The 91,007-nt window shown below is 71.7% G+C and carries 88 protein-coding genes, 2 tRNA genes and 1 pseudogene; 33 read left to right on the forward strand and 58 right to left on the reverse strand.

Annotation, left to right across the window (positions count from 1 at the left end; genetic code table 11):
- Positions 1-3: 3 nt before the first annotated feature.
- The 9 genes from ABZ215_RS11445 to dacB all read right to left on the reverse strand — a co-directional run bounded on the left by ABZ215_RS11445 (position 4) and on the right by dacB (position 7,793).
- On the reverse strand, positions 4-219 hold the full coding sequence (locus tag ABZ215_RS11445) for a hypothetical protein (RefSeq protein ID WP_354949439.1): 216 nt from the start codon (positions 217-219) through the stop codon (positions 4-6).
- Positions 216-512: a hypothetical protein gene (locus ABZ215_RS11450; protein ID WP_354949440.1), complete on the reverse strand. Its 297-nt coding sequence runs from the start codon at positions 510-512 to the stop codon at positions 216-218. The genes ABZ215_RS11445 and ABZ215_RS11450 overlap by 4 nt, the downstream gene beginning before the upstream one ends.
- Complete coding sequence (locus ABZ215_RS11455; RefSeq protein ID WP_354949441.1) at positions 509-1,309, reverse strand: ESX secretion-associated protein EspG; 801 nt, start codon at positions 1,307-1,309, stop codon at positions 509-511. Before ABZ215_RS11455 ends, ABZ215_RS11450 begins: the two co-directional genes overlap by 4 nt.
- A gap of 37 nt (positions 1,310-1,346) precedes the next feature.
- A complete protein-coding gene (locus ABZ215_RS11460; protein WP_237339137.1) occupies positions 1,347-2,678 on the reverse strand; it encodes a hypothetical protein in 1,332 nt (443 codons plus the stop codon).
- Positions 2,679-2,698: 20 nt separating this feature from the next.
- A complete protein-coding gene (locus ABZ215_RS11465) occupies positions 2,699-3,067 on the reverse strand; it encodes a hypothetical protein (RefSeq protein WP_020422650.1) in 369 nt (122 codons plus the stop codon).
- A gap of 136 nt (positions 3,068-3,203) precedes the next feature.
- The gene (hpt, locus tag ABZ215_RS11470; RefSeq protein ID WP_020422651.1) at positions 3,204-3,758 is read right to left on the reverse strand and encodes a hypoxanthine phosphoribosyltransferase; all 555 of its coding nucleotides are present in this window, start codon (positions 3,756-3,758) and stop codon (positions 3,204-3,206) included.
- Positions 3,759-3,761: 3 nt separating this feature from the next.
- Positions 3,762-4,721 (reverse strand): tRNA lysidine(34) synthetase TilS, encoded by a 960-nt coding sequence (gene tilS / locus ABZ215_RS11475; RefSeq protein ID WP_354949442.1) that lies wholly within the window; start codon positions 4,719-4,721, stop codon positions 3,762-3,764.
- Complete coding sequence (locus ABZ215_RS11480) at positions 4,718-5,770, reverse strand: zinc-dependent metalloprotease (RefSeq protein ID WP_237339138.1); 1,053 nt, start codon at positions 5,768-5,770, stop codon at positions 4,718-4,720. The genes tilS and ABZ215_RS11480 overlap by 4 nt, the downstream gene beginning before the upstream one ends.
- Before the next feature lie 19 nt (positions 5,771-5,789).
- Complete coding sequence (gene dacB / locus ABZ215_RS11485) at positions 5,790-7,793, reverse strand: D-alanyl-D-alanine carboxypeptidase/D-alanyl-D-alanine-endopeptidase (protein WP_354949443.1); 2,004 nt, start codon at positions 7,791-7,793, stop codon at positions 5,790-5,792.
- Between the two features lie 164 nt (positions 7,794-7,957).
- Here dacB and ABZ215_RS11490 point away from each other — a divergent pair, with 164 nt between their 5' ends.
- The gene (locus tag ABZ215_RS11490) at positions 7,958-8,476 is read left to right on the forward strand and encodes an inorganic diphosphatase (protein ID WP_020422655.1); all 519 of its coding nucleotides are present in this window, start codon (positions 7,958-7,960) and stop codon (positions 8,474-8,476) included.
- A gap of 58 nt (positions 8,477-8,534) precedes the next feature.
- Here ABZ215_RS11490 and glyA read toward each other — a convergent pair whose 3' ends face one another.
- The 4 genes from glyA to ABZ215_RS11510 all read right to left on the reverse strand — a co-directional run bounded on the left by glyA (position 8,535) and on the right by ABZ215_RS11510 (position 11,376).
- On the reverse strand, positions 8,535-9,803 hold the full coding sequence (gene glyA, locus ABZ215_RS11495) for a serine hydroxymethyltransferase (protein WP_020422656.1): 1,269 nt from the start codon (positions 9,801-9,803) through the stop codon (positions 8,535-8,537).
- 113 nt (positions 9,804-9,916) lie between these two features.
- Positions 9,917-10,438 (reverse strand): gamma carbonic anhydrase family protein, encoded by a 522-nt coding sequence (locus tag ABZ215_RS11500; RefSeq protein ID WP_020422657.1) that lies wholly within the window; start codon positions 10,436-10,438, stop codon positions 9,917-9,919.
- Positions 10,439-10,448: 10 nt separating this feature from the next.
- A complete protein-coding gene (locus ABZ215_RS11505; RefSeq protein ID WP_020422658.1) occupies positions 10,449-11,030 on the reverse strand; it encodes a TetR family transcriptional regulator in 582 nt (193 codons plus the stop codon).
- Between the two features lie 106 nt (positions 11,031-11,136).
- A complete protein-coding gene (locus ABZ215_RS11510; RefSeq protein ID WP_354949444.1) occupies positions 11,137-11,376 on the reverse strand; it encodes a hypothetical protein in 240 nt (79 codons plus the stop codon).
- A 171-nt stretch (positions 11,377-11,547) separates the two neighbouring features.
- Between ABZ215_RS11510 and ABZ215_RS11515 the strand changes: the two genes are divergently transcribed.
- The gene (locus ABZ215_RS11515) at positions 11,548-12,237 is read left to right on the forward strand and encodes a Pr6Pr family membrane protein (protein WP_354949445.1); all 690 of its coding nucleotides are present in this window, start codon (positions 11,548-11,550) and stop codon (positions 12,235-12,237) included.
- Here the strand turns inward: ABZ215_RS11515 and ABZ215_RS11520 are convergent.
- On the reverse strand, positions 12,154-12,939 hold the full coding sequence (locus tag ABZ215_RS11520) for a class I SAM-dependent methyltransferase (protein WP_354949446.1): 786 nt from the start codon (positions 12,937-12,939) through the stop codon (positions 12,154-12,156). The genes ABZ215_RS11515 and ABZ215_RS11520 overlap by 84 nt on opposite strands.
- A gap of 68 nt (positions 12,940-13,007) precedes the next feature.
- Positions 13,008-13,081 (reverse strand) — tRNA-Thr (locus ABZ215_RS11525).
- Between the two features lie 115 nt (positions 13,082-13,196).
- On the opposite strand from ABZ215_RS11525, the gene ABZ215_RS11530 reads away from it, so the two are divergent.
- Positions 13,197-14,837 (forward strand): hypothetical protein, encoded by a 1,641-nt coding sequence (locus ABZ215_RS11530; RefSeq protein ID WP_354949447.1) that lies wholly within the window; start codon positions 13,197-13,199, stop codon positions 14,835-14,837.
- A gap of 55 nt (positions 14,838-14,892) precedes the next feature.
- Here ABZ215_RS11530 and ABZ215_RS11535 read toward each other — a convergent pair whose 3' ends face one another.
- The 5 genes from ABZ215_RS11535 to topA all read right to left on the reverse strand — a co-directional run bounded on the left by ABZ215_RS11535 (position 14,893) and on the right by topA (position 22,566).
- Entirely contained in the window at positions 14,893-16,101 is a 1,209-nt protein-coding gene (locus tag ABZ215_RS11535; RefSeq protein WP_020422663.1) for a DNA polymerase III subunit delta', read from the reverse strand.
- On the reverse strand, positions 16,098-18,176 hold the full coding sequence (locus ABZ215_RS11540) for a dTMP kinase (RefSeq protein WP_235716295.1): 2,079 nt from the start codon (positions 18,174-18,176) through the stop codon (positions 16,098-16,100). Before ABZ215_RS11540 ends, ABZ215_RS11535 begins: the two co-directional genes overlap by 4 nt.
- Positions 18,177-18,343: 167 nt before the next feature.
- A complete protein-coding gene (locus ABZ215_RS11545; RefSeq protein WP_235716294.1) occupies positions 18,344-18,844 on the reverse strand; it encodes a hypothetical protein in 501 nt (166 codons plus the stop codon).
- A gap of 110 nt (positions 18,845-18,954) precedes the next feature.
- Positions 18,955-19,749: a hypothetical protein gene (locus ABZ215_RS11550; RefSeq protein ID WP_354949448.1), complete on the reverse strand. Its 795-nt coding sequence runs from the start codon at positions 19,747-19,749 to the stop codon at positions 18,955-18,957.
- A 54-nt stretch (positions 19,750-19,803) separates the two neighbouring features.
- On the reverse strand, positions 19,804-22,566 hold the full coding sequence (gene topA, locus ABZ215_RS11555) for a type I DNA topoisomerase (protein WP_237339146.1): 2,763 nt from the start codon (positions 22,564-22,566) through the stop codon (positions 19,804-19,806).
- 231 nt (positions 22,567-22,797) lie between these two features.
- Here topA and ABZ215_RS11560 point away from each other — a divergent pair, with 231 nt between their 5' ends.
- Positions 22,798-23,643: a serine protease gene (locus tag ABZ215_RS11560; RefSeq protein WP_354949449.1), complete on the forward strand. Its 846-nt coding sequence runs from the start codon at positions 22,798-22,800 to the stop codon at positions 23,641-23,643.
- Here ABZ215_RS11560 and ABZ215_RS11565 read toward each other — a convergent pair whose 3' ends face one another.
- Positions 23,644-24,240 (reverse strand): hypothetical protein, encoded by a 597-nt coding sequence (locus ABZ215_RS11565; protein WP_027936566.1) that lies wholly within the window; start codon positions 24,238-24,240, stop codon positions 23,644-23,646.
- Positions 24,241-24,357: 117 nt separating this feature from the next.
- On the opposite strand from ABZ215_RS11565, the gene ABZ215_RS11570 reads away from it, so the two are divergent.
- Positions 24,358-25,119: a TipAS antibiotic-recognition domain-containing protein gene (locus ABZ215_RS11570; protein WP_354949450.1), complete on the forward strand. Its 762-nt coding sequence runs from the start codon at positions 24,358-24,360 to the stop codon at positions 25,117-25,119.
- Here ABZ215_RS11570 and ABZ215_RS11575 read toward each other — a convergent pair.
- Entirely contained in the window at positions 25,116-25,712 is a 597-nt protein-coding gene (locus ABZ215_RS11575) for a hypothetical protein (RefSeq protein ID WP_354949451.1), read from the reverse strand. The genes ABZ215_RS11570 and ABZ215_RS11575 overlap by 4 nt on opposite strands.
- A 133-nt stretch (positions 25,713-25,845) precedes the next feature.
- Positions 25,846-28,140 carry a sodium-translocating pyrophosphatase gene (locus tag ABZ215_RS11580; protein WP_020422672.1) on the reverse strand — a complete coding sequence of 765 codons (2,295 nt, stop codon included), beginning with the start codon at positions 28,138-28,140 and terminating at the stop codon, positions 25,846-25,848.
- Positions 28,141-28,378: 238 nt separating this feature from the next.
- On the opposite strand from ABZ215_RS11580, the gene ABZ215_RS11585 reads away from it, so the two are divergent.
- Positions 28,379-31,219, forward strand: coding sequence for a DEAD/DEAH box helicase (locus tag ABZ215_RS11585; protein ID WP_354949452.1), 2,841 nt, complete (start codon positions 28,379-28,381; stop codon positions 31,217-31,219).
- Here ABZ215_RS11585 and ABZ215_RS11590 read toward each other — a convergent pair.
- From ABZ215_RS11590 to ssd, 8 genes are all read right to left on the reverse strand, one after another.
- Complete coding sequence (locus ABZ215_RS11590) at positions 31,201-31,827, reverse strand: bifunctional DNA primase/polymerase (RefSeq protein WP_354949453.1); 627 nt, start codon at positions 31,825-31,827, stop codon at positions 31,201-31,203. The two genes, ABZ215_RS11585 and ABZ215_RS11590, sit on opposite strands and share 19 nt — an antisense overlap.
- 504 nt (positions 31,828-32,331) lie before the next feature.
- A complete protein-coding gene (locus tag ABZ215_RS11595) occupies positions 32,332-32,769 on the reverse strand; it encodes an Rv3654c family TadE-like protein (RefSeq protein WP_354949454.1) in 438 nt (145 codons plus the stop codon).
- Positions 32,756-33,127, reverse strand: coding sequence for a TadE family type IV pilus minor pilin (locus ABZ215_RS11600; protein ID WP_020422676.1), 372 nt, complete (start codon positions 33,125-33,127; stop codon positions 32,756-32,758). The genes ABZ215_RS11595 and ABZ215_RS11600 overlap by 14 nt, the downstream gene beginning before the upstream one ends.
- Positions 33,127-33,363, reverse strand: coding sequence for a DUF4244 domain-containing protein (locus tag ABZ215_RS11605; RefSeq protein WP_020422677.1), 237 nt, complete (start codon positions 33,361-33,363; stop codon positions 33,127-33,129). Before ABZ215_RS11605 ends, ABZ215_RS11600 begins: the two co-directional genes overlap by 1 nt.
- Before the next feature lie 29 nt (positions 33,364-33,392).
- Entirely contained in the window at positions 33,393-33,836 is a 444-nt protein-coding gene (locus tag ABZ215_RS11610; protein ID WP_354949455.1) for a type II secretion system F family protein, read from the reverse strand.
- A gap of 759 nt (positions 33,837-34,595) precedes the next feature.
- Positions 34,596-35,282 carry a type II secretion system F family protein gene (locus ABZ215_RS11615; RefSeq protein ID WP_354949456.1) on the reverse strand — a complete coding sequence of 229 codons (687 nt, stop codon included), beginning with the start codon at positions 35,280-35,282 and terminating at the stop codon, positions 34,596-34,598.
- A 104-nt stretch (positions 35,283-35,386) separates the two neighbouring features.
- Positions 35,387-36,550 carry a TadA family conjugal transfer-associated ATPase gene (locus ABZ215_RS11620; RefSeq protein ID WP_354949457.1) on the reverse strand — a complete coding sequence of 388 codons (1,164 nt, stop codon included), beginning with the start codon at positions 36,548-36,550 and terminating at the stop codon, positions 35,387-35,389.
- Positions 36,547-37,620, reverse strand: coding sequence for a septum site-determining protein Ssd (gene ssd / locus ABZ215_RS11625; RefSeq protein ID WP_020420348.1), 1,074 nt, complete (start codon positions 37,618-37,620; stop codon positions 36,547-36,549). Before ssd ends, ABZ215_RS11620 begins: the two co-directional genes overlap by 4 nt.
- A 445-nt stretch (positions 37,621-38,065) precedes the next feature.
- Between ssd and ABZ215_RS11630 the strand changes: the two genes are divergently transcribed.
- The 6 genes and pseudogenes from ABZ215_RS11630 (at position 38,066) to ABZ215_RS11655 (ending at position 46,106) form a co-directional block, all read left to right on the forward strand.
- Complete coding sequence (locus ABZ215_RS11630) at positions 38,066-38,908, forward strand: HAD-IB family hydrolase (RefSeq protein WP_020420347.1); 843 nt, start codon at positions 38,066-38,068, stop codon at positions 38,906-38,908.
- Between the two features lie 521 nt (positions 38,909-39,429).
- Entirely contained in the window at positions 39,430-41,193 is a 1,764-nt protein-coding gene (locus tag ABZ215_RS11635; protein ID WP_354949458.1) for a glycoside hydrolase family 3 N-terminal domain-containing protein, read from the forward strand.
- Positions 41,190-42,458, forward strand: coding sequence for a DUF1343 domain-containing protein (locus tag ABZ215_RS11640; protein WP_354949481.1), 1,269 nt, complete (start codon positions 41,190-41,192; stop codon positions 42,456-42,458). Before ABZ215_RS11635 ends, ABZ215_RS11640 begins: the two co-directional genes overlap by 4 nt.
- 82 nt (positions 42,459-42,540) lie before the next feature.
- A pseudogene (locus tag ABZ215_RS11645) lies at positions 42,541-43,749 on the forward strand (serine hydrolase domain-containing protein); the annotation flags it as partial.
- Positions 43,750-44,166: 417 nt separating this feature from the next.
- On the forward strand, positions 44,167-45,159 hold the full coding sequence (locus tag ABZ215_RS11650) for a MurR/RpiR family transcriptional regulator (protein ID WP_354949459.1): 993 nt from the start codon (positions 44,167-44,169) through the stop codon (positions 45,157-45,159).
- 23 nt (positions 45,160-45,182) lie between these two features.
- Positions 45,183-46,106 carry an N-acetylmuramic acid 6-phosphate etherase gene (locus ABZ215_RS11655; protein ID WP_020420342.1) on the forward strand — a complete coding sequence of 308 codons (924 nt, stop codon included), beginning with the start codon at positions 45,183-45,185 and terminating at the stop codon, positions 46,104-46,106.
- Between the two features lie 148 nt (positions 46,107-46,254).
- Here ABZ215_RS11655 and ABZ215_RS11660 read toward each other — a convergent pair whose 3' ends face one another.
- On the reverse strand, positions 46,255-46,980 hold the full coding sequence (locus ABZ215_RS11660) for an oxidoreductase (protein ID WP_354949460.1): 726 nt from the start codon (positions 46,978-46,980) through the stop codon (positions 46,255-46,257).
- Entirely contained in the window at positions 46,977-47,471 is a 495-nt protein-coding gene (locus ABZ215_RS11665; RefSeq protein WP_017985479.1) for a phosphoribosyltransferase, read from the reverse strand. The genes ABZ215_RS11660 and ABZ215_RS11665 overlap by 4 nt, the downstream gene beginning before the upstream one ends.
- A 112-nt stretch (positions 47,472-47,583) precedes the next feature.
- Here ABZ215_RS11665 and ABZ215_RS11670 point away from each other — a divergent pair, with 112 nt between their 5' ends.
- Complete coding sequence (locus ABZ215_RS11670; RefSeq protein WP_354949461.1) at positions 47,584-48,162, forward strand: GNAT family protein; 579 nt, start codon at positions 47,584-47,586, stop codon at positions 48,160-48,162.
- A 110-nt stretch (positions 48,163-48,272) separates the two neighbouring features.
- Positions 48,273-50,237: an acetate--CoA ligase gene (acs, locus tag ABZ215_RS11675; protein ID WP_020420339.1), complete on the forward strand. Its 1,965-nt coding sequence runs from the start codon at positions 48,273-48,275 to the stop codon at positions 50,235-50,237.
- 68 nt (positions 50,238-50,305) lie between these two features.
- Here the strand turns inward: acs and ABZ215_RS11680 are convergent, their stop codons facing one another.
- A complete protein-coding gene (locus tag ABZ215_RS11680; protein WP_235716217.1) occupies positions 50,306-51,085 on the reverse strand; it encodes a choice-of-anchor P family protein in 780 nt (259 codons plus the stop codon).
- Positions 51,086-51,180: 95 nt separating this feature from the next.
- Positions 51,181-52,011 (reverse strand): L,D-transpeptidase, encoded by an 831-nt coding sequence (locus ABZ215_RS11685; protein ID WP_020420337.1) that lies wholly within the window; start codon positions 52,009-52,011, stop codon positions 51,181-51,183.
- A gap of 444 nt (positions 52,012-52,455) precedes the next feature.
- On the opposite strand from ABZ215_RS11685, the gene ABZ215_RS11690 reads away from it, so the two are divergent.
- Together ABZ215_RS11690 and ABZ215_RS11695 are read left to right on the forward strand one after the other, a co-directional pair.
- Positions 52,456-52,890 (forward strand): DUF6319 family protein, encoded by a 435-nt coding sequence (locus ABZ215_RS11690; RefSeq protein WP_020420336.1) that lies wholly within the window; start codon positions 52,456-52,458, stop codon positions 52,888-52,890.
- Positions 52,891-53,154: 264 nt separating this feature from the next.
- Complete coding sequence (locus ABZ215_RS11695; protein WP_020420335.1) at positions 53,155-53,805, forward strand: GntR family transcriptional regulator; 651 nt, start codon at positions 53,155-53,157, stop codon at positions 53,803-53,805.
- On the opposite strand, the gene ABZ215_RS11700 is transcribed toward ABZ215_RS11695, so the two are convergent.
- Positions 53,787-55,088: an MFS transporter gene (locus ABZ215_RS11700; protein ID WP_354949462.1), complete on the reverse strand. Its 1,302-nt coding sequence runs from the start codon at positions 55,086-55,088 to the stop codon at positions 53,787-53,789. The two genes, ABZ215_RS11695 and ABZ215_RS11700, sit on opposite strands and share 19 nt — an antisense overlap.
- Positions 55,089-55,202: 114 nt before the next feature.
- On the opposite strand from ABZ215_RS11700, the gene ABZ215_RS11705 reads away from it, so the two are divergent.
- The gene (locus ABZ215_RS11705) at positions 55,203-55,874 is read left to right on the forward strand and encodes a DUF2848 domain-containing protein (RefSeq protein ID WP_020420333.1); all 672 of its coding nucleotides are present in this window, start codon (positions 55,203-55,205) and stop codon (positions 55,872-55,874) included.
- A gap of 650 nt (positions 55,875-56,524) precedes the next feature.
- Here ABZ215_RS11705 and ABZ215_RS11710 read toward each other — a convergent pair.
- Both ABZ215_RS11710 and ABZ215_RS11715 read right to left on the reverse strand, forming a co-directional pair.
- Complete coding sequence (locus tag ABZ215_RS11710) at positions 56,525-57,682, reverse strand: DUF6596 domain-containing protein (protein WP_354949463.1); 1,158 nt, start codon at positions 57,680-57,682, stop codon at positions 56,525-56,527.
- Entirely contained in the window at positions 57,679-58,086 is a 408-nt protein-coding gene (locus ABZ215_RS11715; protein WP_354949464.1) for a YciI family protein, read from the reverse strand. The genes ABZ215_RS11710 and ABZ215_RS11715 overlap by 4 nt, the downstream gene beginning before the upstream one ends.
- A gap of 119 nt (positions 58,087-58,205) precedes the next feature.
- On the opposite strand from ABZ215_RS11715, the gene ABZ215_RS11720 reads away from it, so the two are divergent.
- Both ABZ215_RS11720 and ABZ215_RS11725 read left to right on the forward strand, forming a co-directional pair.
- Complete coding sequence (locus ABZ215_RS11720) at positions 58,206-58,556, forward strand: nuclear transport factor 2 family protein (protein ID WP_354949465.1); 351 nt, start codon at positions 58,206-58,208, stop codon at positions 58,554-58,556.
- 51 nt (positions 58,557-58,607) lie between these two features.
- On the forward strand, positions 58,608-59,336 hold the full coding sequence (locus ABZ215_RS11725; RefSeq protein WP_237340175.1) for a VIT family protein: 729 nt from the start codon (positions 58,608-58,610) through the stop codon (positions 59,334-59,336).
- Here ABZ215_RS11725 and ABZ215_RS11730 read toward each other — a convergent pair.
- Positions 59,333-59,512 (reverse strand): hypothetical protein, encoded by a 180-nt coding sequence (locus ABZ215_RS11730; RefSeq protein ID WP_354949466.1) that lies wholly within the window; start codon positions 59,510-59,512, stop codon positions 59,333-59,335. The two genes, ABZ215_RS11725 and ABZ215_RS11730, sit on opposite strands and share 4 nt — an antisense overlap.
- 223 nt (positions 59,513-59,735) lie before the next feature.
- Positions 59,736-61,193 carry a peptide MFS transporter gene (locus ABZ215_RS11735; RefSeq protein WP_354949467.1) on the reverse strand — a complete coding sequence of 486 codons (1,458 nt, stop codon included), beginning with the start codon at positions 61,191-61,193 and terminating at the stop codon, positions 59,736-59,738.
- An 89-nt stretch (positions 61,194-61,282) separates the two neighbouring features.
- Here ABZ215_RS11735 and nhaA point away from each other — a divergent pair, with 89 nt between their 5' ends.
- The 3 genes from nhaA to ABZ215_RS11750 are packed head-to-tail and all read left to right on the forward strand — an operon-like array spanning position 61,283 to position 64,019.
- Positions 61,283-62,542, forward strand: coding sequence for a Na+/H+ antiporter NhaA (gene nhaA, locus ABZ215_RS11740; protein WP_193354387.1), 1,260 nt, complete (start codon positions 61,283-61,285; stop codon positions 62,540-62,542).
- Positions 62,543-62,580: 38 nt separating this feature from the next.
- Positions 62,581-63,063, forward strand: a complete 483-nt coding sequence (locus tag ABZ215_RS11745; RefSeq protein WP_020420325.1) for a phage holin family protein — start codon at positions 62,581-62,583, stop codon at positions 63,061-63,063.
- Between the two features lie 17 nt (positions 63,064-63,080).
- Complete coding sequence (locus ABZ215_RS11750) at positions 63,081-64,019, forward strand: alpha/beta hydrolase (protein WP_020420324.1); 939 nt, start codon at positions 63,081-63,083, stop codon at positions 64,017-64,019.
- A 398-nt stretch (positions 64,020-64,417) separates the two neighbouring features.
- On the opposite strand, the gene ABZ215_RS11755 is transcribed toward ABZ215_RS11750, so the two are convergent.
- The 4 genes from ABZ215_RS11755 to nth are packed head-to-tail and all read right to left on the reverse strand — an operon-like array spanning position 64,418 to position 67,574.
- A complete protein-coding gene (locus ABZ215_RS11755; RefSeq protein WP_354949468.1) occupies positions 64,418-65,614 on the reverse strand; it encodes a MarP family serine protease in 1,197 nt (398 codons plus the stop codon).
- A gap of 9 nt (positions 65,615-65,623) precedes the next feature.
- Positions 65,624-66,307 (reverse strand): CoA pyrophosphatase, encoded by a 684-nt coding sequence (locus ABZ215_RS11760; RefSeq protein WP_354949469.1) that lies wholly within the window; start codon positions 66,305-66,307, stop codon positions 65,624-65,626.
- Entirely contained in the window at positions 66,304-66,894 is a 591-nt protein-coding gene (locus tag ABZ215_RS11765; RefSeq protein ID WP_354949470.1) for a TlpA disulfide reductase family protein, read from the reverse strand. Before ABZ215_RS11765 ends, ABZ215_RS11760 begins: the two co-directional genes overlap by 4 nt.
- Positions 66,891-67,574: an endonuclease III gene (gene nth, locus ABZ215_RS11770; RefSeq protein ID WP_354949482.1), complete on the reverse strand. Its 684-nt coding sequence runs from the start codon at positions 67,572-67,574 to the stop codon at positions 66,891-66,893. Before nth ends, ABZ215_RS11765 begins: the two co-directional genes overlap by 4 nt.
- Before the next feature lie 204 nt (positions 67,575-67,778).
- Here nth and ABZ215_RS11775 point away from each other — a divergent pair, with 204 nt between their 5' ends.
- The 3 genes from ABZ215_RS11775 to ABZ215_RS11785 all read left to right on the forward strand — a co-directional run bounded on the left by ABZ215_RS11775 (position 67,779) and on the right by ABZ215_RS11785 (position 70,452).
- Positions 67,779-68,030, forward strand: coding sequence for a hypothetical protein (locus tag ABZ215_RS11775; protein ID WP_354949471.1), 252 nt, complete (start codon positions 67,779-67,781; stop codon positions 68,028-68,030).
- 200 nt (positions 68,031-68,230) lie between these two features.
- Positions 68,231-68,905, forward strand: a complete 675-nt coding sequence (locus tag ABZ215_RS11780) for a Crp/Fnr family transcriptional regulator (protein WP_017985500.1) — start codon at positions 68,231-68,233, stop codon at positions 68,903-68,905.
- Between the two features lie 329 nt (positions 68,906-69,234).
- On the forward strand, positions 69,235-70,452 hold the full coding sequence (locus ABZ215_RS11785; protein ID WP_354949472.1) for an MFS transporter: 1,218 nt from the start codon (positions 69,235-69,237) through the stop codon (positions 70,450-70,452).
- A gap of 281 nt (positions 70,453-70,733) precedes the next feature.
- On the opposite strand, the gene ABZ215_RS11790 is transcribed toward ABZ215_RS11785, so the two are convergent.
- A complete protein-coding gene (locus tag ABZ215_RS11790; protein WP_354949473.1) occupies positions 70,734-71,552 on the reverse strand; it encodes an oxidoreductase in 819 nt (272 codons plus the stop codon).
- 70 nt (positions 71,553-71,622) lie between these two features.
- Between ABZ215_RS11790 and ABZ215_RS11795 the strand changes: the two genes are divergently transcribed.
- Positions 71,623-72,528 carry a LysR family transcriptional regulator gene (locus ABZ215_RS11795; protein WP_354949474.1) on the forward strand — a complete coding sequence of 302 codons (906 nt, stop codon included), beginning with the start codon at positions 71,623-71,625 and terminating at the stop codon, positions 72,526-72,528.
- A gap of 231 nt (positions 72,529-72,759) precedes the next feature.
- On the opposite strand, the gene ABZ215_RS11800 is transcribed toward ABZ215_RS11795, so the two are convergent.
- The 6 genes from ABZ215_RS11800 to ABZ215_RS11825 all read right to left on the reverse strand — a co-directional run bounded on the left by ABZ215_RS11800 (position 72,760) and on the right by ABZ215_RS11825 (position 76,860).
- The gene (locus ABZ215_RS11800; protein WP_237340086.1) at positions 72,760-73,521 is read right to left on the reverse strand and encodes an MBL fold metallo-hydrolase; all 762 of its coding nucleotides are present in this window, start codon (positions 73,519-73,521) and stop codon (positions 72,760-72,762) included.
- Positions 73,518-74,282 (reverse strand): NUDIX hydrolase, encoded by a 765-nt coding sequence (locus ABZ215_RS11805; protein ID WP_354710103.1) that lies wholly within the window; start codon positions 74,280-74,282, stop codon positions 73,518-73,520. The genes ABZ215_RS11800 and ABZ215_RS11805 overlap by 4 nt, the downstream gene beginning before the upstream one ends.
- A gap of 54 nt (positions 74,283-74,336) precedes the next feature.
- A complete protein-coding gene (locus tag ABZ215_RS11810; RefSeq protein WP_354949475.1) occupies positions 74,337-75,503 on the reverse strand; it encodes a hypothetical protein in 1,167 nt (388 codons plus the stop codon).
- 34 nt (positions 75,504-75,537) lie between these two features.
- Complete coding sequence (locus ABZ215_RS11815) at positions 75,538-76,158, reverse strand: hypothetical protein (RefSeq protein ID WP_017985507.1); 621 nt, start codon at positions 76,156-76,158, stop codon at positions 75,538-75,540.
- Positions 76,158-76,613, reverse strand: coding sequence for a RidA family protein (locus ABZ215_RS11820; RefSeq protein WP_017985508.1), 456 nt, complete (start codon positions 76,611-76,613; stop codon positions 76,158-76,160). The genes ABZ215_RS11815 and ABZ215_RS11820 overlap by 1 nt, the downstream gene beginning before the upstream one ends.
- Before the next feature lie 85 nt (positions 76,614-76,698).
- A complete protein-coding gene (locus ABZ215_RS11825) occupies positions 76,699-76,860 on the reverse strand; it encodes a DUF4177 domain-containing protein (RefSeq protein WP_017985509.1) in 162 nt (53 codons plus the stop codon).
- A 72-nt stretch (positions 76,861-76,932) separates the two neighbouring features.
- On the opposite strand from ABZ215_RS11825, the gene ABZ215_RS11830 reads away from it, so the two are divergent.
- Both ABZ215_RS11830 and ABZ215_RS11835 read left to right on the forward strand, forming a co-directional pair.
- Entirely contained in the window at positions 76,933-77,937 is a 1,005-nt protein-coding gene (locus ABZ215_RS11830) for an ArsA-related P-loop ATPase (protein WP_017985510.1), read from the forward strand.
- Complete coding sequence (locus ABZ215_RS11835; RefSeq protein WP_354949476.1) at positions 77,937-79,052, forward strand: ArsA family ATPase; 1,116 nt, start codon at positions 77,937-77,939, stop codon at positions 79,050-79,052. The genes ABZ215_RS11830 and ABZ215_RS11835 overlap by 1 nt, the downstream gene beginning before the upstream one ends.
- On the opposite strand, the gene ABZ215_RS11840 is transcribed toward ABZ215_RS11835, so the two are convergent.
- Positions 79,049-79,336: a WhiB family transcriptional regulator gene (locus ABZ215_RS11840; protein ID WP_020420312.1), complete on the reverse strand. Its 288-nt coding sequence runs from the start codon at positions 79,334-79,336 to the stop codon at positions 79,049-79,051. The genes ABZ215_RS11835 and ABZ215_RS11840 overlap by 4 nt on opposite strands.
- Positions 79,337-79,548: 212 nt before the next feature.
- Here ABZ215_RS11840 and ABZ215_RS11845 point away from each other — a divergent pair, with 212 nt between their 5' ends.
- The 3 genes from ABZ215_RS11845 to ABZ215_RS11855 all read left to right on the forward strand — a co-directional run bounded on the left by ABZ215_RS11845 (position 79,549) and on the right by ABZ215_RS11855 (position 82,847).
- Positions 79,549-81,711 carry a transglycosylase domain-containing protein gene (locus ABZ215_RS11845; protein ID WP_020420311.1) on the forward strand — a complete coding sequence of 721 codons (2,163 nt, stop codon included), beginning with the start codon at positions 79,549-79,551 and terminating at the stop codon, positions 81,709-81,711.
- Positions 81,712-81,772: 61 nt separating this feature from the next.
- Entirely contained in the window at positions 81,773-82,744 is a 972-nt protein-coding gene (locus ABZ215_RS11850) for a metallophosphoesterase (protein WP_020420310.1), read from the forward strand.
- Positions 82,745-82,773: 29 nt separating this feature from the next.
- Positions 82,774-82,847, forward strand: a tRNA-Pro gene (locus tag ABZ215_RS11855).
- A gap of 444 nt (positions 82,848-83,291) precedes the next feature.
- Here the strand turns inward: ABZ215_RS11855 and ABZ215_RS11860 are convergent.
- A complete protein-coding gene (locus ABZ215_RS11860; RefSeq protein ID WP_354949477.1) occupies positions 83,292-84,038 on the reverse strand; it encodes a methyltransferase domain-containing protein in 747 nt (248 codons plus the stop codon).
- Positions 84,039-84,076: 38 nt separating this feature from the next.
- Here ABZ215_RS11860 and ABZ215_RS11865 point away from each other — a divergent pair, with 38 nt between their 5' ends.
- On the forward strand, positions 84,077-85,906 hold the full coding sequence (locus ABZ215_RS11865; protein WP_354949478.1) for a prolyl oligopeptidase family serine peptidase: 1,830 nt from the start codon (positions 84,077-84,079) through the stop codon (positions 85,904-85,906).
- On the opposite strand, the gene ABZ215_RS11870 is transcribed toward ABZ215_RS11865, so the two are convergent.
- The 4 genes from ABZ215_RS11870 to ABZ215_RS11885 all read right to left on the reverse strand — a co-directional run bounded on the left by ABZ215_RS11870 (position 85,903) and on the right by ABZ215_RS11885 (position 88,894).
- A complete protein-coding gene (locus ABZ215_RS11870) occupies positions 85,903-87,294 on the reverse strand; it encodes a glutamate decarboxylase (RefSeq protein ID WP_354949479.1) in 1,392 nt (463 codons plus the stop codon). The two genes, ABZ215_RS11865 and ABZ215_RS11870, sit on opposite strands and share 4 nt — an antisense overlap.
- A 64-nt stretch (positions 87,295-87,358) precedes the next feature.
- On the reverse strand, positions 87,359-87,835 hold the full coding sequence (locus ABZ215_RS11875) for a DNA starvation/stationary phase protection protein (RefSeq protein ID WP_017985518.1): 477 nt from the start codon (positions 87,833-87,835) through the stop codon (positions 87,359-87,361).
- Positions 87,836-87,866: 31 nt separating this feature from the next.
- Positions 87,867-88,286 carry an organic hydroperoxide resistance protein gene (locus tag ABZ215_RS11880; RefSeq protein ID WP_020420306.1) on the reverse strand — a complete coding sequence of 140 codons (420 nt, stop codon included), beginning with the start codon at positions 88,284-88,286 and terminating at the stop codon, positions 87,867-87,869.
- A gap of 65 nt (positions 88,287-88,351) precedes the next feature.
- Entirely contained in the window at positions 88,352-88,894 is a 543-nt protein-coding gene (locus ABZ215_RS11885) for an NADPH-dependent FMN reductase (protein ID WP_020420305.1), read from the reverse strand.
- 125 nt (positions 88,895-89,019) lie between these two features.
- Between ABZ215_RS11885 and ABZ215_RS11890 the strand changes: the two genes are divergently transcribed.
- Positions 89,020-90,066: an alpha/beta hydrolase gene (locus tag ABZ215_RS11890; RefSeq protein ID WP_354949480.1), complete on the forward strand. Its 1,047-nt coding sequence runs from the start codon at positions 89,020-89,022 to the stop codon at positions 90,064-90,066.
- 62 nt (positions 90,067-90,128) lie between these two features.
- Here ABZ215_RS11890 and ABZ215_RS11895 read toward each other — a convergent pair whose 3' ends face one another.
- Positions 90,129-90,635 carry a hypothetical protein gene (locus ABZ215_RS11895; RefSeq protein WP_027936205.1) on the reverse strand — a complete coding sequence of 169 codons (507 nt, stop codon included), beginning with the start codon at positions 90,633-90,635 and terminating at the stop codon, positions 90,129-90,131.
- Positions 90,636-91,007 lie beyond the last annotated feature (372 nt).

The raw sequence follows: 91,007 nt of genomic DNA on the forward strand, positions 1-91,007 counted from the left end.
GGTTCACCAGGCACCACCCGGCGCCAGGGTCTCGCCGGCGGCGCTGACCAGCATCTCGCCGAGCCGGCGCCGCAGGTTCGCCGCGTCAGCGGCGGCGGCGGCGACCCAGAGTCGCGACCTTGCCGCAGCCGCCAGGGCGGCGGTGGGCCGCTGCCTCAGGCGCGACGCAACCGCCAGGGCGGCGGTGCGCCGCCCACCGACCTGCACAACACCGGTCACCAGGCACCACCCGGCGCCAGGGTCTCGCCGGCGGCGCTGACCAGCATCTCGCCAAGCCGGTGCCGCAGGTTCGCCGCGTCAGCGGGGGCGGCGGCGAGCCAGAGTCGCGACCTTGCCGCAGCCGCGAGGGCGACGGTGGGCCGTTGCCTCAGGTTCGCCGCAGTCGCCAGGGCGGCGGTGGGCCGCTGCCGCAGGCGCGGCGCAACCGCGAGGGCGGCGGGCCGCTGCCTCAGGCGCGACGCAGCCGCCGGGGTGGCGGTGGGCCGCCCATCGGCCTGCACAACACCGATCACCAGGCACCACCCGGCGCCAGGGTCTCGCCGGCGGCGCTGACCAGCATCTCGCCGAGCCGGTGCCGCAGGTTCGCCGCGTCGGCGGGGGCGATGGTGATCCAGTCGCGCCCGTCGTGACCGCGGCTGGCCTGCGTGAAGTAGCGGCCGTCGTCGGTGTCGAACCAGCTCAGCACCGGCGGCCTGGTCTTCGCGCCGCTGCGGCTGCGGGCGTTGGCGCCGATCTGCCCGCCGCGCAGCCGCGGCTGGGCCTGCAGCCGGGCCAGCGCCTTGCGGTCGTCGTCCGCGCTGGTCCGCCCGCCGGCCGCGGTGCGGCGCTGCAGGAAGTCGGCCCCGGTGGCCGTCATCAGCTGCTCGAGCGGCACGGTGATCGACTTCTCGCTGCCCCGCCGGGCGGCGGGCAGCAGGGACACGATGGCGCTCGCGAGGCCGTCCGCCGGCATCGGCTGGAAGTGGAAGCCCCGCTCGTCGTGCACCGCGAGCACACCGCGCCCGGACAGCGCCGCCGCCACAGCGAGCAGCGGACGCGCGTCCGGCCCGGTGATGTGCACGCTGTCCAGGCTGGTCTCCGACCCGGCCAGCACCTCGAAGAACTCCTCGACGTGCGGCGCGGGGCGGCCCCGGCCGTCGGCCGCGCCACGCGCGGCGAGCCGGTCCAGGGTCTGCCGCCGCAGCTCGGCACGCTCGTCCATCGTCGCGCCGTGCGAGCGCACCTCCAGCGGGTACGGCAGTTCGCCTGCTCCGAAGGACTCCCACAGGAAGTCCAGTTCCAGCGGAGTGAGCAGCTCCGCTCGCGCCATCAAGTCCCTCTTTCCCGGTTCGCGCGGTTGCGCCGGATCAGCGGTCGTCCTCGTCGTTCCAGGCCCCGATGACCGGCGGCGCCGTTGCCACGTTGGCGCCGAACGCCTCGTCGGGATCGGCCTCGACGAGGAAGGAGGCACGGGTGTGCTCCTCGTCCTCCGAGCCCTGCGCGCCGGCACCCATGCCGCCGCCCATGCCGGACGCCGGCGGCGGGGTGCCTGCCCCACCGATGGTCCCACCGGTGTTCATGAGGCTCTGCTGGGCCTGCTGCTGCTGCTGCGCGGCGCCGTGGGCCTGCTGCGACTGGTCCGAGCTGGCCGCCGTCTCGTCGGCCGCCGGGCGCTCCTTGGCGCCGGACTTGCTGCCGCGGCCGAGAGCGGCCTTGCCACCCACCGCGGCGAGACCCGCCGTGCCGAGACCCGCCACCGCGCCCAGCGCCGCCGCACCGCCACCGCCGGACGACGTCGGCGCCGCGGTCACCTGACCCGCGCCGGAAGCCGCGCCTGCCGCCGGAGCGGGAGCCGCCGGGACACCGTGCGGACCGGGGGCGCCACCGGGCTGGCCACCGGCGGCGAAGCCCGCCGCGCCGCCGCCGGGGATCCCGGTGGTGACGCCGCCGACCGGGCCGAGCCCGACCGACCCGAGGCCACCGGGCACCGCGCCGGAGCCGGCCCCGACGGACTGCGCCGAGGTGCCGCCGAAGCGGCCGTCCGCGGGCAGGCCGAGCGACTCCGGGCCGAAGCTCGGGGTCGCGCTGTCCACCTCGGACATCGCCTGGGTGTAGGCGTTGAAGTACTGGACCTGCTGGGCGTGCACGGCGCGAGCCTCGTCGGCCTGCACCTTCATGTCGGCGACCATCGCAGCCGGGCCGCCGGCGAGCATCGCCGCGGTCTGCTTGGCCGGGTCGAACTCCTTCGGCGCGGGCATCTTCTTGACCTCGGCCGCCGCCGCGGCCTGCTGCGCCATCCGGTTCGACATGGTGTGCGCCGCGTCGCCGGCCTGCTTGCTGGAGTTCGCGATGCCGACCAGCGCGCCCTGCGCGGAACCGGAGCCCTGCCCGATCCACGCGTTGCCCAGTTCGGCGATCGCGTTGTACAGGTCGTCGGCCGCCTGGTGCAGGCTGTCGCCGTGGGACTGCCACTGCCGCCCGGTGGCCTCGGCCGTGGCCGGGTCGTTGTTCTGGGTGGCGCCGAGGTAGAGCTGGTTGCTCTCCTGCGAGGCCCAGTTCGGCGGGCTCGCGATGGCGCGGTCGCCGCCGTAGGTGAACCCGCCCGCACTGTTGCGCGCCTGCTGCACCAGCGCGGCGGACTCGCCGTTGTCGCCCAGCTGGACGGCCTCGCCTCTGGGCTCGTTGCTCGGAGAAGTCATCGTGATCGGTCCCCCCGCCTTCAGACCTGGCGACCGGACGCCAGCGCGTCTTCGGCGGCCTGCTCGATCTTGTCGTAGTGGCTCATCGCCGCGACGATGGCGTCCTCGGCCTGCTGGTACTGGTTGTAGAGGTTGCGCAGCGCGGTCGCGTACGACTCACCGCCCCCGTCGGCGCGCTGCACGAACTTCGCGGCGATGGCGTTGCCGACCGGGTTGTTGCCGAGCTTGGGCGGCTCAGCAAGGGCTCCGGCGTTGCGCAGCAGGTTCTCCACCTGGTCCTTGCCGAGGCGGATCTTCTTCAGAACCGCCTGCGCGGCGTCCGGGTCGACCCCCAGCTGCCCGTTCACGGCGGCGTTCCGGAACGCCGCGGCGTCCGCGTAGCTCCCCATCAGTTCTCCCTACCCCACGTCCGTACCGCATCGCGGCGCGTCACCCTCGTTCGCGTAGGTTAACGCACCGCACCGACACTTATGACGCGTTCCGGCACGTTCGGGTTCACGAATTTCCGGTGCTCACGCACCGTGTTCAGGCGCCGTACACCTTCGGATCAAGGGTGCCGATGTAGGGCAGGTCCCGGTAGCGCTCCGCGTAGTCGAGGCCGTACCCGACCACGAACTCGTTGGGGATGTCGAAGCCGACGTACCGCACCGGCACGTCCACCTTGACCGCCTCCGGCTTGCGCAGCAGCGTGACGACCTCCAGCGACGCCGGGTTGCGGCTCGCCAGGTTCTTCAGCAGCCAGGACAGGGTCAGTCCGGAGTCGACGATGTCCTCGACGATCAGCACGTGCCGCCCCGTGATGTCCCGGTCGAGGTCCTTGAGGATCCGCACCACGCCGGAGGACGACGTGGACGAACCGTACGAGGAGACGGCCATGAACTCCAGCTGCGCCGGCATCGGCAGCACGCGGGCGAAGTCGGTCATGAACATGACGGCGCCCTTGAGCACGCCCACCAGCAGCAGGTCGCCGGCAGAGGTCTCGCGCTCGTAGTCCGCGGCGATCTGCTTGGCGAGCTCGGTGATCTTGTCGTTGATCTGCTGCTCGGTGATGAGGACGGAGGCGATCTCGCCTTCGTACACGGGTCAGTCCCCTCTTGTTTCCGGTGGATTCATGGCAAGCCTGCCATGCGTCCGGGTCACCACCAAGCCGCCGGGTAGCCAAACGCCGCCCTGGCCGCGCCACCGCGCGACCAGCGCGTCGACGGACCGCAGGTGGGCGTCGGTGAGGTCGCGCGCGCCGTGCGCGGTGAGCCAGTTCCGCAGGATCCTCCTGCGGAGGGATGCGGGCAGCGGCGCGAGCTCCCCGATGTCCGGTTTCCCGTGCCGCGCCAGGAAGTCCGCTGCGAGCGCGTCGAGCGCCTCGGAATCCTCCCTGAGCTGGACGGCCGTGCGGGCGAGTGCCGCCGCGACCCCGCCGTTGAGGACGTCTTCCAGCAGCGGCAGCACTTCCGCGCGCAGGCGCACCCTGGTGTAGCGCGGATCGCTGTTGTGCGGGTCCTCCCACGGGGTCAGGCCGAGCGCGCGGCAGGCGTCCCGGGTGGTCGCGCGAGGCACGTCGAGGAGTGGCCTACCCCACGGGAGATCCACAGCACGCATGCCGGCGATCGAGCGCGGACCGGAGCCGCGGCCGAGTCCGAGCAGGACGGTCTCGGCCTGGTCGTCGCGGGTGTGGCCGAGGAGGACGATGCCGCGGTGGTGCGCGCGGAGCGCGGCATAACGGGCGTTCCGGGCGGCCGCCTCAGGGCCACCCGGGCCGGTCACCTCGACCGTCAGGACTTCGGCGGAGTCCACGCCGAGCTTGCGCGCCGTCCCGGCCGCCTCTTCGGCCACGCGCGCGGAGCCCGCCTGCAGCCCGTGGTCCACGACCAGCGCCCGCACCGGCAGCCCGAGCCGCCGCCCGGTGAACACGGCGGCCTCGGTGAGCGCCAGCGAGTCGGCCCCACCGGACAACGCCACGTCGATCGCGGGCACGCCGGGGCACTCCGCCAGCAGGTTCCGCACCGCGCGGCGCACCGCGGCGACCGCGGGGTGCGGCCCGGTCACGGGTGGACGCGCCGCACCCAAGCCTCGGGATCGGCGATCTCGGCCCGGGTCGGCAGCGTGTTGGGCGAGGTCCAGACGGCGTTGAACCCGGCCATCCCGACCCGGTCGACGACGTGCCGGGTGAAGGCCGCGCCCTGCGCGTACTGGCGGATCTTGGCGTCCACCCCGAGCAGCGCCCGCAGCAGCCGGTCCAGCAGGCCGCCGCCCTTGCGCCGCTCGGTGAACCGCGCGCGGATCGTCTCGACGCTGGGGACCACGCTCGGCCCCACCGCGTCCATCACGTAGTCCGCGTGCCCTTCCAGGAGCGTGGACAGCGCCAGCAGCCGGTCGAACACCTCGCGCTGCTCGGGCGAGCGCAACAGCTGCCCGATCGCGACCAGCCCGTCCGCCTTGGCGCGCCGGGCCTCGCGCAGCGCGTCCGGCAGTCTGCCGAGCAGGTCGGTCATCCCGTCGTCGTCGCCGGTGAGGCCGCCGACCAGGCGTTCGACCTCGTCGGCGAAGTAGTCGCGCAGCCAGCCGACGGCGGTGAACTGCAGCCGGTGCGTGCTCTCGTGCAGGCACACCCACAGCCGGAAGTCGCGGCCGGGCACCTGCAGCGCCTGCTGCGCGGTGACCACGTTCGGCGCCACCAGCAGCAGCCGCCCGCCGCCGTCCGGGCCGCCGAACGGGTCGTACTGGCCCAGCACGCGGGAGGCCAGGAAGGCCAGCACCACGCCGGTCTGCACGCCGGCGCCACCGGCCAGGACCGGCCCCAGCGGCCCCGCCGGGTTCGGCGGTAGCGCCTTCGCGGTGAGCGCGTCGAGCCCGGCGGCGGCCGAGCGCACCCAGCCGGGCCGGTCCACCACGTCACCGGGGAGCAGCGGCAGCCCGGCGCCCAGCCCGGTCAGCTCGCGGACGTGTGCCTCGGCGTCGAGCGACAGCTCCCGCAGCTCGGTCACGGCCAGGCCGGCCTCCTCGCGGGAGACCACCGGCCCGCCACGGGCGAGGAAGGCGCCCGTGGAAGCGGCCAGTGACCAGTCCACGACCGGCCGGGACGCAACCTCGCTCATCGTGTTCACCTTCCCGAAGCTATCGGCAACCACAGCCCCTCAGCGAGGCCGCGACGACGTCCAGTGCCGCCCGCGCGGGGTCCTGGTCGGCGCCGTCGGACATCAACGCGAACACCAGGACCCGGCCGTCCTCGTCCAGCACTACCCCTGCCAACGTGTGGACGCCGGACAGAGTGCCCGTCTTGGCGCGGACCCACCCCTTGCCGGACCGGGAGTTCGGGGCGTCGTAGCGGTCGGCGAGGGTGCCGCTGCCGCCGGCCACCGGCAGCCCGGCCAGCATCGGGCGCAGTTTCGCGGTGCGCGGGTCCTTGCCGTCCGGTCCCGCGGCGACGGCCAGCACCTGCGCGAGCAGCTTCGCCGGGACGCTGTTCTGCGGGGACAGCCCGCTGTTGTCGCTCAGCTTGACCTGGGAGACGTCGAACCCGTTCTGGGACAGCACGGACAGGGTCGCCTGCGCGGCGCCGGCGAACGACGCGTCGGCGCCGGTCGCGATGGCCGTCATCCGGCCGATCGCGTCCGCGAGGGTGTTGTCCGAGGCCTCCAGCGCGTGCGCGATCAGCTCGCTCAGGGGGGCGGACTTCACCTCGCCGAGCACCTTCGCGTCCTGCGGCGCCGTCGCCTGGCCGGACGCGGTGGCGCCGAGGCGCTGCGCGAACGTCTGCAACACGGTGTTCGCCGGCTGGGCGACTCGCATCGAGTGGTCGTTCGTCGGGTCGGTGAGGCCGCCGTCGAGCATCACCGGCGTCATCGCGGCGGTGTAGATCGGGGCGTCGTCGGGCGCCCAGCCCGGCGCGGTCTGCGCGCCGGACCAGATCGAGGTGTCGATCTGGACCTTCTTGATCGCGCCGCCGCTGGCCTGCTTGACCTGCGCGACGAGGTCGTCGAGGTGGGCGGCGCCGGCGTACACCGACTGCTGCCCGGCGGGCAGCGAGGACAGCGTGATGTCCCCGCCCGCGACGATCACGGCGGTGTCCGGCGACGAGCCCTGCACGACCTTGGTGCTCAGCTGCGTGCCCGGGTCCATCGCGAGCAGCGCGGCGGAGGTGGTCAGCAGCTTGGTGGTGGACGCCGGGGTGCGGAACTGGCCGGAGTTGCGGTCCCACAGCAGCTCGCCGGTCGCCGGGTCGATCACGGCGCCGGTGAGCGTGCCCAGCGCGGCGTTCGCGGCCGGGCCGGCCAGCGCCGCGGACACCCCGGACGACGTCGGTTCCGGCGCCGACGCGCTGGGTGCCTTGAGCGAGAGGGCCACCGGCACCGGCTGCGGGCTGTCGCCCTTCGGCAGGTTCGGCGCCCACGGCAGGCCGAGGCGGTTGGAGACGTACGGCGTGGCGAGCGCGGCGCCCACCGCGACGACCAGCACCAGCGCCACGATGCTGCCGATCAGCACGCCCTTGCGGCGGCGCTTCGGCTTCGCCTCGGGTTCGGCGGGCGGCTTCTCCTCGCCGGTGGTCGCCTCCGCGGGGTGGATTTCGCCGCTGGGCTCGATGCGCATCGGCTGCACCGGCGGAACGGCCGCGGGCGGCACCGGCTGCGACGGCTCGTGGTTCGGCGCGGGCTGCGGCCGCGGCTGCGACGGCTCGGCGGCGGACTGCTGCTGAGCCGACTGCTGCGGCGGCTGGGCGGACTGCGGCCGCGGCGGTGCCGATTCGGCGGACTGCTGCGGCGGCTGCTGCTGGACGGGCTGCTGTGGCCGGTGCTCCGGCTGCGCGGACTGCGGTCGCGGCTGCGCCGACTCGGCCGACTGCGGCGGCTGCGGCCGCGGGACCCGATGCGGCTCGGTCTCCTGCTCCGGCACCTGCCGCAGGTCGATGACCTGCGTGCTTTCCGCGTCCGGCTTGGCCGCCGGGATGAACTGGGTCTTCTCCGCGTCCCGCTCGGCAGGCACGAACAACGTCGGCGATTCGGGCAGGGAAACCTTGCCGGGCACCGGCAGCTGGGCCGTGGCGCCGCCGTCAGCGGAACTCTCCCCGCTGCCGGCGTCGGTGTCTTCTGACGGCCACTCGGGCTGTTCGTTGCTCGGCACGCACCCCTCCTCCAGACCGGCGACACACCGCGGGCAAACTCACTGTTGTCAAGACGACATCAGTGCGACTTCCCAACGGCGCGTGGTCCACACTAGTGAGAACAAGTTAGCGAAACCGTAAGCCGCCGGTACCGGCGGGAAAAGACGAGGTCAGCGAGGACGCCGTGGAGTTCGACGCCACGATCGAAATCCCCAAGGGGGAGCGCAACAAGTACGAGGTGGACCACAAGACCGGTCGCATCCGCCTGGACCGGACCCTGTTCACGGCCACCCAGTACCCGGCCGACTACGGCTTCATCGACGACACCCTTGGGCAGGACGGCGACCCGCTCGACGTGCTGGTGCTCGTCCAGGAGCCGACGTTCCCGGGCTGCCTGATCCGCTGCCGCGCGATCGGCATGTTCCGGATGACGGACGAGAAGGGGCCGGACGACAAGGTCCTCGCGGTGCCGTCCGACGACCCGCGGCTGGAGCACCTGCGCGACATCCACCACCTGAACGAGTTCCACAAGCTGGAGATCGAGCACTTCTTCCAGGTGTACAAGGACCTGGAGCCGGCCAAGAGCGTCGAGGGCTCGCAGTGGGTGGGCCGGTCCGAGGCGGAGGCCGAGATCAAGCGCTCCTACCAGCGTGAGATCGACCGGCTCGCGAAGGAGGCCGCCGAGGGCGGCGAGCACCACTGAGTGCGCCCAACGAGAAACGCCCCTTCCCCGCGCGGGGAAGGGGCGTTTCTCGTTTCGATCAGGCCCGGTAGCCGGGGATCGGGTAGGCGGCGAGCAGGTCGCGCACCTCGCCGGCGATCTTGTTGATCGCGTCCTCGTCGTTCGCGGCCGCCGCGGCGATCGAGCGGTCGATCCACTCGGCGATCTGCGGCTGGTGCTCCGGCGTGAGACCGCGGGTGGTGATGGCCGCGGTGCCCAGCCGGATGCCGGACGGGTCGAACGGCTTGCGCGGGTCGAACGGCACCGTGTTGTAGTTCAGCTCGATGCCGGCGCGGTCCAGCGCCTGCGCGGCCGGCTTGCCGCCGATCTGCTTGCTCGTCAGGTCGACCAGCAGCAGGTGGTTGTCGGTGCCGCCGGAGACCAGGTCGAAACCGCGCTCGATCAGGGCCTCGGCCAGCGCCTTGGCGTTCGCGACGATCGCGTGGGCGTAGTCGCGGAACTCCGGCTTGGCGGCCTCGCCCAGCGCGACGGCGATGGCGGCCGTCGTGTGGTTGTGCGGGCCGCCCTGCAGGCCGGGGAACACGGCCTTGTCGATGGCCTTCGCGTGGTCGGCGTCGGTCATGATCATCGCGCCGCGCGGGCCGCGCAGGGTCTTGTGCGTGGTGGTGGTGATCACCTGCGCGTGGCCGACCGGCGACGGGTGCGCGCCACCGGCGACCAGGCCGGCGATGTGCGCGATGTCGGCCACCAGCACGGCGCCGACCTCCTTCGCGATCTCCGCGAAGGCCGGGAAGTCGATGGTGCGCGGGATCGCGGTGCCGCCGGCGAAGATCAGCTTCGGGCGGTGCTCCAGCGCCAGCTCACGCACCTGGTCGAGGTCGACGCGGCCGGTCTCCTTGCGCACGCCGTAGCGGACCGGGTTGAACCACTTGCCGGTCGCCGAGACCGACCAGCCGTGGGTGAGGTGGCCGCCGTCGGGCAGCGCCATGCCCATCACGGTGTCGCCGGGGCTGGCGAAGGCGAGGTAGGCGGCCAGGTTCGCGGGCGAGCCCGAGTACGGCTGCACGTTCGCGTGGTCGACGCCGAACAGCGCCTTGGCGCGCTCGATCGCGATCTGCTCGACCTGGTCGATGAACTGCTGGCCCTCGTAGTACCGCTTGCCGGCGTAGCCCTCGGAGTACTTGTTGGTGAGGACGGAGCCGGTGGCCTCCAGCACCGCCTGGGAGACGTAGTTCTCGGAGGCGATGAGGCGGATCTTCTCCGCCTGGCGGCGCGCCTCGTCCTCGACGAGTCCGGCGATCTGCGGGTCGGCAGCGGTGAGCTCGGGGATGGCTGGCTGGTGCGTCATCTTCCTACTCCTGACACTGGCCACACCCAGGCGCGCGGTGCCGGCCTCGTCGGTCGCTTCCCGGTGGTGCTCCACCTCTACGGCGCCAGTCGCTGAAACGGACGCGTCCCAGCTTAGTCGACCGGTGCCACGCCTTCCGCGTGCCGCTTGGCCAGTTGCTGGTAGATGGCCGCGTTGTGGTCGACCCAGCCTCTCGCGGAGTCGGTCAGCGGCACGAACTTCTTGGCCGGGCTGCCCATCGCGATGACCTCCGGCGGCACCTGGGTGCCCGGCGTGACCGTGGAGCCGGCGGCGATCAGCGCGCGCTCGCCGATCACCGACTGGTCCAGCACGGTCGAGCCGTTGCCGATCAGGGCCTGCTCGCCGACCGTGCAGTCGTGCACGAGGCACATGTGGCCGACGGTGACGTTGCGGCCGATCTCGCACACGCCGGTGTTCACGTGGACCACCGAGTTGTCCTGGATGTTGGCGCCCTCGCGCACGATGATCTTGCCGAAGTCGGCCCGCAGCACCGCGCCGTACCAGATGGAGACGTCCTTTTCGATGACGACGTCGCCGATCAGGGTCGCGGTGGGCGCGATCCAGGCGTCCGGGTGCACGGTGGGGCTCACGCCCTCGAAGGAGAACAGAGGCATACCCCGAACCTTAGGGCAGACAGAGCGACTCGATCTCCTCACGGAGGGTGGCGAACGGGCGCCGCCGGACGCGCTGCTGCACGACCGCGCCGAGCAGGTAGGACATCAGGGCGCGGGCGCGGGCCCGCGGGTCGATGACGCCGACGTCCGCCAGCAGCTCGGTGAGCAGTTCGGTGACCGACCGGAGCATCGCCTCGATCGCCTCCGGGTGGTCGGCCCTGCTGACGGCGATCCAGTACTCGAACCACAGGAACGCGGAGTTGGGGCGCTCGGTGAAGGCGTCGAGGTAGGCCTCCAGTACCGCCCACAGCTTGTCCCTCGGGTCGTCGTGGCGGGCGGCCACCGCGCGGAGGTCGTCGAGGAACGTCGTGACGTGCGCGGCCATCGCGCGGTCGACGAGCACGTCGGTGTCGCTGAAGTAGTAGTGGATCGCGCTCTTGGTGAGCGGGCTCGCGTCGGCGATGGCGCGGGCGGTGCACCCGGCGAGCCCGTCCCTGGCCAGCACCTGCCGGGCGGCTTCGACGATCTGCTCCTGCTTGGCGAGCTGGTTCGGCGAGAGCCGCTCGCGCTGCCCCGGCGGGGTGACGGTCACTGCGGTGTCCTCCTGGAACGACGAGGACGCCCAGCCTAACCTTCGGGACCGGTGTCCTGAACGGCCCCCGGGTGCTCGTCCCGGGGGCCGTCCGGACCGGGCGTCATCAGAGGTCCAGGATGTCCAGCAGACCGCCGTCGTCGTTATCGTCGTGGTCGGCGTACGTGCCTTCCTCGGCGGCCGCGGCGGTGGCGCTGTACGACGCGCCGTCCGGGCCCGCCGTCGCCGACACCTGCTCGTAGGCGACACCCTCGTGCTCCTCGACGGTGTCCGCGGAGGCGATCCCGGCGGCCCCGAGCGTCAGCGGCAGGGCGATGGCGCCGGCGGCGACAGTGCGAGTGATCATGCGCATTCTCGATCGTCCTTTCTCTGCCGACGAGCGGCAGATGAGGCGTTTTCTCCTTGCGCGAAGCCGTTTTCGGCCTCGCCGGGTGGCTTGCCGGTGATCGGCGGGACTATTCGCGGGCGCCGGTGTGTCGAGCGTCACCCGAAGTACCGGAGCGGTTACCTTCCGAGTATGAGGATCGCTCGCGTCTGGTTCGGTGTGCACGCGCTGGTGGTGCTGATCGGCGTGGTCACGCAGCTGTTCGTCACCTCGGGAGTGTTGGGCGGCCGCTACGACTCGGCGGCCGCGCGGATGGCCAACGTGTTCGCCTACTTCACGATTCAGTCCAACCTGATCGTGGGATTCACGAGTCTGCTGCTGGCGATCCGTCCACTGCGGACGTCCACAGTGTTCCGCGCCCTGAGGCTGGACGGCGTGCTCGCGATCGCGGTCACCGGCATCGTGTTCCACCTGGCGCTGGCCGATCTTCAGGACCTCACCGGTTGGGCGTGGGTGGCCGACTTCCTGTTGCACACCGCATCCCCGCTGCTGGGCATGCTCGGGTGGCTGCTGTTCGGACCGCGCGCGGCGGTGACCCCGCGGATCATCGGCTGGTCGGTCGTCTACCCGCTCGCATGGGTGGCGTTCACGCTCGTCCGCGGCGCGGTCGACGGCTTCTACCCGTACCCGTTCGTCGACGTGACCGCCATCGGGTACGGGCGGGTGGCGGTGAACTGCCTGGTGATCGCGGTGCTGTTCCTCGCGCTCGCGTTCGGCGCGATGCTGCTCGACCGGCTGCTAGGTCGCGGCCTCGACGACCCGGACGAGCCCCGTCTCCGGCGGGACGTGCAGCACCGCCCGGCCGAATCCGGCCGTGAGTAGCGCCGCCTCCGCCTCGGCCTCGTTGGCGAAGTGCAGGTGCACCTGTCCGCGCACGAACGCCGACAGCGCCCGGACGAACGCCCGCACCGCGAAGTCCGAAGTGGCCAGGTGCAGGTCCGACAGGTACCGGCCGCGCTCGAACCGGCCCAGCGCCCTGGCGAAGCGCGCCCACATCGCCCGCACCGCAGGCTCGTCGAAGTAGTTGACCAGCCCCTCGGTGACGATCACCAGTCCGCGGGCCGGGTCAAGGCCGGCCACCAGCCGGTCCAGACCGGTCTCGTCGAGGACGTCCAGTTCGACCACGCGGTGCCCGGGCCCGGCGGGAGGCGCGCCGCGCAGGGTGCGGCGTTTGCGCGCGGCCATGTCCGGCAGGTCCGCTTCGAGGTAGGTCAGGCCCGGGTGGCGCCGGGTGAACCGCCAGCCGCGGGCGGACAGCCCGGCCGCGACCTCGACGACCTGGGTGATCCCGTCGCGCTCGACGGCGTCGGTGAGCAGCCGGTCGATCAGGCGGTGCCGGGCCAGCAGGAAGCCGTCGAGCGTCGGTCCGCCCAGCGCGCCGCTGGCTGCCATGACCGGCCGCAGCAGCCCGTGCAGGACGCGCCCCTCAGCGGTCGCGAAGGCGGGGTCGGAGAGCCCGCCGCGCACCCACACGAAGCCGGTGTAGTGGGCGGTCGGACTGATCGTCTCGGAGCGGCGGGCCATGGCCGGAGAGCCTAGGCCGGAAACGACGTCGGGGGCCCTCCGAGTGGAGAGCCCCCGACCGTTGCCGGAGCCGCCTAGGGGAATCGAACCCCTGACCTGCTCATTACGAGTGAGCCGCTCTGGCCGACTGAGCTAAGGCGGCAACACGAACTAGTGTAGCGGCCCCGTTCGCGTCACTTCAGCACCCCCCGCGTCGTTAGGCTGTGCGACGCCGGTCACTCGAAGATCGGCCCGGTCGTACTGGGAGGACCTTCCACATGCGTCGACGCATGCCTCGCGCGCTGGCGCTGCCGGTCGCCGCGGCCGTGCTCGTCCTGTCGGCCACGCCCGCCGTGGCGCAGAGCACGATCCCCACCACCCCGACCCCGCAGCCGGCCAACCCGGGGCAGCCGCCGTTCGTCGGCCAGGAGGGTCCGCAGCCGCTCGGCCACGCGGTCGCCGACGCGGCCGCCGCGCTCGGCGTGCTGCGCCTGCTGCCGAACTCGGTCCCGACCAGCACGATCCTGCCCGGCTTCGGCGAGCAGCTGCCCAAGCAGTCCGCGCTCGAAGCCGGGATGGGCCTGTCCAGCGCGCAGGCGAACTCCGAGGCGCTGCTCAGCTACGAGAAGTCGATCGCCCAGTCCTCCCCGCTCGGGCTCGCGATCGGCGGGAACGCGCCGCAGGCGCCGGGCAGCCTCGTGCAGACCGCGCTGCCGGACAACGAGAAACCGCTCACCGGCGGCCTCAACGCGCCGGAGAACCCGCTGCTCAACGTCGGCCTGCTGAACGGCAAGGTGCACGCCCGCTACAGCCCGACCCTCGGCCCCTGCGTCGGCACCATCGCCGACGCCAGCACCTCCCTGGCGAGCCTGTCGCTGCTCAACGTCATCCCGTCGCTGCCGAACCTGCCGATCGACGGCCTCGACCTGCAGAACGTGCAGCTGGCCGACGGCTTCGACCCGGCGCAGGGCCTGCAGACCCTCGGCGGCCTGCTCAGCGGCGGCGACCAGACCAAGTCCGACGGCACGAACTCCGTGCTCAGCCTGCCGAACACGCTGTCGTCGCGGTCGGTGGTGCAGCTGGTCGACATCCCCGGTTCGCCCAACAAGGCGGTGCAGTCGGTCTCCACGCTGCAGGCCGCGGACATCGAGATCCTCAAAGGCACCCCGCTCGAGCTGACGCTGAAGGTCGTCAGCCAGCCGACGCTCAAGGTCACCTCGACCGGCGACGAGAAGACCTCGAAGGTCGAGTACACCGCGCCGGTGATCACGATCGAGCGGCAGGGCAAGGTGCTCTACACGCTCGACGCGACCAACCCGACGAAGGACATCCCGATCGGGCTGCCGCTGTCCGGCCTGTCCCAGCAGTTCGGCCCGCTGGAGGACCTGCCGGTGGTCGGTGGACTGGTCGCCACCGCGCAGAAGGGCCTGCAGCAGGTCCCGGACACCGCGGGCAAGGTGCTCGACCTCGGCGTCCTGCGGCTGAGCATCGCCGAGCTGACCCAGAAGGGCCAGAACCTCACCGACCCGTTCAAGGGCTACCAGCTGGGCGCCTCCGCACGGCTGCTGGACCTGCAGATCCTGCCGACCGCCGGGCTGAAGGACCTGCTCCCGGCGGGCAGTGACTCCCTGCCGTCGTCGCTGGCGCAGCTGTCGCTGGGCGAGCAGATCGGGCGGGCGTACGCGCCCGAGGGCGGTGTGGTGTGCGGGACGACGAGCACGCCGCCGCCGCCGGGCAACGCGGCTCCCCCGGCCGCGCCGCAGAAGCTCGCCTACACGGCCGGCGCCTACTCGGCGGTGCCCATGTTCTGGACCGGCACGGCGATGCTGCTGCTCGGGGTCGTGCTCGTGGCGGCGTTCCCGGCCCGGAAGCGGCTGAAGGCGGTTCCGGTGAAGCCGTCGCCACGGCCACGGGACTGACGTTCTGAGGAAGGGGCGGTGCCGCAACCGGCGCCGCCCCTTTTTCACGCGTCCGTCAGCCGTGGCGCAGGGCCGTCAGCATCGCTTCCACCGCGATCCGCGGCTTGACGTTCCACAGGATCGCTTCGCGGCAGGCCAGCACCGCTTCCAGGCGTTTCAGCGTCGACTCCGCCGTCCACTGGCGGGCGGCCTGCTCGATGTCCTGGGCGTGGTCCGGGTGGTTGTAGCGGGCGTCGGCGCCGCTGACCGCCACCAGCACGTCCCGGTAGAAACCGGCGAGGTCGACCAGCGCGAGGTCCAGCGTGTCGCGCTGGGTGCGGGTCGCCCGGGACTTCTGGCGCTTCTCCAGCTGCTTGACCGCCGCTTCGGCCGCGCGCTTGGCCCCGGCGACGCCCTTGCCGGTCGCGTCGCCGCCCATCGCGTTGCGCAGCTCCGCCTTCTCGGCCTCGTCGCGTTCCTTGCTCTCCTCCGTCGCGTCCGCTTCGGCGGCGGCGATCAGGTCGTCGGCGCAGCGGAACACGTCACCAGGACGCGACAGGCCCAGCGGGATCCGCAGCACCGCGGCACGCCGCTTGCGGGCGTTGTCGTCCGTGGCCAGGCGCCGCGCGCGGCCGACGTGACCGCCGCACACCGACGCGGCCCACTCGGCCAGCTCCGGGTCGACGCCGTCCCGCTCGACCAGCACGCGGGCGATCGCCTCCGCAGCCGGCGTCCGCAGCGTCACCAGGCGGCACCGGGAACGGATCGTGACGGAGATGTCCTCAGGGTGGTCCGACGGCGCGCACAGCAGGAACACCGTCCGCTCCGGCGGCTCCTCGACCGCCTTGAGGAGGGCGTTCGACGCGCCTTCGGTCAACCGGTCGGCGTCCTCGATGATCACGACCTGCCACTGGCCCGTCGTCGGGCGGCGGGCGGCGGCCTGGACCAGCGCACGCATCTCCGCGACCGAGATCGACAGGCCCTCCGGGATGACCAGCCGCACGTCGGCGTGCGTGCCGTGCATCGCCGTCCGGCAGCCTGGGCACTGGCCGCACCCGGTGCCGGTGATGCACTGCAGGGCCGCGGCGAACGCGCGGGCCGCCACGGACCGGCCGGAGCCGGGCGGGCCGGTGAGCAGCCAGGCGTGCGTCATCGCGCCCGGTGGCGCGGGCTCGCCCGCGACGATCTGCGCCGCCGCGCGCGCGGCGGAGGACAACACGTCGACAGCGTGGTCCTGGCCGACCAGCTGGGCCCACACCCCGGCCGGCGCGACGACAGCGGTCACCTGGCCTCCACCTCGGCCAGCGGCACCAGTCCGAGCTTGCGCTGGGCGAGCACGGCCGTGACCGCGGTGCGCACCCGGTCGCCGACCTCGTCCGCGGGCCCGTCGGCGTCCACCACGACGTAGTGGTCCGGGTCGGCGGCGGCCATCTCGCTGAGCAGGTTCTGCACGCGCCACTGGTCCTCGACCGAGATCGGGCCGGGCGCGTTCGCGCCGGGATCGGCGTCCAGCAGCACCGTCACGTCCGGCCGGAGGCGGCCGGTGGCCCAGTCGGCCAGGCCTTCGAGTTCCTTCGCGTCCAGCCCGGCGACGGCGGACAGGTGCGCGAGCGGCGAGTCGACGAAGCGTTCCATCACCACGATCGCGCCGCCGTCCAGCGCGGGGTTGACGTTGCGCTCCACGATGTCGGCGCGCACCGCGGCGGCCGCGAGCGCCTGCGCCCGCGCCCCGGACAGCGACGCGTTGCCGATGAGCGCGGCGAGCCGCTCGTCGTCCAGCGCCGGGTCCGCGGCCAGCACCACCGGGCGCGGACTGGCCGACCGCAGCCACTCGGCGAGCTTGGACGCCTGCACGGCGGTGTCCGCGGCCGTGGTGCCCTCCAGCGCGATGAGCAGGCCGTTCACGCGGCGCGGACGGCGCCGGATCGCGTTGCGCAGGTCCGCCATGATCGGCTCGGACCGGCGCGAGTCCATCTGCCGGTAGGCGATGATGCCGACGACCGCGGCGAGCGCGCCGCCGCCGAGCATCACCGGGCGGGTGCCGTCGATGATGATCGGGTTGCCCCAGACCGTGATCGTCCGCGGCTTCGTCAGACCGATCAGCAGCGGCACCAGCGAGACCGACCCGAACACGATGATCTTCATCATCGACTGGTAGATCGCGTTGATCCGGCCACGGATCGCGTCGTCGACCTGCGAGCCGATGATCGTCACGCCGGTCAGGAACGCCGCGCCCGCGCACGCGCCGACGATCGCGACCGCGATCAGCGACACGGTCAGGTGCGGCGACAACGCCACCAGGATCAACGCCAGGCCGGCGAGCACGATCGAAATGCCGAAGAGCCGGTCGTGCGGGAGCCGCCGGGCCAGCTTCGGCGCGCCGCCCATGCCGGTCGCCAGCCCGATGAACACGGCCACGACCAGCAGGCCCCACGCGGAGTCGCCGGCCAGCAGGCTCGACGAGTACGGCTTGGCCGACCCGACCACCGCGCCGCCCGCGGCGAACGCGCCGGCCGCGCCGATGAGCAGGCCACGGACCAGCGGCGTGCTCCGCACGTACTTGCCCGCGTCCTTGACCAGGGCGCCCAGCCCGGGCTTGTCCGCCTCCGCGACCGGCTTCGCGGCCTTCTCGGCCTGCTCGTGCGAGACCTCGGCCATCCGCGGCTTGCGGACCGACAGCTCCGGGATGCGGGTCAGCACCAGGATCGCGCTGGCCAGGTACAGCAGCGCGATGAGCACGACGATGACCTTGGCGACGCCCAGCTCGCCGAAGAACCCGGAGGGCAGGCCGACCGAGGCCGCGATCCGCGTCACCACGGCGTAGAGGCCGCCTGCGGTGACCGTGGCGAGCCCGTAGGTCATCACCAGCCCGAGCTGGTTGGCCGTCTCCACCTGGTCCGGGCGCTTGAGCAGGTTCGGGACCGCCGCCTCCTTGGACGGGATCCACATCATCGCGCTCGCGCTGGCCAGGAAGTTCGCGATGTAGAGCCACCAGGACGTGCCGACGAAGGCGACCGACAGCAGGAATCCGCAGCGGAACAGGTCGGCGACGAACATGACCTTGCGCCGGTCGAAGCGGTCGGCGAGCAGGCCGCCGAGCGGGGCGAAGATCAGGCCGGGCAGCAGCGCGGAGAGCAGGACGCCGGTGAAGGCGAAGTTCTGCGCCGTGTAGTTGGTGGTCAGCTGGGTCGCGAGGCTGGTCAGGCCGAGGATGGTCAGCCAGTCCGCGACGCTGCACAGGTAGGTGACGCCCCACAGCCGCCGGAACGGCCGGATCGCGAGGACCCGCCGGGCCCGGTGGATCGTCGAGGCGTCACGCCCTGCCGGCGCCTCACTTCCTGCGCCGGGTTCCACGTGCACGACCTCGCTGATCGGACCCACCCCACTCACTCCCGTGGCGCTGGGGAACCCCTCGCGCGACAAACCGGCATCCCCCAACCGTGGGGCCAGGGTAGCTCTGTCGATCTGAGAGTGCCCGTCGTGGTGGGCGGTACGCGTCCGAAACGCGAAGATCGTCCCGTCGCGGCCTACTCGAAGATGCCGGTGAGGGTGTCGATCAGGCTGGACAGGAACTGGATCGCGAGCACGCCGAACACGACCATCAGCAGGATCGCGACGAGGAACGCCGCCGACCCGCTGGACGGCTTCGCCCTGCGGACCGAGCCGCTCTGACCCGGCCGCGGCAGGCGGAACGACGGCTTCGCCCACGAGCCGATCCGCTGGCGCCCGGTCCACGTGCGCTGACGCGGCAGGATGCCGAGCGGCGGCGCGGGCGGCACCGCGGGGGCCGGAGCCGCCGGCGGTGTGTCGTCCGCCGGCACCTCGGCCGGGGTCGCCGGCTTGTCCGACATGGCCTCGATCATCTCGCGGACCTTCTCCGGGTCCGGCTCGACCGGCTTGGCCACCTTCAACGGCTGGTAGCCCTCTTCGTCGCCGACCGACCCCGAGACGGCGTCGCCGAACGTCAGCGGCGGCAGGCCGGACTGCGTGCCGTCGCCGAAACGACCGTCGTCCTTCGCCGGACCCATGGTGACCACTCCCGTGCGATCGGAAACACCTCGTCCCAGCGTAGTGGGCTTTTCGCGACGCGCACGCGCCCATCCGGGCAACCCCGTGATCACTGTGCGCAACCGGAAGTTCAGGCACAGGTCATCGCCGCCTCGACCGCGTCGGTCATCCACTGCGCCAGCCGGTCGCGGTCGGACGGGACCAGGAACAGCTGCGTGCCCTCGCCCGGTTCGGTGACCGTCGCCAGGACGTGCCGCCCCAGGTCGTTGTCCACCACGACGTAGCCGAGCCGCGGGAACTGCGCGCAACGCCGGTCGAACGCCATCAGATCGACCACCGTCGTGCCGGTGCGCGGCCGCCGCAGGAACTCCCGCACCCGCGCCGCCTGCTCGGCGTCCCGCCCTGCCAGCTCGCCGGAAGGGCCCGCCTGCAGCATCACCGAGCCGAACCGGCCGCGGCGCTGCTCGGGCACGAACCCGACCACCCGGTCGAACAGCGTCCGCAGCTCGCGGTAACCCCAGCCGCCGACCTCCGTGCTGTCCGGCCGCCAGCTCCACAGCACCCCGGCGGCCGTGTCGGCGTAGACCCGCACGTCCAGCGGGCCGTCGAGCCCGCTGTGCACGCCGGTGAGCACCATCCGGATCGGACCGCGCAGCATCAGCGCGAACGCCCGCATCGCGTCGTCCGTCAGGTCGCCGCCCTCGACGAACGGCGAGTCCCGCAGCTGCGCCATCCAGGCGTTGTGCTCTTCGGCCTCGGCCACCAGGTCGGCCGGGTCGTCCGACCGGCTCAGCGGATACCGGATGCGCTCGACATCGTCGTCCGTCGCGTACGGCGCGTACAGGTCCCAGGTGCTCGCGCGCTCCGGCACGGCGTCCAGCACCGGCCGGCCGGCCTCGGTCAGCAGTTCGTCGATCGTCGTCACGGGGGCAGTGTGCACCCGGGGTACGACAGTTTCGGTCGAACTGCTGTTCGAGGCCTACTTCTTCGCGGCGGCCTTCTTCGCCGGGGCCTTGCGCGCCGGCGCCTTCTTCTTCGGCGCCGGGCCCTTCGCGCGCTTCTCGGCGAGCAGCTCGGACGCCCGCTCCGGGGTCAGCCCTTCGATGCTGTCGCCCTTGCGCAGGGTCGCGTTGTACTCCCCGTCGGTCACGTACGGGCCGAACCGGCCGTCCTTGACCACCATCGGCTTCTTGGACACCGGGTCCTCGCCCAGCTCCTTCAGCGGCGGCTTCGCGGCGCCCCGGCGGCCACGCTGCTTCGGCTCCGCGTAGATCTTCAGCGCCTCGTCCAGCGTGATCGAGAAGATCTGGTCCTCGCTCGACAGCGACCGCGAGTCCGTGCCCTTCTTCAGGTACGGCCCGTAGCGCCCGTTCTGCGCGGTGATCTCCTCGCCGGTCTCCGGGTCCTTGCCCACCACCCGCGGCAGCGACAGCAGCTTGAGCGCGTCCTCCAGCGTCACCGTCTCGATCGACATCGACTGGAACAGCGAACCGGTGCGCGGCTTCGGCTTCTTCGCCTTGCTGGTCTTCTTGCCGTCCGTCTCCTCGGGCTCCGGGAGCACCTCGGTGACGTACGGGCCGAACCGGCCCTCCTTGGCGACGATCCGGTGCTGGGTGACCGGGTCGACGCCGAGGTCACGGCCCTCCTGCGGGGTCGCGAACAGCTTCTCCGCGATCTCCACGGTCAGCTCGTCCGGCGGCAGGTCCTCGGGCAGGTTCGCGCGCTGCGGCTTGCCGTCCACCTCGCGCTCCAGGTACGGGCCGTAGCGGCCGACCCGCACGTGCACGGTGTGCCCGTCGTTGTCCTCGAACATCGGGATGGAGTTGATCTCGCGCGGGTCGATGTCCTCGACGCCGCCGCTGACCAGCTTCTTCAGCCCGCCGAGACGCCCGACCGAGCCGTCCACGCCCTGCTCGCCGCCGAAGTAGAACCGCGACAGCCAGCGGGTGCGCTGCTCGTTCCCGGCCGCGATGCGGTCGAGCTCGTCCTCCATCGCCGCGGTGAAGTCGTAGTCGACCAGCCGCTCGAAGTGCCGCTCCAACAGCCCGACCACGGCGAACGCGACCCACGACGGGACCAGCGCGGCGCCCTTCTTCCAGACGTACCCGCGGTCCTGGATGGTCTTGATGATCGACGCGTACGTCGACGGGCGGCCGATGCCCAGCTCCTCCAGCTTGCTGACCAGGCTGGGCTCGTTGTAGCGCGCCGGCGGCGTGGTCGCGTGCCCGTCCGGGGACAGGTCGGTCGCGGTCAGCGCCTGGTCCTTGACCAGCTGCGGCAGGCGGCTCTGCTTGTCGTCGGCCTCGGCGCCGGAGTCGGCGTCCACCGCCTCCACGTAGGCCTTGAGGAAGCCGGCGAAGGTGATCGTGCGGCCGGACGCGGCGAACACGCACTCCTCGCCCGTGCTCGCGGTGCCGGTGATGCGCACCGACATCGTGGTGCCCTTGGCGTCGGCCATCTGCGAGGCGATCGTGCGCTGCCAGATCAGCTCGTACAGCCGGAACTCGTCGGCCTGCAGCTCACCCGCGACCTGGCCGGGCGTGCGGAACACCTCGCCGGCGGGGCGGATCGCCTCGTGGGCCTCCTGCGCGTTCTTGACCTTGCGGGTGTACTGCCGCGGCGTCGGCGAGACGTGGTCCTTGCCGTACAGCTCGGTCGCCTGGCTGCGGGCCGCCGCGAGCGCCGACTCCGACAGCGTCGTGGAGTCGGTACGCATGTAGGTGATGTACCCGTTCTGGTACAGCCGCTGCGCGATCTGCATCGTGGTCTCGGCGTTGAAGCGCAGCTTCCGGCCGGCCTCCTGCTGCAGCGTGGAGGTCATGAACGGCGCGTACGGCCGCCGCGTGTACGGCTTCTCCTCGACGCTGGTGACCTTGAAGTCCCGCTGGTGCAGGCCCTGGGCCAGCGCCCGCGCCGCCGCCTCCTCGAGCACCCGGACGTCCCTGGCGTTCGCCTTGAGCTGCCCGGAGGCGTCGAAGTCCTTGCCGGTGGCCAGGCGTGCGCCGTCGACCGACACCAGGCGCGCCGGGAACTGGCGCGGGGTGGCGTCCTCGCCCGCGTCCATCGTCGCGGAGATGTCCCAGTACGACGCCGAGGTGAACTTGATGCGCTCCCGCTCGCGCTCCACGACCAGCCGCGTCGCCACCGACTGCACGCGGCCCGCCGACAGCCGCGGCATGACCTTCTTCCACAGCACCGGCGAGACCTCGTAGCCGTACAGCCGGTCCAGGATGCGGCGGGTCTCCTGCGCGTCGACGAGGTCCCCGTCCAGCTCGCGGGTGTCCTCGGCGGCCGCGCGGACGGCCTGCTCGGTGACCTCGTGGAAGACCATCCGGCGCACCGGGACCTTCGGCTTGAGGGTCTCCAGCAGGTGCCAGGCGATGGCCTCGCCCTCGCGGTCGGGGTCGGTGGCGAGGAAGAGCTCGTCGACGTCCTTCAGGAGGCTCTTCAGCTCCGTGACCTTGGACTTCTTGTCCGCGGAGACGACGTAGAGCGGCTCGAAGTCGTGGTCGACGTTCACGCCGAGCTTCGCCCACGACTCGCCCTTGTACTTGGCCGGGACGTCGTCCGCCCGCGACGGCAGGTCGCGGATGTGCCCGACCGAGGACTCCACGACGTAACCCGGGCCGAGGTAGGAGGCGATCTTGCGGGCCTTGGCGGGCGACTCGACGATCACCAACCGCCGACGACCGGCGCCGTTCGCCCCGGTGTCGTCCTTCTTCGTCTTCGTCGATCCAGCCACGCTGTCCGCTCTCCTGCTCCATCCCGCCGCTGCAGCAGCGGCGCCTGTTCAACCAGCAAGTGTGCACGTTGCCTGCCGGTGATGTCCCCCGAGGTGACGTAACACGCCGCCGCGCTTTCTGTCCGGAACGGGCCGCGGCGTGCGTCATCTTCCCCTTTCCACACCTAGCACGTGATACCGGACACACGCTTCGCGGGGCTGCTGAGTAGCCGTTCCGCTACGCTCCGCGTCATGTTCCGCCGCCTGTTCACGATCCTCGCCCTTCTGCTGGCCGGTCCCGCATTGGCCGGGGTCAGCGCCGCGTCCGCCGCACCCGCCGCCGACTACAGCGGCATTGTCAAGCTCAGCAACTGCTCCGGTTCACTCGTCCGGCTGCCCCAGTCGGACGAGTTCGACCGCGCGCTCGTCCTGACCAACGGTCACTGCCTGGAGTCGGGCATGCCGGAGGCGGGCGAGGTGCTGGTCAACCGGCCTGCCAACCGCAAGATGGTGCTGCTCGGCGCCGACGGCCGCGAGCTGGGCCAGATCCGCGCGACGAAGCTCGTCTACGCCACGATGACCGACACCGACGTCGCGCTCTACGCCCTCGACTCCTCCTACCGGGAGATCGCCCGCGACTTCGGCGGGCACCCGCTGACCGTGGCGGCCTCGCCCGCCAACGTCGGCACGCCGGTCAGCGTCGTGTCCGGCTACTTCACCCGCACCTGGAACTGCTCGATCGAGCGGGTCGTGTACTCCGTCCGCGAGGCGGGCTGGACCTGGAAGGACTCGATCCGGTACGCGCCCGGCTGCGACACCGTCCACGGCACGTCCGGCTCGCCGATCATCGACCAGGGCAGCCGGGAGGTCGTCGGCATCAACAACACCGGCAACGACAACGGCGAGGTCTGCACGTTCAACAACCCGTGCGAGGTCGACGAGAACGGCGTGGTGTTCGCGCGGAAGGGCCTGACCTACGGCCAGCAGACCTACCGGATCCCGGCCTGCTTCGCCAAGAACAACCAGCTCAGCCTGGTTCGGGACGGGTGCCTGCTGCCCAAGCCGAACGTGGCGCTGCCGGTTCCCATTCCCGCCTGATCACACCGCCTGCCGGGCCGGTGCGTGCTGCGGCCACACCGGTTCGGCGCCCGGCGGGGGCATGCCGATGAGCTCGGCCAGCGTCGCGAGACGGCGGCGGCCGGTGACGCGGACGGCAGGCCCGCCGCCCTTCGGCCCGACGAGCTGCGCGGGCACGCCGAGCTGCCGGAACGCCTCGGCGAGCGGCTCGTGCGTGCCCGGCGCGCGCTCGTCGACGGCCAGCAGGTACCCCTGGACGCCCGGACGGCCCGCCGCCAGCGCCCACAGCCGCAGCGCCGCGCCGGTCAAGCGGAACCGCCCCGGCAGCGACTTCCCCTCGTCGTCGAGCCACGCCCTGGCCAGCCCGATCAGATCGGACCGGAACGCGGTGCGGACCACCGGCCCGCCGTCCTCGGTCCGGCCCAGTTCCGCCGCCACCCCGCGCCTGGCGAACTCGGCCACCAGCACCCGAGCGCGCCACACCTCGTCCACCTCGACGGTGAGGCGGGCGGCCGTGCGCGCAAAGCCGGTGATCTGCCCCTGCCCGCACAGGACGCCGCTCAGGTCGGCGATGTCCGGGCCGCTCGCCTCCGCCGAGAAGAGCGACATCTGATCCACAGCGGACAGGGTAGAACACCCGTTCGATTTCCCGCGAGTCGTCGCGCGGAAAAAGTTCTTGAAGTTGACGCAACGTCAAGCTCTACCGTGGTTTTCACGGGCGAGGATGGAGACGAGATGGACGAACCGCTGTCGATCGTCCAGGTGTCGAAGGCCTCCGGGGTGACCTCCCGGACCCTGCGGCACTACGACGACATCGGCCTGCTGCCACCGGCCTTCGCCGACACCAGCGGGAGGCGCTACTACCAGCGGGAACAGCTCATCCGGCTGCAGCAGATCCTGCTGCTGCGGGAGCTGGGCCTCGGCCTGGACACGATCGCGGAGGTCCTCGACGGATCCGTGTCCAAGGCCGAAGCGCTGCGGCTGCACCGGAAGTGGCTGCTGGCGGAGCGCGATCGGCTGGACCGGCTCGCCGACACCGTCGCCCGGACCATCGAAGAACTGGAAGGAGGGGAACACATGTCCGCCAAGGAACTGTTCGAGGGGTTTTCGCCGCACTCGGAGAAGGCGAAGTGGCTCGCGCAGGAAGCGGTCGAACGGTGGGGTGAGAGCGCCGTGCAGTCGCACGAGCGGAGCAAGCGCTGGCCGGCCGAGAAGTGGGACGCCGTCAAGCGGCAGGGCGCCGAGGTGGCCGAGCGGCTGGCCGAGCTGGCCCGCGAGGGCGTCCCGGCCGACGACGAGCGCGCGCTCGACGCGGTCGCGGCGCACCGCGCCTGGCTGGAGAACTTCTGGACGCCGGACGCCGAGTCCTACACCGGCCTCGGCCGGCTGTACAGCGACGACGAGCGCTTCCGGGGCGTCTACGAGGCGATCCACCCGGGTCTCGCCGAGTACCTGCGCGACGCGATGGCCGCGTACGCCCGCGCCCGGATGAGCTAGCGGGGCGTGGCGGTCACCTGCACCGTGAGCTGCTGGCACACCGGGGCGTGCGCGATCGCGGTGGCCAGCTCGGGCACGGCGTCGAAGCGGTTCAGGAGGTCGAGGCGGGACACCTCGTCCAGCGGGCCGTGCGCCTGCCCGAGCGTGGCCTCGTCGATCTCGCTCGCGTCGGTGGAATCGAGCCGCTGCTGGGCGGCGGAGGCGCGGTCCCGCACGCCCTGGAAGTCGGTCACGGCCTGGGCCCGCACCTGGTCGCCGCCCGGCACTGGGGACGGCGGCAGCTTGCCGAGCCCGTCCAGCGCGCGGTCCAGTCCGCCGATCACCGACCCGAGCAGTTCGCTCGACGTGCGCACAGCGCGTTGCGGGCTGCTCGGGTCCACGCTCGGCATCGTCGCCAGCCCCTGGACCAGCGAGCCGACCGCCACGCAGTAGTCGTCGGCCCACCGGGTGGCGGCGTCCTGCAGCTGGACCTGCTCCCGGGACAGGCCGGGGCCGCCCGGCTCGACGTTTCTCGCGGGTTGCTGGCCGCATCCGGAGAGGCCCACGCAGAGCCCGGTCAGCACCACCAGGAACACCGACTTCCCGGGCCGCACCCACACACCTCCAGCTGCCGACGTGAAGCTCTTTCCCGACGGTACCGAGACGATTGCGGGTCGCAACCGCCGGGCATGGAAAGGGCCGGGTCCGTCACGCTCCGTGCGCGACGGACCCGGCCTTTTCGACTTGTCAGGCCGTCTTCGCGGGGGTGGCGTCCTCGCTCGGCGTCTCCGTCATGACGCTCGCGCGCCGCTTCGACACCACGATCGCGGCGATGATGATCGCCACCGCGACCAGCGAGATCGCGATCCGCACGCCCGCGGAGGCGTCCGGCCCGATCGAGAACTGCACCACGGCGGGCGCGATCAGCACCGAGACCAGGTTCATCACCTTGATCAGCGGGTTGATCGCCGGGCCCGCGGTGTCCTTGAACGGGTCGCCGACGGTGTCGCCGATGACCGTCGCGGCGTGCGCCTCGGAGCCCTTGCCGCCGTGGTGGCCGTCCTCGACCAGCTTCTTCGCGTTGTCCCAGGCGCCACCGGAGTTGGCCAGGAAGATCGCCATCAGCGTGCCGGTCGCGATCGCGCCCGCCAGGTACCCGGCGAGCGCACCGGTGCCGAGGCCGAAGCCGACGGCGATCGGGGCGAACACCGCGAGCAGACCCGGGGTGGCCAGCTCACGCAGCGAGTCGCGGGTGACGATGTCGACGACCTTGCCGTACTCGGGCCGCGTGGTGCCCTCCATGATCCCCGGGATGTCCCGGAACTGGCGGCGCACCTCGTACACCACCGCGCCGGCGGCACGGGACACGGCGTTGACCGCGAGACCGGAGAACAGGAAGACCACCGCGGCGCCGATGATCACGCCAACCAGCGTGTTCGGGCTGACGATCGTGTCCACGAACGACTTCACGCCCGCGGCGGACTCACCGATGTCGGCCAGCGCCTTGGAGATCGAGTCCTGGTACGAACCGAACAGCGCGGTCGCCGCCAGCACGGCGGTCGCGATCGCGATGCCCTTGGTGATCGCCTTGGTGGTGTTGCCGACCGCGTCCAGCTCGGTCAGGATCTGCGCCGCGTCCTCGTCGACCTCGCCGGACATCTCCGCGATGCCCTGCGCGTTGTCCGAGACCGGGCCGAAGGTGTCCATCGCGACGATGACGCCGACCGTGGTCAGCAGGCCGGTGCCGGCGAGCGCGACCGCGAACAGCGCGATCGTGCCGCCCAGCAGGTAGGCGCCGAACACCGCCGCGCCGATCACCAGCGCGGTGTAGACGGCCGACTCGAAACCGACCGAGATGCCGGACAGGATGACGGTCGCGGCGCCGGTCCGCGAGGTCTCCCCGACGTTCTTCACCGGGCCGTGCTCGGTGCCGGTGTAGAAGCCGGTCAGCTTCAGGATCACGCCGGCCAGCACGATGCCGATGATCACGGCGACGAACGCGATGAGCGCCGGGTTGCCCTCGATGCCCGCCTGGTCCGGGCCGAACTCGGCGAACGAGCCGGGCAGGTAGACGAACGCGGCGACCGCGCACAGCACCGCCGAGATGGCGGCCGAGATGTAGAACGAGCGGTTGATCGTGACCAGGCCGTTCTCACCGGAGCGGGCACGCGTGATGTAGACGCCGATGACCGCGGTGATGACACCGATGGCGGGCACGATCAGCGGGAACAGCAGGCCGTCCACGCCGAACGCGGTGCTGCCGAGGATCAGCGCGGCGACCAGGGTCACCGCGTAGGACTCGAAGAGGTCGGCCGCCATGCCGGCGCAGTCACCCACGTTGTCGCCGACGTTGTCGGCGATGGTGGCCGCGTTGCGCGGGTCGTCCTCCGGGATGTTCTGCTCGACCTTGCCGACCAGGTCCGCGCCCACGTCGGCCGCCTTGGTGAAGATGCCGCCGCCGACACGCATGAACATCGCGATCAGCGCGGCGCCGAAGCCGAAGCCCTCGAGCACCTTCGGCGCTTGGCCGGTGTAGACGAGCACGACGACCGCGGCGCCGAACAGGCCGAGGCCGACGGTGAACATGCCGACCGCGCCGCCGGTGCGGAACGCGGCGCGCATCGCCTTCTCCCGGCCGCCCGGCTCGCGGGAGGCGGCGGCGACCCGCAGGTTGGCCCGCGTCGCCAGCCACATGCCGGTGTAGCCGATGAGGAACGAGAACACCGCGCCGACGAGGAAGAACAGCGAGCGGCCGATGCGCTCGTTCCAGTCCTCCGCCGGGAGCGCGAGGAGCAGCAGGAACACCACGACCCCGAAGATCGAGAGGGTGTTGCGCTGCCGCTTCAAATACGCGGCCGCCCCTTCCTGCACGGCCTTGGCGATGTCCTGCATCTTCGTGGTGCCCTGGCCGGCGGCCAGCACCTCCTTGAGCAGGAACCAGCCGATGACCAGAGCGGCCAGGGCGATGACGGCGACGACGGCCGCGATGCCGTAGTCACCTCCGGAAAACTCGAGGCCCTCCGCGAGGGTCTGCCGGGACATCCGTCCTCCTGGAAACGTTCCTGTCGCCAGTGACAGCCCGCCTAGGGGAAGCCGTGCCGACGCTGGCATGGGATCTACACCACAAGTGGTGCCGGTTGCGGGGAGTGTATTGGTAATGGATCCGGCGCGGTCAGGGCGTCCCGTAACGATCACGCTCGGTGCATGTGAGCCTGCTCACGGTTCATGATCTTTTCACACGAGAACGGTTCTGTCGTACACGTGTGCGAAGCTGGAACGCGTGGATGTGGTTGCGGGAACCGAGCGCGCGCGGCGGTTGCTGCACCGGGTCACTGCCGGGATCCGGGAGAACCCGGTGACCCACGTGGCCGACCTGCCCGCCCGCGAGGCGCGGCACACCGAGTGGCCCTCGTGGGCGGACCCGCGGGTGGTGGCGGCCCTGCGCTCGGGCGGGGTGGAGCGGCCGTGGGCGCACCAGTCGGAGGCGGCGTTGCTGGCCTTCGAGGGGCGGCACGTCGTGGTGTCGACGGGCACGGCGTCCGGCAAGTCGCTGTGCTACCAGCTGCCGGTGCTGTCGGCGCTGGCCGCTGACGACAAGGCGACCGCGCTGTACCTGTCGCCGACGAAGGCGCTGGGCGCCGACCAGCTGCGGTCGGTGTCCGCTTTGGACGTTCCGGGCGTGCGGGCGGCGTCGTATGACGGTGACACCCCGATGGCGGAGCGCGACTGGGTGCGGGCGCACGCGCGGTGGGTGTTCACGAACCCGGACATGCTGCACCGCGGCATCTTGGCCGCGCACTCGCGGTGGGCGCGGTTGTTCCGCAAGCTCGCCTACGTCGTGATCGACGAGTGCCACAGCTACCGGGGCGTGTTCGGGTCGCACGTCGCGCTGCTGCTGCGGCGGCTGCAGCGGGTGGCGCGGCACTACGGGTCGTCGCCGGTGTTCATCCTCGCGTCGGCGACGACGGCGGAGCCGGGCGAGTTCGCGTGCCGTCTGGTGGGCGAGGACTGCGTGCCGGTGGTCGAGGACGCGTCGCCGCGCGGGGCGCGGACGGTGGCGTTGTGGGAGCCGCCGCTGGTGGAGGACCACCGGGGTGAGAACGGTGCGCCGGTGCGCCGGTCGGCGGGCGCGGAGGCGAGCCGGATCCTGGCGGAGCTGGTCGTGGAGGGGGCACGGACGCTGGCGTTCGTGCGGTCGCGGCGGGGCGCGGAGCTGACGGCGCTCGGCGCCCGGCGGTTGTTGTCCGAAGTGGACAGCGAGTTGCCGTCGCAGGTGGCGGCGTACCGCGCGGGGTTCCTGCCGGAGGAGCGGCGGGCGCTGGAGCGCGCCCTGCTGTCCGGCGAGCTCAAGGGCGTGGCGACGACGAACGCGCTCGAGCTGGGTGTGGACATCGCGGGGCTGGACGCGGTGGTGCTGGCGGGGTATCCGGGCACGCTGGCGTCGTTCTGGCAGCAGGCTGGCCGGGCGGGACGGTCGGGCGATGACGCGCTGGTGGTGTTCGTGGCGCGGGACGATCCGCTGGACACGTACCTGGTGCACCACCCGGCGGCAGTGCTGGAGCGGCCGGTGGAGACGGCGGTGCTGGACCCGTCGAACCCGTACGTGCTGGCACCGCAGCTGGCGTGCGCCGCGGCGGAGCTGCCGCTGACCACGGGAGAGCTGGACACGTTCGGCGGCGCGGCGGCGCGTGAGGTGCTGGACAGGCTGGTGGCGGACAGGTTGCTCAGGAGGCGCCCGAGCGGCTGGTACTGGACGTCCCGGGACCGCCCGCACTACGAGGTGGACATCCGCGGTTCGGGCGGCGAGCAGATCGCGGTGGTGGAGGCGGACACGTCGAGGCTGCTGGGAACGGTCGACCCGGGCTCGGCGTGCACAACGGTGCACCCGGGCGCGGTGTACCTGCACCAGGGTTCGTCGTACGTGGTGGACGAGCTGGACCTGGAGGCCGGGATCGCGCTGGTGCACGCGGAAGATCCGGAGTGGACGACATCGGCCCGGGAGGTCGCCGATATTACGGTGCTGAGCACCCAGGAGTGGCTCGACTACGGCGGGGTGAGCGTGTGCCTGGGCGAGGTCGCGGTGACCTCGCAGGTGGTCGGCTACCTGAGACGCCGCCCGTCCGGCGAGGTCCTGGACCAGGTGGCTCTGGACCTGCCCGCGCAGACACTCGAGACGCGAGCCGTGTGGTACACGATCAGCCCGGAACTGCTGGAGGCCCCTCGCGCCGCCGCTGGTGGCGAAAGGCGTAGCACCGCACCTCTGGAATCCGCGGATTCACTCACAGCCACCGCGCGCCTGGAATCCACCGGAACGTCCGGAGCCAGCGGACCCCAAGAGGCGAATGGCACTACCGGAGCCACCGGCCCGGGTGAAGCCGGCCAGCCTTCCCAAATCCGCGGCCCACTTGAGGCCAGCCGGCCGCCCAGAGCCGACGGCCCCCTTCGAGCTGACGAGGCGCCTGGAACCGACGCCCCGTCCGAGGCGAGCCAGCCACCCGAAGCCAGCCACCCATCTGGAGTCAGCCAGCCACCCGGCGCCAGTCAGCCACCCGGCGCCAGTCAGCCACCCGGCGCCAGTCAGCCACCCGGCGCCAGTCAGCCACCCGGCGCCAGTCAGGCGCCCGGAGCTGACGGTGCGCTTGGCACCGACCGAGCGTCTGGAAGCGGTGGCCCGCTTGGAGTCGGCGGGGCGCCGGGGGGCGCCGGTCTGGATCCGGCGCGCATCCCCGGCGCCCTGCACGCCGCCGAGCACGCGGCGATCGGCCTGCTACCGCTGTTCGCTACGTGCGACCGGTGGGACATCGGCGGCGTCTCAACCGCTTTGCACGCTGACACCGGGGAGGCGACGGTGTTCGTGCACGACGGCCATCCCGGAGGCGCGGGATTCGCCGATCGCGGTTTCGCTGCTGTTGTCCCGTGGCTGGCCGCTACGCGGGAGGCCATTCTCTCCTGCGAGTGCCCGGCGGGATGCCCGTCCTGTGTGCAGTCACCGAAGTGCGGGAACGGTAACGACCCACTGGACAAGGCGGGGGCGGTGGCCGTGCTGGAAACCGTGCTCGGGGCGGTGAGTCTTCACAGTGCCCGGCACGACCACGGGGTGGCTCAGGCTGCGGCGAACTGACCGGCGCCGACGAGTGCGGTCCGGTCGGAACCCCGCTGGTCGAGAGCGCGGGCGAGCACCGAGTGCACGGCGTCGGCGGACGGCAGCCGCCAGCTCCACACATCCGGCTTGACCCGCCAGTGCACGACGCCGTGCTGGAACGGCGTGGGCGGGAGCGGGATCCAGCTGCCCTGACCGTGCCAGCGGACCTCGCCGTCGGTGGCGAGCTCCTCCGGAATGCGGTCGGCGACCGTGGTCAGGAACAGCCAGCGGCCGTCGGGCGTCGCGACGATCGGCGCGGGGTGGCCGGTCGCGCGGAGCAGGCGGGCGGCACGCTTGCCCAATTCATCGGGGACCTCGACGGCGTCCAGCACGGTGCCGGTCGCGACGAGCAGGCTGTAGGGCTGTCCGGTCCACCAGCCGGCCACCTCGTTGGGGTGGGCGCCGAGCCGGTCGGCCCAGTCCTCGTGGACGGGCACCGGGCCGGTCCAGGAGCCCTCGGCGTCCGCCTGCGCCGGAAAGGTGCCGGGCAGCACCGGCCACCCGTGCCAGGCGAGACCGATGGCCTCCGCGCGTAGCTCGATGCGGAAGGCGCCCCGCCAGCTGTCCGACCAATCCGTGTCCAACATTTCCGTCCACAACTCCTTGCTTGTTCCACCGCTCGCGGTGGCTGTCTGATTCCCAATAAACGGCAAGTTGCAAAGTGCCGGAACCCGCCGCGCGACAACCGGCTGCTCCCGGGCGACGAGCGACGATCCCCTGCTCGGCGCGGCCGAACGCCGCTCGGCCGCTGCTCACCGACGACGAGTGGTTGACGGCGCCGGTCGTCTATCGTGATCTCCAGCACACGTTTCTCCTGCATACCAACGGTTTCCGACCTCGGGTGCCAGTCGCCGCCGCCACCGCCCGTGACCGCTCGGCGCGCGAGGGCGACCGCCCAACCTCCGCCGGCGCGCCTACCGTTCGCCGCGGAACCGACCGTTCGTCGCAGCCCCAGCACGGAGCCGCCCTCCCGGGCCGACCTCCAGCGGGCGGCCGTCCGTCGACCAGCCCGCCGGGGCGATGCGACTCAAGGGACCGGCAAGGGCCCGGCGGACGGCCGGCACCTGCCCCACCGCCAGGACCCCGCCCCCTCAGGGACCGGCACGGGCTCGACCGGCCGCCGGCCCGAGCCCGGTGTCGACGACCACCTCGACGAGCGCGTCCCACCCCTCGAAGCGGCACCTGACCACCCGGGCGCCCATCCGCTCGGCGACCCACAGTGCCTGCCCGCAGGCGACCTCGGTCCCGTCGGCGGCCCGACCAGCAGCCGCGAGAGCAGCGAGGTCGGCCGCTCCGGCAGCGCGGTGCCGCGCGATCGCTGCCGTGCCGAGCCCCCACAACAACCCCGCGAAGACCACCAGGCCGGCGATGGCGCACGCGGCCCAGACGGTCGCCGCGCCCCGGTCCCGCCCGTGCGGATCCCCGACCTGGGCCGGGCCAGCCCGGAGCCGGGTCGGCCGCTGGACAGCCACCACCCCTGGACCGAAGCTGACCGGCCCGCGCGGACGCATCAGGTCAGGGAGGGGCATCGTCGGCTCCTGGCTCGAGGACGGCGAACGCGCTCGCCGCCAGGTGGAGCCCGGGCAGGAGGCCGCCCGCCGGGGCGGCACGCACCTCGACCGTGATGCTGTTCCCCTCGGACTTCACCGCGAGCTGCGCACCCGGCGGGGCGATCTGCTCGACTGCCTGCGCGGCCAGTTGCGGTTCGCCCCGGGCGAGGAGACGTGCTGCCTCGCGGGCGGCGTCGGTGCAGCGGAGCTGACCGGCCACCGCCGTGAAGCCCGCGAGTACCAGTCCCACCACCACGGTCAGCGCACATAGTGCGATTGCCGCTTCGACCGTCACCGCGCCGCGGTCCGGAGGGCCGGCGCGGGCTCGTGTCTTCATCAGAACTGCACCGCGAGGGCCTGCTCGACCAGCCCGGTGAGGGCGCCGACGACCGAGTCTCCGGTGACGACGGTGTACAGCAGCGCCCCGAAGGCCGCGGCGGCGATCGTGCCGATCGCGTACTCGGCGGTGCTCATTCCGTCGTCGGCGGCCAGGACCGGGCGCAGCCAACGACGCCACCAGCGCGGACGGGCGGGTGCTGCGTGGCGGCCGGCGGGCTTGGTGCGGAACAACATGGGAGATCTCCTTTGTCTGTTGTGGAGGGTCAGAACACGTTGAGGCGTCCAGCGAGGCCGAGGACCACCGGCACGACCCCGAGGCACACGAAGGCCGGGAGGAAGCAGAGCCCCAGCGGTCCGGCGATCAGCACGCCCGCCCGCTGAGCCCGCGCCTCGGCGCGATCGCCGAGCGAGGCGCGGATTCCGCGGGCGAGGTCAGTGGCGGCGTCGGCGAGGGTGGTTCCGCTGCGCGCGGTCCGCTTGGCTGCGCGGGCGAACTCGGCGGTGCCGGCACAACCGAGCGCGGGCACCCACGCTTCGGTCGCATCGGCGCCGAGTTCGAGGAGACCGGCGGTGGCGCGAAGGGCGTCCGCTTCCGACCCCGCCACGCCATCGGTGACGGCGCGGAGAGCGGCGGGCACCGGTTGCCCGGCGCGCAGGCAGGCCGCGAGCAGGTCCCAGGTAGCGGCGAGGTCGAGTGGATCGCTCATGGGCCGCCGACGGCGGATGCGCGTGGGCGACCGTGGCGAGGGGAAGAGGTGTGCCAACCGCAGACCTGGGACCGGCCTGCCCGGGAAGGTCAGAAGTGCCGCGCCCAGTAACGCGACCACCACGGCGGCTGTACTCATCGCGCGGCTCCTCGGTCTGCGACGGACGCAACCAGATCTGGCAGGACCGAACCGGGTTGGATCAGCACTGGATTGAGCCGGGGCGGAATTGCTGCAATCGGGCGAGTTGAACCGAAGTGGGCAACTGACTGGGCTCGGGGTGGAAGTGTTGGCGGCAGCGAAGCGAGGGCGGGCGTGCTCATCGTGGGGCTTCTCCTTCGTGACTGCAGAGGTAGCCACTCACGGGGAGGGCGAGCAGGGGTGTTGGACGGCGGGCGCGACGAGGGGGAACTGGCGCGGCTCGGCCTGGTGTGCGCCGCGAGGCGAGGGTGGCGTGCTCATCGCGCGGCTTCTCCTTTGTGGCTGCAGAAGTGGCCGCCCGCGGGGAGGGCGAGCAGGGGTGTTGGAGTGCAGGCGCGAAGAGGGGAACTGGCTCGGCTCGGCCTGGTGTGCGCCGCGAGGCGAGGGTGGGCGTTGCTCATCGCGCGGCTTCTCCTTCGTGGCTGCAGAAGTGGCAGCCCGCGGGGAGGGCGAGCAGGGTGTCGGAGAGGTTGGAGGGGTTGGAGGGCGGGCGGCGAACTGGAGTGAGCTGGCGCGGTTGAGGTGAGGGTGTTGTCGGCAGCAATGCGGCCGTGGGCTTGCTCATCGTGGGGCTCCTCGTCTTGTGAGGTGTGCGCTCCAGGCGGCGCCGGTGGTGATCAGTGCTGTGCCGAGCAGGAGGAGGGCGTTGCCGCTCGGGGTGGCGAACAGGATGTGCGTCGGGTGGGCTCCCATGCCCTCGCCCAGCAGCAGGCCGAAGACGGGCAGGGCGGCGAGGACCATCGCGCTCGCGCGGGGGCCGGACATTGCTGCCTCCGACTGGCTGGTGAACCGCAGCTCGGCCGTGATGTCCTGGCGGACCGCGTCGAGCAGATCGGCAAGTGGGAGGCCGTGGCGTTGGCTTAGCGACCACGCCCGCACCAAGCGTCGCCGCGCTGCCGACAGTGGTTCGGCCGTGGTGACCGTCGCCAACGTTTCGGCGAGGTTCCCGCCAAGGCGGGCGGCGCCGGCCACCGCGTCGAGGATCTCGGCGACCGGGCGAGGCGCATCAGCCGCGGCGGACTCGGCGGCCAGCGCGGGCGTGGCGCCGGCCCGGAGGTCCACCACCATCGCGTGCAGCGCCTCGGCCATCGCCCGGCGCATCGCGAAACCGGACTTCGACCGGCGGCGCGCGTGCCACTGGCGCCAGCCGGCCAAGCCGAGCAATGCCCCTGCCGCCCACACCATCGGCGGCACGACGAACAGCAACGGCACCAACCCGAACGCGAACGCCTTCCGCGGCTTCGGCAATCCGCGGCGTCCCGGAGACGGCGCAAGCACTCCCAGGCGCGCCGCCGAGCCCCGCACCGGAGGCCAGCACAAGGCGGCCGCGGCCGCGCAGGCCAGCGAGTGGGTCAGCACGGCCGGCCTCCCCTGGGCAGCAACGCGGTGAACAACACCCGCCGCTTGGTCCATCCACCGTCCTGCCACACCGGAAGCACCCGGACGTCCCCGTTGTCGCTCCGGCTCAGCACGCCGACCTCCGCCAGTTCCCGCTGCCCCGACGACGACCGGCGCATGTGGAGGACGACCTGCACGGCAGCCGCGAGCTGGCTGTGCAAGGCCGAGCGGGACAGACCACCCAGCGCGGCAAGCGCTTCCAGCCGCGCAGGCACCTCCGCCGTCGAATTCGCGTGCAACGTTCCAGCGCTGCCGTCATGACCGGTGTTCAACGCATTGAGCAGCTCGCACACCTCCTGGCCACGCACCTCGCCGACCACGAGCCGGTCCGGCCGCATCCGCAGCGCTTGGCGCACCAGGTCCCGCAAGCCGACCTCGCCCGCGCCCTCGACGTTGGGCGGCCGGGCGGTCAGCCGCACGAACTGCGGATGCGCGGGCTGGAGTTCGGCGGCGTCCTCGACGCACACGATCCGCTCGGCCGGGGACACCGCACCGAGCATCGCGGCGAGCAGAGTGCTCTTGCCCGCGCCGGTGCCACCGGTGACGAGGAAGGCCAGCCGGGCGGCGACCACCGACTCGACCAGCTCCGCGCCTTCCGCCCCGAACGTGCCCAGCTCGCGCAACGCGGCGAGGTCGTGCACGGCGGGACGGAGGATCCGCAACGAGATGCAGGTGCCGTCTGCGGCGATCGGCGGCAGCACGGCGTGCAACCGGACGCGGCCGTGCGGCCCGAGCCCCGGCAGCCAGCCGTCGACGTAGGGCTGGGCGTCGTCGAGCCGCCGTCCGGCCGCCAGGGCCAACCGCTGGGCGAGACGGCGCACTCCCTCCTCGCCCGAGAAGTGGGCCTCGGCGCGGCGCAACCCGTCGGACCCGTCCACCCACACGTCGTCGGGCCCGGTGACCAGCACGTCGGTGACGCCGGGCAGGGCGAGCAACGGTTCCAGCGGACCGGCGCCCGCCAGCTCCTGCCGGATCAGCCGCAGCGCGTCGAGCGCCTCCGTGTGCCCGACCGGACGCCCGGCTTCGGCGCGGACCGCGTCCGCCACCGTCGCCGGGTCCGTCCCGGCCCCGGCGCCGGCCAGCCGGTGGCGGACCCGCTCGACCAGTTCGTTGTTCATGCCGCCAGCACCTGCTTCGACTGCGACTGCTCCAGGATGAGGCGCGCGGTCTCCATCAGCGCGCCACGCGGCCGCGGGAGGAAGTTGCCGCGCTCGATCTCCCTGTCCAGTTGGCGTTCGACGGCCATCGACGTGAGCAGTGGCAGCCCGATCGCGCCGGCCGCGACGCTCGGCTCGAGGTCGCCCGGCGCGGGCCCGCGGACGACGAGCCGGACCCGGCCTGCCGGGTCACCCAGCTGCTTGACCACCCGGCGGGCGGCCAGGCAGGCGCGCATCTCGGCCGGGATCACCACGATCACCAGGTCGGCGCGCGCGACGACGGCGAGGCCGGGCCCGTCGAGGTGGCGCGGCAGATCGCACACCACCGTGCGGCCCGCCCGGCGCCCGGCCTCGATCACCGCCGCGACGCCCTGCCCCGTCGGCCCGTCGCCGTTGCGGTGGCAGGACAGGAACGGCAACCGCAAGCCGCGGTACCGGAACTCGGGCAGCGATTCCAGCAGCGCCGGCATCGACAACCGGCCGGCGCCGGGCCGCAGCTCGGGCCAGCGGAGACCCTCCGTGTTCTCGGCTCCCAGCAACGCGTCGATCCCGCCGGACAACGAATCGCAGTCCACGAGCAGCCCGCCCGGATCGGTGCGGCACGCGACCAGCGCGGTGGCCGCCGCCAGGACGGACGCCCCGGCTCCGCCGCGGCCGCCCAGCACGCCGATGATCCGCCCGCCCGGCAATCCCGGCCCGTCGACGACGTCGGCGAGCGCCGACGCCAGCGCCGACTCGTCCTCCGGCAGCGACACGACTCCTTCGACGCCGGCGCGGAAAGCCCTCCGCCACGTACGGGAATCCGGCGCGCCCTTGGTGATCAGCAGGATGCCGGGGCGCCGCGGCAGCTCCACTTCACCGTCGACGGCCTGCTCGTCGACCAGCACCAGCGGCGCGTCCGGCCACCGCGGCCGGGCGGCGAGCAGATCGGGCGCGCGTTGCGTCTCGCAGCCCACAGCCGCGGCGACCCGCAGGATTTCGTCGAGCATGACCTCGTCGTGGGCGATGACGAGCGGACGAGCGTGTTCCATGACGGCCCCCAGTGGTGATCGGTGTTTGACCTGACTCCACCGTCGTGCTCGCGCCGTGCCGCGACAAGGAGCTCCGGCGGGACCTGTGGACAACTGGGGTCTTGTGGACAACTCGCGACCGGGGCGGGTCGGCAGAGCTGGATCGTCGGTGCGCTGTGGCAGGATCCGCGCCCGCGCGCGAAGAAAAGGGGCGACCCCCGCCAGGGGGGAGGGGCGGGGGTCGCCGAGGGTTCAGCCCCGGGGGGTTGGACTGAACCGCCGGTGGGAACACCGGATGCGGTCCACTGTAACTCCGCCGAGCGGCCCGCAACGCCGCTCGCGACACCCACAATTCGGTAACGGCACCGGCAATCGATTTCCCCCGCGGGCAACCAATTTCCGACCGGGCGACACCGTTCGTGGTCACCTCACCGCCCCGCCGACGATCTACTCCTATCCTGAAGCGGTGGCAGAACCTCCCAGCTCGCCGCCGGGCGACCGGCGCGCCGCGACCGGAACCGGCGTCGCGGCCTTCTTCGACCTGGACAAGACGATCATCGCCTCCTCCAGCGCGCTGGCGTTCAGCAAGCCGCTGCTGCGCGAGGGGCTGATCAGCAAGCGGGCGGCGCTGAAGAGCGCGTACGCGCAGTTCGTCTTCTCCCTCTCCGGCGCGGACGCCGACCGGACCGAGCGGATGCGCGCGGAGATCTCCGCGTTGTGCACGGGCTGGGACGTCGCCCAGGTTCGGGCGATCGTCAACGAGACACTGCACGACATCGTCGACCCGCTGGTGTACTCCGAGGCCGCCGAGCTGATCGCGTGGCACAAGGCGGAGGGCCACGACGTGATCGTGCTGTCGGCGGCGGGCGACGAGGTGGTGACGCCGATCGCGGCGATGCTCGGCGCGACGGGCAGCGTCGCGACGAAAATGGCCGTCGTGGACGGTCGCTATTCCGGGGAAATCGCTTTCTACTGCTACGGCGAGCAGAAAGCGGTGGCGGCGAAACAATTGGCCGCGGAGAACGGTTACGACCTGGCCGAGTGTTACGCCTATTCCGATTCCAGCACCGACGTCCCGCTGCTGGAGGCGGTCGGGAAGCCGCACGCCGTGAACCCGGACCGCCTGCTCCGCCGGACCGCGCTCGACCGCGGCTGGCCGGTGCTCGAGTTCACCAAACCGGTCTCGCTGCGGAGCCGGTTCCCGGCGCCGTCGACGGCGACGCTGGCCGTCGGACTCGGCCTCGGCGCGGTCGCCGCGGCGGGGGTGACCTGGTACGGGCTGACGCGCAAACGCCGTGGGGGAGCATAGAAGTCTAGTCGCTGACGGTGCCCGCCTCACCGGATCGAGCGTCTGTACCGGTGCACCCGTCCGACCCCTTGAAGTGACGGCGGTCACTGGGTACAAAGTGAAGTGCGGACGTTGTTCGGCCCAGGGCGAGACGAAGATGAGTCTCGTTCCTCCCCGAGAACCTCCGTGCGCGGACTCCAGGCACCCACGCGCAGCGCGCCGCGGGAGGCTTGTCGTCGAGGGACTGCGTACCGGGACGCCGGACGCCGAGTCCCCGTAGGTACGACACGAGTTGCAGCTTGGTCACCTGAGCAGTCCGCGCGGGCGGGCGCCGCCCGGCACATCGCCGGCGGCGCCCGCGCATTTTTATGTCCAAGGGATTAGCCCGCGAGAGTGACAGAACCTGAAAGACACTTTCGGACTCCTCCGAAAGTAAGGCGGTCGTTGACCTCCTCCCGAGCGACTGAGTAGCTTCCCCCAATGCCGGCTCGTCCGCCGGCGATCATCACAGGGGAGGGTTCGCGATGCGCCGGAGGAGTCATGTGCTTGCCGCGATCGTCGTGGGGGTTCTCGGCGTGAGCGCGGTCGGCGCGTCCTCCGCCGCAACCGGCCGCCAGGACGGCTGGGCCGAGCAGACGCTGCGGAAGATGTCGCTCGAGGAGAAGGTCGGCCAGCTCTTCGTCGCCGACGTCTGGGGCAAGTCCGCCGGTCAGGCCGACGAGGGCAACCGGAAGAAGTACGGGGTGGACACGGCCGCGGAGGTCGTCCAGCGCTACCACCCCGGCGGTGTCATCTACTTCAACAACTCCGGCACCGACAACGTGGACGACCCGGCGCAGGTCGCGCGCTTCTCGAACGGGCTGCAGCAGGCCGCGCTGTCGTCGGGCGCGAAGGTGCCGCTGATCGTCTCGACCGACCAGGAGGGCGGCCGGGTCACGCGCATCGCCGCGCCCGCGACGGAGTTCCCGTCCAGCATGGCCATCGGGGCGGGCCGCAGCGCCGCCGACGCGCGGACGCTGGCCACGGTGAACGGCCACGAGCTGCGGGCCATGGGCATCAACCAGGACTTCGCGCCCGACGCGGACGTCAACTCCAACCCGCTCAACCCGGTCATCGGCTCGCGGTCGTTCTCCGCCGATCCGGCGCTGGCCGGCGAGCTGGTCGCCGCGGAGGTCGACGGCTACCAGAACTCGGGGCCGGCGACGGAGACGGTGTCCGCGGCGGCCAAGCACTTCCCCGGTCACGGCGACGCGGCCACCGACAGCCACACCGGGCTGCCGGTCATCAACCGCACGGAGGAACAGTGGCGGCAGATCGACCTGCCGCCGTTCCGGGCGGCGATCGACGCGGGCGCCGACGTGATCATGTCCGCGCACATCACCGTGCCCAGCCTGGACCCGTCCGGGGAGCCCGCGACGCTGTCGAAGCCGATCATGACCGGCATCCTCCGGGACGAGCTGCGCTACGACGGGGTGGTCGCGACCGACTCGCTGCAGATGGCCGGCGTGCGCGAGCTGCACACCGACGCGGAGATCCCGGTGCTGGCACTGGAAGCCGGGGTCGACCAGATGCTGATGCCGCCGGACCTGGGGCTCGCCGTCAACAGCGTGCTGGACGCGGTCAAGAGCGGCAGGCTGACCGAGGAGCGGATCGACCAGAGCGTGCTGCGGATCCTGAAGCTCAAGGACAAGCGCGGCATCGTGGCGAGCCCGCTGGTCAACCCGCGGGCGGTGAAGCAGGTCGTCGGCAGCCCGGCCAACCGGGAGAAGATCCAGGCCATCACCGACCGCACCACCACCGTGCTCCGCAACGACGCCGGCCTGCTCCCCCGCCGCGAGCCGGGCAAGGTCCTGGTGACCGGCTGGAACAACCCGAACTACCCCGGCTACCCGGCGGAGCCGGTCCGGGCACTGGCCGAACGGCTCGGCGGCACGGCCGTCTCGACCGGCGCCAAGCCGACCGCCGCGAAGATCGCCGAAGCGGTGGCGGCCGCCGGCGAAGCGGACACCGTCGTCGTGCTGACCAACGCGCTGCGCACTGACACCGCTCAGGGTGATCTCGTGCGTGAACTGCTCGCGACCGGGAAACCGGTCGTCGCAGTGAGCGTCCAGGAACCGTACGACCCGGGCTACGCCGACGTACCGACCTGGGTGGCGACCTACGACTGGCGGGATGTGACGATGGCTTCGCTGGCCAAGGTGCTGACGGGCGAGATTTCGCCGCAGGGCAAGCTGCCCGTCGACATCCCGGCCGGCGACGACGCCGGGCAGATCCGGTATCCCTTCGGCACAGGACTGACATGGTGAGCTTCAACCGGCGCGGGTTCCTGGTCACCGGCGCCCTCGCGACACCCCTCTTGACCGGCGGCTCCGCGCTGGCGGAACCGGCACGCGTGTTGCCGGCCGCGTCGCGGGGGCCGGTCGTGACCGGAGCCGACATCCTCGCCCGGCAGGGCTGGCGCTCGCTCGCCGGCCGCAAGGTGGGCGTGCTGTCGAACCCGACGGGCGTGCTGGAGAACGGCGACCACATCGTCGACTCGATGATCGCCGCCGGTGTCCGGCCGGTCGCCGCCTTCGGGCCGGAGCACGGTTTCCGGGGCAGCGCGCAGGCTGGTGGTTCGGAGGGCGACTACACGGACCCGCGCACCGGCATCGCGGTGTACGACGCCTACGGCGCGGACGCCGCGAAGCTGGCCGGGATGTTCACCAAGGCAGGCGTGGACACGGTGGTGTTCGACATCGCCGATGTCGGCGCCCGCTTCTACACCTACATCTGGTCGATGTACACGGCGATGGTCGCGGCGGGCCGCACGGGCGCGGCCTTCGTCGTGCTGGACCGGCCCAACCCCATCGGCGGCAAGGCCTACGGCCCGATGCTGCGCCCGGAGTTCGCCTCCGGGGTCGGGCTCAAGCCGATCGTGCAGCAGCACGGCATGACCGTCGGCGAGCTGGCGAAGTACTTCGCCGCGGAGCTGCTGCCCGCCGAGGGGGTGCGGCTGGCGGACCTGCAGGTGGTGCAGACCGAGGGGTGGCGCCGGGACATCTTCTTCACCGGCACCGGGCTGACCTGGACGCCACCGAGCCCGAACATGCCGACCGCGGACACCGCGCTGGTCTACCCCGGCACGGGCATGTTCGAGGGCACGGTGTTCTCCGAGGGACGCGGCACGACGCGGCCCTTCGAGATCATCGGCGCCCCCGGCATCGACTGGCGCTGGCGGGACGAGCTGACCGCGCTGGGGCTCGCGGGCGTGCGGTTCCGGGAGACCTACTTCGTCCCGACGTTCGGCAAGTTCGTCAACCAGACCTGCGGCGGAGTGCAGCTCACGGTCACCGACCCGGCCTCGTTCGACGCCATCCGCACGGCGGTGGCCATGCTGGTCACGGCCAAGAAGCTGCACCCGGACCTCTTCGCCTGGCGCGCGGACAACGGCATCGACAAGCTCACCGGCTCGGACCGGTTGCGCACGATGGTCGACCGCGGGGCGGGGGTGGACGAGATCGTCGGGTCCTGGCAGGCGGAGCTCGACGAGTTCACCGCCCGCCGTCGGCCGCACCTGCTCTACTGGTGAGGCCGGCGTGCGAACGGGCAAACTACTGGTCGCGGCGGTGCTGACCGTTTCCGCCCTCACCGTCCCCGGAGCGAGTACCACCATCACCGAACAGGCGCACACCGGGCGGATCGACCGTCCGCAGTACGAGTTCGCACCGGCCGACACGGTGCTGCGCCCGGGCGCGCCCGCCGAGGTGGGGCTCGATCCCGCGCCGCTGCTGGCCGCCGAGCAGTTCCTGAGCGACTGGGCCAAACCGGATCCGGCCTCCGGGCACCCGCACTTCTCCGGCGCGGCCGGGATCCTCGCGCACGACGGGGTGATCGTCGAGGAGACCGCGACCGGCGGGGCGCTACGGTACGCCGACGCCGCGGGCGCCGAGCTGCCGCCCGACCAGCAGGTGCCGGTTCGCGCCGACACGATCTTCGACCTGGCCTCGATCACCAAGGTGTTCACGTCCCTCGCGGTGATGCAGCTCGTGGAGGACGGCAAGGTCGCGCTGGACCGGCCGGTCGCCGAGTACCTGCCCGAGTTCGCGGCGAACGGGAAGCAGCAGGTGACCGTGCGGCAGCTGCTCACCCACACCTCTGGCCTGGCCGCCGACCCGCGCCCGTCCCTGTGGGAGGGCTACCCGGACATCCCGTCCCGGCGGAAGGCTGTGCTCGACAGTCCACTGACGAACGAGCCGGGCACGACGTACCTCTACTCGGACATCAACCTGATGACGCTCGGCTTCCTCGTCGAGCGGATCGCCGGGCAGCCGCTCGACGTCGTGGTGCGGGACCGGATCACCCTGCCCCTCGGGATGACCGACACGGCGTTCAACCCGCCCGCGGAGAAGCTCGGCCGGATCGCGGCCACCGAGTTCCAGGCGGATCCACCACGGGGCATGGTGCGCGGCCAGGTCCACGACGAGAACGCGTGGGCGCTGGGCGGGGTGTCCGGTCACGCCGGCATCTTCTCCACCGCGCCGGACCTGGCGGTGCTCGCGCAGACGATCCTCAACGGCGGCGCCTACCGGGACGCCCGCATCCTGCGCCCGGAGACCGTGCGGGACATGCTGATCGACTACAACCAGGCCTTCCCCGGTCACGCGCACGGGCTCGGGTTCGAGCTGGACCAGCGGTTCTACATGGGAGCGCTGTCCGCCCCCACCACCGCGGGCCACACCGGGTTCACCGGCACGTCGCTGGTCATCGATCCGGTGTCCCGGTCGTTCGCGATCCTGCTGACCAATCGCGTTCACCCGACCCGCGACTGGGGTTCGATCAACCCGGCCCGCGAGAAGTTGGCGAGCTCGCTGGCCGAAGCGCGGTGAAACCGGTCCGGCTGTAGGCCGAATTACCCGCGGCCGGACAGGTGATCTTTCGGCGAGCGGACACTCACCGTGCATCCGGGGTGGTGTGCCACCAACCAGCACCAACGAATTTTGGACACTCGCGTCCGTCACGAACAGTTACCGGACGGCTGCTCCATTCGTACTTAAAGTGCGCAGAGTCGCGTCATACCATCGTGGCGGGGAAGTCCCTATCACTGAGACGCGAGCGGGAGCCACCGACGATCGTCGGCTGTTTCGGGAACCATAGGAAGTTGCCAAGTCGTTAACTTGATGACGTTAACAACCACGACGTAGTTGGCGACTTTCCGGGCAACTGAGTCACCGCAGCTCGGCCGTGCAGGGGCGGGCGAGTTGCGATCATCCCTAAGGATGTGGGTAACCTTGTCTCAAATGCCTACGGTTAGTAAGTTTCCCACGGAAACGGATACCGATTCCGTGACGGGGCAGGCACCGAGCGAGATCGGTTCGGTCGCACGCGAGTCCGAAACCAGTCCCCTGGTCCGGATCCGGTCGCTGCTGCCCGGTCTGGCCAGGGCGGAACAGCGTGTAGCCAAGGTCGTCCTCGATGACCCGTCTGCAGTAGCGCGCCGGTCGATCACCGAGGTGGCTCTCGCGGCGAACACCAGCGAAACCACAGTGACCCGGTTCTGCAAGGCCGTGGGGGTCGGCGGGTACCCGCAGCTGCGGATCGCGCTGGCCGCCGACACCGCCCGCTCCGAGGCGCGATCGGCTCGCAACCTGGGCGGCGAGATCGCCGTGGACGACGACCTGGCCGCCGTGGTCGGCAAGGTCAGCTTCGCCGACGCCCGCGCCGTCGAGGAGACCGCCGACCAGCTCGACATCGCGACCCTGCAGCGCGTGATCGAACTGCTCGCGAACGCCGGGCGCACCGACGTCTACGGCGTCGGCGCGAGCGCGTTCGTCGCCGCGGACCTGCAGCAGAAGCTGCACCGCATCGGCCGCGTGTGTTTCGCCTGGTCGGACACGCACATCATGCTGACCTCGGCCGCCGTGCTGGGCGCCGGCGACGTCGCGATCGGCGTCTCCCACACCGGCGCGACCACCGACACCGTCGAGGCGCTGCGGGTGGCCCGCGAGCACGGCGCGACCACGGTGGCGCTGACCAACTTCCCGCGCTCGCCGATCACCGAGGTCGCCGACTACGTGCTGACCACGGCCGCACGCGAGACGACCTTCCGCTCGGGCGCGACCGCGAGCCGGATCGCCCAGCTCACGGTCATCGACTGCGTGTTCATCGGCGTCGCGCAGCACCACATGGAGAGCGCGTCCGCCGCGCTGGAAGCCACTCGCGACGCCGTCGGCGGTCACCGCCTCGGCGTGCGACCGGACGGCCGGAGGCGGCCGCGAGAAACCGGAAAGTGAGCACGAAGGAAACGGTGAGACGCATGATGACGGTGCCGAGTCAGGTGGTCCACGTCGATTCCCCGACCGAGCAGCGCAACCCCCGCACCACCGAGATCGACCGGATGTCGACCCTCGGCATCCTGACCATGATCAACGACGAGGACCGCCGGGTCCCCGATGCGGTCGCCAAGGTCCTGCCCGAGCTGGCGGACGCGGTCGATCATGCGGTGGAGGCGCTGCGCACCGGCCATCGTGTGCACTACGTCGGCGCGGGGACGTCCGGCCGTCTGGCGACGCTGGACGCCGCCGAGCTCGTGCCGACGTTCAACGTGCCTGCCGACTGGTTCGTCGCGCACCACGCGGGCGGCGACCGGGCGTTGCGCGAAGCGGTCGAGAACGCCGAAGACGACGCTGCCGCGGGTGCCGCGGAGATCTCGGCTTCGGTGCGGGCCGGCGACTTCGTGCTGGGCCTGACCGCGTCCGGCCGCACCCCGTTCGTCATCGGCGCGCTGCAGGCGGCCGCGCGGCTGGGCGCGACGACCGGCCTGGTTTCGGGCAACGCGCGTGCGGCCAGGCCGTCCGGGGTCGACGTGTTCATCTCGGTGGACACCGGTCCGGAGGTCATCGCGGGGTCGACGCGGATGAAGGCGGGCTCGGCGCAGAAGATCCTGCTGACCGCGTTCTCCACGGCCACGATGATCAAGCTCGGCCGGACCTACTCGAACCTGATGGTCAGCCTGCGTGCGACCAACGCGAAGCTGCGCGGCCGGACGCTGCGCATCCTCAGCGAGGCGACGGGCGCGGACGAGCGGGAAGCCGCCGAGGCCCTGGCGGAGGCGAACGGTGACCTGAAGGTCGCGCTGGTGCACCTGCTGTGCGGGGTGGACGCGGCGACGGCGGCGGACATGCTGGCCGCGAACGGCGGGCACGTGCGGGAGGCGCTGCTCGCCTGCGCGACGACCTGAGGTCGCGCAGTCCCGGGGAGGTGCGCGGGGAGCGTCGCACTTCCCCGGAATTGCGCGACTGCGAGCGGTTGACGACGGCCCGCGCACGGCACCGCGGTCAACCCCGGCCCACCGCCGCGTGCGGAACGCGGCCCGCCGACGAGGCAGCTCAGCCGGCGGCGTCGGCGATGCTCTTGGCCTCCCGCGCGCCCGCTTCCAGCGCTTCACACACGAAGAGGAGCCACGAGCGCACGCCGTCGGGGCTTCCGGTCGCGAAGGCTGCCGCCGTCTCTTGGTACCGGGCTGACCGGCGGAAGAAGGCGACCTCGGGGACGCTCAGGCCCTTCGGGTCGACTCCGGTCGCCGTCATGGTCAGGCGAGCCGCGGCGCGGGCCAGCACGCCGTCCGCCGTGCCGAAGGGCCGCAGGCTGAGCAGCTCGCCGTGCACGACGGCGGTCAGCACGGGGCCCGGCACCGACGTCGCGCCCGTGACCAGCTGCGTCAGCAAGTCCAGACGGGCACCGGCGGCCGGGTCGGGGCGGCCCAGCGCGTCCTGGTCGTCGACGAGATCGGCCGCGGCCAGGACGTGCATCCGGGCCAGCGCCTGTCGCGGGGCGCGGCGCCACGTGGGCAGCAGCGACTCGCTCGCCTCCGCCACCCGCAGCGCGCCGGCCAGGATCGGGTCCTTCACCTCGGCGTCGGCCGGAATTTCCGGGTCCGCGCCGTCGAGCGCGGCCGACGCCCGGGCGCCCCGGACAGATGCCTCGGCCGCGGTGGCCGAGCCGCCGCGCAGGTTCACGGGGAGCCGGTGCACGGCGAAGACCGCGTCCTGCGCCTTCTTCGCCGCCTCGGCCACACCCTCCAGTTCGAGCAGCGGCGCCAGTGGGTCGCTCATGCGTCCAGCACCTGCCCCTCGCGCCGGATCACCGGCGGCTGCTTCGACCAGGCGAAGTTGATCCACCGGTCCGTGCGCCGCCAGACGTACTCGCACTTCACCTCTGACCAGGGCTTTTCGTACACCACCGCGCACCGCACGTCCGCCACGTGGTCGGCGCAGAAGTCACGCACCAGCTTGAGCGTGGCGCCGGTGTCGGCGACGTCGTCGGCCACCAGGACCTTCGCGCCGGTCAGGTCGACGGCGTTCGGCACCGGCGGCAGCATCACCGGCAGTTCGAGCCGCTCGCCGACGCCGGTGTAGAACTCGACGTTCATGACGTGCAGGTTCTTCACGTCGAGCGCGTAGCCGAGCGCGCCGGCGACGAACAACCCGCCGCGGGCGATGGACAGGATCACGTCCGGCTCGTACCCGCTGTCCGCCACCTGCTGGGCGAGCTCCCGGCTGGCCGAACCGAACAACTCCCAGGTGAGCTCTTCCCGCTCAGCCACTCGGACCTCCTTCGACGCGTCCCCGCGAGCATATGAGGCGACGAAGTGGACCTTGAAAGCAAGCCGGTACTGGCACTGCCGAAAGACCATTTCGGACAGGTACCGTCCCCGCGTGAACTGGCACGACCGGCCCGCGCTGCGCGGCAAGCACGTCCACCTCGAACCGCTCGGCCAGGAACACGCCGAGGGCCTGCACGAAGCCGGCCGCGACCCCGAGGTCTGGCGCTGGCTCAGCCTGCGCCAACCGGCAACTCTCGACGACACCAGGGCCATGATCGACGACATCCTCGCCGAGCCCGGCCGGATCGCGTGGGCACAGGTCGACGCCACCACCGGCCGCGTCGCAGGCACGACCTCCTACTACGAGATCGTCCCGCGCCACCGCGGCCTCGCCATCGGCTACACCTGGATCGGCAGTCAGTGGCAGCGCACGGCGCTGAACACCGAAGCCAAACTCCTGCTGCTGGAACGCGCCTTCGACGTGCTCGGCGCACGGCGGGTCACCTGGCACACCGACCACCGCAACGAGAAGTCGCAGCGTGCCATCGAGCGGCTCGGCGCCAGCCGGGAGGGCCTGCTGCGCGCGCACCGCATCCGCCCGGACGGCAGCCGCCGCGACACCGTCGTCTACTCGCTGCTCGCCGAGGAGTGGCCTACGACACAGGAGAAACTGCTCGATCGCGTGCGGTGATCGGCGCGGGACGTGCCGTGAGGTGCTGCGCTCTTTCGTCGCGGGGGCTAACGTCGCTACCGTGCATCCGGCGTCAGCCAGTGATGAGTGACTTCAGGAGGCCGTGCACCATGACAGAGCAGTCCCCCGCGCTGGACAACCTGCTCACCGAGAACCGGACGTTCCCGCCGACCGACGAGTTCGCGGCGCAGGCCAACGCGAAGGCCGATTGGTACGAGAAGGCCGACGCCGACCGCGAAGCGTTCTGGGCCGAGCAGGCGGAGCGGCTGCACTGGGACACCAAGTGGTCCCAGGTCCTCGACTGGTCGGGCGCGCCCTTCGCCAAGTGGTTCGTCGGCGGCAAGCTGAACGTCGCGTACAACTGCGTCGACCGGCACGTCGAGTCCGGGCACGGCGAGCAGGTCGCCATCCACTGGGTCGGCGAGCCGGGCGACACCCGTGACATCACCTACGCCCAGCTCAAGGACGAGGTGTCCAAGGCCGCGAACGCGCTGGCCTCCCTCGGCGTCACCTCCGGCGACCGGGTCGCCATCCAGCTGCCGATGATCCCCGAGGCGATCGTCGCGATGCTGGCCTGCGCGCGGCTGGGCGCGATGCACAGCGTCGTCTTCGGCGGGTTCTCCCCGGCGGCGCTGCGCTCCCGCGTCGACGACGCCGAGGCCAAGGTCGTGATCACCTCCGACGGCCAGTACCGCCGCGGCAAGGCCGCGCCGATGAAGACGAACGTCGACGAGGCCCTCGACGGCGCCGCGAGCGTCGAGAAGGTCATCGTCGTGCGCCGCACCGGCGAAGAGGTCCCGATGAGCGAGCGGGACGTGTGGTGGCACGAGCTCGTCGACGGCCAGTCCACCGAGCACACCCCGGAGGCGTTCGACTCCGAGCACCCGCTGTTCATCCTCTACACCAGCGGCACCACCGGGAAGCCGAAGGGCATCCTGCACACCTCCGGCGGCTACCTGACCCAGGTCGCCTACACCCACCACGTCGTCTTCGACCACAAGCCGGGCGAGGACGTCTACTGGTGCACCGCCGACATCGGCTGGGTGACCGGCCACTCCTACATCGTCTACGGCCCGCTGGCGAACCGCGCGACCCAGGTGGTCTACGAGGGCACCCCCAACACGCCGCACGAGGGCAGGCACTGGGAGATCATCCAGAACCACAAGGTCTCCATCTACTACACCGCGCCGACCCTGATCCGCACGTTCATGAAGTGGGGCGAGGACATCCCGGCGAAGTACGACCTGTCCAGCCTCCGCGTGCTGGGCAGCGTCGGCGAGCCGATCAACCCCGAGGCGTGGATGTGGTACCGCGAGCACATCGGCGCGGGCAAGGCGCCGATCGTGGACACCTGGTGGCAGACCGAAACCGGCGCGATCATGATCTCGCCGCTGCCGGGCGTCACCTCGACCAAGCCCGGTTCGGCGCAGCGCCCGCTGCCCGGCATCTCGGCGAAGGTCGTCGACGACACCGCGACCGAGGTCGGCAAGGGCGGCGGCGGTTACCTGGTGCTGGACAAGCCGTGGCCGTCGATGCTGCGCGGCATCTGGGGCGACGACGAGCGCTTCCGCGACACCTACTGGTCGCGGTTCGCCGACCAGGGCTTCTACTTCGCCGGTGACGGCGCGAAGTACGACAACGACGGCGACATCTGGCTGCTCGGCCGGGTCGACGACGTCATGAACGTGTCCGGCCACCGCATCTCCACCACGGAGGTCGAAAGCGCTCTCGTGTCGCACCCGACGGTCGCCGAAGCCGCGGTGGTGGGCGCCTCCGACCCGACCACCGGGCAGGGCATCGTCGCGTTCGTGATCCTGCGCGGCTCCGCGGCCGAGGGCGGCGACGAGGCGGTGCAGGAGCTGCGCAACCACGTCGCCAAGGAGATCGGTCCGATCGCCAAGCCGCGGCAGATCATGGTCGTGCCCGAGCTACCGAAGACCCGCTCCGGCAAGATCATGCGCCGCCTGCTGCGCGACGTGGCCGAGAACCGGCAGATCGGCGACGTCACCACGCTGGCCGACTCCAGCGTCATGGAGCTGATCTCCAGCGGCCTGAAGTCCGGCAAGGAGGACTGACGCACGAACAAGGGCCCTGCACCTCGCGGTGCAGGGCCCTTGTCATGGGAACCCGAGGAAAAAGTGGATCAGCCGGTGACGTCCAGGTGGGCCTTCACCGGGGTCGGCCGCGGGGCCTTGCCGTTGGCGTCGGGCTTGTCGCCCGCACCCGAGCCGGCGCCGCCACCGGAGCTGGTCTTCGTCGAGGTCGGGGTGCTGGTGCCCGGCTTCGAGGTGCTCGTCGTCGGCTTGGTGGTCGGGGTCTCGCCACCGCCGTTGTCGTCGTCGCCCGGCGCGCAGGTGACCGACGCGATGTCCAGCGTCTGCAGGTTGTCGATCTTGATGGAGATCGCGGTGACGGTGATCGAACCGTCGTCCTTCTTGGTCTGCTTGTTCAGCACGACCGAGAGCAGACCCGGCACGGCGACCGTGGTGTTGGTCGGCGCGGTCACGTCGAGGGTGATGTCACCGAGCTTCGCCTTGGCCAGCGACGAGGTGCCCTTGCCGCCCTCGCACTCCGCCTCGATGGCGGTCGCGGTCAGGAGCGGCTTGCCGACGCCGAGGCCGACGTTGACGTCGGCGACGCTGGCGCGCGCCTGGCCGGCGCCCGCCGAGGCGTTGAGCAGCTTGACCTGGGCCAGGCCCGGCACGTTCAGCGTGGCGAGGGACTTCTGCTCGAAGCCCTTCTCGTCGGTCACGTACGGGCTGGGGTCGATCCCGAGGAGGCCCTTGGCGGCGATCGCGTAGGCGGAGTTGACGCCGTCCGTGGTGGTCGTGGTCGCACCCGCGGCGGGCGCGAGCAGCACCGAGGTGGCGAGCGCGGTCGCGAGCACGCCGACGCCGCCGGCCACAGCCTTCTTTCTGGACAAGGAATTCCCTTTCGTGAAATGGAAATGCGGAATGAAGCCGGCGGCCCCCCGTGGTGCATTCCGACCGCCGGCGAAGTGCGAAGAAGCTCAGGACGTCACGTGATGTTCACGATCGTGCCGAGCGGCAGTTTGACGAGCTCGTCGAGCGCCTCGGAGGGCACCCGGATGCAGCCGTCGCTGTTCGCCTGACCGGCGAAGCTGTTGTTCGGCCAGGTGTGCAGTCCCACCGTGCCCGGGCCGCCGCCGAAGGTCTCCAGCGAATCGGAGTGGTAGCTCAGCGGCAGCACGATCGGGCTGTAGGTGTTCTTCGTTTCCTCGATCGAGGCGATGATGTAAGCACGCCCCGCCGGGGTCGGGTGTTCGGGCTTGCCGGTGCCGATCGTCCACTTGCCGATCGACTTGCCGCTCTCCAGGATCTCCAGGCTGAACGCGGCACGGTCCACATTGACCACGTAGTCGTTCTGCGCGGATTCGGCGGCGCCCTCGCTCAGGTGCACCCAGCCGGACGCGGCGTTGGGCCGGGTCGGCAGGAGGACGTGCGCCCAGTCGCCCTGCTCCGCGATCACCGGCACCCACGTCGGCGATCCCATTTGGATGGACGGCAGCTTCGCGATCGCTTTGCCGCCAACGGAGTCGTACACGACCATGTCGGCCTTGGGGTGGATCACGCGGCCGGCCGTCGCGCCACCGGATGGCTGCGGGTCGAGCGGGGCGTTCGCGACCGTGGCGAACGTGGTCGCCTCCGGCAGCTGGGTCAGGTCTTCCTGGCTCACCGCGGCCGGCTTCACGCCGTCCTCGTCGCCACCGGAGCACGCCCCGGTGAGCAGTGCCAGGGTCGAGACCCCGGCCACGGCGAGGAGCCGGACCGGGAGCCGTCCGCGGCGCGCAGAACCCGTCTGCGTGCGCGAGCTGCACGTCATGCGCATTACCACAATCCTTGAGGACCTACATCGGACAAGAATTCACCAAGGCGGTCTCCCCCGAAGACATGCGGCACCGCAGGTGCGCCTTGGGCCTTATTGCTATCAGGACCCCCCTAGGTGATCAAACTCCCGGGTGACGGGGGTCGGTTAGGGAGAGCAGGGCAAATGCTGCATTTGCCGAGGTCGCAGGAAAAACGAGATACACCCGATCGGGTACAGATAAGTAACGCCCACTTCCACCTGCCCCCATCGAGCGACACTGCTTCCTCACCCTGGCGGGTGATGGCGGCAGCGTAGCGGTACCTCCGGGCGCGCCGCCCCGGGGGTACGCGGAAGTAGGTAGCGCGGGACAATCGCCGGGCACACCCCAGCGAGCGGCTATCGAACGCCTGTTCTAGAATTCGGGCCGACGTAGCCGGACCCCACGAGAGGGAGACCGCAGCACCGATGAGCTTGGACACCACGACCACCCCGCAGGAGCAGGACACCCCCGTCACGCCGGCGCCGGTCACGGACGACTCCGCAGCCGCTCCCGCTCCCGCCGCCACCTCCGCCGAAAGCGAGGAAGCCAAGCCCAAGCGCGGCCGCCCGAAGGCCTCCGCGGCGAAGAAGACCCGCACCGTCGAGCTCACGCTCACCGTCACCGGCACCGCCGACGGCGAGTGGCAGGCCGAGCTCAAGCACGGCTCGAAGTGGGTCGCGCAGGGCCTGAAGATCCCGGCCTCGGCCGTGTCCCGCGCGGCCAAGGAGCTGCACGAGGACCTCTCGACGCCGATCGACGAGGTGATCAACGCGGCCGTCGAGCAGCAGAAGGCCAAGGTCGCCGCCCTGGAGGCGGAGCTGGAACAGGCCAGGCAGGCCCTCGCCGAGCTCGACGGCTGACCTCACCGGCGTCTACCTGGTCGGCGGGCCGAGCCGCATGCCGCTCGTCGCGGCGCTGCTCGCCGAGCAGCTCGGCGTGCTGCCGACCACCCAGGACCAGCCGGAGACCGCGGTCGCGTTCGCCCGCCGGAACCGACCGCCGACCGGCGATCCCGAGACCCGCCGGGGCGGATGTCCATCGATCAGGCATCCGCCCCGGCGTTCTTTTCCCACCGGACACTTTCCGCGTACCATCTGTATACAACGTGTATGGAGGGAGCCCGGATGCCGGCGACGAGCAAGCCCGCCCAGTCCGGGCGGGCGAAGGCCTACGACTACCTGAAGAACACCGTGCTGGCCGACCCCGACGCCGAGGGCGGCTTCATCAGCGAACAGGAGGTCGCCGAGCGCGTCGGCGTCTCCCGCACCCCCGTGCGCGAGGCGTTGCTGCAGCTCGCCGCCGAGGAACTGGTGCAGCTCGTGCCCAACCGGGGCGCGTACATCGCGCCGCTGACCGGGCGCGACCTGCGGGACCTCGTCGAACTGCGCGGGCTGCTCGAACGGTTCGCGGCCGAGCGCGTGATGGCGGCCGGGACCGTGCCGTGGCGGGCGATGCAGCAGGTCCTCGAACAGCAGGAGCGCTGCGACGACCCGGCGTCGGCCAAGGAGTTCATCGAACTCGACGCGCACTTCCACACGCTGCTCGTCGAGGCCGCGGGCAACTCGATGCTGAGCCGGACCTACACCGCGCTGCGAGCCCGGCAGGTGCGTGCCGGGCTCGTCGCGCTGCGGCGGTCAGGCACCCGGCACGCGGAGGTCATCCACGAGCACCAGGCCATTGTGACCGCACTGGCCAACGGTGAGGTCGAGGCGGCGCTGGCCGCCATCGACGACCACCACGCCCAGACCCTGAAGCATCAGCTGACGACCACCTGAGTCTCGTCGCGGGCCTCCCGCGCGAGCGCGATGCCGACGATGCTGACCACCGCGGTCACCACCACGTACAGCGCGAGCGCGACCCAGCTGTCGAAACCGGCCAGCAGCGAGGTGAACAGCAGCGGCGCGATGGCGCCGCCGATCACGCCGGCGAGCGTGTAGGCCAGCGAGCTGCCGGTGTAGCGCAGGCGCTCGGTGAACTGCTCGGTGATCAGCGCGGCCTGCGGACCGTACAGCGCGGCGTGGATGACGAGCGCGATCACGATGCCGACCAGCAGCAGGCCGAACGAGCGGCCGGACACCAGCGGGAAGAACACGAACGGCCAGATCGCCGCGGCGATGGTCGCGAAGAGGTAGAGCTTGCGGCGGTTCATCCGGTCCGACAGCGCGCCGAACGCCGGCATCAGGATGAGCTGTCCGGCAGACCCGATCATGACCGCGGTGAGGCCCTGGCTGCGGGACATGCCCAGCTCCTGGGTCATGTAGGTCAGCACGAAGACGGTGAACAGCGCGTACAGCACGTCGGGGCAGACGCGGACGAAGATCGCGGCCAGCAGGGCCCGGCGCTCGTACTTGAAGACCTCGGAAATCGGCGCGCTGGGCCGCTCGCCGCTCTCCGCGATGCGCTTGAAGACCGGGGTCTCCTCCAGCTTGAGCCGGATCCACAGACCGAACGCGACGAGCACGGCGGACAGCAGGAACGCCACGCGCCAGCCCCACGAGTCGAACTGCGCCTCGGTCAGCAGCAGAGCCAGCAGCGCGAGCACACCGTTGGCGAGCAGGTTGCCCGCGGGCGGGCCGACCTGGGCGGCGGAGGCCCAGAACCCGCGCTTCTTCGGATCGCCGAACTCGCTGGACAGCAGCACCGCGCCGCCCCACTCACCGCCGATGCCGACGCCCTGGGCGAAGCGCAGCAGGACCAGCAGCACCGCCGCCGAGCCGCCGATCGCGGAGTGGGTCGGCAGGACGCCGATGAGGAAGGTGGCGATGCCGGTGAGCAGCAGCGTGATCACCAGGACACGCTTGCGGCCGAGCACGTCGCCGAGACGGCCGAAGACGAACCCGCCGAGCGGGCGGGAGAGGTAGCCGACGGCGTAGGTGGAGAACGCGGCCATCGTGCTGACCAGCGGGTCGCCGGCCGGGAAGAACTGGTGTCCGAAAACGGTGGCCGCGGCCACCGAGTAGGCCGCGAAGTCGTACCACTCCAGCGACGTGCCGGACAGGCTCGCCAGGAAGGCACGCCGTAGCGACGCCCTGTCCACGGTCGGCGTTACCGAGGTCATTGCTCACATCCTGATCTATTCGGTGCCACGATGCTGTAATACTCGTTGTATACAACCTGCATGCGCAACCCCTCGCAGGTAAGAACTGGGTTACCCGAAATTACGGAGGACGACATGCCGACGCTGAGCTTCGACCTGCCCGACGGCACGACGGTGACCACTCCGGTGACGACCTTGCTGAACGCCGGGTACGCGGGCCGCGACCAGGCCGACGTCGCCGCGCACGTCGCCGAGCTGGCCGAGCTGGGCGTGCCGGCGCCGAAGGTCACGCCGGCGCTGTACCCGGTCGCCCCGTACCTGGCCGCCCAGACCGACGAGGTGCCCGCCCAGCACGACCGCACGTCCGGCGAGGCGGAGTGGGCGCTGGTGATCACCGCGGACGGGGTGCTGCTCACCGTCGCGTGCGACCACACCGACCGGGAGCTCGAGGTGCACGGGGTGGCGTGGAGCAAGAACGCGGCACCGGACGTGCTGGGGCGCCAGGCGTGGCGGCTGGACGACGTGGCGGACCGACTGGACTCGCTGACGCTGCGCGGCTGGGCCGACGGGCAGCTGATCCAGGACGGCACGCTCGCGGAGCTGCTGACGCCGCAGCACTGGCTGGACGTGCTGCGCGAGCGCGGGCTGTACGAGCCGGGGGTGGTGCTGATCTCGGGGACGATCCCGATGGTGCCGGGGGTGAACCAGTTCGCCGGCGAATGGCGGGTCGAACTGGGCGACCCGGCGACGGGCAACACGATCGAGGCGGCCTACCGCGTCCGGCGCTTGCCGGAGGCGATCGGCTGACCGGGCGCCCGGCTGGGAGCGAGTCCTGGCACCCGGGTAGGTAGCGGCGCGGGGTCGCCGGAGGCCATCGCCCGGTGGCAGCTGCCGTGCCCGCGGAGCGGGCATGCCCGGGAGGGTGGGCGGAGTCCTGGCACCCGGCGGGGAATGGCGCGGGGTCGCCGGCGGCCACCACCCGGTGGGGCTACCGCGCCCGAATTGCCGAGCATGCCCGGCAGCGCGGCCGGAGCCCTGGCACCCGGGTGGGGCAGAGGCGCGGGGTCGCCGGCGGCCACCACCCGGCGGCAGCTGCTGCTCCCGCAGAGCGGGCACACCCGGGCACGTGGGCGGAGTCCTGGCACCCGGCGTGGGCAGAGGCGCGGGATTGCCAGCGGCCACCACCCGACAAGGGGCTACTGCGCCCGCTGAGCGGGCACGCCCAGCAATGCGGCCAGAGTCCTGGCACCCGGCGGGGTAAAGGCGCGGGATTGCCGGAGGCCACCACCAGTAAGGGGCTCCGCGCCTGTGGAGCGGGCCTCTCAGCGAGCGTGGCCGTGCCAGCGCCCCCAGCGCAGGCAGCTCTCAGCGTCCCGGCGCGGGCAGGGGTGCGCCGGGGCGTTGGGGAGTTGGCGCGTCGGGGCGACGGTGCATCGGGGCGTTGAGGCGTTGGGGCGTCACCCTCGCAGCCTCGTGTTCAGTCGTGCGGCTTGGCGGGTCAGGTGGTCGCGTTCGGCGAGGTTCGTCGCCTTCGTGGCGGCCTCCGCGTACAGCCGGGCGGCGCTCGCCAGGTCACCATCGCGTTCGTGCAGGTACGCCGACACCGCGGCGTACCTCGGCAGCCCCTCGTCCAGGGACGCGAGTTCCGCCAGGCCCGCGCGGGGGCCGTCCGCCTCGCCGACCGCCACCGCCCGGTTCAGGCGCACCACGGGGCTGTCCGTCAGCCGCACCAGCTCGTCGTACCACTCGACGATCTGCACCCAGTCGGTCTCCTCCGCGGTGGGCGCGTCGGCGTGCAGGGCGGCGATCGCGGCCTGCGCCTGGAACTCACCGAGCCGGTCACGGGCCAGCGCCGCCTGCAGGATCTCCACGCCCTCCGCGATCAGGCGGGTGTCCCACCGGCCGCGGTCCTGCTCGGCGAGCGGCACCAGACTGCCGTCGGGCGCGGTCCGGCTCGCGCGCCGGGCGTGGTGCAGCAGCATCAGGGCGAGCAGCCCGGCCACCTCGGGGTGGTCGATCACCGCCGCGAGCTGGCGGGTCAGCCGGATCGCCTCGGCGGCCAGGTCGACGTCACCGGAGTAGCCCTCGTTGAACACCAGGTAGAGCACGCGCAGCACGGTGGCGACGTCGCCGGGCTGGTCGAACCGCACCCCGGCGACCGTCCGCTTGGCGCGGCTGATCCGCTGCGCCATCGTCGCCTCCGGCACCAGGTACGCGGCGGCGATCTGCCGCGTCGTCAAGCCGCCGACGGCACGCAACGTGAGCGCGACCGCGGACGACGGGGTCAGCGACGGGTGCGCGCACAGGAAGTACAGCTGGAGCGTGTCGTCCACCCCGACGGCCTGCCCGGGCGCCGGCTCCACGTCGACGAGGTCCTCACGACGCCGCCGCGCCGCTTCCGCGCGGGTCGCGTCCAGGAACTTGCGCCACGCCACCGTGACGAGCCAGCCCTTCGGATCGCGCGGCGGGTCGTCCGGCCACACGCGCAACGCCTCGACGAGCGCCTCCTGCACCGCGTCCTCGGCCGCCGCGAAGTCGGCTCCGCGGCGGACGAGGATCGCGAGCACAGTCGGGGTGAGGCCCCGGAGCAGGGCCTCGTCCACCGCAGGGCTCATTCCGTGACCGTGGGCGGCTCGGCGAGGAAGGGGCGCAGCTCGAGCCACTCGTGGATCGGCTTCCCACCCGCCCCCGGTGCGGCCGACAGCTCCCCGGCCAGCTCCACCGCACGGTCGTAGCTGTCCACGTCGATCACCATCCACCCGGCGATCAGGTCCTTGGTCTCCGGGAACGGACCGTCGGTCACCGGCGGACGCCCCTCCCCGTCGTAGCGCACCCACGCGCCCTCCGGCGCCAGCGCCTGACCGTCGACGAACTCACCGGTCTCCTCCAACCGGGCCGCGAAATCCCGCATGTACTGCACATGCGTCGTGATCTCCTCCGGCGCCCACTGGTCCATCGGCACGTCGTTGACCGCCGCCGGAGCGCCCCGGTAGTGCTTGAGCAGCAGATACTTCGCCATGGTCGTCTCCTCGATCGTGGTGCGACCCATTCTGGCCGCGTTCGCACCGGGGACGGAGCCGTTCACGCGTTCTCGACATCGACGACCGGACTTTTTTTTCCGCGTGCCAGGATCGCGGGGTGACCGATCCCGTCTCCGCGCTGGAAGCGCACGTCGAGGCGTTCAACGACCGCGACCTCGCCGCTCTGATGGCCGGGTTCACCGACGACGCCACCTGGATCACCGGCACCACGACCGTCCGCGGCAGCGCAGAGCTGGCCGACCTGTTCGAGGGCGCGCTGCGCGGGCTCCTGCCGACGCTGACGATCGACAACGTCATCGCATCGGGTGACCAGGCCGCGGCGCAGCTCACCGAGACGCTGACCGCCGACGGCGCCGAGCACACCTTCGCGATTGCCGGTTTCTACCGTTTCCGCGACGGCCGGATCTCCGCCGCGAAGATTTACCGCGAGGGTTCCGCGGAGATTTAGGTAAGACTCAGCTAATGGGGACGATCGGCCCCGAGATGCTTCAATGACAACGTGACCGAAACGAAGGACGCCGCCGAGGCGCACGCCCACGAACCCCACCGCGAGAGCCTGGGCAGCAGGCTGAACTGGCTGCGTGCCGGGGTTCTCGGGGCCAACGACGGGATCGTGTCCGTCGCCGGGCTCGTCGTCGGCGTCGCGGGCGCGACCACCGACCACGGCGCCATTCTGATGGCCGGAATAGCCGGACTGGTCGCAGGCGCGCTTTCCATGGCGGGCGGGGAATACGTTTCGGTCAGCACCCAGCGCGATACCGAACAGGCCGCGCTCAAGCTGGAGAAACAAGAACTGAAGACGATGCCGGAAGCCGAGGAGCGCGAACTCGCCGACATCTACGAGGACAAGGGCCTGTCCCGGGAGCTCGCCGAGCAGGTGGCCCGCGAGCTGTCGCAGAAGGACGCGCTCGCCGCGCACGCGGAGGCCGAGCTCGGCATCGATCCCGACGAGCTGACCAACCCGTGGCAGGCCGCGTGGGCGTCGTTCGTGTCGTTCTCCGTCGGCGCGCTCATCCCGCTGCTGGCGATCGCGCTGCCGCCCACGTCGTGGCGGGTGTGGACGTGCGCGATCGCCGTCGTCGCGGGCCTCGCGCTGACCGGGTACACCAGCGCCCGGCTCGGCAGCGCCGCGCCGGGCCGGGCGGTCGCGCGCAACGTCGGCGTCGGCGCGCTGACCATGCTGGTCACCTACTACGTGGGCACGCTGTTCGGCATCACCGCCGGCTAGCGCAGAACGCGGTAGCGGATGTGGGTGGCCTCGGGCGTGTCGATCACCTCGAGGATCTTCAGCTCGATCCGCGCGGGCAGTACGTCGAACAGCCTGCGGCCGCCGCCGAACAGGACGGGGATCTGGTGAATCTGCACCTCGTCCAGCACGCCCGCCCATGCACCCGTGGTCGCCACCCCAGTGGTCCACCTCCTCCGCGGTCCGCCGCCCGGTGACGACCGCACCGGCCGCGCCGATCCGGTCCACCAGCTCGGCACTCGGACCGGATCAGCGCGGTTGGAAGTCCGGGGTGAACGCCCATTCGTGCAGGCGCATGAGGCCGTCGCCGCCGGGGTTTTCCCGGTCCGTCGTTCAGGCCCGCTACATAGCCGTCGAACGACACCGGTCGGATTCGACCGGCTAGCGCACGCCCGACATCAGCTTTCGCACGAACGGGCTGATCAGCGCCAGCACCACACCGATCAGGACGGCCACCCCGCCGACGATGCCGAAGTACGACGTCTCGTGGTCGGTGTCGTAGTACTCGGCCAGCGAGCCGGACAGCGCGGTGCCCAGCGAGACCGACAGGAAGTTCAACGCGACCATCTGCGTGCGGAACGCGTCCGGCGCCAGCTTCGTCGACAGCGACAGCCCGACCGGCGACAGCATCAGCTCCGCGACGGTGAACACCAGCAGGATCCCGACCAGCGCGAGCAGCGGCGTGCTGTTGGCCGCGCCGCCCGCGAAGAACAGGAACAGCAGGAACGCCACACCCATCACGGACGTGCCGAGCGCGAACTTGATCGGCGTCGACGGCTGCCGCGAGCCCAGCTTGACCCAGATCGCGGCGATCACCGGTGCGAGCAGCAGGATGAACACCGGGTTGATCGACTGCACCCAGCTGACCGGCATCTCCCAGCCGAACAGGTCGCGGTCCAGCCGCTGGTCCGAGTACACCGCGACCACCGTGAACTGCTGCTGGTACAGCGCGAAGAACGCGGCGCTGGCGATGAACATCGGGATGAACGACAGCACCCGCCGCCGCTCGATGGCGGTGATCTTGCTGCTGGTCAGGATCACCGCGAAGTACACCACCGACGCGATGCCGACGATCCACACGACCACGTCGGACAGGTTGGCCGCGGTGACGATCCCGGTCAGCACGGCCGCCACGATGACGGCGACCAGCACCAGCAGCACCCCGCCGACCGCGGGCCGCCGCTGCGCGGGCAACGAGTTGGGCACCTCGCGCGCGGTGTCGGGCAGGTTGCGCCGGAAGATCGTGTACTGGGTCAGGCCGATCGCCATGCCGATCGCGGCGAGCCCGAACCCGAGGTGGAAGCCGACCTCGCTCTGCGCCAGCCCGGTGAGCAGCGGGCCGACGAACCCGCCCAGGTTGACGCCCATGTAGAAGATCGTGAAGCCGGCGTCGCGCCGCTCGTCCTTCTCGCCGTAGAGCGTGCCGACCACGGCGGTGGCGTTGCCCTTGAGCCCGCCGCTGCCGACCGCGACGCACACCAGGCCGACGCCGATGCCCAGGAAACCGGGCAGGAACGCGAGGCTGATGTGCCCGATCATGATCAGCACGGCGCTGTAGAACAGCGTGCGCTCGGACCCCAGCAGGCGGTCGGCGACCCAGGCGCCCACGATCGTGGACAGGTACACCAGACCGCCGTAGGCCCCGACGATGCTGGTGGCGGTGGCCTCCGGCATCGCGAGGCCGCCCTCGGCGACCGAGTAGTAGAGGTAGATCGGCAGGATGCCGAGCATCCCGTAGTACGAGAAGCGTTCCCACATCTCGACGCCGAACAGGTTCGCGAGCCCGATCGGGTGCCCGAAGAACCGGGTGTCGCGCTTCGCCTCGGTGGAGGTCGTCACTGCCGCCGCCCTTTTAAGGTCTAGACAACGTTGGCGAGTGACATGCTACGACTCCTGTTGGGCATCATGTTACCGGCCCGTAAGGTACGATGGTCCACGGTGCGCCGGGAAGTCTGGTCGGCAAGACTCGGTCCGATCGATCCCGGAGGAGCCGTCCCGTGGGCCAGCCGCGCCGCCCCGCCAGCGAATTCGTGCGTTACCTGCGCACCGAGACCACCGGCGGGATGATCCTGCTCGCCGCCACCGCGATCGCCCTGATCTGGGCGAACTCACCGATCGGCGAGTCCTACCGGGTGGTGCGCGACTTCCACGTCGGTCCGCACCTGCTGCACCTCAACCTGTCGGTCGGCGACTGGGCCAAGGACGGCCTGCTCGCGCTGTTCTTCTTCGTCGCCGGGCTGGAACTCAAGCGCGAACTGGTCGTCGGCGAGTTGTCGCAGCTCAAGAAGGCCGTGCTGCCGATCATCGCCGCGGTCGGCGGGATGGTCGTCCCCGCCGTGGTCGCCCTGCTCGCCGGCGGTGGCGCGGAGGGCATGGAGCGCGCGTGGGCGATCCCGACTGCGACCGACATCGCGTTCGCGCTGGGTGTGCTCGCACTCACCGCGTCGAACCTGCCGAGCAGCGCGCGCGTCTTCCTGCTGTCGCTGGCGGTCGTCGACGACCTGGGCGCGATCATCCTCATCGCCGTGTTGTTCACCACGTCCTTCAACCTGGTCGCCGCGCTGGTCGCGGTCGCCGCGCTCGCGCTGTACGCGTTCCTGCAGCACAAGCGGGTGCGGGCGTGGTGGATCTACGTGCCGCTCGCGGTCGTCGTGTGGGTCGCGGTGCACTCGGCGGGGGTGCACGCCACGATCGCCGGGGTCGCGCTCGGCCTGCTCACCCGCGTCCGGCCGGACCCGGACGAGGAGCACGCGCCGGCGATCCGGCTGGAGCACCGGCTGCAGCCCTGGTCGGCGGCCGTGGCCGTGCCGGTGTTCGCGTTGTTCGCGGCCGGTATCGCGGTCAGCGGCGACTCGCTCGGCCGCGTCTTCACCGAGCCCGTGCCGCTCGCGGTGTTCCTCGGGCTGGTCGTCGGCAAGGCGATCGGGATCTTCGGCGCCTGCTTCGCGGCGGTGAAGCTGCGGCTCGCGGAGAAGCCGCGCGGGGTCGGCTGGCGGGACATCGCGGCGTTGTCGCTGCTCGGCGGCGTCGGGTTCACGGTGTCGCTGCTGATCGCGGACCTCGCGCTGGAGGGCGAGGCGAGTGAGCTGGCCCGCACGGCGGTGCTGCTGGCCTCCGCCGTGTGCTCGCTGACCGGGGCGGCGGTGCTGCTGCGGCGCAACAAGGTACACGCCGCAGCGGAGGACTAACCGAGCCCCGTGCTGGGTCTTCTGGCACGATGACCCCCGTGAGCAGCCAGGAGCACGAACGCAACGGTCGGGATGCCCACGGGGCCGTGCCCTACATCCCGCTGAGCCCGGAGGCCGAGTCCGCCTCCGACGGCCAGTCGATCGGCAGCCTCGTCAGCCAGGCCACCCAGCACCTGTCCACGCTGGTCAGGGCCGAGGTCGAGCTGGCGAAGTCCGAGGTGATGGGCGAGGTCCGCAAGGGCGCCAAGGGCAGCGTCTTCTTCATCGTCGCCGGGGTGATCGGGCTCTACAGCTCGTTCTTCTTCTTTTTCTTCCTCGGCGAGCTGCTGTCCGAGTGGCTCAAGCGGTGGGCCGCGTTCGGCATCGTGTTCCTGCTGATGCTGCTGGTCGCGGGGCTGTTCGGCTTCCTCGGCTACCGCAAGGTCAAGAAGATCCGGGCGCCGGAACGCACCATCACCAGCGTCAAGGACACGGCCGCGGCCCTCAAGCCGCGCCGGGACGCCGTCCCCGAACACAGCTGAACCGCTCAGGCGCGACCGTGACGCCGCCCGACCCGTCCATCGTCCGGATCGACGGGTCGTGGGCGCACCGCGACGTGTCCGCGAACGGCATCCGGCTGCACGTCGCCGAGGCCGGGCACGGGCCGCTGGTGTTGTTCCTGCACGGCTTCGGGCAGTTCTGGTGGACCTGGCGGCACCAGCTCACCGCCCTCGCCGACGCTGGTTACCACGCGGTGGCGGCCGACCTGCGCGGCTACGGCGATTCGGACAAACCCCCTCGCGGCTACGACGCGTGGACGCTCGCCGGTGACGTCGCCGGCCTGGTCCGCGCGCTCGGCGAACGGCAGGCGCACCTGGTCGGGCACGCGTGGGGCGGGCTGCTGGCCTGGACGGCGGCCGCGCTGCACCCGCGGGTCGTGGCGTCGGTGACGGTGCTGGGCGGCGCGCACCCGATGGCTCTGCGCAGCGCGATCGCCCGCACCGCGTTCCGGCGCAAGGGGTCCAACCAGACGCGGGCGCTGGCGCACCTGTTCCGCTTCCAGGTGCCGATGGCGCCCGAGCGGTGGCTCACCGAGGACGACGGCGCCAACCTGGAGGGTCTGCTGCGCGCCTGGTCCGGTCCACGGTGGACGGCGACGCGCGACTTCGACACCAGCGCCGCGCTGTTCCGCGAAGCGGTGCGGATCCCGGGTGTGGCGCACAGCGCGCTGGAGTACTACCGGTGGGCGTTCCGGGCCCAGTTCCGCGGCGAAGGACGCCGGTTCGCCGACGCGGTCGGCGCCCGGGTGGCGGCGCCGGTGCTGCAGATCCACGGCGCGGCGGACCCGTGCGTGCTGCCGGAGACCGCCCGGGCGTCGGCTCCGTGGCGTGGGCCGCACTCGGTGCTGGAGGAACTGGCGGACGTGGGTCACTTCCCGCAGCTGGAAGCGCCCGACGAGACGACGAAGGCGCTGCTGGACTTCCTGGCGAAGGCCTGACGCCGGGACTCGCACGGCTCGCGGGGCTCGCGGCCGGAGCGCACGACCCGCACGGCCGAGCGCGGGACCAACGGCCGGGAGCGCGGGCGTCACGGGGCCAGGCGCGGGAGCGGCGTCCAGCAGCGCGGGACTCGCGCGGCTGAGCGCGGGACCTACGTCCGGCAGCGTGAACTCGCCGGACCAATCGCAGAACTGGCGGCCGGCAGCGCCGCACTCCCGCGGCCGCGCGGAACTCGCGCCCGGGAACGCGAAATCCGCGCGCCCGAGCGCGGCCCTCGCGGCCCGGAGCGCGGGACTCGCACGACCGGGCGCGGGACCTACGCAGCGCGCCCGGCAATGCGAAACCCGCGCGACCGAGCGCGGAACTCGCGGCCCAGAGCGCGAAACTCGCGCGTGGGTCAGGCGGCACAAGCCCCGGTGGAGACCCGGGCGCTCAGCGACGGCGCGGACTCGATCACCGGGCGCACCTGGTTGCCGGTCAGCGTGAAGCCGGTGTCGGCGTCCTCGACGGACGCCCCGAACACCACCCCGACGACCTGGCCCCGCGGGTCGACCAGCGGGCCGCCCGAGTTGCCGCTGCGCACCTGCGCCCGCACGGTATAGACGTCGCGGCGCACGGTGCGGGAGTCGTAGATGTCCGGGCCCTGCAACGTGATCTCGTTGCGGATCCGGGCCGGCGTCGCACGGTACGGGCCGTCCAGCGGGTAGCCGAGGACGATCGCGCTGTCGCCCGCCTTCGCCGGTTCCGGCGCCAGGCTCAGGGGCGTCGCGTCCAGGCGGGGCACGGCGAGCACCGCGACGTCCACCTCGGGGTCGAAGTACACGACCCGCGCGGGCAGCCGCCCGGCCGACGTCTCCACCGCCGTCGTCTCCGTGCCCGCCACCACGTGCGCGTTCGTCATCACCCGCTGCGGCGCGATCACGAACCCGCTGCCCTCCAGCGTGCGCGAGCACGACTCGGCGGTGCCGCGGATCTTCAGCACGCTGCCACGCAACTGCTGCACCACCGCGCTGTCCTGGAGCGTCGTGTCCGGCGGCGCGGTGTCGTTGATCTGCGTCTTCTGGAACGGGTCCACAATGGACGGGAACCCGGACACGTCGAGCAGCTTCCGCAGCTCGCTGGGCAGGCCCTCGGCGGCGGGCGGCATCGCCTTGTCGACCGTGCCGAGCACCGTCGAGTTGTTGATCGCCCGCGCCAGCCCGGGCAGCGCCGCGACACCGGTCAGCGGCACCGCGATCAGCCACGCCACCACGAACACCACGACGGCCTGCACGATCGCGCCCAGCGTCTGATCGATGCCGGTCAGCTTGTCTGTGTTGAACCGCCGCTTGACCGCGTACTTGAACCGCCGCCCCAGCCACACGCCGAGCGTCTCGCCGAGCGCGACCAGGAACACCACCGTCGCGACCGCGAAGGCGACCTTGGCGGCGGGGTTCTCGAACAGCTCGACGACCCACGGCGCGATGCGGATGCCCAGTACCGCCCCGCCGATCACGCCGACCAGCGCGGGCAACGCGATCACCACGCCCTGGCGCGCGCCGGAGACGGCCGCCACCAGCGCCAGCAGAATGACCAGGACGTCGACCCAGTTCACCGCGTCTCCTCAGTCGGTCGCGAGCAGATGATCGCGCAACGCTACGTCAAGATCCCGGACGTCGCCGCGATCCCACTCACGTGCCCAGCCGCCCAGTTCGAGCAGGACGGTCAGCAGCCCCGCGGTGAACCCCCACACGAACAGTCCGTTCACGGTGAAGGCCGGGCCCTTGTAGGTGGTGCCGGGCCGGCGCACCTGGAAGCGGTTGGCCGGATCGGCCAGGTCGGCCAGCGGCACCCTGGCCACCGCCGCCGTCTCCGCCGGGTCGACGGCGTGCACCGGCGACGGCGCGTGCCAGTGCGCGAGCACCGGCGTCACGGCGAACTTGGACACCGGGATGAACAGCTCCGGCAGGATCGCGACCGGCCGCACGCCGGACGGGTCCACCCCGGTCTCCTCCTCGGCCTCGCGCAGGGCGGTGGCGACGACGTCGGCGTCCTCCGGGTCGGCGCCGCCGCCAGGGAAGGCTACCTGGCCCGCGTGCGAACCGAGCGTGTCCGCGCGGCGCAGCAGCAGCACATCCGGCCCCCGCTCGCCGTGGCCGAACAGGATCAGCACCGAGGCGGCGCGCGTCAGCTCGTCCTCGGGCGGGGTGAAGCGGGTGAACGCGGTCGAGTCGAGCTTCCCGCTGATCTCGACCAGCGGGCGCAACCAGGCCGGCACCGACTCCGGATCGACGAGCGGTCCCTTCACGACAGCCTCCGCACGACCTCGCGCACCTGCTCAGGATCGGTGAAGGTGCGTGGGCTTTCGATGAGGCGGACCTGCCCGCCCGCGGTGACCAGGTAGGACGCGGGCAGCGCGGGCGGCACCTTGAGCGCGCTGCGCACCGGGCCGCTCCCGCCGTCGCCGTCGAACACGGTCGGCAGCCGCACGCCCAGCTCGGCGAGCAGTTCGAGCCCGTCGTCCGGCTTGCTCTGCACCTGCACCGTGAGGACCCGCACCGCGCCCGGCTCGCTCACGTACCGCTGGAGCACGGGCAGCTCGGTCCGGCACGGCTCGCACCAGGTGGCCCACACGTTGACCAGCGTCACCTGCCCGGCGAGCGCGCTGCCCAGGTCGACGCTGGTCCCGTCGCCGAGGCACTCGGCGCGCACACCGGCGAGCTGGGCGACCTCGCCTGCGCCGGACGGGCACGGCGCCAGCGCGGCGGCGGCCCTGGCCGCGGTCAGGTCCGGGCCCGCCGCCGGGCTGTCCGAGCGGACCTGCGGCAGCACCGCGACGATCACCGCGAGCACCAGCACCCCGGCGGCGAGCGCCCACCTGGTCGCCGTCGTCACTGCTTGGTCACCATCGCGAGCAGGTGGTCCCGCTCCGGGCCCTTGACCAGCTTCGCGGCCTCCTCGAACCCGGTCGGGCCCGCGCCGTAGGAGGGGCAGTCGCGGGCCAGCGGGCACGCGCCGCAGGCCGGTTTGCGCGCGTGGCAGACACGGCGGCCGTGGAAGATCACCCGGTGCGAGAGCATCGTCCACTCCTTGCGGGGGATCAGCTCGCCGACCGCGTGCTCGACCTTGACCGGGTCCTCCTCCGCGGTCCAGCCCCAGCGGCGCACCAGGCGGCCGAAGTGGGTGTCCACCGTGATTCCCGGCACGTCGAAGGCGTTGCCGAGCACGACATTCGCGGTCTTGCGGCCCACACCGGGCAGCGTGACCAGGTCCTCCAGCTTGCCCGGCACCTCGCCGTCGAACCGCTCGACCAGCGCGGCGCCGAGGCCCATCAGCGAGTTCGCCTTCGCGCGGAAGAAGCCGGTGGGCCGGATCAGCTCCTCCAGCTCGGTGCGGTCCGCACCCGCGTAGTCGGCGGCGGTGCGGTAGCGCGCGAACAGTGCGGGGGTCACCTCGTTGACCCGCACGTCCGTGGTCTGCGCCGACAACACGACCGCGATCAGCAACTCCAGCGGGGTGGTGAAGTCCAGCTCACAGTGTGCGTCGGGATACGCGTCGGTGAGGCAACGGAGCATGCGCCGTGCGCGTCTCACGAGCGCGAGGCGGCTCTCGCCCACCCGTCGCCCGCCACCGCCCTCAACGGAAGCGCTTCGCGCTGCTGCGCTTCCTTTGCGAGGGCTGACATGAGACGCATTCGGCACACCGCTAGCCTACGGAAGCCGACACGCCGGACCCCTGACACCACCCCCTGAAGCCGTGATGAGCGAGGATCAGAACCGATGACTGTCTGGTTCGTAGTAGCGGTGCCACTCGTGATGATGTTCTTCGCCCTGGCGATGGAACGGGTGGAGAACCGGCTGCGCCACGTCGCGGTCCAGGAGGAAGAGGTCGAGGAGTTCCTGGAGCAGGCCCGGCCGAACGAGGTCAGGGCGCTGTACGGGCACGGCATCGGCCGCGCGCTGGAGCTGTTCCGGCTGCGCCGCCTCGGTGGTCGCGCGGCCAAGATGCGCCCGCGCAGGAGCCGTGGCTGAGGCCCACTGACCTCGACCGATTCAGCGAGGATTACTCTGTCCGTTCGGAGCGAGATCGCCCTCGCCCGGCCGGGCGGTGATCGGTCTGTCCTCGGCGTGCCCTGAGGCGATCTCGTCCGAACGGCCTAGACTGCACGCAAGTGATCGGCGACACGCCCCGGAACGCGGGAACACGGTCGCCACCGACGAGGAGGCACGAGGTGGACGAGACCCTGGCCCGGGCGGGCATCTTCCAGGGGGTGGAGCCGGCCGCGGCTGAGGCGCTCGCCCAGACCCTGGAAACCGTGGAGTTCCCGCGGGGTCATGTGATCTTCTCCGAGGGTGAGCCCGGCGACAAGCTGTACATCATCCTGTCCGGGAAGGTGAAGATCGGCCGCAAGTCGGCGGACGGCCGGGAGAACCTGCTGTGGATCGCGGGCCCTTCGGACATGTTCGGCGAGCTGTCGATCTTCGACCCGGGCCCGCGCACGTCGACCGCGACGACGGTCACCGAGGTGCGGGCGGTGTCGATGGACCGGCCGTCGCTGCGGAAGTGGATCGCCAACCGGCCGGAGATCGCCGAGCAGCTGCTGCGGGTCATCGCCCGCAGGCTGCGCCGGACGAACAACATGGTCGCGGAGCTGATCTTCACCGACGTCCCCGGCCGCGTGGCGCGGGCGCTGCTGCAGCTCGCGCAGCGGTTCGGCAGCCAGGAGGCCGGCATCCTGCGGGTCACGCACGACCTGACGCAGGAGGAGATCGCCCAGTACGTCGGCGCCTCGCGGGAGACCGTGAACAAGGCGCTGGCCGACTTCGCGCACCGCGGCTGGCTGCGGCTGGAAGGCAAGTCGGTGCTGATCCTGGACCCCGAGCGCCTGGCCCGCCGCGCTCGCTGACAACGGCAAACACCAGCAAAAACAAAGGAACCGGGCGCCACCCCCGACGTGGCGCACCGGTTCCTTTGCATTTCGCGCGGGCCATCCCCCGACAGACCGCGCTCCCCGCCCTCCGGTTCCGGCCCCGACCCTTTGCCGGAGGGAGCTTTATCTACTTGTCAACCTTGCCACGGCCCATACCCCGAGGTTCAAGGCCGTTCACCCCCATAGACGCGCCCGTTGCGGGTTCGTTGCGTGGGTCCGGCGAAAAGTTCGCGCCCGTTACCGAACCGAGACCTGAGTGGTAAATAACTGGTACCCCCGTACCAATATGAGGCATACTGGTACGCGTGTCCCAGACTTCCCTCGCCGACTACCGCGCTGCCCTGACCACGCCGGGCGCGACCCGTCCGATGGTCGCGTCCATCCTCGCGCGCCTGCCGATCGCGATGATCGGCCTGTCCGCGCTCCTCTACGTGCAGCAGGAGATGGGCTCGTTCGCCGTCGCCGGGCTGGTGTCGGCGAGCTCGCTGGTCGGTGTCGCGGTGGGGTCGGTCGTGCAGGGCAGGCTGATCGACCGCTTCGGCCCGACGCGGCCGCTGCTGTCCACCGCGGCGATGTTCGCGGTGATCCTGGTGACGCTCGCGCTGGCGATCGAAGCGCACGCGGCGACCCTGGTGCTGGTCGCGCTCGCGTTCGGAATCGGGATCACCGAGCCGATGGTCGGCTCGGCGTCGCGTGCCCTGTGGGGACGCCTCGTGCCCAGTGAGGCCACACGCAACGCGGCGTACGCCTACGAGGCGATCAGCATGGAGGTGTTCTTCATCCTCGGTCCCGGCCTGGCCGGCCTGCTGGTCGCCGCGCCGTGGCCGGGCACCGGGATGGTCGCGGGCGGCGCGTGCATGGTGACCGGCGCGGTGTTGTTCGCGTTGAGCCCGGCCGTCCGGGCGTGGGGACCGGCCGGGCGGACGCACCACTCGCTGCTGGGCGCGCTGAGCAGCCCGGGCATGCGGACGCTCGCGCTGGCCGCGCTCGGGTTCGGCGTGGTGATCGGGTTCGTCGAGGTCGCCGTGCCGGCCGCGGCCACCGAGGCCGGGTCGCCTGCGCTCGGCGGCGTGCTGCTGTCGGTGTGGTCGGTCAGCTCGGTCGCCTTCGGTGTGGCCTACAGCCTGCGGCCGTGGCCGCGGGAGATGCCGTTGCGGCTGCCGGTGCTGCTGGCCGGGTTCGGCGTGCTCGTGGCGCTGCTGGCCTGGCCGTCGACGCTGTGGGGCCTCGCGATCGCGATGCTCGCCGCGGGTGCCCTGATCACCCCGCAGTCGGCGACGCACTCGGCCGCGATCGAACTGGTCGCCCCGAAGGGCACCGCGGCCGAGGCGTTCGGCTGGGTGCTGACCGCGGTGACGCTGGGGCTCGCGTTCGGGCAGTCGATCAGCGGCTACCTGGTCGAGCACGCCGGCCCGTCGGCGGCGTTCCTCGCGGCGACCGCGGCGGCGCTGGTGATCGCCGCGGTGGTGTACCTGCTGCGCGGCACGGTCAAGGCACCGCGCGAGCAGGTCCTGGTGTCCTAGAGCGCCGTGGCCTGAGACGTTGCGGATGCTCAGGGCAGTAAGGCTGCCAGGGCGTAGGCGAATTCGGAGCAGGGTGCGGCTTGGCCGTTGGTCCAGGGACAGCCGGGTTTGGTGAACCGGCGGCGACGGCCGAGCGCGGTGCAAACTGCTCGCCCTGTGCTGCCGATGCGGTAGACCTTGGCACGGCCGACGGTGGGGGCCACCAGCCCGAGCTGCCCGGCGAGAAACACCGCACCCCGATGGCACCGCTGCTCGTCCCACGACCTCACGAGTCACGACGCCTAGAGCGCCGTCGAGCGGCTGACCTCCTCCCACGTGTCGAGGTCGGCGCGCAGTGCGGCGTGCTTGCCGCGCAGGGCCTCCACCGCGTCCGCGCCCAGCGCGAGTCGCAGTGGGAGCTTTTCGGCGTCCAGCACCCGCACGATCGCCTGCGCGGCCTTCGCCGGGTCGCCGGGTTGCGTGCCGTCCATGGTGTCCACCGCGGCCCGGGTCGGCAGGTCGCGGTAGGCCTCGATCTCCCGCGACCGGTGCATCCGCGCGCCGCCGAACTCGGTGCGGAACGCGCCCGGCTCGACGATCAGCACCCGGACCCCGAACGGCTCGACCTCCGCGGCCAGCGCCTCGGACATCCCCTCCAGCGCGAACTTCGCCGCGCAGTAGGCGCCGAACCCGGGCATCGACAGCTGCCCGCCCATCGAGCTGATCTGCACGATCGCGCCGCTGCCCTGCTCACGCAGGTGCGGCACCACCGCCTTGGTGACCGCGACCGCGCCGAAGAACATGACCTCCATCACCGACCGCAACTCGTCCATCGTGAACTCCTCGACCGCGCCGACCGACCCGTGACCGGCGTTGTTCACCACGACGTCGATGCGGCCGAACTCGCGCAGCGTCGCCCGCACGGCCTCCGCCACCTGCGCCGGGTCGGTCACGTCGAGCGCGTGCGTGCGCACCCGGTCGCCGGCGAGGTCGGCCAGCTGCTCGGGCCGCCGCGCGGTCGCCATCACCCTGTCCCCGGCCGCCACCGCCGCGCGGACCAGCTCCCGCCCGAAACCCGCGGAGCACCCGGTGATCAGCCAAACCCGTTCCGTCCTCGTCATGCCACCAGCCTCACCAAGATCACCCGGAGCGTCCAACACGCGTTTCCGCCCGCGGCTACAGTCATCCCCTGTGAGGCTTCCCGAGCTGCGGCAACTGCGGTACTTCGTCGCGGTCGCCGACGAGTTGAGCTTCACCGCGGCCGCCAGGCGGCTCGGGATCGCGCAGCAGTCGCTGTCGCAGCAGATCACCGTGCTGGAGCGCACCCTCGGCGCCCGCTTGCTCGACCGGGACAGCCGCGGCACCCGCCTCACCGACCTCGGACGGCAGTTCCTGCCGGAGGCGAAGGCGGTGCTCGACCGCGCCGAACAGGCCGTGACGACCCTCGCCAGGGCCGGGCGCGGCGAGGTGGGCGAGCTGACCGTGGCCTTCCTCGCGAGCACCGCGAACTACCTGCTGCCGCCGGTCGTGCGGGCCTTCCGCGAGCGCTATCCGGACGTGCGGCTGACCACCGAGGACACCTCGGTCGCCACCCTCGTCGACGGGCTGCGCGACGGCCGATACGACGCCGCGTTCAGCCGTCCGCCGCTGGTGGACGGGCTCGCCGCGCGCACGCTGGCCGTCGAGGAGGTGTGCGCCGTCCTGCCGGAGGGCCACCCGCTGGCCGATCGCGCGTCGCTGACGCTCGCCGACCTCGCGGACGAGCCGTGGGTGCTCACCGAGCGCGGTTCGTGGCCGCCGTGGCACCGCAAGTACGACGAGGACTTCCGGCGGGCCGGGTACGAGCCGAACGTCGTCCAGCGGGCCGGCAGCGTGCAGAACCTGCTCGGCCTGGTGGCCGCCGGGGTGGGGGTGTCCCGGCTGGCCCGCTCGGCGCACAGCCTGCGCCGCACCGGGGTGGTGTTCGTGCCGCTGGCCGGTGAGCAGGCCTCCACACAGGTGCTGTGGCTGCCAAACGCGGACAAGCCGGCCCTGCGCCGCCTGCTCGAAGTGGTCACCGAGCTGGCGGCGCGGACCGACCTCACGCAGTCCGGTTAGAGCGGATTTCGAAGCGGCGGAGCCGCTTGGAGTGGGCCGTGCGCTGACACCGCCGCGGGTCTGAACGGGCAGAGCCGCGCGGAGCGCGTCCGTTGAGGGTGGCGGTGGGCGACGGGTGGGAGGTTCCTGGCGAGGACAGCGCCGACGTGGTGTATCGGCATACATGAGGAGGCGATCCCACAGCCAGGGGCCGCCTCAGGTTCCGCCACCCGCACCGCCACGCAAGCCGCGTCAACCTCTCCTGAGGTACTCCAGCTGCGCCTTGACGCTGTGCTCGGCCGGCGCCCAGAGCGCCCGGTCGACGTCGGCGTAGACGACCTCCACCACCTGCCGCGCGGTGGCGTCCGCGCCCAGCTTGTCGAGCGCCGCCCGGACCTGGTCCAGCCGCTGCTCGCGGTGGTCCAGGTACTCCTGCGCGATCACCCGCAGGTCGGCCATCTCCGGGCCGTGGCCGGGCAGCGTGAGCAGCCCGGACGGCAGGTCGACCAGCCGCCGCAGGGAGTCCAGGTAGGAGCCGAGGTCGGTGAGCACCGTGGTGCCGCGACCGAGGATCGTGTCGCCGGTCAGGACCTGGTCCCCGACGCGCAGGCACACCGAGTCGTCGGTGTGGCCGGGCGTGTGCAGGACCTCGATGTCCAGGCCCGCGGCGGAGATCACGTCACCGTCGGCGAACGGGTCCGCGTCGCGGCACAGGGCCGCGTCGAAGGCCCGCACCGGCGCCTGCACCCGCTCGGCCAGCCACGGCGCGCCCTCGGTGTGGTCGGGATGGTGGTGGGTGAGCAGGATCATCGCGACCGGGCCCTGCTCGGTGAGCAGCGGCAGGTGATCGAGGTCCTCGTACCCGGGGTCCACGATCACGCACTCGGCCGAGCCGGGCGCCCGCAGGATCCAGGTGTTCGTGCCGTCCAGCGTCATCGTGGACGGGTTGTTCTCCAGCACGACGGCTGCGGAAGGCGAGACCTCGCGGCGCACGCCGTAGGCGGGGTGGCTCATTCCGCGACCACCCGGATCACGTCGCCCTCGCGGATCAGCTTCGGGATGATCGCCTCGACCGTCCGCTCCGCGGCCAGCGCCTCCGCGGCGGTGCCGAACGAGGCCAGCTCGGTGAGCGTGTGCCAGGTCGGCGGCATCAGCATGCTGCGGCCTGCCTCGGCGTCGGCCAGCGCGTCGGCAGGCCGCCACCAGCCGGACGACTCCGCCTCGGTGGTCTTGCCGTCGGCGTCCTGCCCCGCGGGCAGGATCGCGGCGAAGAAGCGGGTGTCGTAGCGGCGCTTCTCCTGCACCGGGGTGATCCAGTGCGCCCACGGGCGGAGCAGGTCGGAGCGCAGGGTGAGCCCCTCGCGAGCCAGGAAGTCGGCCAGCGACAGCTCCCGCGACACCAGCTCGTCCCGCGCGCCCGCGTACCGGGCGGTGTCGGTGACGACCTCGTCCGCGGTGCCTGCCAGCAGCACCCCGGACTCCTCGAAGGTCTCCCGCACGGCCGCGCACACCAGGGCACGCGCGACCTGCTCGGTCCCGTTGAACCAGCCCGCCCAGTCCGCGGCGGGCGGACCGGCCCAGGCGATCGTCGCGTCGGCGTCGCGCTGGTCCACCCCGCCACCGGGGAAGACCGTCATGCCCGCGGCGAACGCCATCGCCGCCACGCGCCGCTGGAGGAAGACTTCGAGACCGTTCACGCCGTCCCGCAGCAACAGCACCGTCGCCGCGTCGCGGGGCACGGCCGGTTCGGCCGGCTCCGCGACGGAGAAGTTCATGCTCCCCGGGATCCGGAAATCAAGTTGCACCACACGACGCAACTTACGTGGGAATCACGAGCCGGAGAAGCCGTCGACCCAGCGCGGGTCGTCCTCGGACCGGCTCGAACCGTTCGCCCGCACCTTGGCGGCCTCGGCGCGCTCCCGCTCGGCGAGCTCGGCGTGCAGCTCACGCAGGAGCTGGCGGTCGCGCTCGGACAGCTGCGGGTCGTTGAGGTCGAGCTCCGGGATTTCGATCACTTCACCCGGGCCGATCGTCGCCGAGGCCACGGCTCTGGGCTTCTCGCCGTCCTCCGCCGCCAGCTGCGCCCGCAGCTGGGCGACCTCCTCGGACGTCATGTCCATCGTGTTCTCCACGCGGCTGGGCTCGGGGCCCTCCTCGCGCGGCTTGAACACGTGGCCCGGCCCGCTCGGGGACGCGACGACCTCGGTGGGCTCGGTCTCCGCTGCCGCTTCGGTGGTGGTCTCCTCCGCGGCCGGAGGTTCGGGCTCCTCGGGCTCGTCCCCGGCCGCGACCGTGGCGTGCGCCACGTGACGGCCGGAGCCCTGGCGCTGCGCCGGCGCCGTGGGAGCGGACGACGGGACGGCCCCGCCGGAGAGCCACACCGCGGTGGCCGCGGTGAGCGCCTGCTCGTGGTAGCGGGAGCGCTCGGTGGACGGCCCGGTGACCTCGACGACCGACCGGATCCCGGCGCGCCGCAGAGCGGCGTCGATGCGGTACGCGGCGGCAGGCGGGTTGCCCTCCGGGCCGATCTCGACGAGCACCACGCGCTGCGGCAGCGGGCCCGGCACGCTGCCGGCCGGGGTGTTGCGCCACACCGCGTGCACCGACCGCAGGTCCGGCAGCACCTGCAGGGTGCGGTCGAGCGCGTCGGCGATGCCGTGCTCGGGCTGGTTGTCACCGGTGAAGCGGTGCAGGACGCCGGTCTCGGCCTCCGGGTCGTTCACCACCAGCTGGTCGGCGAGCGTCGCGTCGGACCGCGTCAGCTCCAGCACGAGTGCCAGCTCGTGCCGCTCCGCCTCGCGGACCGGCAGCCTGCCCGCGATCAGCGCGCCCGTGGTCAGCTCGGCGGCCTCGTCGAGGCGCGCTCGCGCGATCAGCTCGCGCGCCTCCGACAGCAGGCTGTCGTCCAGGCGTCCTGCCAGACCCAGCAACAGGTTGTGCAGGCGCAACGGCACCGCGAACCCGTCGCCCGCGATCCCGTCGTGGACGTCCACCATCTGACTTTCTCCCTCCAGCTCGGCAGGAGTGCCGTTACGCGGCGACGAGCCGGTTCCCGGTGTCCACCGCACCGACGCAGACGAGCTCGGAGCTCGCCAGTGCGGCCTGGTGGTACTCCGGCAGCTCGAACCGCGGCGGCATCACCTCGACGCTGGGTTCCTCGTCCCCCAGCACCCGCAGGACCCGCTGCAGCTCCCCGGTCAGCCTCGGCAGCCCCGACAGGGCCGTGATCAACAGCACGCGCTTGGATTCCTCCCCCGTGCGCTGACGCCAGCTCTGCCGCACCTCGCCGACGTCCGGCCGACCCCGCAGGGTGGCGTGGACCAGCGCGGACACCGAGTCAACCGAGTTCACCTGATCGGGTGCACTCGGGGTGAATGTGTACCGGTTCTCGCCGACCTCGTCCACCCCCAGGGTCGAACTCACCTGGTGCCAGTCCGCGCCGTGGGGCACGAGGCCCGCCACGAGCAGGCGATACTCCGGCTGGTCGAGATCGATGTTGTGCTTGAGCAACGTGCGCGGCAACGTTCGAGCCAAGGTCGACATCGCGCCCTCGCCCAGCCAGTCCCGGTAGCGCCACAGCAGCCGGTCGGGCATCCGCCCGGCCAGCCGCAGCAACAGCTCGTGGCACGCGGCCTCGATGTCCGGGTCCATCAGCTCACCTCGACAATCAGTTCGACCTCGACCGGTGCCCCCAGCGGCAGCTCGGCCACACCCACCGCCGAGCGGGCGTGCGCGCCCGCGTCGCCGAAAATCTCGCCGAAGAGCTCCGACGCGCCGTTGATCACGGCGGGCTGACCGGTGAAGCCCTCCGCGGACGCGACGAACCCGACGACCTTCACGATCCGGACGATCGACTCGAGACCGACGAGCGCGTCCACCGCCGCGATCGCGTTCAGCGCCGCCGTCCGGGCGTGGCGCTTGGCCTCCTCCGGGCTGACCTCGGCCCCGACCTTGCCGGTCGCGGCGAGCTCGCCCCCGACGAACGGCAGCTGGCCCGACGTGTAGACCATCGACCCGCTGCGCACGGCAGGCACGTAGGCGGCCACCGGCGCGGCGACGCCCGGCAGCTCGATCCCCAGTTCGGCCAGGCGGTCGCCCCAGCTCATGCCGCCTCCTCTCCGGACGCGGCAAGCCGCGGCAGTATCACCACGTCGGCGAGCATGGTGCTCGATGATTCGGTCGCAAGCTCCCTCATGCCTTGGCCCGCTTGAGGTAGGCGACGTGCTGCTCCCCGCTCGGGTTCGGCAGCACGGTGACCAGCTCCCAGCCGTCCTCGCCCCACTGGTCGAGGATCTGCTTGGTCGCGTGGATCAGCAGCGGAACCGTGGCGTACTCCCACTTCGTGGCGCTCATGGGGGCCAATCTAGTGGTGATGGGAAGCTCTCCTCGCGGCGGCAGCGTGATCGCTGGCTTACGCTGGATCGTGTGAGCACACCCCTGGCCGGATGGACCGACGAGCTCGCCCGCGCCCGGTTGCACTTCGTCACCGGCAAGGGCGGCACCGGCAAGACGACCATGGCCGCGGCACTCGGGATCGCGCTGGCCAGCCACGGACGCCGGGTGCTGCTGGTCGAGGTCGAGGGCAGGCAGGGGTTCGCCCAGCTCTTCGACACCGAGCCGCTGCCGTACGCGGAGCAGCGGATCGCGGCGGTGCCCGGCGGCGGTGAGCTGCGGGCGCTGCACATCGACGTGGAAGCGGCGCTGCTCGAGTACTTCGAGATGTTCTACAACCTGGGCTTTGCGGGCCGGACGCTGCGCCGGATGGGGGCGATCGAGTTCGCCACCACGCTCGCGCCGGGCCTGCGGGACGTGCTGCTCACCGGCAAGATCAAGGAGTGCGTCGGGCGGACCGGCCCGGACGGCAGGCACGTCTACGACGCGGTCGTGGTCGACGCGCCGCCGACCGGTCGCGTGGTCAAGTTCCTCGACGTCACCAAGGCGCTGACCGACCTGGCGAAGGCGGGCCCGATCCGCGGCCAGGCCGAGGGCGTGGTGCGGCTGCTGCACTCCGAGGAGACGGTCGTGCACCTGGTGACCCTCCTGGAGGAGATGCCGGTGCGCGAGACCGTGGAGGCGGTGGCCGAGCTGGACGGCGCCGACCTGCGGCCGGGCGCCGTGCTGGTCAACCGGGTGCGGCCGCCGCGGCTGCCCGCCCGGTCGATCTCGCCGGCCGCGGACGGGCGGGTGGACGCCTCGCGGGTGCGCAGCGGGCTGGCCTCGGCCGGGCTCGAACTGCCGGACGCCACGATGGACGCGCTGGTCGCGGAGACCGTCGAGCACGCGATCCGGCTCGCCGCCGAGCAGCGGGCGCGGGAGCAGCTCGCCGAGGCGGACCTGCCGACGCTGGAGCTGCCGGAGGAGTCCGGCGGCATCGACCTCGCCGCGCTGTACGACCTCGCGGAGTCGCTGACCGACCAAGGGGTGCGCTGATGACCGAGCGGCTCGACGTCGACGCGCTGATCGACGACCCGACGACGCGGATCGTCGTGTGCTGCGGTTCCGGCGGGGTGGGCAAGACCACCACCGCCGCGGCGCTGGCGTTGCGCGCGGCCGAGCGCGGCCGCCAGACGGTGGTGCTCACGATCGACCCGGCGCGGCGGCTGGCGCAGGCGCTCGGGCTGCGGGAGCTGGGCAACCACCCGCGGCAGGTGTCGGTCGCCGGCTTCGAGCCCAAGGGCGAGCTGTGGGCGATGATGCTCGACATGCGGCGCACCTTCGACGACATGGTGCGCACCCACGCCGGTCCGGAACGCGCCGAAGCGCTGCTCGCGAACCCCTTCTACCAGACCATTTCCACGTCGTTCTCCGGCACGCAGGAGTACATGGCGATGGAGAAGCTGGGCCAGCTCGCGGCCACCGACGAGTGGGACCTGATCGTCGTGGACACCCCGCCGAGCCGGTCCGCGCTGGACTTCCTGGACGCGCCGAACCGGCTGTCCAGCGCGCTCGACGGGCGCATGATCCGGCTGCTGACCGGGCCGGCGAAGGCCGGCGGCTGGGGTCTGCGGAAGGTGGTCAGCACCGGGTTTTCGATCTTCGCGAAGGCCGTGTCGACGATCATCGGCGGCCAGCTGCTCGCCGACGCGTCGGCGTTCATGCAGGCCTTCGACAGCATGTTCGGCGGGTTCCGGGAACGCGCCCGAAAGACCGCGGAGCTGCTGCGCTCGGAGGGCACGTCGTTCCTGGTGGTGGCCGCGCCGGAACCGGACGCCCTGCGCGAGGCGAGCTACTTCGTCGAGCGGCTGGGTGGTGAGAGCATGCCGCTGGCCGGGCTGGTCGCGAACCGGACCCACCCGGTGCTGGCGGACCTCTCGGCGACGGCGGCGCTGTCCGCGGCCGAGAAGCTGGAGTCGACCGCCCCGCTGGCCACCGCGGTGCTGCAACTGCACGCCGACCGGGTGGCGCTGGCGGAACGCGAGAAGCGGCTGCTGGCGCGCTTCACGCGCGCGCATCCCGGAGTCCCCCTCGTCGAGGTGCCCGCGCTCCCCAGCGACGTGCACGACCTCGGCGGACTCCGGGAAATCGGCGAACGGCTGGCGTCTTAAGACGCCTCCACGAAGTCCTTCCGCGCGGAATCCAGCAGCTCCGACCAGGATTCCACCTCGGGGCGCCGTCGCAGCAGGGCTCGGCGTTCCCGTTCGGTCATCCCTCCCCAGATGCCGAAGCTGATGCGGTTGTCCAGCGCCTCGGCGAGGCATTCGGTGCGCACCGGGCACCCCATGCAGACCAGTTTCGCCCGGTTCTGGTCCGCTCCCCGCACGAACAGCTCATCCGGATCCGCGTCCCGGCAGAGGGCGCGGACGCGCCAGCTCTGTGGTGTGGATTCCATCCCCCAAGCTCCCCTCGTGATGTGCCTGCTCACCCGGAGCCTCCCCGGCTCCGCACTACGTGAGACGTTGACGGACTGTAGAGGCCGACGGTTCCCGCCGCCAAGAGCCCGATGGAAATTCGTTACCGGAATACGTCGCGAGCCCGGCGTTCCCGTGGTATTCAGGCGACGCGGCGCGGCGGGGTGACGCCGGTTCCCACTACTCTGGCAATGTGCGCAAGACGGATGGTCTGTTCAAACTGCTCGGCCTGTGCCTGCTCGCGGGAATCCTCGTCGCCGGGGTGCTGTTCCCCGTGGTCGGCGCCGCGGGGGTGGCCTCCAACAGGGCGAGCGAAACGGTCGACAGCATGTCCGCCGAACTCGCGAACGTCCCGCCGCCGCTGGTCACGACGATCACCGATTCGGCGGGCAACCAGATCGCCACGCTGTACGACCAGTACCGCATCCCCACCGCCAGTGACGAGATCAACGAGGCCATGAAATGGGCCCTGGTCTCCACCGAGGACCGGCGGTTCTACGAGCACCACGGCGTGGACTGGAAGGGCACGCTGCGCGCCGCGCTGAGCAACAGCGCGGGCGGCGACACCCAGGGCGCCTCGACGCTCACCCAGCAGTACGTGAAGAACTACCTCATCAACGTGATCTACCGGGACGACCCGGTCGGCCAGCAGAAGGCCCAGGAGCAGTCGATCGCCCGCAAGCTGAAGGAAGCGCGGATCGCGATCCAGCTCGAGAACCAGATGAGCAAGGACCAGATCCTCACCAGCTACCTCAACGTCGTCGAGTTCTCGCGCAAGATCTACGGCGTCGGGGCGGCCGCGCAGGCGTACTTCAACACCACCGCGGACAAGCTGTCGGTCACCCAGGCCGCGCTGCTCGCCGGCATGGTCAACAACCCGCCGTTCTACGACCCGTGGAGCCACCCGGACCGCGCCACCGAGCGCCGCAACCTGGTGCTGGACCGCATGGTGGACAACCTGAAGCTGTCCAAGGCGGACGCCGAGCGGATGAAGACCGAGCCGCTGGGCGTCGTGCCGGGCGGCCCGTCCAAGCCCGCGTCCAACTGCGTCGGCGCCGGGCCGGAGAACGGGTTCTTCTGCCAATACGTCGAGGACTACCTGCTGTCGCACGGCATGGACAAGGACGACCTCTACACCGGCGGCTACACCATCCGCACGACGATGGACCAGCGCGCCAACCACGAGGCGAAGATGTCCGCGCAAACGCAGGTCAGCAAGACGCAGAAGAACGTGGCGAACGTGCTGTCCCTGGTGCGGCCGGGCAAGAACCGGCACGAGGTGGTCGCACTGGCCGCGAACCGCGACTACGGCACGGACGCCAGCGCGGGCCAGACGACGTACGCGCTGCCGTCGGGCGTCTACAACACCGGCGGCGCCGGGTCGAGCTACAAGATCTTCACCTCGGCGGCGGCCATCCAGAACCGCGTGATGGGCATCTACGACACCATCGAGGTGCCGAACTTCTACGTGTCCAATGTGTTCACCGGTGGCGCCAGGGGGCGGTGCCCGCTCGTGGCGCAAGGGACTTATGCGTACTGCCTGGGCAACGCCACCGACTACGAGGGCGGCACGCGCACGATGACGCTGCAGCAGGCGCTGCAGACCTCGCCCAACACCGCGTTCGTCATCCTCGAGGAACGCACCGGCATGGGCCCCATCACCGACATGGCGAGCAAGCTCGGCCTGCGCGAGACGATGTCGCGGAACCTCGGTGGTGGCGCGGTGAAGCCGGAGTCGAAGAACGCCGGTGAGAACAAGACGCAGACCGCGTTCTTCGGGCCGACGGACAAATCGCCGGGCCAGGGTTCGTTCACCCTCGGCGTGTCCGCGACCAGCAACCTGGAAATGGCGAACGTCGCGGCGACCATCCTCAGCGGCGGCGTGTGGTGCCCGCCGACGCCGATCGCGCAGGTGCAGGACCGCGACGGCAAGCCCATCCCGATCAGCGAGCAGCCGTGCGAGCGGGTCATGGACGAGGCCGCGGCCAACAGCCTGGCCCAGGGCATGAGCAAGGACGACCTGCCCGGCGGCACCGCCGCGGCGGCGGCCGCCCAGGTCGGCTGGAACCGGCCGATGATCGGCAAGACCGGAACCACCCAGAGCAACGGCTCCGCGGCCTTCATCGGCGGCACCCCGCAGCTCGCCGGCGCCGCGATGGTCTTCCGGCCGGAAGGCGGCAGCGGCGGCCTCTGCGACGGCGGTCCCGGCAACGTCTACACCTGCGGCGAAGGCAACATGTTCGGTGGCAAAACCCCGGCGCGCACCTGGTTCGGCGCGGTGAGCAAGATCCTCGGGCCCAACGACCCGATCCTGCCGCTACCGCCGTCCGACCCGCGCTACGAACGGGTCCGCTGACGCACCGCCCCGGGCACTCGCCGGTGCCCGGGGCGCCCCGCCGACCCGTATCCTGGGCTGCGTGAGCACGGTCCGTGACAGCCAGAAGCTGACAGCCAAACGCCTCGCCGCCGGGACGGTCGCTCTCGGGGCCGCCGCGTTCGGGTACGCCTCCGGCATCGAGCGGCGGCACTACGTGCTCCGCACCGCCGAGCTGCCCGTACTGGCGCCCGGCGCCCAGCCGATGCGCGTCCTGCACATCTCCGACCTGCACATGCTCCCCGGGCAGCAGGCCAAACAACGCTGGGTCGCCGCGCTCGACCGGCTCGAACCCGACCTGGTCGTCAACACCGGCGACAACCTCGCCCACCCCAAAGCCGTGCCCGCCGTCCTGCGCGCCCTCGGCCCCCTCCTCGAACGGCCCGGCCTGTTCGTGTTCGGCAGCAACGACTACTACGCGCCCAAACCCAAGAACCCCGCCCGCTACCTCATGCCCCGCGGCAAGAAGAAGCGCATCCACGGCCGGAAACTCCCGTGGCGCGACCTGCGGGCCGCCTTCCTGGAACACGGCTGGCAGGACCTCACCCACGTCCGGCACACCCTCACCGTCGCCGGGCAGACGGTGTTCGCCGCCGGCCTCGACGACCCCCACCTCCGCCGCGACCGCTACGGCGAGATCGCCGGCCCCGCCGAACCCGCCACCCTCCGCCTCGGCGTCACCCACTCGCCCGAACCACGCATCCTCGACCCCTTCGCCGCCGACGGCTACGACCTCGTCCTGGCCGGCCACACCCACGGCGGCCAGCTCCGCATCCCCGGCATCGGCGCCCTCGTCACCAACTGTGAGCTGGACCGCAGCCGCGCGCGAGGCGCCTCCCGCTGGGGCGCCCACATGTGGCTCCACGTCTCCGCCGGGCTGGGCACCTCCCCCTACGCCCCGGCCCGCTTCGCCTGCCCACCCGAAGCGACGCTGTTGACCCTGGTAGAACGCGGCCGGACCACGGCGAACACAACGAAGGCCACCCCCCGCAAATCCCCCCGCGCCATCCGCTAAACTCTTCTTCGACCCGCTAAGCAGTACATCGGGGTGTGGCGCAGCTTGGTAGCGTGCCTCGTTCGGGTCGAGGAGGTCGTGGGTTCAAATCCCGCCACCCCGACGGAAGATCCGGAGATCCCCTGTCCGCCGAAATAAGGCGGACAGGGGATCTTCCTTTGTGTTCTCTGGGGGTCGAACCCCCAGACCCCCGCCAGGGGGCAAGCCCCCTGGACCCCCCGCGGCGAAGCGCGGGGAGATCGGGTGCCGCGCGTCGCGTGTGGCGCGTGTCGCGGGGCGACATCCGCGCCCGAAGCTGCGGGAACCTTCAAAGTCGCCTTCCGGGCGTCGAGAACCGGCGGCCGTGTGCGTGGCTGGGCCCACTCCACCAACCACACCCCCTCCGGACCCGATCCCCAGCCTTCTTCGGTTGGTGGGGTGTCGGGTCAAGGCACGCTTTCCCGCCTTGACGCGACGCCCCGCCAACCGAACAATCGAGATCGGGGCAGGTGGGGGTGCCGGGGCGTAGCGGAGCGAAGCCGGCGCCCTCCACGAACCCGCGTAGCGGCTACTTGACCGCCAAAAGCTCAACCCAGTACTGCGCGAATTCGCCGTCGCCGCCGTGCGACCAGGCCCAGGCTGAGCGTGCGGCGGATGCCAGTTGGTCCCGCTCCAGCGGGGAGGCGCTCAGGGCGGCGTCCAGGCGGGCCTCCACGTAACGCGCCAGCTGCCGGTAGCTCATGTCCGAGCGGAAACGGCCGTGCGTGCGGATGTCGCGGAAGCCGGCGGAAGCCACCCACGACGCGACGTGCTTGCCGGCGAACGGGTCGCCGCCGGCTCGCCGTCTCAACAGGTAGTGACCGCGTAAGGCCGCGGCCACGTTCGCGGTGCCGGGGCGCAGGCGGGCGCGCGACCAGTCCGAAGTGGACAGCGCGACCGTCCCGCCGGGGCGCAGGACCCGGCGGATCTCCGCCAGCGCGTCCACGGGACGGGCCAGGTGTTCGAACAACGCGTGCGCGAACACCAGGTCCACGCTCTCGTCCGCCACCGGCAACGCGTACACGTCCCCGGCCACGAACTCCACTTTGGACGATTCCGGGAACTGGCCCGGCTCGCGGTCCACGCCCAGCACGTTGCCCCGTCCGGCGATCGTCGCGAAGCCCGCGGTGATCGTGCCGGGTCCGCACCCCACGTCGAGCACCCGCATGCCCGGCCGCAGCAGTCGCAACACGTATTCGGCACGGTCGGCTGCGGTGCGTGACGCCATGACCGACAGCGCGTCCTGCTCGAACCCGGGCGCGTATCCCTCCAGCACACGCACACGGTACGGGCAGGAGCTGGCAGGATCGAGGGGTGACCACTCAGCACCCGCCCGCGAACATCCCCGACCGCCTCTTCGACGACCCCGAGGCCGAGGCCCGCTGGCGCGCGCGGTTCCACGCCCCGCGCGTGTCGGTGCCGGACTGGTCCCTCGACGCGCCGCACCGCAACATCTACGTCTCCAACGCCAGCGGCGTCTGGGAGGTCTACTCCTGGGACCGCGCCACCGGCGAGCACCGCCAGGTCACCGACCGCCCCAACGGCACCCTGCACGCCACCACCTCGCCCGACGGCAGCGCCATCTGGTGGTTCAACGACACCGACGGCGACGAGTTCGGCACCTGGATGCGCCAGCCCTTCGACGGCGGCCCCGCCGAGCCCGCCCTGCCCGACGTGCACGCCGGGTACCCGGCCGGGCTGGAGATCGGCCACCGCATCGTCGCCAGCGGCGTCTCCACCGACGACGGCAGCGAGCTGTTCGCCACCCGCGACGGGCAGACCACCCGCTTCTACTCCCATGAGCAGGACGCCGGCATCGCCGCGCTGTCCCGCGACGAGACGCTGCTCGCGATCTCGCACGCCGAGCACGGCGACTCCCGCCACCCCGCGGTCCGCGTCCTGGACACCACGGGCTTCAACACCGTCGCCGACAAGTGGGACGGCGAGGGCAAGGGCCTCACGCCGCTGGAGTTCTCGCCCGTCGCCGGCGACCAGCGGCTGCTCGTCCTGCACGAGCGCCGCGGCCGCGAGGAGCTGCTGATCTGGGACGTCGCCGCGGACACCGAGCGCGAGCTGGACCTCGGCCTGCCCGGCGAGGTCGTCGCCACCTGGTACCCGAAGGCCGACGCGCTGCTCGTCGTGCACTTCCACGAGGCCCGCAGCAGCCTGTACCGCTACGACCTGACCACCGGCGAACTGTCCGCTGTGGACACGCCTCCCGGGCGCATCGGCGGCGCCGGGGTCCGCCCGGACGGCACGATCGAGTACTCCTGGTCCAGCGCCGCCGAGCCGGCCGTCATCAGGGCCCGCGCGACCGACGGCGCCGACACCGTGCTGCTCACCCCGCCCGGCGACCCCGCGCCCGGTTCGGCGCCGGTCACCGACGCGTTCGTCGAGGGCGCGGGCGGCCGCATCCACGCGCTGGTCGCCCGCCCGCTGAACGCGCCGGACGGGCCGCTGCCCACGGTGTTCACCCTGCACGGCGGCCCGCACGCGGCCGACGAGGACCGCTTCTCCGCCTACCGCGCGGTGTGGCTGGACGCCGGGTTCGCCGTCGTCGAGGTCAACTACCGCGGCTCGACCGGCTACGGCTCGGCCTGGCGCGACGCGATCGAGGGCCGCCCCGGCCTGACCGAACTGGAGGACGTCGCCGCGGTGTACGACTGGGCCGTCTCCAGTGGCCTGAGCGACCCGGCGCGGATGGTCGTCTCCGGCGCTTCCTGGGGCGGCTACCTGACACTGCTCGCCGTGGGCACCCAGCCGGACCGGTGGGCGGCCGGGGTGGCGAGCGTGCCGGTGGCCGACTACGTCGCCGCCTACGAGGACGAGATGGAGCAGCTGCGCCAGTTCGACCGGGCGCTGTTCGGCGGGTCGCCGGAGGACGTGCCCGCCGTGTACCAGGAGTGCTCGCCGCTCACGTACGTGGACGCGGTGAAGGCGCCGCTGCTGGTGCTGGCCGGCGACAACGACCCGCGCTGCCCGATCCGGCAGATCGAGAACTACCTGGAGCGGCTGGCCAAGCGGGACCTGCCGTACGAGTTCTACCGCTACGACGCGGGCCACGGTTCGCTGGTGATCGCCGAGACGATCAAGCAGACCGCGGCCGAGGTGCACTTCGCGATGAAGGCGGTCGGCCTGGCCTAGTGGTGGAAGGCCGTGCTGGTGGCGGGCTTGTGCTGTGGCCGGTCCTGCTCGGCGAGTTCGGGCAGGACCCGCTGCAGGTCCTCGACCAGCAGGTCGGCCAGGTCGTGTGTGAAGCCGTTGCGGCAGACGATCCGCAGCACGGCGAGGTCGGTGCGGTTCTCCGGGAACGTGTAGGCGGGCACGAGCCAGCCGCGTTCCCGGAGCCGCCGCGACACGTCGAACACGTCGAAGCCGGTCACGTCGTCACGGGTGGTGAACGCGAACACCGGCAGCTGGTCGCCGCGGGTGAGCAGCTCGAACGGCCCGAGCCCGGCGATCCGGTCGGCCAGCCGGGTCGCCACGTCCCGGCAGGCCTGCTGCACGACCCGGAAGCCCTCGCGGCCGAGGCGGACGAAGTTGTAGTACTGCGCCGCCACCTGGGCGCCCGGCCGGGAGAAGTTGAGCGCGAACGTCGGCATGTCGCCGCCCAGGTAGTTGACGTTGAACACCAGCTCGGACGGCAGTGCGTCGCGGTCCCGCCACAGCACCCAGCCGACGCCGGGGTAGACCAGTCCGTACTTGTGCCCGGAGGTGTTGATCGAGGCGACCCGGGGCAGGCGGAAGTCCCACTCCAGGTCCGCGTCGAGGAACGGCGCGATCATCGCCCCGGACGCGCCGTCTACGTGCACCGGGATGTCCCAGCCGCGCTCGGACTGCACCCGGTCCAGCGCGGCGGCGATCTCCGCGACCGGCTCGTAGCTGCCGTCGAAGGTGGAGCCGAGGATCGCGACCACGCCGATCGTGTTCTCATCGCAGCGCGTGACGGCCTCCTCGGCGGTGAGGTGGAAGCGGTCGCCCTCCATCGGCACCAGCCGCGGCTCGACCTCCCAGTACTCGCAGAACTTCTCCCAGCAGACCTGGACGTTCGCGCCCATCACCAGGTTCGGCCTGCCGGTCCGGCCCAGCTTGCTCCAGCGCCGCTTGAGCGCCATCCCGGCGAGCATGCACGCCTCGGACGAGCCGGTCGTGGAGCAGCCCATGACGGCCTCCGGGTCCGGCGCGTGCCACAGGTCGGCCAGGATGCTCACGCAACGGCGCTCGAGCTCCGCGGTCTGCGGGTACTCGTCCTTGTCGATCATGTTCTTGTCGGCGCAGTCGGCGATCAGCTCGCGCGCCTGCGGCTCCATCCACGTGGTGACGAACGTCGCCAGGTTGAGCCGCGCGTTCCCGTCGAGCATCAGCTCGTCCCGCACCACCTGCAGCGCGGTGTCGGCGGGCAGGGTCTCGTCGTTCAGCCGGCTGCGGGGCGGCGTGTAGGTCGCCGCCAGCGCCGGATTCGTCACCGCGTGCAGCGGGTTGCTCCCGCCCGGCCGGTCGTCGGCTCCCTGCTCACCCGCGTGCAGCACCATGAGCCGAATCTAGCCCGGAAAACGGGCCCCGGAGCGCATTCCGGGGCCCGTTCGCGAATTCGGGTCAGGCGGTCTGCGCCTGCCACATCCAGTGGGCCTTCTCCAGCTCGTGCGTGATCTCGATGAACAGGTCCTGGGTGACCAGGTCGCTCTTGTCCGTCTCGTCGATGCGCTTGCGCATGCGCTGGATCAGGTCGGCGAGGATCGCCACGATGTTCTCGATCGTGGACTCGACGCTCTGCCAGTTGTCCGGGTAGTCGGGCAGGCCGGAGCTCTCCACGACCGTCTTGGCCTTGCCGTTCGGCGAGATGCCGATCGCGTTGGCCCGCTCCGCGACCTCGTCGACGTAGTTCCGCGCGGTGCTCACGAGCTCGTCGAGCTGGAGGTGGACGCTGCGGAAGTTCGACCCGACGACGTTCCAGTGCGCCTGCTTGGCGATCAGCGACAGGTCGACCAGGTCGACCAGCGCGGCCTGCAGCGCGTTACCGGTGATTTCCTTGTCAGCCGGGCTGAGCGGGCTCTGGATGGGTGCGTTCGCCATCGAAAAAATCCTCCTTGTCGACAACTCTTGGTCAGGTCGTCGCGGTGATCTCGACCTGGATGTTTCCCCTGGTGGCGCGAGAATAAGGACACACCTGGTGGGCCTGCGCCGCAAGTTCGCCCGCCTTGTCCTGCTCCAGGCCGGGCAGGTGGGCCACGAGCTTGACGGCCAGTTCCAGGCCGTCGCCGTTGCGGCCGATGCCGACCTCGGCGGTGACGGCGGAGGAGTCCACCCCCACGTCGGCCTTGCGCGCCACGAGCTGCAGGGCGCTGTGGAAGCAGGCGGCGTAGCCCGCGGCGAACAGCTGCTCCGGGTTGGTCATCTCGCCGCCCGGCCCGCCCATCTCCTTCGGCACGGCCAGGCGTTCGTCGATGACGCCGTCGGAGGAGGTGACCTCCCCGTTCCGACCGTCACCGCGGGCGGTCGCGACCGCTGTGTAGACCGGTTCCACGTGTTCTCCTCCGCCGACGGCAGGTGTCAGCGGGTGGATACCCCGTGGCCGGGAGGACGAATCCTCTAGCGGCGGCGGGCGAAGTCCACGACCTGCCGCCCGATCAGCTGCAGCGTCCGCACGGCCTTCTCCTCGGAAGCGCCGCCGACCTCGTCGAACTTGACCTCGGCGGAGTTGATCGACCCGCCGAGTGGCGTCGGCCACCCGCGCAGGGCGTGGGTGATGGTGCGCAGCTGGTCGAGGGTGGTCACCGCGGCCTGCCAGCCGTAGGCGACCGCGGCGAGCCCGACCGCGCGGCCGTCCAGGTAGGGGCGCTCGTCGGGCCGCAGGTCCTCCACGTAGTCCAGGGCGTTCTTGATCAGCCCGGACAACGCGCCGTGGTAGCCGGGCGAGACGATGACCAGCCCGTCGGCCCGGCGGATCGCCTCGACCAGGCGCACCGCCTGGGGGGTGCGCTCGGTGATCGCGGAGTCGTAGAACGGCAGCACCAGGTCGTCGCCGGTCAGGGCGAGCGTTTCGGCCCCGGCCGCGGCCGCGCTGTCCAGCGCGATGCGCATGGCGCGCTCGGACTGGGAGCCCGGGCGCAGGGAACCGCCGATACCGACCACGTTGACCGCCGCACTAGTCACGCGTTCGAGGCTAACCCCTCCACCTAAGTGGAGGACCAGCATTTGGGACGGAGGCGGCCGTCACACCTACCCAACTCGCCTACCCGTGAGTAACCTCTGTCCCCATGGCGACCTCACTGCGGAGCCGCGCCGAAGCCGTCGCGGCTCAACTGATCTTCGGGCTCCCGGAGCCCCTGCGCCGGTTGATCGCCGGGCGGCCGATCCGGCTGGACGGGCAGGAGCTGGCGCTGGACGCCCAGCTGCTGCTCCGGCTCCAGCAGCTGAACCGGGTCACCATGAGCGCGGGCACGCCAGAAGTCGCGCGACAGCGGATCATCGACTCGGGCCCCCTGGTCAGCGGCAAGCCGATCGAGCCGGTGCGCACGCAGGAGATCGTGATCCCGGCCGAGCACGGCCCGCTCCCGGCGACGCTCTACGTGCCGGACGGGCTGCCGTCGCCGTCGCCGCTGCTGGTGTTCTTCCACGGCGGCGGCTGGGTGGTGGGCAGCCGCGCGAGCCACGACAACACCGCGCGTTACTTCGCCAAGCACGCGGGCGTGCGGGTGTTGTCGGTCGAGTACCGGCTCGCGCCCGAGCACCCGTTCCCGGCGGCGCCCGAGGACGCCGTCGCCGCGTTCGACTACGCCCACGCGAAGGCGGCCGACCTGGGCGTGGACCCGGACCGGATCGCGGTGGGCGGGGACAGCGCGGGCGGCAACCTCTCGGCGGTGACCGCCCAGGTGACGACCGCGCGAGGCGGCCCGGCGCCGGCGTTCCAGCTGCTGCTCTACCCCGGCGTGGACGCGAGCACGCGGCGCCGGTCGCGGGACATCTTCGGCAGCGGCTTCTTCCTCACCGACACCGACATGACGTGGTTCATCGACCACTACGCGCCGGCGGGCGTGGACCGCACCGATCCGCGGTTGTCGCCGCTGCTCACCGAGGACTTCACCGGGCTGCCGCCTGCCTACATCGCCACCGCCGGGTTCGACCCGTTGCGCGACGAGGGCGAGGAGTACGCGGCCAAGCTGCGGGACGCGGGTGTGCCGGTCACGTTGAGCCGCCAGCGCGACCTGATCCACGGTTACGTCAACTTCCTCGGCGTCGGCAGGCGGTTCCGGGAGGCGACCTCGGAGGCGGCCGGCGCGCTGCGAGTCGGACTGCGGGCGTAAAAAGACCGGGATCCGATGTGGACGTCCACATCGGATCCCGGTCCCCCCTGCCGGATTGCTTGTCAGGCCACCGGAACCGGCACCGGAACCGGGAGCGGCGGAGCGGAGCCGAGCAGCGACGCGAGCAGGCCCGTCACTGTCTTGAGCAGGTTCTTGAGCAGGTTGCTGACGATGTTCAGCGGCGGCGGCAGGTCCGGGATGTCCGGCACCGGAGGCAACTGGCGGACCTCGCCCGCCTTCGAGGGATCGGCCAGGATGCGGCTCGCCTCGGCGGCGTAGTCGTTGCCGGTGGCGGCGGCCTGTTGCGCGTCGGACTGGATGGTGTACTTCTGCCCCGCGGCGAGGTCGCCGAGCACCGGGCTCATCTGGCCGAGCGAACGCTGGGTGGCCGGCACGTCTCCGGCGTAGGCCGCCCTGGCGAGCTGGTCACGCAGCTGGAGGACCTGTTCCGCGGCGGCCTGCGTGCTGGACGTCCCCTTGCCCCCAGCCGCGGCGACGCCTGCCCCGGACACCGCCAGCACGCTGCCGGCCACCGCCACAGCGATGATCCGGGCGAATTTGCCTAACATCTCCCTACCTCCTGGCCTCGGTGGACCTGTCAGGAAAATGCGTACCCGCCGTGTTGATCTCCCACCACTCGGCACCCGAAGACGACGGTTTCCAACGCTCACGTGGCGAATTCGATTGCGGACTTGAGACCCGCATCTGATGAACAAGGCCTTCGCCCGTTGATCAAGATCTTGACGACCGGGATCGCGCAGCGTGACCACGTCATCCGCACGCACCCCAAACTCACTCAACCAGATGCATTCCAAGCACACCCCCACAACCGCCGCCCGGCAACGAAAAGCAAGCGACTACCCCAACCAGACCTCCCCCGCCCCCGATCCACAGCCGATCTTTAGTCGCCGATCAGCGGGGTCAAGGCACGCTTTCCCGCC

Origin of the sequence: Amycolatopsis sp. NPDC006131 (genome assembly GCF_040614175.1) — a bacterium.
Taxonomy (GTDB): Bacteria; Actinomycetota; Actinomycetes; order Mycobacteriales; family Pseudonocardiaceae; genus Amycolatopsis_E; species Amycolatopsis_E tucumanensis.

What these genes read in the sequence shown, in the direction of transcription:
- ABZ215_RS11455 (WP_354949441.1), bottom strand. Translation starts at nt 1,309, where the DNA reads ATGGCGCGAGCGGAGCTGCTCACTCCGCTGGAACTGGACTTCCTGTGG.
- ABZ215_RS11460 (WP_237339137.1), bottom strand. Translation starts at nt 2,678, where the DNA reads ATGACTTCTCCGAGCAACGAGCCCAGAGGCGAGGCCGTCCAGCTGGGC.
- ABZ215_RS11465 (WP_020422650.1), bottom strand. Translation starts at nt 3,067, where the DNA reads ATGGGGAGCTACGCGGACGCCGCGGCGTTCCGGAACGCCGCCGTGAAC.
- ABZ215_RS11480 (WP_237339138.1), bottom strand. Translation starts at nt 5,770, where the DNA reads ATGAGCGAGGTTGCGTCCCGGCCGGTCGTGGACTGGTCACTGGCCGCT.
- glyA (WP_020422656.1), bottom strand. Translation starts at nt 9,803, where the DNA reads ATGACGCACCAGCCAGCCATCCCCGAGCTCACCGCTGCCGACCCGCAG.
- ABZ215_RS11500 (WP_020422657.1), bottom strand. Translation starts at nt 10,438, where the DNA reads ATGCCTCTGTTCTCCTTCGAGGGCGTGAGCCCCACCGTGCACCCGGAC.
- ABZ215_RS11510 (WP_354949444.1), bottom strand. Translation starts at nt 11,376, where the DNA reads ATGATCACTCGCACTGTCGCCGCCGGCGCCATCGCCCTGCCGCTGACG.
- ABZ215_RS11515 (WP_354949445.1), top strand. Translation starts at nt 11,548, where the DNA reads ATGAGGATCGCTCGCGTCTGGTTCGGTGTGCACGCGCTGGTGGTGCTG.
- ABZ215_RS11520 (WP_354949446.1), bottom strand. Translation starts at nt 12,939, where the DNA reads ATGGCCCGCCGCTCCGAGACGATCAGTCCGACCGCCCACTACACCGGC.
- ABZ215_RS11530 (WP_354949447.1), top strand. Translation starts at nt 13,197, where the DNA reads ATGCGTCGACGCATGCCTCGCGCGCTGGCGCTGCCGGTCGCCGCGGCC.
- ABZ215_RS11545 (WP_235716294.1), bottom strand. Translation starts at nt 18,844, where the DNA reads ATGGGTCCGGCGAAGGACGACGGTCGTTTCGGCGACGGCACGCAGTCC.
- ABZ215_RS11560 (WP_354949449.1), top strand. Translation starts at nt 22,798, where the DNA reads ATGTTCCGCCGCCTGTTCACGATCCTCGCCCTTCTGCTGGCCGGTCCC.
- ABZ215_RS11570 (WP_354949450.1), top strand. Translation starts at nt 24,358, where the DNA reads ATGGACGAACCGCTGTCGATCGTCCAGGTGTCGAAGGCCTCCGGGGTG.
- ABZ215_RS11580 (WP_020422672.1), bottom strand. Translation starts at nt 28,140, where the DNA reads ATGTCCCGGCAGACCCTCGCGGAGGGCCTCGAGTTTTCCGGAGGTGAC.
- ABZ215_RS11590 (WP_354949453.1), bottom strand. Translation starts at nt 31,827, where the DNA reads ATGTTGGACACGGATTGGTCGGACAGCTGGCGGGGCGCCTTCCGCATC.
- ABZ215_RS11595 (WP_354949454.1), bottom strand. Translation starts at nt 32,769, where the DNA reads ATGCCCCTCCCTGACCTGATGCGTCCGCGCGGGCCGGTCAGCTTCGGT.
- ABZ215_RS11600 (WP_020422676.1), bottom strand. Translation starts at nt 33,127, where the DNA reads ATGAAGACACGAGCCCGCGCCGGCCCTCCGGACCGCGGCGCGGTGACG.
- ABZ215_RS11605 (WP_020422677.1), bottom strand. Translation starts at nt 33,363, where the DNA reads ATGTTGTTCCGCACCAAGCCCGCCGGCCGCCACGCAGCACCCGCCCGT.
- ABZ215_RS11610 (WP_354949455.1), bottom strand. Translation starts at nt 33,836, where the DNA reads ATGAGCGATCCACTCGACCTCGCCGCTACCTGGGACCTGCTCGCGGCC.
- ABZ215_RS11620 (WP_354949457.1), bottom strand. Translation starts at nt 36,550, where the DNA reads ATGAACAACGAACTGGTCGAGCGGGTCCGCCACCGGCTGGCCGGCGCC.
- ssd (WP_020420348.1), bottom strand. Translation starts at nt 37,620, where the DNA reads ATGGAACACGCTCGTCCGCTCGTCATCGCCCACGACGAGGTCATGCTC.
- ABZ215_RS11650 (WP_354949459.1), top strand. Translation starts at nt 44,167, where the DNA reads ATGCCTACGGTTAGTAAGTTTCCCACGGAAACGGATACCGATTCCGTG.
- ABZ215_RS11655 (WP_020420342.1), top strand. Translation starts at nt 45,183, where the DNA reads ATGATGACGGTGCCGAGTCAGGTGGTCCACGTCGATTCCCCGACCGAG.
- ABZ215_RS11660 (WP_354949460.1), bottom strand. Translation starts at nt 46,980, where the DNA reads ATGAGCGACCCACTGGCGCCGCTGCTCGAACTGGAGGGTGTGGCCGAG.
- acs (WP_020420339.1), top strand. Translation starts at nt 48,273, where the DNA reads ATGACAGAGCAGTCCCCCGCGCTGGACAACCTGCTCACCGAGAACCGG.
- ABZ215_RS11685 (WP_020420337.1), bottom strand. Translation starts at nt 52,011, where the DNA reads ATGCGCATGACGTGCAGCTCGCGCACGCAGACGGGTTCTGCGCGCCGC.
- ABZ215_RS11690 (WP_020420336.1), top strand. Translation starts at nt 52,456, where the DNA reads ATGAGCTTGGACACCACGACCACCCCGCAGGAGCAGGACACCCCCGTC.
- ABZ215_RS11695 (WP_020420335.1), top strand. Translation starts at nt 53,155, where the DNA reads ATGCCGGCGACGAGCAAGCCCGCCCAGTCCGGGCGGGCGAAGGCCTAC.
- ABZ215_RS11700 (WP_354949462.1), bottom strand. Translation starts at nt 55,088, where the DNA reads ATGACCTCGGTAACGCCGACCGTGGACAGGGCGTCGCTACGGCGTGCC.
- ABZ215_RS11705 (WP_020420333.1), top strand. Translation starts at nt 55,203, where the DNA reads ATGCCGACGCTGAGCTTCGACCTGCCCGACGGCACGACGGTGACCACT.
- ABZ215_RS11710 (WP_354949463.1), bottom strand. Translation starts at nt 57,682, where the DNA reads ATGAGCCCTGCGGTGGACGAGGCCCTGCTCCGGGGCCTCACCCCGACT.
- ABZ215_RS11715 (WP_354949464.1), bottom strand. Translation starts at nt 58,086, where the DNA reads ATGGCGAAGTATCTGCTGCTCAAGCACTACCGGGGCGCTCCGGCGGCG.
- nhaA (WP_193354387.1), top strand. Translation starts at nt 61,283, where the DNA reads ATGGTCCACGGTGCGCCGGGAAGTCTGGTCGGCAAGACTCGGTCCGAT.
- nth (WP_354949482.1), bottom strand. Translation starts at nt 67,574, where the DNA reads ATGCTCCGTTGCCTCACCGACGCGTATCCCGACGCACACTGTGAGCTG.
- ABZ215_RS11775 (WP_354949471.1), top strand. Translation starts at nt 67,779, where the DNA reads ATGACTGTCTGGTTCGTAGTAGCGGTGCCACTCGTGATGATGTTCTTC.
- ABZ215_RS11790 (WP_354949473.1), bottom strand. Translation starts at nt 71,552, where the DNA reads ATGACGAGGACGGAACGGGTTTGGCTGATCACCGGGTGCTCCGCGGGT.
- ABZ215_RS11800 (WP_237340086.1), bottom strand. Translation starts at nt 73,521, where the DNA reads ATGAGCCACCCCGCCTACGGCGTGCGCCGCGAGGTCTCGCCTTCCGCA.
- ABZ215_RS11805 (WP_354710103.1), bottom strand. Translation starts at nt 74,282, where the DNA reads ATGAACTTCTCCGTCGCGGAGCCGGCCGAACCGGCCGTGCCCCGCGAC.
- ABZ215_RS11810 (WP_354949475.1), bottom strand. Translation starts at nt 75,503, where the DNA reads ATGGTGGACGTCCACGACGGGATCGCGGGCGACGGGTTCGCGGTGCCG.
- ABZ215_RS11815 (WP_017985507.1), bottom strand. Translation starts at nt 76,158, where the DNA reads ATGGACCCGGACATCGAGGCCGCGTGCCACGAGCTGTTGCTGCGGCTG.
- ABZ215_RS11820 (WP_017985508.1), bottom strand. Translation starts at nt 76,613, where the DNA reads ATGAGCTGGGGCGACCGCCTGGCCGAACTGGGGATCGAGCTGCCGGGC.
- ABZ215_RS11825 (WP_017985509.1), bottom strand. Translation starts at nt 76,860, where the DNA reads ATGAGCGCCACGAAGTGGGAGTACGCCACGGTTCCGCTGCTGATCCAC.
- ABZ215_RS11835 (WP_354949476.1), top strand. Translation starts at nt 77,937, where the DNA reads ATGACCGAGCGGCTCGACGTCGACGCGCTGATCGACGACCCGACGACG.
- ABZ215_RS11840 (WP_020420312.1), bottom strand. Translation starts at nt 79,336, where the DNA reads ATGGAATCCACACCACAGAGCTGGCGCGTCCGCGCCCTCTGCCGGGAC.
- ABZ215_RS11870 (WP_354949479.1), bottom strand. Translation starts at nt 87,294, where the DNA reads ATGGTGCTGCACGCGGGTGAGCAGGGAGCCGACGACCGGCCGGGCGGG.
- ABZ215_RS11875 (WP_017985518.1), bottom strand. Translation starts at nt 87,835, where the DNA reads ATGGCGAACGCACCCATCCAGAGCCCGCTCAGCCCGGCTGACAAGGAA.
- ABZ215_RS11890 (WP_354949480.1), top strand. Translation starts at nt 89,020, where the DNA reads ATGGCGACCTCACTGCGGAGCCGCGCCGAAGCCGTCGCGGCTCAACTG.
- ABZ215_RS11895 (WP_027936205.1), bottom strand. Translation starts at nt 90,635, where the DNA reads ATGTTAGGCAAATTCGCCCGGATCATCGCTGTGGCGGTGGCCGGCAGC.